The organism is Pseudomonas sp. FFUP_PS_473 (genome assembly GCF_002858665.1).
GTDB lineage: Bacteria > Pseudomonadota > Gammaproteobacteria > Pseudomonadales > Pseudomonadaceae > Aquipseudomonas > Aquipseudomonas defluvii.
This window is the reverse complement of the sequence record NZ_PJQQ01000015.1, coordinates 1-111627: the sequence shown is the minus strand read 5'-3', so window position 1 is coordinate 111627 and position 111627 is coordinate 1. Positions and strand designations below refer to the sequence as shown.

General features: G+C 60.4%; 109 protein-coding genes and 1 pseudogene. 56 read left to right on the top strand and 54 right to left on the bottom strand.

The genetic code is table 11. From position 1 onward, the window contains the following. Window positions 1-42 precede the first annotated feature (42 nt). Window positions 43-570 carry a DUF3617 domain-containing protein gene (locus tag CYD26_RS12675; protein ID WP_099776417.1) on the top strand — a complete coding sequence of 176 codons (528 nt, stop codon included), beginning with the start codon at window positions 43-45 and terminating at the stop codon, window positions 568-570. Here CYD26_RS12675 and CYD26_RS12670 read toward each other — a convergent pair. The 3 genes from CYD26_RS12670 to CYD26_RS12660 all read right to left on the bottom strand — a co-directional run bounded on the left by CYD26_RS12670 (window position 567) and on the right by CYD26_RS12660 (window position 2494). Beyond that, window positions 567-1127 carry a carbonate dehydratase gene (locus tag CYD26_RS12670; protein WP_065758081.1) on the bottom strand — a complete coding sequence of 187 codons (561 nt, stop codon included), beginning with the start codon at window positions 1125-1127 and terminating at the stop codon, window positions 567-569. The genes CYD26_RS12675 and CYD26_RS12670 overlap by 4 nt on opposite strands. A gap of 24 nt (window positions 1128-1151) precedes the next feature. Beyond that, the gene (folE2, locus tag CYD26_RS12665) at window positions 1152-2039 is read right to left on the bottom strand and encodes a GTP cyclohydrolase FolE2 (RefSeq protein ID WP_102052747.1); all 888 of its coding nucleotides are present in this window, start codon (window positions 2037-2039) and stop codon (window positions 1152-1154) included. 71 nt (window positions 2040-2110) lie between these two features. Beyond that, window positions 2111-2494: a glutamine synthetase gene (locus tag CYD26_RS12660; RefSeq protein WP_102052746.1), complete on the bottom strand. Its 384-nt coding sequence runs from the start codon at window positions 2492-2494 to the stop codon at window positions 2111-2113. A gap of 121 nt (window positions 2495-2615) precedes the next feature. Here CYD26_RS12660 and zigA point away from each other — a divergent pair, with 121 nt between their 5' ends. The 3 genes from zigA to CYD26_RS12645 are packed head-to-tail and all read left to right on the top strand — an operon-like array spanning window position 2616 to window position 5470. Next, on the top strand, window positions 2616-3824 hold the full coding sequence (gene zigA, locus CYD26_RS12655; RefSeq protein ID WP_099776415.1) for a zinc metallochaperone GTPase ZigA: 1209 nt from the start codon (window positions 2616-2618) through the stop codon (window positions 3822-3824). Continuing rightward, complete coding sequence (locus tag CYD26_RS12650) at window positions 3824-4459, top strand: DUF1826 domain-containing protein (protein WP_102052745.1); 636 nt, start codon at window positions 3824-3826, stop codon at window positions 4457-4459. Before zigA ends, CYD26_RS12650 begins: the two co-directional genes overlap by 1 nt. Before the next feature lie 42 nt (window positions 4460-4501). Next, window positions 4502-5470 (top strand): GTP-binding protein, encoded by a 969-nt coding sequence (locus tag CYD26_RS12645; protein ID WP_102052760.1) that lies wholly within the window; start codon window positions 4502-4504, stop codon window positions 5468-5470. On the opposite strand, the gene CYD26_RS12640 is transcribed toward CYD26_RS12645, so the two are convergent. After that, window positions 5471-5863 (bottom strand): DUF3301 domain-containing protein, encoded by a 393-nt coding sequence (locus CYD26_RS12640; protein WP_065758086.1) that lies wholly within the window; start codon window positions 5861-5863, stop codon window positions 5471-5473. A gap of 116 nt (window positions 5864-5979) precedes the next feature. Between CYD26_RS12640 and pdxY the strand changes: the two genes are divergently transcribed. Next, window positions 5980-6852, top strand: coding sequence for a pyridoxal kinase PdxY (pdxY, locus tag CYD26_RS12635; protein WP_099776413.1), 873 nt, complete (start codon window positions 5980-5982; stop codon window positions 6850-6852). On the opposite strand, the gene CYD26_RS12630 is transcribed toward pdxY, so the two are convergent. Next, the gene (locus tag CYD26_RS12630) at window positions 6849-7334 is read right to left on the bottom strand and encodes an acyl-CoA thioesterase (RefSeq protein ID WP_065758088.1); all 486 of its coding nucleotides are present in this window, start codon (window positions 7332-7334) and stop codon (window positions 6849-6851) included. The genes pdxY and CYD26_RS12630 overlap by 4 nt on opposite strands. A 317-nt stretch (window positions 7335-7651) precedes the next feature. Between CYD26_RS12630 and CYD26_RS12625 the strand changes: the two genes are divergently transcribed. Then, window positions 7652-9412 (top strand): cation:proton antiporter, encoded by a 1761-nt coding sequence (locus CYD26_RS12625; RefSeq protein WP_065758089.1) that lies wholly within the window; start codon window positions 7652-7654, stop codon window positions 9410-9412. A gap of 74 nt (window positions 9413-9486) precedes the next feature. On the opposite strand, the gene CYD26_RS12620 is transcribed toward CYD26_RS12625, so the two are convergent. The 3 genes from CYD26_RS12620 to uvrD form a co-directional block, all read right to left on the bottom strand. Next, window positions 9487-9894 (bottom strand): SMI1/KNR4 family protein, encoded by a 408-nt coding sequence (locus CYD26_RS12620; protein ID WP_099776411.1) that lies wholly within the window; start codon window positions 9892-9894, stop codon window positions 9487-9489. Between the two features lie 111 nt (window positions 9895-10005). Then, a complete protein-coding gene (locus tag CYD26_RS12615) occupies window positions 10006-10857 on the bottom strand; it encodes a Tim44 domain-containing protein (RefSeq protein WP_065758091.1) in 852 nt (283 codons plus the stop codon). Between the two features lie 245 nt (window positions 10858-11102). After that, window positions 11103-13286: a DNA helicase II gene (uvrD, locus tag CYD26_RS12610; RefSeq protein ID WP_065758092.1), complete on the bottom strand. Its 2184-nt coding sequence runs from the start codon at window positions 13284-13286 to the stop codon at window positions 11103-11105. Window positions 13287-13522: 236 nt separating this feature from the next. Between uvrD and CYD26_RS12605 the strand changes: the two genes are divergently transcribed. After that, window positions 13523-16393 carry an EAL domain-containing protein gene (locus CYD26_RS12605; RefSeq protein WP_099776407.1) on the top strand — a complete coding sequence of 957 codons (2871 nt, stop codon included), beginning with the start codon at window positions 13523-13525 and terminating at the stop codon, window positions 16391-16393. 172 nt (window positions 16394-16565) lie between these two features. On the opposite strand, the gene zwf is transcribed toward CYD26_RS12605, so the two are convergent. Continuing rightward, the gene (zwf, locus tag CYD26_RS12600) at window positions 16566-18008 is read right to left on the bottom strand and encodes a glucose-6-phosphate dehydrogenase (RefSeq protein WP_102052759.1); all 1443 of its coding nucleotides are present in this window, start codon (window positions 18006-18008) and stop codon (window positions 16566-16568) included. A 104-nt stretch (window positions 18009-18112) separates the two neighbouring features. Between zwf and hexR the strand changes: the two genes are divergently transcribed. Then, the gene (gene hexR, locus CYD26_RS12595) at window positions 18113-18979 is read left to right on the top strand and encodes a transcriptional regulator HexR (RefSeq protein ID WP_065758094.1); all 867 of its coding nucleotides are present in this window, start codon (window positions 18113-18115) and stop codon (window positions 18977-18979) included. A 119-nt stretch (window positions 18980-19098) separates the two neighbouring features. Continuing rightward, entirely contained in the window at window positions 19099-19317 is a 219-nt protein-coding gene (locus tag CYD26_RS12590) for a PA3496 family putative envelope integrity protein (RefSeq protein WP_065758095.1), read from the top strand. On the opposite strand, the gene CYD26_RS12585 is transcribed toward CYD26_RS12590, so the two are convergent. Beyond that, window positions 19259-20206 carry a LysR family transcriptional regulator gene (locus CYD26_RS12585; RefSeq protein ID WP_176717392.1) on the bottom strand — a complete coding sequence of 316 codons (948 nt, stop codon included), beginning with the start codon at window positions 20204-20206 and terminating at the stop codon, window positions 19259-19261. The two genes, CYD26_RS12590 and CYD26_RS12585, sit on opposite strands and share 59 nt — an antisense overlap. 203 nt (window positions 20207-20409) lie before the next feature. Here CYD26_RS12585 and CYD26_RS12580 point away from each other — a divergent pair, with 203 nt between their 5' ends. Continuing rightward, the gene (locus CYD26_RS12580) at window positions 20410-21825 is read left to right on the top strand and encodes an acetyl-CoA carboxylase biotin carboxylase subunit (protein WP_065758097.1); all 1416 of its coding nucleotides are present in this window, start codon (window positions 20410-20412) and stop codon (window positions 21823-21825) included. A 13-nt stretch (window positions 21826-21838) separates the two neighbouring features. After that, window positions 21839-23647 (top strand): sodium-extruding oxaloacetate decarboxylase subunit alpha, encoded by a 1809-nt coding sequence (gene oadA / locus CYD26_RS12575; RefSeq protein ID WP_099776405.1) that lies wholly within the window; start codon window positions 21839-21841, stop codon window positions 23645-23647. A 79-nt stretch (window positions 23648-23726) separates the two neighbouring features. On the opposite strand, the gene CYD26_RS12570 is transcribed toward oadA, so the two are convergent. Further along, the gene (locus tag CYD26_RS12570; protein ID WP_065758099.1) at window positions 23727-24548 is read right to left on the bottom strand and encodes an amino acid ABC transporter permease; all 822 of its coding nucleotides are present in this window, start codon (window positions 24546-24548) and stop codon (window positions 23727-23729) included. Then, window positions 24545-25366: an ABC transporter substrate-binding protein gene (locus CYD26_RS12565; RefSeq protein WP_065758100.1), complete on the bottom strand. Its 822-nt coding sequence runs from the start codon at window positions 25364-25366 to the stop codon at window positions 24545-24547. The genes CYD26_RS12570 and CYD26_RS12565 overlap by 4 nt, the downstream gene beginning before the upstream one ends. Window positions 25367-25476: 110 nt before the next feature. Between CYD26_RS12565 and CYD26_RS12560 the strand changes: the two genes are divergently transcribed. Further along, window positions 25477-26376 (top strand): homocysteine S-methyltransferase family protein, encoded by a 900-nt coding sequence (locus tag CYD26_RS12560; protein ID WP_102052744.1) that lies wholly within the window; start codon window positions 25477-25479, stop codon window positions 26374-26376. A gap of 4 nt (window positions 26377-26380) precedes the next feature. Here the strand turns inward: CYD26_RS12560 and CYD26_RS12555 are convergent, their stop codons facing one another. The 3 genes from CYD26_RS12555 to CYD26_RS12545 are packed head-to-tail and all read right to left on the bottom strand — an operon-like array spanning window position 26381 to window position 28159. Then, a complete protein-coding gene (locus CYD26_RS12555) occupies window positions 26381-27055 on the bottom strand; it encodes a GNAT family N-acetyltransferase (protein WP_102052743.1) in 675 nt (224 codons plus the stop codon). A gap of 16 nt (window positions 27056-27071) precedes the next feature. Next, window positions 27072-27518, bottom strand: a complete 447-nt coding sequence (locus tag CYD26_RS12550; protein WP_065758103.1) for a GNAT family N-acetyltransferase — start codon at window positions 27516-27518, stop codon at window positions 27072-27074. Between the two features lie 11 nt (window positions 27519-27529). After that, window positions 27530-28159: an FMN-binding negative transcriptional regulator gene (locus CYD26_RS12545; protein WP_102052742.1), complete on the bottom strand. Its 630-nt coding sequence runs from the start codon at window positions 28157-28159 to the stop codon at window positions 27530-27532. Between the two features lie 90 nt (window positions 28160-28249). Between CYD26_RS12545 and CYD26_RS12540 the strand changes: the two genes are divergently transcribed. Next, window positions 28250-29779, top strand: a complete 1530-nt coding sequence (locus tag CYD26_RS12540; protein ID WP_102052741.1) for a PLP-dependent aminotransferase family protein — start codon at window positions 28250-28252, stop codon at window positions 29777-29779. On the opposite strand, the gene CYD26_RS12535 is transcribed toward CYD26_RS12540, so the two are convergent. The 5 genes from CYD26_RS12535 to aspA form a co-directional block, all read right to left on the bottom strand. Beyond that, complete coding sequence (locus tag CYD26_RS12535; protein WP_099776394.1) at window positions 29780-30880, bottom strand: polyamine ABC transporter substrate-binding protein; 1101 nt, start codon at window positions 30878-30880, stop codon at window positions 29780-29782. It lies immediately after the preceding gene. Then, on the bottom strand, window positions 30877-31923 hold the full coding sequence (locus CYD26_RS12530; RefSeq protein ID WP_065758107.1) for a histone deacetylase family protein: 1047 nt from the start codon (window positions 31921-31923) through the stop codon (window positions 30877-30879). Before CYD26_RS12530 ends, CYD26_RS12535 begins: the two co-directional genes overlap by 4 nt. Before the next feature lie 132 nt (window positions 31924-32055). Further along, window positions 32056-33048: an AraC family transcriptional regulator gene (locus CYD26_RS12525; protein ID WP_065758108.1), complete on the bottom strand. Its 993-nt coding sequence runs from the start codon at window positions 33046-33048 to the stop codon at window positions 32056-32058. A 94-nt stretch (window positions 33049-33142) separates the two neighbouring features. Beyond that, window positions 33143-34138 carry an asparaginase gene (locus CYD26_RS12520; RefSeq protein ID WP_102052740.1) on the bottom strand — a complete coding sequence of 332 codons (996 nt, stop codon included), beginning with the start codon at window positions 34136-34138 and terminating at the stop codon, window positions 33143-33145. 202 nt (window positions 34139-34340) lie between these two features. Then, window positions 34341-35765 carry an aspartate ammonia-lyase gene (gene aspA, locus CYD26_RS12515; protein ID WP_065758110.1) on the bottom strand — a complete coding sequence of 475 codons (1425 nt, stop codon included), beginning with the start codon at window positions 35763-35765 and terminating at the stop codon, window positions 34341-34343. Between the two features lie 179 nt (window positions 35766-35944). Between aspA and CYD26_RS12510 the strand changes: the two genes are divergently transcribed. The 6 genes from CYD26_RS12510 to CYD26_RS12485 all read left to right on the top strand — a co-directional run bounded on the left by CYD26_RS12510 (window position 35945) and on the right by CYD26_RS12485 (window position 40331). Then, window positions 35945-36847 (top strand): LysR substrate-binding domain-containing protein, encoded by a 903-nt coding sequence (locus CYD26_RS12510; RefSeq protein WP_102052739.1) that lies wholly within the window; start codon window positions 35945-35947, stop codon window positions 36845-36847. Between the two features lie 160 nt (window positions 36848-37007). Then, on the top strand, window positions 37008-37619 hold the full coding sequence (locus CYD26_RS12505; RefSeq protein WP_102052738.1) for a hypothetical protein: 612 nt from the start codon (window positions 37008-37010) through the stop codon (window positions 37617-37619). A 203-nt stretch (window positions 37620-37822) separates the two neighbouring features. Beyond that, window positions 37823-38314 (top strand): 5-(carboxyamino)imidazole ribonucleotide mutase, encoded by a 492-nt coding sequence (gene purE, locus CYD26_RS12500; protein ID WP_065758113.1) that lies wholly within the window; start codon window positions 37823-37825, stop codon window positions 38312-38314. 10 nt (window positions 38315-38324) lie between these two features. After that, on the top strand, window positions 38325-39407 hold the full coding sequence (locus tag CYD26_RS12495) for a 5-(carboxyamino)imidazole ribonucleotide synthase (protein WP_102052737.1): 1083 nt from the start codon (window positions 38325-38327) through the stop codon (window positions 39405-39407). Between the two features lie 92 nt (window positions 39408-39499). After that, on the top strand, window positions 39500-39745 hold the full coding sequence (locus CYD26_RS12490; RefSeq protein ID WP_065758115.1) for a GlsB/YeaQ/YmgE family stress response membrane protein: 246 nt from the start codon (window positions 39500-39502) through the stop codon (window positions 39743-39745). Between the two features lie 52 nt (window positions 39746-39797). Beyond that, window positions 39798-40331: a DUF3299 domain-containing protein gene (locus tag CYD26_RS12485; RefSeq protein WP_102052736.1), complete on the top strand. Its 534-nt coding sequence runs from the start codon at window positions 39798-39800 to the stop codon at window positions 40329-40331. Window positions 40332-40367: 36 nt separating this feature from the next. Here CYD26_RS12485 and CYD26_RS12480 read toward each other — a convergent pair whose 3' ends face one another. Together CYD26_RS12480 and CYD26_RS12475 are read right to left on the bottom strand one after the other, a co-directional pair. After that, complete coding sequence (locus CYD26_RS12480; RefSeq protein WP_102052735.1) at window positions 40368-41264, bottom strand: D-hexose-6-phosphate mutarotase; 897 nt, start codon at window positions 41262-41264, stop codon at window positions 40368-40370. Window positions 41265-41336: 72 nt separating this feature from the next. Then, window positions 41337-41738, bottom strand: a complete 402-nt coding sequence (locus CYD26_RS12475; protein WP_065758118.1) for an acyl-CoA thioesterase — start codon at window positions 41736-41738, stop codon at window positions 41337-41339. Window positions 41739-42100: 362 nt separating this feature from the next. Between CYD26_RS12475 and CYD26_RS12470 the strand changes: the two genes are divergently transcribed. The 7 genes from CYD26_RS12470 (at window position 42101) to CYD26_RS12440 (ending at window position 51447) form a co-directional block, all read left to right on the top strand. Further along, on the top strand, window positions 42101-43390 hold the full coding sequence (locus tag CYD26_RS12470; protein WP_065758119.1) for an MFS transporter: 1290 nt from the start codon (window positions 42101-42103) through the stop codon (window positions 43388-43390). A gap of 162 nt (window positions 43391-43552) precedes the next feature. Next, window positions 43553-44539, top strand: coding sequence for a phosphate ABC transporter substrate-binding protein PstS (locus CYD26_RS12465; protein WP_102052734.1), 987 nt, complete (start codon window positions 43553-43555; stop codon window positions 44537-44539). A gap of 138 nt (window positions 44540-44677) precedes the next feature. Next, window positions 44678-46966 (top strand): ABC transporter permease subunit, encoded by a 2289-nt coding sequence (locus CYD26_RS12460; RefSeq protein ID WP_099776381.1) that lies wholly within the window; start codon window positions 44678-44680, stop codon window positions 46964-46966. A 17-nt stretch (window positions 46967-46983) separates the two neighbouring features. After that, the gene (gene pstA / locus CYD26_RS12455) at window positions 46984-48654 is read left to right on the top strand and encodes a phosphate ABC transporter permease PstA (protein WP_102052733.1); all 1671 of its coding nucleotides are present in this window, start codon (window positions 46984-46986) and stop codon (window positions 48652-48654) included. Between the two features lie 82 nt (window positions 48655-48736). After that, window positions 48737-49570 (top strand): phosphate ABC transporter ATP-binding protein PstB, encoded by an 834-nt coding sequence (gene pstB, locus CYD26_RS12450; protein WP_102052732.1) that lies wholly within the window; start codon window positions 48737-48739, stop codon window positions 49568-49570. 56 nt (window positions 49571-49626) lie between these two features. Further along, window positions 49627-50385, top strand: coding sequence for a phosphate signaling complex protein PhoU (gene phoU / locus CYD26_RS12445; protein ID WP_065758124.1), 759 nt, complete (start codon window positions 49627-49629; stop codon window positions 50383-50385). Between the two features lie 162 nt (window positions 50386-50547). Next, window positions 50548-51447, top strand: a complete 900-nt coding sequence (locus CYD26_RS12440) for a response regulator (RefSeq protein ID WP_065758125.1) — start codon at window positions 50548-50550, stop codon at window positions 51445-51447. A gap of 97 nt (window positions 51448-51544) precedes the next feature. Here CYD26_RS12440 and CYD26_RS12435 read toward each other — a convergent pair whose 3' ends face one another. The 3 genes from CYD26_RS12435 to phoB form a co-directional block, all read right to left on the bottom strand. Next, complete coding sequence (locus CYD26_RS12435; protein ID WP_102052731.1) at window positions 51545-52885, bottom strand: hemolysin family protein; 1341 nt, start codon at window positions 52883-52885, stop codon at window positions 51545-51547. A gap of 115 nt (window positions 52886-53000) precedes the next feature. Continuing rightward, window positions 53001-54275, bottom strand: coding sequence for a phosphate regulon sensor histidine kinase PhoR (gene phoR, locus CYD26_RS12430; protein ID WP_256588015.1), 1275 nt, complete (start codon window positions 54273-54275; stop codon window positions 53001-53003). Between the two features lie 97 nt (window positions 54276-54372). Beyond that, on the bottom strand, window positions 54373-55062 hold the full coding sequence (phoB, locus tag CYD26_RS12425) for a phosphate regulon transcriptional regulator PhoB (protein ID WP_028942483.1): 690 nt from the start codon (window positions 55060-55062) through the stop codon (window positions 54373-54375). Between the two features lie 148 nt (window positions 55063-55210). Here phoB and CYD26_RS12420 point away from each other — a divergent pair, with 148 nt between their 5' ends. Then, a complete protein-coding gene (locus CYD26_RS12420; protein WP_065758129.1) occupies window positions 55211-55585 on the top strand; it encodes a hypothetical protein in 375 nt (124 codons plus the stop codon). Window positions 55586-55617: 32 nt separating this feature from the next. Here the strand turns inward: CYD26_RS12420 and ubiA are convergent, their stop codons facing one another. Both ubiA and CYD26_RS12410 read right to left on the bottom strand, forming a co-directional pair. Beyond that, window positions 55618-56508 (bottom strand): 4-hydroxybenzoate octaprenyltransferase, encoded by an 891-nt coding sequence (gene ubiA / locus CYD26_RS12415; RefSeq protein ID WP_102052729.1) that lies wholly within the window; start codon window positions 56506-56508, stop codon window positions 55618-55620. Next, complete coding sequence (locus CYD26_RS12410) at window positions 56508-57071, bottom strand: chorismate lyase (RefSeq protein WP_256588012.1); 564 nt, start codon at window positions 57069-57071, stop codon at window positions 56508-56510. Before CYD26_RS12410 ends, ubiA begins: the two co-directional genes overlap by 1 nt. Before the next feature lie 157 nt (window positions 57072-57228). Between CYD26_RS12410 and CYD26_RS12405 the strand changes: the two genes are divergently transcribed. The 8 genes from CYD26_RS12405 to CYD26_RS12370 all read left to right on the top strand — a co-directional run bounded on the left by CYD26_RS12405 (window position 57229) and on the right by CYD26_RS12370 (window position 62367). Continuing rightward, the gene (locus CYD26_RS12405; protein WP_099776373.1) at window positions 57229-57396 is read left to right on the top strand and encodes a rubredoxin; all 168 of its coding nucleotides are present in this window, start codon (window positions 57229-57231) and stop codon (window positions 57394-57396) included. A gap of 30 nt (window positions 57397-57426) precedes the next feature. Continuing rightward, a complete protein-coding gene (locus tag CYD26_RS12400; RefSeq protein ID WP_102052727.1) occupies window positions 57427-58575 on the top strand; it encodes an NAD(P)/FAD-dependent oxidoreductase in 1149 nt (382 codons plus the stop codon). 188 nt (window positions 58576-58763) lie between these two features. After that, complete coding sequence (locus tag CYD26_RS12395; protein ID WP_065758133.1) at window positions 58764-59039, top strand: HU family DNA-binding protein; 276 nt, start codon at window positions 58764-58766, stop codon at window positions 59037-59039. Between the two features lie 275 nt (window positions 59040-59314). After that, a complete protein-coding gene (locus CYD26_RS12390; protein WP_099776369.1) occupies window positions 59315-59536 on the top strand; it encodes a hypothetical protein in 222 nt (73 codons plus the stop codon). After that, on the top strand, window positions 59537-59941 hold the full coding sequence (locus tag CYD26_RS12385; RefSeq protein WP_102052726.1) for a hypothetical protein: 405 nt from the start codon (window positions 59537-59539) through the stop codon (window positions 59939-59941). It begins immediately after the preceding gene. Further along, window positions 59938-60840, top strand: coding sequence for a hypothetical protein (locus tag CYD26_RS12380; RefSeq protein ID WP_102052725.1), 903 nt, complete (start codon window positions 59938-59940; stop codon window positions 60838-60840). Before CYD26_RS12385 ends, CYD26_RS12380 begins: the two co-directional genes overlap by 4 nt. A gap of 23 nt (window positions 60841-60863) precedes the next feature. Next, window positions 60864-61865 (top strand): hypothetical protein, encoded by a 1002-nt coding sequence (locus CYD26_RS12375; protein WP_102052724.1) that lies wholly within the window; start codon window positions 60864-60866, stop codon window positions 61863-61865. A gap of 127 nt (window positions 61866-61992) precedes the next feature. Further along, a complete protein-coding gene (locus tag CYD26_RS12370; RefSeq protein WP_065758164.1) occupies window positions 61993-62367 on the top strand; it encodes a helicase in 375 nt (124 codons plus the stop codon). A gap of 23 nt (window positions 62368-62390) precedes the next feature. Here the strand turns inward: CYD26_RS12370 and CYD26_RS12365 are convergent, their stop codons facing one another. From CYD26_RS12365 to exbB, 6 genes are all read right to left on the bottom strand, one after another. After that, the gene (locus CYD26_RS12365) at window positions 62391-63791 is read right to left on the bottom strand and encodes an aminoacyl-tRNA deacylase and HDOD domain-containing protein (protein ID WP_102052723.1); all 1401 of its coding nucleotides are present in this window, start codon (window positions 63789-63791) and stop codon (window positions 62391-62393) included. Between the two features lie 78 nt (window positions 63792-63869). Further along, complete coding sequence (gene recG, locus CYD26_RS12360; RefSeq protein WP_102052722.1) at window positions 63870-65945, bottom strand: ATP-dependent DNA helicase RecG; 2076 nt, start codon at window positions 65943-65945, stop codon at window positions 63870-63872. A 6-nt stretch (window positions 65946-65951) separates the two neighbouring features. Further along, complete coding sequence (locus tag CYD26_RS12355) at window positions 65952-66872, bottom strand: hydrogen peroxide-inducible genes activator (protein WP_065758136.1); 921 nt, start codon at window positions 66870-66872, stop codon at window positions 65952-65954. 93 nt (window positions 66873-66965) lie between these two features. Continuing rightward, window positions 66966-67703 (bottom strand): energy transducer TonB, encoded by a 738-nt coding sequence (locus CYD26_RS12350; RefSeq protein WP_065758137.1) that lies wholly within the window; start codon window positions 67701-67703, stop codon window positions 66966-66968. After that, on the bottom strand, window positions 67700-68125 hold the full coding sequence (gene exbD, locus CYD26_RS12345; RefSeq protein WP_065758138.1) for a TonB system transport protein ExbD: 426 nt from the start codon (window positions 68123-68125) through the stop codon (window positions 67700-67702). The genes CYD26_RS12350 and exbD overlap by 4 nt, the downstream gene beginning before the upstream one ends. A gap of 3 nt (window positions 68126-68128) precedes the next feature. After that, on the bottom strand, window positions 68129-69103 hold the full coding sequence (gene exbB / locus CYD26_RS12340) for a tonB-system energizer ExbB (protein WP_102052721.1): 975 nt from the start codon (window positions 69101-69103) through the stop codon (window positions 68129-68131). A gap of 192 nt (window positions 69104-69295) precedes the next feature. Here exbB and CYD26_RS12335 point away from each other — a divergent pair, with 192 nt between their 5' ends. Beyond that, the gene (locus CYD26_RS12335; protein WP_102052720.1) at window positions 69296-70153 is read left to right on the top strand and encodes an SDR family oxidoreductase; all 858 of its coding nucleotides are present in this window, start codon (window positions 69296-69298) and stop codon (window positions 70151-70153) included. Window positions 70154-70165: 12 nt separating this feature from the next. Here the strand turns inward: CYD26_RS12335 and CYD26_RS12330 are convergent, their stop codons facing one another. The 5 genes from CYD26_RS12330 to CYD26_RS12310 all read right to left on the bottom strand — a co-directional run bounded on the left by CYD26_RS12330 (window position 70166) and on the right by CYD26_RS12310 (window position 74859). Then, window positions 70166-70897, bottom strand: coding sequence for a hypothetical protein (locus tag CYD26_RS12330; RefSeq protein ID WP_099776352.1), 732 nt, complete (start codon window positions 70895-70897; stop codon window positions 70166-70168). A gap of 59 nt (window positions 70898-70956) precedes the next feature. After that, window positions 70957-71337: a RidA family protein gene (locus CYD26_RS12325; protein ID WP_043861567.1), complete on the bottom strand. Its 381-nt coding sequence runs from the start codon at window positions 71335-71337 to the stop codon at window positions 70957-70959. A gap of 24 nt (window positions 71338-71361) precedes the next feature. Continuing rightward, window positions 71362-73470 (bottom strand): bifunctional GTP diphosphokinase/guanosine-3',5'-bis pyrophosphate 3'-pyrophosphohydrolase, encoded by a 2109-nt coding sequence (spoT, locus tag CYD26_RS12320; protein ID WP_099776350.1) that lies wholly within the window; start codon window positions 73468-73470, stop codon window positions 71362-71364. A 60-nt stretch (window positions 73471-73530) separates the two neighbouring features. Continuing rightward, window positions 73531-73794, bottom strand: a complete 264-nt coding sequence (rpoZ, locus tag CYD26_RS12315; RefSeq protein ID WP_065758143.1) for a DNA-directed RNA polymerase subunit omega — start codon at window positions 73792-73794, stop codon at window positions 73531-73533. Between the two features lie 189 nt (window positions 73795-73983). Beyond that, complete coding sequence (locus CYD26_RS12310; RefSeq protein WP_102052719.1) at window positions 73984-74859, bottom strand: LysR family transcriptional regulator; 876 nt, start codon at window positions 74857-74859, stop codon at window positions 73984-73986. Between the two features lie 242 nt (window positions 74860-75101). On the opposite strand from CYD26_RS12310, the gene CYD26_RS12305 reads away from it, so the two are divergent. The 4 genes from CYD26_RS12305 to CYD26_RS12290 all read left to right on the top strand — a co-directional run bounded on the left by CYD26_RS12305 (window position 75102) and on the right by CYD26_RS12290 (window position 80452). Continuing rightward, window positions 75102-76484, top strand: a complete 1383-nt coding sequence (locus CYD26_RS12305) for a glutamine synthetase family protein (protein ID WP_102052718.1) — start codon at window positions 75102-75104, stop codon at window positions 76482-76484. Between the two features lie 18 nt (window positions 76485-76502). Beyond that, window positions 76503-77996 (top strand): aldehyde dehydrogenase, encoded by a 1494-nt coding sequence (locus tag CYD26_RS12300; RefSeq protein WP_102052717.1) that lies wholly within the window; start codon window positions 76503-76505, stop codon window positions 77994-77996. A gap of 14 nt (window positions 77997-78010) precedes the next feature. Continuing rightward, entirely contained in the window at window positions 78011-78781 is a 771-nt protein-coding gene (locus tag CYD26_RS12295) for a gamma-glutamyl-gamma-aminobutyrate hydrolase family protein (RefSeq protein WP_099776346.1), read from the top strand. A 114-nt stretch (window positions 78782-78895) separates the two neighbouring features. Then, a complete protein-coding gene (locus CYD26_RS12290) occupies window positions 78896-80452 on the top strand; it encodes an APC family permease (RefSeq protein ID WP_065758148.1) in 1557 nt (518 codons plus the stop codon). An 11-nt stretch (window positions 80453-80463) separates the two neighbouring features. Here CYD26_RS12290 and gmk read toward each other — a convergent pair whose 3' ends face one another. Both gmk and CYD26_RS12280 read right to left on the bottom strand, forming a co-directional pair. Then, a complete protein-coding gene (gmk, locus tag CYD26_RS12285; RefSeq protein WP_099776343.1) occupies window positions 80464-81084 on the bottom strand; it encodes a guanylate kinase in 621 nt (206 codons plus the stop codon). Window positions 81085-81097: 13 nt separating this feature from the next. Then, complete coding sequence (locus CYD26_RS12280) at window positions 81098-81961, bottom strand: YicC/YloC family endoribonuclease (RefSeq protein ID WP_099776341.1); 864 nt, start codon at window positions 81959-81961, stop codon at window positions 81098-81100. Between the two features lie 261 nt (window positions 81962-82222). Between CYD26_RS12280 and rph the strand changes: the two genes are divergently transcribed. Beyond that, window positions 82223-82945 carry a ribonuclease PH gene (rph, locus tag CYD26_RS12275; protein ID WP_065758151.1) on the top strand — a complete coding sequence of 241 codons (723 nt, stop codon included), beginning with the start codon at window positions 82223-82225 and terminating at the stop codon, window positions 82943-82945. A gap of 14 nt (window positions 82946-82959) precedes the next feature. Continuing rightward, window positions 82960-83328: a DUF4870 domain-containing protein gene (locus CYD26_RS12270; protein ID WP_102052716.1), complete on the top strand. Its 369-nt coding sequence runs from the start codon at window positions 82960-82962 to the stop codon at window positions 83326-83328. Window positions 83329-83513: 185 nt separating this feature from the next. Here the strand turns inward: CYD26_RS12270 and CYD26_RS12265 are convergent, their stop codons facing one another. Further along, the gene (locus tag CYD26_RS12265; RefSeq protein ID WP_065758153.1) at window positions 83514-84293 is read right to left on the bottom strand and encodes an exodeoxyribonuclease III; all 780 of its coding nucleotides are present in this window, start codon (window positions 84291-84293) and stop codon (window positions 83514-83516) included. 80 nt (window positions 84294-84373) lie between these two features. Here CYD26_RS12265 and pyrE point away from each other — a divergent pair, with 80 nt between their 5' ends. After that, complete coding sequence (gene pyrE, locus CYD26_RS12260; protein WP_065758154.1) at window positions 84374-85015, top strand: orotate phosphoribosyltransferase; 642 nt, start codon at window positions 84374-84376, stop codon at window positions 85013-85015. 81 nt (window positions 85016-85096) lie between these two features. Here pyrE and argB read toward each other — a convergent pair whose 3' ends face one another. From argB to coaBC, 4 genes and pseudogenes are all read right to left on the bottom strand, one after another. Further along, window positions 85097-86002, bottom strand: a complete 906-nt coding sequence (gene argB, locus CYD26_RS12255; RefSeq protein ID WP_065758155.1) for an acetylglutamate kinase — start codon at window positions 86000-86002, stop codon at window positions 85097-85099. Window positions 86003-86029: 27 nt separating this feature from the next. Then, window positions 86030-87409: pseudogene (locus CYD26_RS12250) on the bottom strand (phosphomannomutase/phosphoglucomutase); the annotation flags it as partial. 142 nt (window positions 87410-87551) lie between these two features. After that, window positions 87552-88007 (bottom strand): dUTP diphosphatase, encoded by a 456-nt coding sequence (dut, locus tag CYD26_RS12245; RefSeq protein ID WP_065758157.1) that lies wholly within the window; start codon window positions 88005-88007, stop codon window positions 87552-87554. Between the two features lie 6 nt (window positions 88008-88013). Next, on the bottom strand, window positions 88014-89222 hold the full coding sequence (gene coaBC / locus CYD26_RS12240; RefSeq protein WP_065758158.1) for a bifunctional phosphopantothenoylcysteine decarboxylase/phosphopantothenate--cysteine ligase CoaBC: 1209 nt from the start codon (window positions 89220-89222) through the stop codon (window positions 88014-88016). A 134-nt stretch (window positions 89223-89356) separates the two neighbouring features. Here coaBC and radC point away from each other — a divergent pair, with 134 nt between their 5' ends. Continuing rightward, a complete protein-coding gene (gene radC, locus CYD26_RS12235) occupies window positions 89357-90031 on the top strand; it encodes a DNA repair protein RadC (RefSeq protein WP_102052715.1) in 675 nt (224 codons plus the stop codon). Here radC and CYD26_RS12230 read toward each other — a convergent pair. Then, window positions 90028-91617: an ABC transporter substrate-binding protein gene (locus CYD26_RS12230; RefSeq protein ID WP_102052714.1), complete on the bottom strand. Its 1590-nt coding sequence runs from the start codon at window positions 91615-91617 to the stop codon at window positions 90028-90030. The two genes, radC and CYD26_RS12230, sit on opposite strands and share 4 nt — an antisense overlap. Before the next feature lie 362 nt (window positions 91618-91979). Between CYD26_RS12230 and rpmB the strand changes: the two genes are divergently transcribed. After that, the gene (rpmB, locus tag CYD26_RS12225; RefSeq protein WP_010225868.1) at window positions 91980-92216 is read left to right on the top strand and encodes a 50S ribosomal protein L28; all 237 of its coding nucleotides are present in this window, start codon (window positions 91980-91982) and stop codon (window positions 92214-92216) included. Window positions 92217-92227: 11 nt separating this feature from the next. Next, window positions 92228-92383: a 50S ribosomal protein L33 gene (rpmG, locus tag CYD26_RS12220; protein WP_013793373.1), complete on the top strand. Its 156-nt coding sequence runs from the start codon at window positions 92228-92230 to the stop codon at window positions 92381-92383. A 99-nt stretch (window positions 92384-92482) separates the two neighbouring features. Here rpmG and CYD26_RS12215 read toward each other — a convergent pair whose 3' ends face one another. Beyond that, window positions 92483-92845 carry a cupin domain-containing protein gene (locus tag CYD26_RS12215; protein ID WP_102052713.1) on the bottom strand — a complete coding sequence of 121 codons (363 nt, stop codon included), beginning with the start codon at window positions 92843-92845 and terminating at the stop codon, window positions 92483-92485. Between the two features lie 200 nt (window positions 92846-93045). Here CYD26_RS12215 and CYD26_RS12210 point away from each other — a divergent pair, with 200 nt between their 5' ends. Next, the gene (locus tag CYD26_RS12210; protein WP_102052712.1) at window positions 93046-94539 is read left to right on the top strand and encodes an aldehyde dehydrogenase; all 1494 of its coding nucleotides are present in this window, start codon (window positions 93046-93048) and stop codon (window positions 94537-94539) included. Window positions 94540-94650: 111 nt separating this feature from the next. Continuing rightward, on the top strand, window positions 94651-95793 hold the full coding sequence (locus CYD26_RS12205; protein ID WP_102052711.1) for an MFS transporter: 1143 nt from the start codon (window positions 94651-94653) through the stop codon (window positions 95791-95793). Here CYD26_RS12205 and CYD26_RS12200 read toward each other — a convergent pair. Together CYD26_RS12200 and CYD26_RS12195 are read right to left on the bottom strand one after the other, a co-directional pair. Then, the gene (locus CYD26_RS12200) at window positions 95790-97346 is read right to left on the bottom strand and encodes a phospholipase D family protein (RefSeq protein ID WP_099776332.1); all 1557 of its coding nucleotides are present in this window, start codon (window positions 97344-97346) and stop codon (window positions 95790-95792) included. The genes CYD26_RS12205 and CYD26_RS12200 overlap by 4 nt on opposite strands. Window positions 97347-97409: 63 nt before the next feature. Then, window positions 97410-98834, bottom strand: a complete 1425-nt coding sequence (locus CYD26_RS12195) for a PLP-dependent aminotransferase family protein (protein ID WP_065759771.1) — start codon at window positions 98832-98834, stop codon at window positions 97410-97412. A gap of 177 nt (window positions 98835-99011) precedes the next feature. On the opposite strand from CYD26_RS12195, the gene CYD26_RS12190 reads away from it, so the two are divergent. Continuing rightward, the gene (locus CYD26_RS12190; protein WP_065759770.1) at window positions 99012-99242 is read left to right on the top strand and encodes a DUF1127 domain-containing protein; all 231 of its coding nucleotides are present in this window, start codon (window positions 99012-99014) and stop codon (window positions 99240-99242) included. Here CYD26_RS12190 and CYD26_RS12185 read toward each other — a convergent pair. Continuing rightward, window positions 99239-100552, bottom strand: a complete 1314-nt coding sequence (locus tag CYD26_RS12185) for an FAD-binding oxidoreductase (RefSeq protein ID WP_102052710.1) — start codon at window positions 100550-100552, stop codon at window positions 99239-99241. The genes CYD26_RS12190 and CYD26_RS12185 overlap by 4 nt on opposite strands. 114 nt (window positions 100553-100666) lie before the next feature. On the opposite strand from CYD26_RS12185, the gene CYD26_RS12180 reads away from it, so the two are divergent. Next, window positions 100667-101020 carry a YkgJ family cysteine cluster protein gene (locus CYD26_RS12180; RefSeq protein ID WP_065759768.1) on the top strand — a complete coding sequence of 118 codons (354 nt, stop codon included), beginning with the start codon at window positions 100667-100669 and terminating at the stop codon, window positions 101018-101020. 3 nt (window positions 101021-101023) lie between these two features. On the opposite strand, the gene dadR is transcribed toward CYD26_RS12180, so the two are convergent. Continuing rightward, window positions 101024-101512 (bottom strand): transcriptional regulator DadR, encoded by a 489-nt coding sequence (dadR, locus tag CYD26_RS12175; RefSeq protein WP_042121505.1) that lies wholly within the window; start codon window positions 101510-101512, stop codon window positions 101024-101026. Between the two features lie 156 nt (window positions 101513-101668). On the opposite strand from dadR, the gene dadA reads away from it, so the two are divergent. The 5 genes from dadA (at window position 101669) to CYD26_RS12150 (ending at window position 105678) form a co-directional block, all read left to right on the top strand. After that, window positions 101669-102970, top strand: a complete 1302-nt coding sequence (gene dadA / locus CYD26_RS12170) for a D-amino acid dehydrogenase (protein WP_065759767.1) — start codon at window positions 101669-101671, stop codon at window positions 102968-102970. After that, a complete protein-coding gene (locus CYD26_RS12165) occupies window positions 102942-103295 on the top strand; it encodes a RidA family protein (RefSeq protein WP_065759766.1) in 354 nt (117 codons plus the stop codon). The genes dadA and CYD26_RS12165 overlap by 29 nt, the downstream gene beginning before the upstream one ends. A 90-nt stretch (window positions 103296-103385) precedes the next feature. Beyond that, window positions 103386-104459 (top strand): alanine racemase, encoded by a 1074-nt coding sequence (gene alr / locus CYD26_RS12160; protein ID WP_102052709.1) that lies wholly within the window; start codon window positions 103386-103388, stop codon window positions 104457-104459. A 107-nt stretch (window positions 104460-104566) separates the two neighbouring features. Further along, a complete protein-coding gene (locus tag CYD26_RS12155; protein ID WP_065759764.1) occupies window positions 104567-105115 on the top strand; it encodes a cupin domain-containing protein in 549 nt (182 codons plus the stop codon). Between the two features lie 140 nt (window positions 105116-105255). Then, window positions 105256-105678, top strand: coding sequence for a cytochrome c5 family protein (locus CYD26_RS12150; RefSeq protein ID WP_176717423.1), 423 nt, complete (start codon window positions 105256-105258; stop codon window positions 105676-105678). Window positions 105679-105758: 80 nt separating this feature from the next. Here the strand turns inward: CYD26_RS12150 and xpt are convergent, their stop codons facing one another. After that, entirely contained in the window at window positions 105759-106328 is a 570-nt protein-coding gene (xpt, locus tag CYD26_RS12145) for a xanthine phosphoribosyltransferase (protein WP_065759762.1), read from the bottom strand. 63 nt (window positions 106329-106391) lie between these two features. Then, window positions 106392-108401: a DNA helicase Rep gene (gene rep, locus CYD26_RS12140; protein ID WP_065759761.1), complete on the bottom strand. Its 2010-nt coding sequence runs from the start codon at window positions 108399-108401 to the stop codon at window positions 106392-106394. A gap of 265 nt (window positions 108402-108666) precedes the next feature. Between rep and CYD26_RS12135 the strand changes: the two genes are divergently transcribed. Beyond that, window positions 108667-110331 carry a bifunctional diguanylate cyclase/phosphodiesterase gene (locus CYD26_RS12135; RefSeq protein WP_102052708.1) on the top strand — a complete coding sequence of 555 codons (1665 nt, stop codon included), beginning with the start codon at window positions 108667-108669 and terminating at the stop codon, window positions 110329-110331. Window positions 110332-110409: 78 nt separating this feature from the next. Here CYD26_RS12135 and CYD26_RS12130 read toward each other — a convergent pair whose 3' ends face one another. Further along, on the bottom strand, window positions 110410-110703 hold the full coding sequence (locus CYD26_RS12130; protein WP_065759759.1) for a DUF3077 domain-containing protein: 294 nt from the start codon (window positions 110701-110703) through the stop codon (window positions 110410-110412). Window positions 110704-111627 lie beyond the last annotated feature (924 nt).

Genomic DNA, 111627 nt, shown 5'->3' with positions numbered 1-111627 from the left:
ACCATGTTCCGGCCCGACGCCGGCGTTTCGAGGAGTGACTAGATGAAGATTCGTCTGCCAATACTGGCGCTGGTCTTCGGGTTGGCGAGCCCGTTGGTGAATGCACAGATGTTGCAGCCAGGCCTGTGGGAGTTGACCACCAGCAACATGCAGGTTGATGGCAAGCCGCTGCCGGATATGCAGTTCATGCTCGGCCAGTTGAAAAACCTGCCGCCCGAGCAGCGTGCAATGATGGAGCAGGTGTTGGCCAAGCAAGGTGTCACTGTGGCGGGGAATGGCGTGCGCTCCTGCCTGACTCAGGAGCAGGTCAACAGCGATAACATCCCCTTGCAAGACCCCAAGTCAGGTTGTCGCCAGGAAATCACCGAGCGCAACGGCAATGTCTGGAAATTCCGTTTTAGTTGCCCCAAAGCCCAAGGCGCCGGGCAGGCTCAGTTCCTCAGTGACCGTGAGTTCCTGACCAAGGTCAACGGCACCTTCAACGCTTCGGGAACGCAGCAACAGGGCAGCATGGAAACCCGTGCGGTCTGGCTCGGCAGCAACTGCGGCACCGTCAAGCCACGCACCTAGAACTCGTTCTGCAGCGCCTTGTAGCCCCGCACCAGGTCAACGTTGGTGCGGGCTACGTCTTCGGAGAATTCCGAGGCGCTGATGCTCACAGGAGGAAACTGAGAGAGATCCGTGCTGGCACCCATTCGCGTTGTTGAGGGCACATAAAATTGCGCCGGCAGGTTGCAGCCATCGACCACCGAGTTGTGCCGTACCACGCTGCCGTCGCCAACGGTGCAGTTGAACAGTACGCTGTTGAAGCCGATGAACACCCGATTGCCAACGGTGCAGGGGCCATGGACGATGGAGCGGTGAGCAATCGAGGTGAACTCGCCAATGGTCACCGCGGCCCCTGACTTTGAGTGGATCACCACACCATCCTGAATGTTGGAGTTGGCGCCAATAGTGATGGGCTCCATCGCGCCGTTGCTGTCCACTTCATCAGCCCGAATGACCGCATAGGGCCCAACGAACACATTGTCGGCGATGATCACCTTGCCGCAGATGATTGCCGTTTTATCGACATAAGCGGATTCGGCGATCACCGGTAGATCACCGCTTGGGTTCTTGCGAATCATGGCTATTTCTCCCTTACCAATGAACTACCACTGCCACTGGCTGCGGGCGACTGCATCGTGAGCATGCAAGCTCTCGGCATGTTCAACCTGCAGGCTGAACCCGTCGATCCAGGCATGGCGCCTTAAGGCCAGGTGTAAACGGCGTACGGCATCTTCGCAGAACATCAGGTTCTGACCGTTGGCCAGTGCGAAGGCTTGCTCATCGGCGCGTTTCACTGCGGTCTGCACCGCCGTACCCAGTGCTCCTTCGGCATGATCAATCAGTGCGACGATGGGAAACACACTAACGTCTTGCGTTAAACGTACCTGCAACGTTGCCAGGCTGCGTTGGCTATGGGGCGTGGCAACGATGCCAGCGGCACTGCCTAGCCAGGAGAGCAGCGCATCATGGCTGAGTGGTTGGTTAGCGAAATCGGCGAGAAATTGCTGTTGAATCAGTTGCCTTGCGAGTGCTGCGGAACAGGGGCAGGTTGAGGAATAGGTCACGTGCACATTTAGTTCCACGTGGAACACTTCTTGTTCTAGGCGTGCAGTCAGCACCACGGGATAGGCCTTCCAGCCTGACAGCGGGCTGACCAATGCTGGCTGTTTCAGCATGACTTCAAATTGCAGGCGCAGGTAAGCGCTGTCAGAAAGACCGCAGTGGCTTTCCAGAAAGTGTTCAAGCACCTGATGAATCAGTGCTGGGCAAAGTTCTTTTTGTTCCAGTGCTTCCAGTGCCAGGTACAAGCGCGACATGTGTATCCCGCGTGATTCGCCGTTATCCAGGCTGACGCCGGCATCGGCACTGGCGCGCAGCCGTTGAGCGTTGAACGACACCGGCAAGGCAATGCCGCACATGCCCACCCAGTTCAGTGGTAGTGGCTGGTGTAGTGCCTGAGTGGCAATGTCGGGAAGAGGCAGGGCAGTCATGGGTTGTTCGTCGTGGCGGAAAAGTAGTTTGTTATATTATAACGATGCAGTGTTCCACAAGACTGCAGGGATTACTGGCAACCGCTTACTCGACTGCAGCGCACGCCAAAGCGCTGTCCGCTGGAACTGGATACGCGGTTGATCGTGGTCCAACCGACGCGACGGCTGTAGCCGACCCAGGCTTCACCGTCACTGGCCAGCCCGGTGAAGAAGGTCAGTTGACCGTAGCGGTCGCTGGTTTGTGCCCAGCGACGTTTGCCCTCTATCTCGTACCCGCGCAAAAACACGGTGCTGCCTTTGGTTTGCACACTGTAGTAATTGCCCTCGAGATCCTTGCAGGCCAGCAGGTTTGCGCTGCGCGTGCAGTGCGCCAGCGTGTCGCTGGGTAGTGCCTGCGCGAGGGCGTGCGGGGCAAGTGCAGCGAGGCAAACAAGCCAAGCCCACGGTTGATTCATCAAGACTTCCTCGAGGTGGCTAGCGGTCGTGCGCTTGCGAAGGTGCTTGGAATAAGCGCACCGTTATAATATAACATGTCGTAAAGCATCTATCGAATGCTGCCCCGATGAGGACCCCACCATGCCCGACCGTCTTCCCGTTACTGTGCTCTCTGGCTTTCTCGGCGCAGGCAAGAGCACGCTGCTCAATCATGTGCTGCGCAATCGCGAAAACCTCCGGGTGGCAGTGATCGTCAACGACATGAGTGAAATCAACATCGATGCCAGTGAGGTGCAACGTAATGTCAGCTTGAACCGTGCCGAGGAAAAGTTGGTCGAGATGAGCAACGGTTGCATCTGCTGCACCTTGCGCGAAGACCTGCTCGAGGAAGTCGGGCGACTGGCTCGAGAAGGTCGGTTCGATTACTTGCTGATTGAGTCGACCGGAATTTCTGAACCACTCCCCGTGGCTGAAACCTTTACCTTCCGGGATGACCAAGGCCGCAGCCTGGCCGACCAGGCGCGGCTCGATACCATGGTCACGGTAGTCGATGGTTTGAATTTCCTGAGTGATTATCAGGCTGCGGAAAGCCTGGCGAGCCGTGGCGAAACCCTTGGCGAAGAGGATGAGCGTTCGATCAGTGACCTCTTGATCGAGCAGGTGGAGTTCGCTGATGTGATTCTGGTCAGCAAGATCGATCTGGTGGGTAGCCACAGCCGTGACGAACTAATGGCGATCCTGCGTAGCCTTAACGCTCACGCGCAGATTGTTCCAATGGTCATGGGACAGGTGCCGCTGGAGCGGATCCTCAACACCGGCTTGTTCGACTTCGACAAGGCCGCGCAGGCGCCCGGTTGGCTTCAGGAACTGCGTGGTACGCATGTGCCTGAAACGCAGGAGTATGGCATTTGCTCATGGGCCTGGCAGGCCCGGCGTCCGTTGCATCCGCAGCGCTTCTTCGACTTTATCCACAGCCCCTGGACGAATGGGCGACTGCTGCGCTCCAAGGGCTTTTTCTGGCTGGCCAGTAAACTGAGTGATGCCGGTAGCTGGTCTCAGGCAGGTGGCATGGTTAGACACGGATTCGCCGGTCGTTGGTGGCGCTTTGTGCCTCGCGAGCATTGGCCACAGGATCAGGACAGTCAGGCGGCAATCCTCAAGCATTGGAACAGCGCGTGCGGTGATTGTCGGCAAGAACTGGTGTTCATCGGCCAGCATATTGATTTTGCCAGGCTTGAAGCTGAGCTGGCGGCCTGCTTGCTGAGTGACGCTGAAATGGCGCTAGGCGAAGACGCCTGGAGTCAGCTGCCGGACCCCTTTGGTCCGTGGTACGAAGAGGACGCTGCCTGATGTTGGCACCAACGCCTCGTTATGTTCCGCGCCAGGTACTTGGTGAATCACCTCAGGTCCTGGGTGAAGCCTTGCAGGACGGGGTCAATCTGGCCGTTTGGGAGCGGCAACTGCCTGTGCATATCGCCGATTTTGCCAGCCTGTTGTTGTCATTGAACCAACCATTGGCGGAGTCGTTCACGTTGGAATTGGACGACGACGGGCAACTTCCGGCATTGCCTGCGGTGGCCAGAGGCTATGCCGACCTGACAGGCTACGATGGCTTCGTCGCCGATGTGGCCTGGCTGGTTGGTGCCTATGCCTGCCTGCTTGATGCTCGTCGGGTTGGGGTACGTCTTACGGCACTGGACAACGCCATGTGCCCGCGTTGGCATGTCGATCACGTACCCTTGCGGCTGCTCACGACCTATGCCGGGCCCGGCAGCGAATGGCTGGAAGAGGCTGTGGATAAACGCGTCCAGCCGCTGCCGGCAGAGGTCGAGCCGGCGCGGGTTCGTCAGTTGGGCTGTGGTGCTGTCGCCTTGCTGAAGGGGGAGAAGTGGTTGGGTAATGAAGGCTGCGGGCTTATCCACAGGTCGCCAGCACTGGCCAACGGTGAGCGCCGTTTGATCCTTAGCCTTGACTGGATGGCCTGAGTCCAGCGCATAGTGTGCGATCTTCCAGGCCTGTTGATGACCATGCTGCAGAACATACCTACCCACGTGATTGCCGGGCCCTTGGGGGCCGGTAAGACCAGTCTGATTCGCCACTTGATGGCTCATCGCCCGGCCACTGAGCGCTGGGCGGTGTTGATAAACGAGTTCGGTCAGATCGGCCTGGATGCGGCGCTGCTCAGCACTGCAGATGACGGCATTGCCATGGGCGAGGTGGCTGGAGGGTGCTTGTGTTGTGTGAACGGCGCACCGTTTCAGGTTGGCCTGGGTCGGTTGTTGCGCAAATCCAGACCAGACCGGCTGTTTATCGAACCTTCAGGGCTTGGTCACCCGGCGCAGCTGTTGGCGCAACTGCGCCAGCCACCATGGCAGGGTGTGCTGGATGTGCAGCCCTTGGTGATGGTGCTGGATGCCCAGATGTTGGCGGGTGGCCAGCCGCTAGCGGACAGTCAGCAAGCCGCATTGGTTGAGGCAGGGTTGTTGGTGCTGAACAAAGCCGAGGCTGTGGATAGTGAAAAACGGGTGTGGATAACCTCCCGATTACCCACCGTGCCGTGCTATTGGACGGAACAGGGTCGGTTACCTCTGGATGAGCTGCTGAAGCAGTCCACCGCAATTGTGGATAAGCCGGCTGTGGATAATTCTGCGTTGCCTGACGGTACCGCACCACTCGGCGCTCTGTGGACAAGTCCATCCGAGCCGATCTGCCTGCACCATCAATCAACTGACGGCTGGAGCATTGGCTGGCGCTGGCACCCGAGTCAGTTGCTCGATGCGCAGCGTATAGAGGGGTTTCTTGCGGGGCTGGTGTGGCGCCGGGCCAAACTGGTTATCCACAGCCCGGAAGGTTGGGAGTCTGCTAACGCATTGGAAGGTAAACCCCTGGTCTGGCAGTCGAGCCACTGGCGGCGTGATTCACGTATCGAACTGATCTTTGCTCAGCCCCAGGATGCTGAAGCGCTGCAACAAGGCATGGCGGCATGCCTGTGTTGATCAGTTGTGCCAGCGGTTGTGCTCCTGGCGCCACTGTTTCATTTCAATCACGTTGTCATGGTGTTGCACTGGCTTGATCTCGAACGGGTAGGGCGCCAGTTCGATTTGCATGGCGTGGGCGCCAAATTGAGTGATGGTGCCGGGGTGGCGTTGCTCCCCGGTTACCGTGAACTCAAAGTTATACACACGGGCCAGGCGCTTCCTGCCATTGGCATCACGGATAAAGGCGATACGTTTGAGCGCGACGTTGCCGTCGAGCAACTCCAGGTCGAGCTTGGCGCAATGCTGTTTGACCCTTTCCAGCGCTTTTTCACGCAGCCCGTGGTTATGCCAAAGCCAAGCACCGACGGTAGCCAGCAGCATCAGTACGGATAGATTTTCGAGGGTCAACATTACATAGGCTCCAACGAGGTGTACTCAGCTTAACCGCCTCCCAGCGCTGTCGTACAGGTGGTATTTAGCGCCATACTGCATGCCTTGTCTCTATTACAACGCATCGGAAGCCTTGCATGAAACGTACGCCACACCTGCTTGCTATCCAGTCTCATGTGGTCTTCGGTCACGCCGGCAACAGCGCTGCGGTGTTCCCCATGCAGCGTGTGGGGGTCAACGTCTGGCCACTCAATACCGTGCAGTTCTCTAACCACACACAGTATGGCCAGTGGACTGGAGAAGTGCTTGCGCCAGCGCAAATTCCTGCGCTGGTGAACGGAATCGCGACGATCGGTGAGCTTGGCAATTGCGATGCGGTGTTGTCCGGTTACCTCGGCAGTGCGGCCCAGGGGCGTGCAATCCTCGCGGTTGTGGCGCAAATCAAGGCGGCCAACCCGGCAGCGCTGTACCTGTGCGATCCGGTGATGGGGCACGCAGAAAAAGGCTGCATCGTGCCCGAAGAAGTCAGCGACTTTCTACGAGAGGAGGCGCTGGCGGCGGCCGATGTGTTGTGCCCGAATCAGCTTGAGCTGGACAGCTTTTGCGGTCGTCGCGCTGAATCGCTCGACGATTGCGTTGCAATGGCACGGTCGTTGTTGAACCGTGGGCCGAAGGCGGTATTGGTCAAGCACCTAGCCTATCCGGACCGGCAAGCCAATGATTTTGAGATGCTGTTGGTGACCGCTGAAGGCAATTGGCACCTGCGTCGCCCGCTGCTGGCCTTCCCGCGCCAGCCGGTGGGTGTCGGCGACCTCACTGCCGGGTTGTTCCTAGCTCGGCTGCTGTTGGGCGACAGTTGGGTCGCGGCATTCGAGTACAGTGCCGCAGCCGTGCATGAAGTACTGCTGGAAACCCAGGCCTGCGGCAGTTATGAACTGGAACTGGTGCGGGCCCAGGATCGTATTGTGCATCCACGGCTGCGTTTTGAGGCGCAGCGCCTGGCGTTTTAAAGGGCGTCGGCCTTGAGCTCCTGGTAGCGTTTTTCCAGCTCCTGGCGAATCAGGCGGCGCTGCTTACCCTGCAGGAAACGACGCTTTTCTTCGCTGGTTTCCGGCTGACGTGGCGGCACAGGCACGGGCTTGCGGTCGTCGTCGACGGCGACCATGGTGAAGAAACAGCTGTTGCTATGGCGCACCGAGCGTTCGCGGATGTTCTCAGTGACCACTTTGATGCCCACCTCCATGGAGGTGGTGCCGGTGTAGTTGACCGAGGCCAGGAACGTTACCAATTCGCCGACATGCACCGGCTCGCGGAAAATCACTTGATCAACCGAGAGTGTCACCACATAGCGGCCAGCGTAGCGGCTGGCACAGGCATAGGCGACTTCATCGAGGTACTTGAGCAGGGTACCGCCGTGTACGTTGCCAGAAAAATTGGCCTTGTCCGGAGTCATCAGGACGGTCATCGATAGCTGGGCGTTTCCAGGTTCCATAGTGTGCTCACGGTGAGGTTGCGCTGAGTGGGGGGCGCCTGAACGGACGCTTCTTTCCCCGTTACGATTCCCATCATAAAAACGGGACGCTGGCAGGCTCCTTGCCGTCACGCGTTTCAGGTCATTTGGTCGGGCAAATCTGTCGATCTGTTTCTACATATTGCATCGCCAGCCTCATGCAGTGGCGGGTGTTAACCTCAGTTGGCCCATGCAAGGTGGGTTATTCCTACAGATAAAGCATAAAACAGGTGCCGCTCAATCAGATCACTCTGACAGGTACTTGTTTGTTTTTTGTACGTATTCAGGAGGTGTCCGCCATGCATGCCATCAGCTTTATTCAGGATTTGGCGGTGATCATGCTGGTTGCCGGGGTCGTCACCGTGCTTTTTCATCGCCTCAAGCAGCCGGTGGTCCTGGGTTACATCGTTGCCGGGTTCATCATTGGCCCTTATACCCCACCGTTCGGCCTGATTCACGACGAAGACACGATCAAGACCCTGGCCGAGCTCGGGGTGATTTTCCTGATGTTCTGCCTGGGCCTGGAGTTCAGCCTGCGCAAGCTGTTCAAGGTCGGGGCAACCGCCTTTATCGCCGCTTTTCTGGAGATCGTCCTGATGATCTGGATCGGCTTCGAGATTGGCCGCTGGTTTGGCTGGAGCACCATGGATTCGTTGTTTCTCGGGGCGATTCTGGCGATTTCCTCGACCACGATCATCGTCAAGGCGCTCAATGACCTGAAGATGAAGAACGAGCGCTTCGCCCAGTTGATCTTCGGTGTACTGATCGTTGAAGACATTCTGGGTATCGGCATTATTGCCTTGTTATCGGGCATTGCCGTCAGCGGTACGGTCAGCTCCGGTGAGGTGTTTTCCACGGTCGGCAAACTGTCGCTGTTCATGATTGTGGCGTTGGTGGTCGGCATTCTTCTGGTGCCGCGTGTGTTGGCCTACGTGGCGCGCTTTGAAAGCAACGAGATGCTGCTGATTACGGTGCTAGGGCTGTGCTTCGGCTTTTGCCTGCTGGTGGTCAAGCTTGAGTACAGCATGGTGCTGGGTGCGTTCCTGATTGGCGCGATTATGGCTGAGTCGCGGCAGTTACTGAAAATAGAGCGCTTGATCGAGCCGGTTCGTGACCTGTTCAGTGCCATCTTTTTTGTCGCCATCGGCATGATGATCGACCCGCGGGTGCTGCTCGACTATGCCTGGCCGATTGCGGTGATTACCGTTGCCGTCGTGCTGGGCAAGATGCTTTCTTGCGGCATGGGAGCGTTTATTGCGGGCAACGATGGGCGCACGTCGTTGCGTGTCGGCATGGGCCTGTCACAGATCGGCGAGTTCTCTTTCATCATCGCGGCGCTGGGGATCACCCTGCAGGTCACCAGTGACTTCCTCTACCCGGTCGCGGTGGCCGTGTCGGCGATTACCACGCTGCTGACGCCGTATTTGATTCGCAGTGCAGATCCGTTGTCACAGAGGCTGGCCAAGGTCATGCCGCAGCGTCTGGGCCGAGTACTGTCGCTGTATGGTGAATGGTTGCGCAGTATTCAACCACACGGCGAGGGCGCGATGCTGGCGGCCATGATCCGACGGATTCTGTTGCAGGTTGGGGTCAACCTGGCCCTGGTGGCCGCGATCTTCTTTAGTGGCGGTTACTTCGCATACCGCATCAGCGCCTGGTTGAGCGGCTGGATCAGCGACACAGGGCAGCACAAGGCCTTGATTTGGGGCGCAGCGCTGTTGTTGTCGCTACCGTTCCTGATCGCGGCTTATCGCAAGCTCAAGGCGCTCTCGATGCTGTTGGCGGAAATGGGGGTGAAGCCGGAGGTGGCGGGGCGACATACCCAGCGTGTTCGACGGGTAATCGCCGAGGTGATTCCGCTGCTGTCGTTGTTGGTGATTTTCCTGCTGTTGTCGGCATTGTCGGCCAGTATTCTGCCGACCAGTGAACTGCTGCTGGTGATCGCGGTGGTCGCTGCGGGCGTGGTCGCGTTGCTCTGGCGCTGGTTCATCCGGGTGCACACGCGGATGCAGATCGCTTTGCTCGAAACGCTAGAGCATGATGACGGCCATCACCGCTAGGGTGCGGTGATGGCGCGTCCTGCCAGCGCCAATCAACTGCCCGATGGCCGTTGATGCTTCAGGCGATGTTCAGGTCAGCTTTCCAGCCAGACATCCCGAGCCCAGTGCCAGACCGATTCCCAGCTTTCCTCGGTGACGCATTCTTCTTCGCCCGACCACAACACTACGGTGCCGTCTTCTTCGACGCAGTAGTAGTCATCGCCGTCCTGGCAGAGCGGGATCAGGTCGCGCGGTACGCCCGCATCCCAGGCATTGGCGGCGACTTCAGGCAGGTAGGTGTGCGATTGTGGGTCGGTCGCGGTCACCGGTTCCAGGCTACCGTACACGACATCGCTGACGGTCAGCAGGAACTCTTTGAAGACGAAGGGAATGTTGATGAACAACTGCTCTTCGATCTCGACCAGTTGATCCTCGTCGGGCAACTCCAGTGGAACCGGCACGGGTTCATTGGCTTCACGGAGTTGTTCAATCACTTCTTCCACGGCTCTATCCTCTTACCTTGATGACACGCTGCGCGTTATACCCTAGTAGCGCAATCCGGCAAAAGCAAAACCCCGGGACAGGCCCGGGGTTTTTTGTGCAATGCCTGAAAATCAGCCGTTCTGGCGGATCCCGGCGACCAGCCACGGCTGGTTCTCGCCTTGGGCACGTTCCATGTTCCAGCTTTCGCTGAACACTTCGCCCTGGTCGAAGCGCGAGGTTTTCGACACGCCGCTGAAGGTCAGAGTGGCGATGGTCTTGTCGGCGCGGTCGTCGACACCTTCCAGTTGCACATTCAGGTCATCGATGTAGGTGGACTGGAAGCCCTCGCCCAAGGCCGCGCGCTCCTGCTTGAGGAACTGCAGCATTTGTGGCGTGACGAACTCGGCGATCTTGTCCATCTCGTTCGCGTCCCAGTGCTGCTGCAGCGACTGGAAGTGGTTGCGTGCTGCAGCCAGGAAGCTCTGCTCGTTGAACCAGGCCGGTGCGTTGATGACCGGGCGGGCCGACGAGGCTGGCGAACCACCGAATACCTGCGGCTGTGCTGGTTGCTCGTAGGCTTCACGCTGGAACGGTGCGTGACCTGCTGGCGCCATCTGTGGCTGCTGTTGCTTGCGACGGCGGGCCGCAATGAAGCGGAACGCCAGGAAGGCGATCAGCGCCATGATGATGATGTCGAGGAACTGCATCCCCTCGAAGCCATCACCCATGAACATCGAGGCCAGCAGGCCACCGGCGGCGATACCGGCCAATGGGCCGAGCCAGCGCGAGGCGCCGCTGGCAGCGGCAGGCGCACGGCCAGGCATTGCGGGGGTGGCTGCCGGAGTGGATGGGGCGGCCTGGCGGGTTTGATGGGTCGGTGCTGCGCCCGAGCTCTTGCCGCCGCCGAAGCGTTTGGCATTGGCGTCGAGGCTCATCGTCAGGCCAATGCACAGCGCTAGAGCGATGCTAAGAAAACGTTGCATAGTATGGGAATTCCCGTTTTGTGGATTGCACGCGCGTCATGGTGCACAGGTTGTAGGCTGCATGACCAGCACCATAATGTTTCCAGCTTTTGCTTGATTATGCCTTCATGCTTGACTCAAGCCTGTTGCACGATCAGCTAATACCTGGGGGCCGGTGGCTATGGGCGTCAGGCGGCAAGGGCCCAGAACGTCCATGAGGAAAAGAAGCCCGAGCCCATTGCGTTACCTTTGTCCAGAAACGCGACTTAGATGGCTTCCAGCTTGGCATAACCCAGCATCAGCCACTTGCTGCCTTCGGCGAAGTTGACTTGCACGCGTGCCTGCGCGCCGGAGCCTTCAAAGTTCAGGATCACGCCTTCGCCAAACACTGCATGCTGTACCCGCTGGCCGAGGTTGAAGGCGGTTTGCGGGATGTTAGCGCTACCGAACAGGCTGCTCGAATTCTGCTTCTGGCCAGAACCGAACGGGCGGCTGACGCTGTTGGACAAACGCACTTCCTGAATCAGCCCGGCCGGAATTTCACGTACGAAACGTGACACCTTGTTGTAGGTCTCGCTGCCGTACAGGCGGCGGGTTTCGGCGTAGGTCATGACCAGTTGCTGCATGGCCCGGGTAATGCCGACATAGGCCAGGCGGCGTTCCTCTTCGAGGCGCCCTGGCTCCTCCAGGCTCATCTTGTGCGGGAACAGGCCTTCTTCCATGCCCACCAGGAACACGTAAGGGAACTCCAGGCCCTTGGCGCTGTGCAGGGTCATCAACTGGATGCTGTCTTCATGCTCATCGGCCTGGGCCTCACCGGCTTCCAGCGAGGCATGGCCGAGGAATGCCGAGAGCGGCGAGAGGTCTTCGTCGTCTTCACTGGTTTCAAAGTTGCGCGCTGCGCTGACCAGTTCCTCAAGGTTTTCTACCCGTGCCTGGCCTTTCTCACCTTTCTCTTCCTGGTGATAGACGATCAGCCCTGATTGCTCGATCACTGTCTGGGTCATCAGGTGCAGCGGCATTTCCAGCACCTTCGCCGCCAGGTTTTCGATCAGTTCGATAAAGGCGCTCAGCGCGCTGGCTGCACGGCCCTTGAGGCCCTTGTTGGCGAGCAGCAGGGCCACGGCCTCCCACATCGAGACCTGGGCATGGCGGGCATGCTCGCGAATGGCTTCGACGGTTTTCTCACCGATGCCACGCGGCGGCACATTAATGACCCGCTCCAGTGCCGCGTCGTTGCCACGGCCCTCCAGCAGGCGCAAATAGGCCATGGCGTTCTTGATCTCGGCGCGCTCGAAGAAGCGTTGCCCCCCGTAGATTCGATAGGGGATGCGTTCGCGCAGCAGGGCCTCTTCGAGCACCCGCGACTGGGCGTTGGAGCGGTAAAGGATGGCGATATCGCTACGCGCCGCACCGGTCTTGATCACGCTTTCGATGGTTTCCACCACGTAGCGCGCTTCGTCGTGTTCGTTGAAGGCGGCGTAAAGGCTCAGTGGTTCGCCGTCGCCACCGTCGGTCCACAGCTCTTTGCCCAGGCGCCCGCTGTTGTTGGCGATCAGGGCGTTGGCGGCTTTGAGGATGCCGGCGGTGGAGCGGTAGTTCTGCTCCAGGCGGATCAACTCGGCGTCGGGGAAGTCGCTGGTGTACTGATGAATGTTCTCGATCTTGGCACCGCGCCAGCCATAAATGGACTGATCGTCGTCGCCGACCACCATCAAGCTGTCGCCACCCTTGGCCAGTAGCCGCAGCCAGGCATATTGCACGGCGTTGGTGTCCTGGAACTCATCCACCAGCAAGTGGCGGAAGCGGCGCTGGTAATGCTCCAGCAGACCGGGATGGTCGCGCCAGAGGTCCAGGGCGCGCAGCAGCAGTTCGGAGAAGTCGATGACGCCAGCGCGCTGGCAGGCGGCCTCATAGGCTTCATAAATGCTGCGCATGGTGCCCAGGAACAGGTCGCCGCTGGCTTGAATATGCTGTGGGCGCAGGCCTTCGTCTTTCTGGCCATTGATGAACCATTGCGCCTGGCGTGCAGGCCAGCGCTGTTCGTCCAGGCCCAACTCGCGGATTACGCGCTTGACCAGGCGTTGCTGATCGTCGCTGTCGAGAATCTGGAAATTCTGGTTCAGCCCGGCTTCTTGCCAGTGCGCCCGCAACAGGCGATGGGCCAGGCCGTGGAAGGTGCCCACCCACATGCCTGCCGGGTTGATACCCATCAGTTGCTCGATACGCTGGCGCATCTCGGCGGCAGCCTTGTTGGTGAAGGTCACCGACAGGATCGAGTGCGGTGAGGCCTGCTCGACCTGGATCAACCAGGCGATACGGTGCACCAGCACACGGGTTTTGCCGGAGCCGGCACCGGCCAGGACCAACTGACGGCCAACCGGGGCCGCTACGGCCTGACGTTGGGCATCGTTGAGGGAGTTCAACAGGAGAGAGAGATCATCGCGCATCCGGCCATTCTAGGGGGCAGGGGAGTCAGGGGCAAACCTGGCGTGGAAAATCCGTCGGGGTGACGATCCGCTGGTCATGGCGTGCAGGCCTTGGCCCGCGTGCTTGAGCGGTCGCCATGGTTATGGCGCGTGCATCAGGTTGGTGAATATTTATAACGCAGAGCAGTTTGGTAGTGGTCGATGCTTGTGTATGCTCCGTGCCACGTTTAAGGCTCACCATTACAAGAATACTGCCTATGACCTTCGGTTCAGGCTCTGCGAGCGTCCCTCAGGAAGCACGTCGGAGCATTCGAAAGCAATTTGCCACGCAACTGGCCGTCGAGCGCACCCGCTTGTTGTATCAGGGGTCACTGCTGCCAACGTTGTTCATGCTGCTCAATGGCCTGGTATGCGCCTGGTTGCTGTGGAGCCCGCCACGCTATTTTCAGATCAGTATCTGGATGGTCTGGCTGATGGCCCTGGTTGCCTTGCGAGTGATCCAGGTCGCGGCATTCGACGCGGCCATGCCAGAACGTCAGGCGCAACCGACCTGGTGGCGAATGTTCCTCCTGGGTTCGGCTTTCAGTGGCCTGACCCTGGCCAGCGCAGCGATCGCCCTGGTGCCTACGGATAATTTCGTACAGCAAGCCTGGGTCTTTGGCCTGCTTGGCGCGGCGACACTTTCGGCCAGCATTGCCTACGCTGTCAGCTTGCCCGCCTTCCTCAGCTTCACCTTGCCATGTTTGTTGCCGCCGATCCTCTACCTGTTCTGGAGTGGTGCCGACGAGCACCTGGGTTGGGGCTGGTTGGGCCTCATCCTGCTGGGGGCCTTGTTAGTGGTTGCCTGGCAGGTCAATCGCCTGATTGAGAACGGGTTGCTGCGCCGCTTTCAGAATCAGGCGCTGATTGAACACCTGCAGGCTGCACAGCATCGCAGTGAACAGCTCAACCAGGCCTTGGCCAGTGAAGTCGAGCGGCGACGGCTGATCGAAGACCAGTTGCGTCAGGCCCAGGTCGGCCTGGAGTCGCGGGTGGCGCAGCGCAGCCAGCAACTGGACGCCGCCAATCAGGCGTTGAGCAAGAGCGAGCAACGCCTGGCGTTGGCGCTGGACGCCAGTGAGCTGGGTTTATGGGACTGGAACCTGCAGAGCGATGAGGTTCACCACACCCAGCTTCGCGAGTTGTTTGGCCTTGATCCAGAGCAGGTCAAGGCGATGCTGGCTCACCTCAAGCCGCGCTTGCACCCCGACGACCTGCCGTCGCTCAAGCGCACGCTGGTCGAGCATTTGAAGGGGCGCACCGAGGATTACCGTATCGAGTACCGGGTTCGTCACAGCCAGGGCCATTGGTGCTGGGTCGAGGACCGTGGCCGGGCCGTCGAACGCGATGCCGACGGGCGTGTTGTGCGTATGCTGGGGACGCGGCGCGACATCAGCGCAAGCAAGGCTCAGGAAGAGCAGCAACGCTTGGCGGCCACAGTGTTCGAGGCTGCCAGCGAAGGTATTGCCATTCTCGACCCGGATTACGTGCTGCTGGCCGTCAATCAGGCATTCTGTCGAATCACCGGCTACGACCGAGAAGAGTTGCTGGCGCGCAACGTGCTGGAGTTGCCCTGCAGCCGTGACGCGCGGCGGCACCTGTCGGCGATTGACCAGGCCCTGGAGCAGCAGGGCGGGTGGCAGGGTGAGCTGGTTGAGGCGCGCAAGAGTGGCGAACTCTATCCCCAGTGGCTGCAACTCAATGGTGTGCGGGATGCACAGGGCAACATCAGCAGTATTGTTGGTTTCTTCAGTGATCTCTCCGCTCGGCGCGAGTCGGAAGAGCGTTTGCGCTACCTTGCGCATTACGACGAACTCACGGGCCTGGCCAACCGTGCGCTGTTCCGATTGCGTTTGCATGAAGCCGGGCAGCGCTTACCTTTGAGTGGCCGTAGCCTGGCCTTGCTGCATATCGACCTCGATCGCTTCAAGCTGTTGAACGAGAGCCTTGGGCATGAGATCGCAGATCAACTGCTGACCCAGATGGCCCGGCGTATCAGCAATGCGTTGCCTGAGGCCGATACCGTTGCGCGGCTTTCCGGTGACGAGTTTGCGGTGCTGTTTGATGGGTACACCAACCTGTCGAGCCTGGTGCGGGTTACGACACGCCTGCTCGACAAGCTGCGTGCACCGTTGCGGGTTGCGGGTCATGAGTTGGTGATCAGTGCATCGGTCGGAATCAGCCTGCTCTCCGATACCACTCGGGAGGTCAGTATGCTGGTCAGCCAAGCGAACATGGCGATGCAGCATGCCAAGCACCTGGGGGGCGACAACTTCCAGTTCTACACCGAAAGCCTGCAGGCCAGCACGTTGGAGCGTCTGCAACTGGAGAATCAGTTGCGCAGGGCGATCGAAGAACGCCAGCTGGAGGTCTACTACCAACCAAAACTGTGCCTGGCCACAGGGCGTCTGACAGCAGCCGAAGCCTTGGTGCGCTGGCATCATCCGCAATGGGGCATGGTACCGCCGAGCGAGTTTATCGGGTTGGCTGAGGAAACCGGGCTGATTGCGCCGATGGGTGAGTTCGTCTTGCGTCAGGCGTGTTGGCAAGCCTGCGAATGGCAGCGTCAGGGCTTGGCACCGATACGTGTCTCGGTAAACCTTTCGGTTCATCAGTTACGTCAGGGCAAGTTGGTCAGCCTGGTGCGTCAAGTGCTTGATGAGAGCGGGCTGGAGCCTCATCTGCTGGAGCTGGAGCTGACCGAAAGCCAGTTGCTTGACAGTGTCGAGCACATCATTGCGACGTTCCGTCAGTTGCATGAGTTGGGGGTGAAGCTGGCCATCGACGATTTTGGAACGGGTTACTCGTCCCTGAGTTACCTCAAGCGATTCCCGGTGGACTACGTCAAAATCGATCAAACCTTTGTTCGCGGCCTGACCGAAGGCAGTCAGGATGCAGCGATCACCCGAGCAATCATCGTCATGGCCCATAGCCTGGCGCTCAAGGTGGTGGCCGAGGGTGTTGAAACGCAGGAGCAGTTGGCTTTTCTACGTGAGCAGGGCTGCGATGAGGTACAGGGGTATCTGATCAGCCGGCCGGTGGCGGCGGCCAATCTGATGAGTTTGCTGTCGATGCCGCCTGTGTGGTGATGCAGTCGCGTGGCTGCATACCCTTCAAACAAAAAACCTGCCTGGCATTGCGGGTACCAGGCAGGCAAGGGGAGAAGCGTTCGCGCTCAGCCAAGCGCCGGGGTTCAGTATCGGATCAAACGAATCACTATCGGTATTACATAGTAGTCGCTCATTGGCGCGTGTCATGTGCTCAGTTGTGCCATTCCCGGCCTTGATGGGCCAGCAGGCTATGTGCCTGGTCGGGGCCGTTGGTGCCAGCGTGGTAGGGCCTGGGGGCCTGGAAGTATTCCTGCCAGCCGTTGAGGATCGGGTCAATCCAGGCCCAGGCGGCTTCGACTTCGTCACGGCGCATGAACAAGGTTGAATCGCCCTCCAGCACATCCAGCAGCAGCCGTTCGTAGGCTTCCCAGCGACGTGTCTGGCCGAACACCTGGGCCAGGTTCAGGTTCAGTTCCACAGGCTCCAGGCGCATGCCTTTGCCTGGGCTTTTGGTCATCATCTGCAGGCTGATGCGTTCGTCCGGCTGTAGCTGAATCAGCAACTGATTGGTTTGTGCGCCCTCGAACAGTTGGTGCGGTACCGGTTTGAACTGAATGACAATCTGCGATGACTTCTTCGCCATCCGTTTACCGGTACGCAGGTAGAACGGTACACCGGCCCAGCGCCAGTTGTTGATATAGGCCTCAACGGCGACGAAGGTCTCGGTATCGCTGTCGTTGTCGACATCTTTCTCGAAGTAATACGCCGGTACTTCCTGCCCGCCGATCTTGCCCGCGCTGTACTGGCCGCGCACGGTCCGATCCTGGACATCCTGGCCGGTGATCGGCTTGAGGGCCTTGAGGATCTTTACCTTCTCATCGCGCACGGCTTCGGCGTTGAATTGAGCCGGTGGCTCCATGGCTACCAGACAAAGCAGTTGCAGCAGATGGTTCTGCAGCATGTCGCGTGTCGCGCCAGCGCGGTCGTAGTAGGCCCCGCGGTTTTCGACGCCCAGGGTTTCGCACACACTGATCTGCACATGGTCGATCTGATTACTGCGCCATACCGGTTCCAGCAGGGCGTTGGCAAAACGCAGGGCCATGAGGTTCTGTACGGTCTCCTTGCCCAGGTAATGGTCGATCCGGAACACCTGCGACTCGTCGAGCACGGCGCCAATGGCACTGTTGATTGCCGTTGCCGATTCCAGCGAGTGGCCGATAGGCTTTTCCAGTACGACCCGCGCGTCGCTGTCAGCCAGCCCGGCAATCTGCATATGGCTGATGATCGGCACGAACAGGTCGGGTGCCGTGGCCAGGTAGTAGATCCGCGTCAGCCCGCCTGGTTCGCCGAGGAAGCGCGCCAGACGGCCGAAGTCGGCGCTCTGCGAGGCGTCCATGGGAAAGTAGTCGAGACGCGCCGAGAAACGCTTCCAGACCTCTTCATCGAAGTCATGGCGGGCAATCTGGGCCCGGCAGCGACGCTCGGCAAGCAAACGATAGTCGCTGCGCGGCAGATTTTTTCGAGCCAGCGCAACGATACGCACTTCAGGGTGCAGGCGTGCTTCGCGATACAGGTGGTAGAGCGCCGGAAGCAGCTTGTGCAGGGCCAGGTCACCGGTGCCGCCGAATACCATGATGTCGCAAGGGATAGTCAATACCACCACTCTCCTAGATCGTTTAGCTGGGCGGGTCGCTGGTCATGTAGTATAACTACAAGAAAGCTACAACCCGGTCAGTCGATCATAACCGAGTCCTGCCCTTGAATCTGTTGCAACACATCGCCCAGTCGCGCCATCTGCTACGTAAGTCGGAGCTCAAGGTTGCCGACCACGTGCTGCTCGACCCAGCAGCCGTCATGCATAGCTCCATGGCCGACCTTGCCCACAGCGTCGGCATCAGCGAGCCGACCATCGTGCGCTTTTGCCGCGCCATTGGTTGCTCCGGGTTCCAGGACCTCAAGCTCAAGCTTGCCCAGAGCCTGGCGGCCGGGGCCAGTTTTGGCCAGTTTGCGATCCATGAGGACGATTCGGTTGCCGACTACAGCCTGAAGATCTTCGACACCACCCTGCACACCCTGATGGAAGTGCGTGAGCACCTCGATGCCCAAGCGCTGCAGCGTGCCGTGACCGCCATGGCCCAGGCCCAGCGCGTCGAGTTCTACGGGTTTGGCGCCTCGGGCGCGGTGGCTGCCGATGCGCAGCACAAGTTCTTCCGTCTGCTGCTCAGCGCTGCTGCCTATTCCGACCCGCACATGCAGGCGATGTCGGCGGTCACCCTGAAACCGGGTGATGTGGCCATCTGCATTTCCCAGTCCGGGCGCTCCAAGGACCTGCTGATCACCGCCAACCTGGTGCGCGAGAGCGGGGCAACCCTGATTACCCTGTGCCCGAGCCAGACCCCGTTGGCTGAGCTGTCGAGTGTCAACCTGGCCATCGACGTTCATGAAGACACCGAGATCTATACCCCGTTGACCTCGCGGATCGCCCACCTGGTGGTGATCGACGTGCTGGCAATGGGCGTTGCCATGGCCCGTGGCCCGAGCCTGGTCAACCACCTCAAGAGCGTCAAACGCAGCTTGCGCAGCCTGCGCCTGTCACCCAAGTCGATCAAGGCCCTGGACGACTGACCGCCGCCGACTGTCCCCGTACGGTCGGCAAGGTTCATGGTTTTGTCATCGCCGCGCCGCCAAATCGTCACCGCCATTGCGCACCCTGAAACTCCCGTACTTGACCAGGGAGATTCGCAATGGCTCGTGAATTTGATCGTCCGTACCCGTCCAACGCCAAGGCCCGCAAGCAGCAGGAAAAGGATCAGCGCCGCATGGAGTATCGCCGTGCGATTGAAAGCTATTCCGAGCAGCGCCGCCTGTTGCAGGAAATTGCTGACTACCCCGAATTACAGGCCGTCAACCTCTGGCAGGTATCGGCGGCAGAGTCCCCGAGAAACGCTCAACAAGTGCGCTGATTTGCGCGCGTTCGCTGCGGATGTATGCAAGAAAGGCCAGGGCTACCGGCGACTGCCGCTTGGCCTTGGCCTGTACCACGCACCAGCTTCGGTACAGCGGTAGCTCTTCCACGGGCAGTTCGCGCAACACGCCAGTGGCCAGTTCCAGGTTCAGCGCATGACGCGTCAGCAGTGCGATCCCGAGCCCGGCAATGACGCACTCGCGTTGAGCGTCGGCAGACGCCACCTCCAGTGTCTGGGAGAAGTGTACGCGTTTGTCTTTGAAGTACTCTTCGCAGGCTTTGCGCGTGCCTGAGCCTTGCTCGCGAACCAGCAGCGTGTGGGGCTCCAGGTCTTGCAGGCGCAGGCGTTCGAGCTTGCAGAGCGGGTGGTCAGGTGGCGCCACGGCAACGATCGGGTTGTTCAGGAAGGGCATGAATTCCAGGCCCATGTCCTGCGGCACCATGGACATGATGATCAGGTCATCCCGGTTGTCCGAGAGGCGCCGAATCGCCTGGGCGCGGTTGACCACGGTAAGGGTCAGGTTGACCTCGGGATGAAGCTTCTTGAAGGCGGCAAACAGGTGCGGCACGAAGTACTTGGCGCTGGACTCCACCGCCAGTTTCAGTTGCCCCTGCAGAGAGCCTTGCATGTCCGAGAGCTGCATGTCGAAGCTCTCCAGGCGGCCGAAGATGTCTCGGCTGGCGCGCTGCAAAGCCTCAGCGGCTTCGGTGAGGTAGAGCTTCTTGCCCACGTACTCAAACAGCGGCTGGCCGACCAGTTCTTCGAGCTGGCGGATCTGTAGACTAACGGCGGGTTGCGTCAGCGACATCTCTTCGGCGGCTCGGCTGTAGGAGCGCAGATCGCAGACTTCGTTGAAGACTTTCAACTGCCGTAATGTCATACGCATCAATGACTTACGCATCTCTCATCCGGCTCCGGACAAACCTTGTTACGGCACTATAAGCTTTTGCTAATGCAAGGCCTAATAAATATTGATTTTTGTTTATTAAGCGACGGCGCTAGGGTACTTATGCGACTGGCCAGCAACGTATGGTCACGCGCCGACCGGTCTCGCCGGTTCGTCTGTTCCAATGGCTTGGGAATATTCCAGTGATAAAAAAAATCCTGATCGCCAACCGGGGTGAGATCGCAGTACGGATTGTCCGTGCTTGCGCCGAAATGGGCATTCGCTCGGTGGCGATCTATTCCGATGCCGACCGTCATGCACTGCACGTCAAGCGTGCAGACGAGGCTCACAGTATTGGTGCCGAACCCCTGGCCGGTTACCTGAACCCGCGCAAGCTGGTGAACCTGGCGGTAGAGACCGGCTGCGATGCCCTGCATCCTGGCTATGGTTTCCTGTCAGAGAACGCCGAACTTGCAGACATCTGCGCTGAACGTGGGATCAAGTTCATTGGTCCTGCGGCAGAGGTCATTCGCCGGATGGGCGACAAGACCGAAGCGCGGCGCAGCATGATCAAGGCCGGCGTACCCGTGACCCCGGGCACCGAAGGCAACGTCGCGGACATACACGAGGCGCTGCGCGAAGGTGATCGCATTGGCTACCCGGTCATGCTCAAGGCTACGTCGGGTGGCGGTGGTCGTGGTATTCGCCGCTGCAACAGCCGTGAAGAATTGGAACAGGCGTTCCCACGGGTGATTTCCGAAGCGACCAAGGCCTTTGGTTCGGCGGAAGTCTTCCTCGAAAAATGCATCGTCAACCCGAAACACATTGAGGCGCAAATCCTCGGTGACAGCTTCGGTAATGTGGTGCACCTGTTCGAGCGCGATTGCTCGATTCAGCGCCGCAACCAGAAGCTGATCGAAATCGCCCCCAGCCCTCAGCTGACCCCGGAACAGCGCGCCTACATCGGCGACCTGTCGGTACGTGCGGCCAAGGCGGTCGGTTATGAAAACGCCGGTACCGTGGAGTTCCTGCTCGCCGATGGCGAGGTGTACTTCATGGAGATGAACACCCGAGTGCAGGTGGAACACACCATCACCGAGGAAATCACCGGCATCGACATCGTACGTGAGCAGATTCGTATTGCGTCGGGCCTGCCGCTCTCGATCAAGCAGGAAGACATCCAGCACCGCGGCTTTGCCCTGCAGTTCCGGATTAACGCCGAAGACCCGAAGAACAACTTCCTGCCCAGCTTTGGCAAGATCACCCGTTACTACGCACCCGGTGGTCCTGGCGTGCGTACCGACACGGCGATCTACACCGGCTACACCATCCCGCCGTTCTACGATTCGATGTGCTTGAAACTGGTGGTTTGGGCCCTGACCTGGGAAGAAGCCATGGACCGCGGCCTGCGGGCGCTGGATGACATGCGCGTGCAAGGGGTAAAGACCACCGCCGCTTATTACCAGGAAATCCTGCGCAATCCGGAATTCCGCAGTGGCCAGTTCAATACCAGCTTCGTGGAAAGCCATCCGGAACTGACCAACTACTCGATCAAGCGCAAACCCGAAGAGCTGGCCCTGGCCATCGCTGCTGCCATTGCCGCCCACGCAGGCCTGTGAGGAATACGAAAAAATGTCCAAGAAAATTCATGTAACCGACACGATCCTGCGTGACGCCCACCAGTCCCTGCTGGCAACCCGCATGCGCACCGAAGACATGCTGCCCATCTGCGACAAGCTCGACAAAGTCGGCTACTGGTCGCTGGAAGTCTGGGGTGGCGCGACGTTTGACGCCTGCGTACGTTTCCTCAAGGAAGACCCGTGGGAGCGTCTGCGCAAGTTGCGTGCGGCACTGCCGAACACCCGCCTGCAAATGCTTCTGCGCGGGCAGAACCTGCTCGGCTACCGGCACTACAGCGATGACGTGGTCAAGGCGTTCGTGGCCAAGGCAGCTGTCAACGGCATCGACGTCTTCCGCATCTTTGATGCCATGAACGACGTGCGCAACCTGCGCGTTGCCATTGAGGCGGTCAAGGCCTCCGGCAAGCATGCCCAGGGCACCATTGCCTACACCACCAGCCCGGTACACACCATCGACGCGTTCGTGGCACAGGCCAAGCAGATGGAAGCCATGGGCTGCGACTCGATCGCGATCAAGGACATGGCCGGCCTGCTGACCCCGTATGCCACCGGTGAACTGGTCAAGGCATTGAAGGCCGAGCAGTCGCTGCCGGTGTTCATCCACTCCCACGACACCGCTGGCCTGGCCGCGATGTGCCAACTCAAGGCCATCGAAAACGGTGCCGACCATATCGACACCGCGATCTCCAGCTTCGCCTGGGGCACCAGCCACCCGGGTACCGAGTCGATGGTTGCCGCGCTCAAGGGCAGCGAATTCGACACCGGCCTGGACCTGGAGCTGCTGCAGGAAATCGGCCTGTACTTCTACGCCGTGCGCAAGAAGTATCACCAGTTCGAAAGCGAGTTCACCGCCGTTGACACCCGTGTGCAGGTCAACCAGGTACCAGGCGGGATGATTTCCAACCTGGCCAACCAGCTCAAGGAGCAGGGCGCGCTGCATCGCATGAACGAAGTGCTGGCCGAAATTCCGCGGGTGCGTGAAGACCTCGGCTTCCCACCGCTGGTTACGCCGACCTCGCAGATCGTCGGTACTCAAGCGTTCTTCAACGTCCTCGCGGGCGAGCGCTACAAGACCATCACCAACGAAGTGAAGCTGTACCTGCAAGGTGGTTATGGCAAGGCGCCGGGCGTGGTCAACGACCAACTGCGTCGTCAGGCGATTGGCAGCGAAGAAGTAATCGACGTGCGTCCGGCTGACCTGCTCAAGCCAGAGATGGCCAAGCTGCGTTCGGACATCGGCAACCTGGCCAAGTCTGAAGAAGATGTACTGACTTTCGCCATGTTCCCGGATATTGGCCGCAAGTTCCTCGAAGAGCGCGATGCCGGCACCCTGACCCCTGAAGTGCTGCTGCCGATTCCGGAAGCCGGTGCCGTGGGCTCCGCCGGTGGTGAAGGCGTCCCGACCGAGTTCGTCATTGATGTTCACGGTGAGACCTACCGCGTCGATATCACCGGTGTTGGCGTCAAGTCTGAAGGCAAGCGTCACTTCTACCTGTCCATCGACGGCATGCCGGAAGAAGTGGTGTTCGAGCCGCTCAACGAGTTCGTCGGCGGTGGCGGCAGCAAGCGCAAGCAGGCCAGCGAGCCAGGTCATGTCAGCACCACCATGCCGGGCAACATCGTCGATGTGCTGGTCAAGGAAGGCGACACGGTGAAAGCCGGCCAGGCCGTGCTGATCACCGAAGCGATGAAGATGGAGACCGAAGTGCAGTCGGCCATCGCCGGTAAAGTTGTCGCTATCCACGTGGCCAAGGGCGACCGGGTCAACCCGGGCGAGATCCTGATCGAGATCGAGGGCTGAAACAGCCCTCGGTAGTAAACGGTTAACCTCTGGGGGGCATATGCCCCCCTTTTTTTATGCGCGATTTGGCGATGCGGCGTCAGTGCCGATAGCCTTTGCCGTAGTGCCGCTCCAGGCGCACCTGGAGCAACTCCAGGGCAAACGACAGCAGCCAGTAGATGGCGGCTGCAGTGGTCAGCATTTCCAGGTAGCGGTAGCTGGAGCGGCCATAGGACTGCGCCAGAAACATCACTTCCCAGACCCCCATCACCGAAATCAGCGACGAATCCTTGAGCATGGAAATGAACTGGTTGGCGCTTGGCGGAATGATCGTACGCATGGCCTGGGGCAGGGTGATGTGCCAGAAAATTGCCCGTGGGCGCATCCCCAGGGCCATGGCCGCCTGCCGCTGGCCGGGCGCCACGCCAATGATACCGGCTCGGAAGATTTCACTCAGGTAGGCACCGTAGTTCAACGACAAGGCAATGATCCCGGCGCTGATCGCACCAGGTACAACGCCAATTTGCGGCAGGCCCAGGTAGATCAAGAGGATCTGGATCAGCAGCGGCGTGCCGCGAAAGAACGAGGTGTAGAAGCTGGCGATGCCCAAGGCGACAGCGCTGTTCGACAGGCGCGCCAGCGCCGCAGCGAAACCCAGTATCACCGAGCTGAGCATCGAGCACAGGCAAAGGAACAGGGTCAGTGCTGCGCCTTGCAGGAAACCATTCGGTGCCAGGTGCAGCCCGAGCAGGTTAGGCAGCTTGTCGAGGATGATCGAAAACTTCAGGTCGAAGCTCAGGAAGAACCCGACGAACATCACGAACAACGCTGCCCACGTCAGGTAAAGGCGCGTGCGAAAACCGAACAGGCGCTGGCCCAGCGTGCGCGTAGCCTGGCTGGGCGGTGGCTGATAGGCACTCATTTACTGATATCGGCGCCGATCCACTTCTGCGACAGGCGGCTCAGGGTGCCGTCCTGTTTCAGCTCGGCGAACACTTGCTGAACCTTGGCATTCCAGGCCGCATCACCTTTCTCGATGGCCACCGAGTTAGGTTCTTCATACAGCGCCTGGCCGGCCAGTTTGAAGCGCGCATCCTGATTCAGGCGCGGCTGGGCGGTGACCAGGTTGGTGAGGATCGCATCGAGGCGCACGCCGGCACCCAGGCCCAGGTCCTGAAAGGCCACGTTGTCGGTGTCATAGGGGGCGATCTGGACGTTCTCGAATGGGTAGTCCAGGGCCTTGTCTTCCGCGCCTTCAATGACGAGGTTCTTGTTCAGGTAGCTTTCGTAGCTGGAGGCGCTGGTCAGGCCGACTTTCAGGCCGCTGAGGTCTTTAGCGCCGTGAATACGGTCATCCTTGGCGTTGACCACGATGACGGCAGGCGAAGCGTAGTACTCCACCGGGAAGTCGAAGACCTGGGCGCGAGCCTTGCTCGGCGTCATCGAGCAGATGCAGATATCGTATCGACCGCTCCAGCGACCGGCGGCGATCACGTCCCAGGATGGGGTTTCCAGGCGCAGTTTGACACCGAGTTTTTCGGCTACGGCCTTCGCCACATCGACATCGAAGCCGTCCAGCTGGTTCTGCTCGTTGAGGAAAGAGAATGGCGGGTAGCTTTCCATCAGCACGCCGACCAGTTCCTTGCGTTCTTCCACGCGTTGCAGCGTTGCCCCCGCCAGGGCTTGGGTGGTCACACTCAGTGCCAGCAGGCTGGCGCCCAACAAGGTGGAAAAACGCATGGAAAATCACCTGAAAAAAGAGTTGTTAAATTGAATGTCCGGCGTATTAAATAGTTATAAGAAAAACTCTACTAGTAAGTTTTATTTATATTCATAGAAGTGGACGTTATATGGGTGAAAGTGCGGTGGTGATTCTCGATGGTGGCATGGGCCGTGAGCTGCAGCGCCGTGGCGCGTCCTTTCGGCAACCGGAATGGTCGGCGCTGGCCTTGAGCGAGGCCCCGGAGGCTGTGGTGGCCGTGCACGCGGCCTACATCGAAAGCGGGGCGCGGGTCATTACCAGCAACAGCTATGCCGTGGTGCCATTCCACATCGGCGAGGCCCGCTTTGCCGCTGAAGGGCGGGCCTTGGCCTCGACCGCCGGGCAACTGGCCCGCGCTGCTGCGGACGCCAGTGGCCAGCCGGTACGGGTTGCCGGTTCATTGCCACCCCTGTTCGGCTCGTACCGTCCCGACCTGTTCGATGCCGCTCGGGTCAGCGAAGTCCTGACGCCGTTGGTTGAAGGCCTGGCTGAGCATGTCGACCTGTGGTTGGCCGAGACCCAGAGCTCCATCGTCGAAGCGCGGGCCATTCGTGCCGGCCTGCCCAACGATGGCAAGCCGTTCTGGCTGTCCTTCACCCTGCAGGACGACGATGTCGATGACCTGCCACGTCTGCGCTCTGGCGAGCCCGTCAGTGAGGCTGCCGAAGTAGCCGCACAGCTGGGTGTGCAGACCTTGCTGTTCAACTGCAGCCAGCCGGAAGTCATCGGCGCGGCTATCGATGCCGCACGCGAAACCTTCGAGCGGTTGGGTGTACAGATTGCCATCGGCGCCTACGCCAATGCGTTCCCGCCGCAACCCAAGGACGCTACCGCCAACGATGGTCTGGACGAGCTACGCGAAGACCTTGATCCGCCGGGCTACCTGCACTGGGCCGAAAATTGGCGTCAGCGCGGTGCAAGCCACCTGGGTGGTTGCTGTGGCATTGGCCCGGAGCACATAGCCGTCCTGGCGCAACGCCTGCGCTGATCCTTCAGGCGGATTCGCGACACGCCTCCAGCGTTCTGAGCTGACCGTCAGGGCGCTGGTTTTCTGCCGCGAGCCAGCGCTCGAAACCGGCAGCGATGGCAGGCCATTCATCGTCGGTGATCGAGTACCAGGCCGTATCGCGGTTCTGTCCCTTGACCACCATATGCTTGCGAAACAGCCCTTCATAGTGGAAGCCGAAGCGTTCAGCCGCCCGTTTGGAACGGCTATTGGCGTCGTTGCACTTCCATTCCAGGCGGCGGTTTCCCAGCTCAAAGGCCAGCTTGCCCAGCAGGTAGATGGCTTCGCTACCTTTCGGCGTGCGCTGCATGGCGGCGCCGAAGGCGACATGGCCAATCTCGATACGACCGTGTGCTGGCACTATCGACATCAGGCTGAGAATGCCCTGGGCCTGGCCATTGTGCAGGTCAATGACGGTGTAGAACAACGGGTCACTGGTGGCGGCATTGCTGTCGAGCCAGTGGTCGAACGCTTCACGTTCTTCGAAAGGGCCGTAGGGCAGGTAGCTCCATAGCGCAGCGTCAGCATCGGGGCCATTGAACACTTCCCAGAGGTCGTCACGGTGCTGGCGCGGGTTGAGTTTCTCCAGGCGGATGAAACGCCCGGTCAACGGGGTGGCGGGTGGCAGTTTGGCGGGGTGCCAGTTCAGCAGAGTGTTCATGGGACGGCTCCTCGAATTACAACAGTTTGCGGAACTGAATGAAGCCCGGACGTTCGGCCAACTGCTCGTAGAGAGCGATGGCGGTGGTGTTGGTCTCGTGGGTCAGCCAGTGGACCTTGGCGCATCCCGCAGCGCTGGCAGTCGCGTAGACGAATTCGATCAACTGCCGACCAATGCCCAGGCCACGGTGCTCCTGAGTGACCAGCAGGTCTTGCAGGTAGCATGAGTTTTCCGTGGTCCAACAGGAACGATGATAGATCCAATGAACCATGCCCACGGCCTTGCCGTCGACCCAGGCCAGGGCTGCATTAATGGGTTCGGCGGGGTCGAGCATGCGTTGCCAGGTCACTGCGCTGACCTGCTCATCAATCTGGGTTTCGTAGAAACGCTGGTAGGCCTGCCACAGGGGCAGCCAGGCGCTATGGTCGTCGGCTTCGACCGGGCGGATCTGTACGGTGGGCATTTCAGGCTCCTTCAGGGTTGGCGCATCAGGGCGGCCAATTGGTTATCCAGTGGGTCTGGGCTCTCGCTCAGGCCTTTGCGTACGCCTTCAATGTCGGCGCTGTTGCGGTTCTGGCTGGTCTTGCGTTTGCCTTGCAAGCGCTCAATCGGCAGGGCGAAGCCGACAATCGCTTTGAGCATGCCGTTGATATAGTCGACGGGCGCGTCGTTGATCGACCAGGGCTGTGGGCGGCCACGCTCATGGCGCTCACTGAGGCTGTCGAGCAATGAGTGCAAGCGTTGCGGGTCGTCAAACACCTCGGCGCAGCCGTAGGCATGCACCGCCAGGTAATTCCAGGTGGGTACGGCTTTACCGTCCACGGCTTTGCTTGGGTAGAAGGTCGGGCTGACATAGGCGTCGGCTCCCGCGAAGATCAGCAGCGCTTCGCTGCCAGTGGCCAGGTCCTGCCACTGGGGGTTGGCTTTGGCCAGATGCCCGTAGAGTGTGCCGTTAGGGCCTTCGTCGCGTTTCAACAGCAACGGCAGGTGGCTCGCCTGCAAGCCCTGCTGGCCGTGTGTGACAAGAACGGCAAGGCGGGTCTGTTCGATTTGCTGGTGCAGGCTGTCGAGATCGGTGTCCCGGAACGCACTGGGTATATACATGGCGATAGTCCTTGGCGAATGCAGCCATCCTAGGCAGGCTATTGGCCTATGGTAAGAGCCATTCACTAACGATTTTATAGGTCCAATACCGTGCGCGAGCAGCCCCTGTCATTGCCCTTTGATCCAACGGGTATCGTACTTGATCGGCGTCTGGGGTTGAGTCGCCAGTTGTATCAAGTCTTGCGTGCCAGAGTGCTGGATGGGCGACTGGGCAGCGGTACACGTTTGCCGGCCAGTCGCGATCTGGCCAAGGCATTGGCGCTGTCGCGCAACAGTGTGGTGCGTGCCTATGACCAGCTTTACGCCGAAGGTTTTATTGAAAGCCGGGTAGGGGACGGCACCTATGTTGCTCAGTTGCCAAAACTATCCACAAATATATCCACAGGGTTATCCCGGGGTTTTTCCACAGCCTTATCCACAAAATCGCCAGAAAGCACTGAGCATCTAACCAGTAGAGTTATCCACACTGGGACTTTGAGTCGGCTTGAAAAGCATCATTTGCCAGCACCGAAAAGCGGGCCACCGAGGGCATTCCGGGTTGGTGCGCCCGCTTTCGATCTATTCCCCTTCGAGACGTGGGCCAAGCTACAAGCGGGTTTCTGGCGTAAGCCCGATCCGGCCTTGCTCGGTTACGGTGATCCGGCAGGTGAGCCGATTTTGCGCGAACTGATTGCGACCTACCTGCGTCGTTCTCGGGGACTTTCCTGCAGCGCTGAACAAATTGTGATCACCAGTGGCGCACAGCAGGCGATCAGCCTTTGTGCACAGTTGTTGCTGGAGCCTGGCGATGGGGTGGCTGTGGAAAACCCTGGGTACCGGGCTGCCGGGCATGCGTTCGCGCTTGCCGGGGCACGGGTGTTCGGTGTTGCGGTAGATAACGAAGGGATGGATTGCGCAGCCTTGTCGGCACTGCCCCAGTGCCGCCTGAGCTACGTGACGCCTTCACACCAGTACCCTACGGGCGTCACCATGAGCCTGGCCCGGCGTCTGGAACTGCTGGCCTGGGCTGAACGCAGCGATGGCTGGATTGTCGAGGACGATTATGACGGTGAATACCGCTACAGCGGTGCGCCCCTGGCGCCCTTGGCGGCCTTGGACCCACATGGCCGTGTGCTGTATGTCGGTACCTTCGGCAAGATCGCCTTTCCGGCCCTGCGCATGGGTTATCTGGTCGTACCGCCGCCATTGGTCGAGGCATTTTCCCGCTGTCGGGCACTGGCGGTGCGGCATTCGGAAATCGGTAATCAGGTGGTGATGGCGCAGTTCATGGCACAAGGGCATTTTCAGCGGCATATCCGTCGTATGCGCCGGGCAGCGTTGAGTCGGCGCAATGTGCTCAAGGCGGGGTGGCCTGTGGATATCCCTGGCTGCGGGGCAATGCCTGAGGTGGCGGCGGGCCTGCATGTCAAAGTCGATGTGGACAGCCTGGCACGCGAACGTGAACTGATCGCCCGCGCGGAGGCCGTCGGGGTTGAACTGAATCCACTGAGCGATTACTGGCTGGAGGACTCAAGCACCCCTGTGGATAAACGCGCCGGCCTGGTACTGGGCTTTGCTGCGGTGCCTGAAGCCGCGATCGCCGATGCCTTGGCACGCCTGCGGCGTGCCTGGCGTCGCTGATCAGGTGCCGGACTTGATCTTGGTCCAGGCCCGGGTACGTGCCCGTTCCGCATCGCGAGGCAGTGGCTTCAGTGCATAAAGTTTCGCCATGGCCTCTTCGGTCGGGTACAGGTTCGGGTTGTTACGGATGGCTGGATTGACCCGTTCTGTAGCGTCCTTGTTTGGGTTCGGGTAGCCGACGAAGTCGCTGATCGGTGCAACGACCTCTGGTTGCAACAAGTAGTTGATGAAAGCGTGCGCATCTTCGGGGTTGGCCGCACCTTTGGGGATGGCCAGCATGTCGAACCAGATCGGTGCGCCTTCCTTCGGCAAGCGCATGTCCACGATTACACCGTTCTTCGCTTCCCTGGCGCGGTTGGCTGCCTGAGAGAAGCTACCCGAGTAGCCGACGGCTACGCAGATGTCTCCATTGGCGATATCGGCCATGTATTTAGAAGAATGGAAGTAGGTAATGTATGGACGAATCTTCAGCATCAGATCCTCGGCTTTCTTGTAGTCGGCCGGCGCGCTACTGTTCGGTTCCAGTCCCAGGTATTGCAGCGCCAGTGGAAGGATCTCTGACGGTGAATCAAGCAGCGCGACACCACACTGCTTGAGTTTGGCGATGTTCTCTTCTTTGAAGATCAAGTCCCAGCTGTCCACCGGGGCGTTGTCGCCGAGCACTGCCTTGACCTTGGCCGGATTGAAACCGATTAGCACGGTGCCGTACATATAGGGCACGGCGAATTGGTTGCCGGGGTCGTTGGCCTCGATCAATTTCATCAGTTTTGGGTCCAGATGCTCCCAATTCGGCAACTTGCTGCGATCCAGCGGTTGGAACACCCCTGCTTCGATCTGCTTGGCCAGGAACACGTTGGACGGTACCACCACGTCGTAACCGGAGTTACCGGTCAGCAGTTTGGCCTCCAACGCTTCGTTGGTGTCGAAAATGTCGTAGATCAGCTTGCTCTCGGTTGTCTTGCGGAAGCCGTCCAAGGTTTGCGGGGTGATGTAGTCGAACCAGTTGTACACCCGTAGCGTGCGTTGCTCGGCGGCTTGAAGGCTGCTGGCGAGTAGTGTGCTGCAGAGCAGTGGGGTGAGTAGGCGTTTGAGTCGAATCATGGGTGTACCTCCTGCAGAGCGCGTTCGAAACCTTCCAGCACGTTCACCGCGTTGATACCGATTTCCGCTACGGCATACCCGCCCTCCATGACGAACAGCGTCGGTATGCCCAAGCGCGCGATACGCTCGCCCATGCGCAAGTAATCGGGGCTGTCCAGCTTGAACTGTGAGATCGGATCGTCCTTGAAGGTGTCGACGCCCAATGAAATCACCAGCACCTGCGCAGCATGGGCCTCGATCCGCTGGCAGGCCATTTCCAGTGCTGCGCTCCAGGTCGCCCAGTCGCTCCCGGCTGGCAGCGGATAGTTGACGTTATAGCCAACACCTTCGCCGTCGCCCTCCTCGTCGGCATAGCCGAGGAAGAAGGGGAACTCTGCCTGTGGATGGCCGTGGATCGAAGCAAAGAACACGTCGCTGCGCGAGTAGAAGATTTCCTGAGTGCCGTTGCCGTGGTGGTAGTCCACGTCAAGGATCGCCACGCGCTCATGGCCCTGGTCCAAGAACGCCTGAGCGGCAATCGCAGCGTTGTTCAGGTAGCAGTAACCGCCCATTACATCGCTCGCTGCGTGGTGTCCTGGCGGTCGGCATAGGGCAAAGGCACTGTGCGCGCCGGCCTGGATAGCCGCTTGCGCAGTCAGGGCAACCTGAGCTGCACTGTAGGCAGCCTGCCAGGTGCCTGCAGTGATCGGTGCGCCGGCGTCAAAGCTGTAATAGCCCAACTCGCCCAAAAGGCCGCGTGGTTTGACCTGTCGCAATGTGCGAGCGGGCCAGGTGAAAGGCAGCAGGTCTCCCGTATGACCCATATCGCTCCAACGCTGCCAGGCATGCTCAAAAAAGGCGAGATAGTCGGGTGTATGCACCCGTAGTATCGGTTCTCGGCCGAAGTCTTGTGGTGCCTGTACTGGGCCTATTTCGCGTACTTTTATGCGCTCCAGCACATGATCAGCGCGTGAAGGCATTTCAAAGCAGGGCATCAGTTGTCCGTCGATCAGCTCGCAGCGGCCGTGGTGGAGGCGGTGGTCATCAGAATAGATCGTCAGCATTTATTGTTCTCCGCGTTGACTGGCGTGGCCCATTGTTGATGGGTACGTTGCCTGTGGAGAACGTCGAATACGGCCAAAAGGGGATCTATATGGCCAGCCTGACTGTCCGCATTTCGCCCTTTATACGGCTATTCAGATGCGGAAATGACTTGGTGCCACGCCACTCCAGCGCAAGAAAGCGTGGCGAAAACTGGCGGTCTCGCTGAAACCGAGCAGTTCGGCAATGCGATGGATCGGCATCTGGTCTTCGCTCAGTAGTTGTTTGGCCCGTTCAAAGCGCAATTCATCAAGCAACTGTTGGTAGCTGCTGCCCAGTTCTTGCAGGTGGCGGCGCAAGGTGCGTGAAGAGCAGTTCATCTGGCGGGCCAGGCCCTCAAGGCCGGGCGGTGCATCGAGCTGTTGCAGTAGCAACTGGCGAATTCGGCCGAGCCAGGCCTGACGCCCGGTAAACTCCAGGTTCTGCTGCCGACAGCGTTCGGCCATGGCCCTGTGAGTAACGGCATCCGCCAGTGGCAGGGGGTGAGCCAGCCAGTCAGCGCAGAAGGCAAAGGCATTATCGATGGCGTCGAAATGCAATGGGCAGGAAAACGTCTGGCGGTAACGCTCATGGTAGTCGGGTTGCGGATAGGCGAATCGCGCACCGAGCAACGGCAATGGGCAGCCTAACAGGTCGTCGCAAATCACTTTCAGCGATCCTATGCACAACTCGGCATTGAACGCCGCCAGTTGGGGTTGTTCGCGGTAGTCACTGGCGCTGAGCCATATTTTGTCGCCGTCTTCGATCAGGCGCAGATGAAAAAGTGTTCCCAGCAGCGCGGGGTAGCGCAGGGCCAATCGTAAAGCGTCACCTAGGGTGGCACTGGAAAGCAGTGCATAACCGAGCATGCCGTAGGACGAGACATGCATGCGCGGCCCAAGTTCCAGGCCGATTTCACGACGTAGGGCAACGGCGTTGGCACACACCAGCATCTCCTGGCGGGTGGTGATGCGCGGGTCTGAGCGCTTTAGGTCGGTCAGGCTGATACCGCTGCCGACAAGTAATTTCTCGCTGCACAGGCCTTCGCTCTGAAAGGCGTTCAGCATGAGCGACACAGCATTGAGGGTGGTCAGGTGCGAGTGCAGCATGTTTGAGATCCGACAAAGGGCTGCCTGAAACTTAGCAATTTATGTGCCTTCAAGGCGCCTTTGCCAGCAAGGTCTATTTTTCCTGACGATGCACTCAACGCAGTTCCCCGCACACATCGAGTTCAACCAGGCGACGTACTTCGTCCACCGGCAGCCCCGCGCCCAGCAAGGCCTGCAATTTACCGAAGGCTGCTTCGCGGGTCATGCCGCCGCCAGACACTACGCCCACTTCACGCAGTCGACTGCCGGCCTCATAGACATTCAGGTCGACACCGCCCTCGTGACACTGTGTGATTGCCACCACCACAATGCCGCGGGTCTGGGCGAGCTTCAGGCTGGCAAGAAACTCGACGTCATCGCAGGGGCCCGTGCCGCTACCGAAGCATTCCAGGATGACGGCTTGAACACCACTGTCGAGTACCGCCAGCAGTGGCTGGGCAGCAAAACCGGGCACCAGTGGCAGCACCGCAACCTGGGCGGTTTGCTTGGCGTGACGGTAGTCCAGTTCGGCGGGTAGCGATGCAGCCTTGGCTGCACCACCGAAGCGCTTCAGTGTGGCAAAGGGATGGCGGCCATAACTGCGGACCTTGGCGCAGCGGGTCGGCGTAAGCAGCTCGCCGTGGAAGTACAGTTGCACGCCCGATACGTGCCCGGCGGCCAGTGTCTGCAAAGCGCCAACGATATTTTCTTCGGCATCGCTGTCGGGGGCGCCGGCTGGCAGCATCGAGCCGGTAAACAGCAGCGGTGCCGGCAACCCCAGCAACTGGAAACTCATGGCGGCCGCGCTGTAGGCCAGGGTGTCGGTACCGTGTAGCACCAGCACGGCATCGCAGCCTTGGTTGTCGACCGCGTCGATAACGGCTTCGCGCAGGCGCTGCCAGTATTGCGGGGTCATGTTGGCGCTGTCGATCAGCGGCAGCAGTTCGCGAAACTGCCAATGGGGCAACGCCAGGCCCGTCAGTTGTTCGCGCATCCGTTGTTCAAAGCCTGAGGCCGGCGTCAGGCCGTGGGCGCTGGTCTGCATGCCGATGGTGCCGCCGGTGTAGAGCACCATGATATTGCGAGCGGGATGCGCGGTAACGGGGTTCATTCGCCTGTCTCCGTGGTCAGTCTTGTTAGAAGCAGATCACAGTACGCCATCGTCGTGAGCCTTGTCTGCGTCAGCAGGGTAAAAGCTGTAGATGAAATCGCAGGCAAAAAAAAGGGCCTGGAGCATTCGGCTCCAGGCCCTCAAAAGGTGAGAGGTGTCTAGTCCCTCGACCTGGTGAGCGGTTTGCATGAGGTACTGAGGGTTAAGCCTTCAGCGGTACCAGACGCGGTGCAATCATGTTTTCCGGGCGCAGGATGTCGTCGAGCATGGCGTCGTCGAGCAAGCCTTCTTCGCGCACCAGTTCCAGTACGCCGCGGCCGCTTTCCAGCGCAATACGGGCGATACGGGTGGCGTTTTCGTAGCCGATGTACGGGTTCAGGGCAGTGACCAGGCCGATCGAGTGCTCGACCAGTTCACGGCAGCGCTGCTCGTTGGCAGTGATGTCGACGATGCAGTGCTCGCGCAGCATGTCCATGGCGCGTTGCAGCAGGCGGATCGAATCGAAGATCTTGTAGGCGATCAGCGGTTCCATCACGTTCAGCTGCAGTTGGCCGCCTTCGGCTGCAATGGTCAGGGCCAGATCATTACCGATGATGGCGAAGGCCACCTGGTTGACGGCTTCCGGGATCACCGGGTTGACCTTGCCTGGCATGATCGAGCTGCCCGGCTGGCGTGCTGGCAGGTTGATTTCGTTGATGCCGGTGCGCGGGCCGCTGGACAGCAGACGCAGGTCATTACAGATCTTCGACAGCTTGACCGCAGTGCGCTTGAGCATGCCGGAGAACAAGACGAATGCGCCCATGTCCGAGGTGGCTTCGATCAGGTCGGCAGCCGGTACCAGCGGTTGGCCGCTGATTTCTGCCAGGCGCTGTACGGCCAGGTGCTGGTAGCCTGGGTCGGCGTTGATGCCGGTACCGATGGCGGTACCGCCCAGGTTGACTTCCGTCAGGACTTCCGGTGCCAGGGTGCGCAGGCGGTTGAGGTCTTCGGTCAGGGTGGTGGCAAAGGCACGGAATTCCTGGCCGAGGGTCATCGGTACCGCGTCCTGCAGCTGGGTACGGCCCATTTTCAGTACGTGGTTGAACTCTTCACCCTTGGCAGCGAAGGCCTGGATCAGGCTGTCGAGGCTGGCCAGCAGGGCATCGTGACCAAGCAGCAGGCCCAGACGGATTGCGGTCGGGTAGGCGTCGTTGGTCGACTGCGCCATGTTCACATCGTTGTTCGGGTGCAGGTACTTGTACTCACCCTTTTGATGGCCCATGGCCTCAAGTGCGATGTTGGCGATGACTTCGTTGGCGTTCATGTTGGTCGAAGTGCCAGCACCGCCCTGGATCATGTCCACCACGAACTGTTCGTGGTAGTCGCCGCGGATCAGACGGGCGCAAGCCTCGCTGATGGCAGCGTGCTTGGTATCGTTCAGGTGACCCAGCTCGCGGTTGGCGTCAGCAGCAGCCTGTTTGACCATGGCCAGGGCCACAACCAACTTAGGGTAGTGCGACAGCGGTACGCCGGAGAGGTGGAAGTTGTTGGCAGCACGCAGGGTCTGGATGCCGTAGTAGGCATCAGCAGGGACTTCGAGGGTGCCAAGCAGGTCTTTTTCAACACGGAACGATGCAGCAGCGGACATGATAGATATCATCTCGAGTTTGGCCCGGCACATGCCGGAATGGCGCCAATCCTAGGTCTGCGGGAGTTTTGCGGCCAATGCTGTTGCACGCTAACCTATGCACAAACGGCATAATGGTCGATGTGACGCCAACAGCTATTCGAGCGTGTGCCATTTTGGTGCATGCCTGGAGACCCTTGATGAACCTTGAAAGTAAATGGCTGGAAGACTTCAGTGCGCTGGCCGCTACCCGGAGCTTTTCGCAAGCGGCCGAGCGCCGTTTCGTGACCCAGCCGGCCTTCAGCCGGCGTATTCGCAGCCTGGAGGCGGCGTTGGGTCTGACCCTGGTCAACCGTTCGCGTACACCCATTGAGTTGACGGCTGCTGGCCAGTTGTTTCTGGTGACGGCGCGTACTGTGGTCGATCAGTTGGGCGAGGTACTGCGCCATTTGCATCACCTCGAAGGTGGGCAGGGCGAGGTCATTCAGGTGTCCGCGGCGCACTCTCTGGCACTGGGCTTTTTCCCGCGCTGGATCGCCCAATTACGCAACGATGGGCTCAATATCGCGACACGTTTGGTTGCAACTAACGTTGGCGATGCGGTGCATGCCTTGCGTGAAGGGGGTTGCGATCTGATGTTGGCGTTCTATGACCCGGATGCCGCGCTGCAGATGGATGCGGAAATCTTCCCGTCGCTGCACTTGGGGCATACCGAGATGCTCCCAGTCTGCGCGGCAGACGCGGACGGCAAACCGCTGTTCGACCTCGAAGGCGAGGGCAGTGTGCCGTTGTTGGCGTACAGCGCCGGGGCATTCCTCGGGCGCTCGGTGAACCTGTTGTTGCGTCAGCGCAACCTGCGCTTCACCACAGTCTACGAGACGGCCATGGCCGACAGCCTCAAGAGCATGGCGCTGGAGGGGCTCGGTATCGCCTGGGTGCCACGGCTGTCGGCAAGGGCTGAGTTGGAACGGGGGGAACTGGTGATTTGTGGTGGCAGCCAGTGGCACGTGCCACTGGAGATCCGCGTGTATCGCTGCGCGCTGGTGCGCAAGGCCAATGTTCGATTGCTCTGGCGCAAGCTGGAGCAGGCTGCGGCAAGCTGATGTCTTTGCGGGCTTCCTACACCGTTTAGCTGCAAGCGCTACACGATGAAGGGGGGATGGCTGAATGCCGGGCGTTGGCATGACTTGTAGGTTATGTCGACGGCTTCTTCACGCCGCGCCTGTCATTAGGACGGGCGCACTCTTCTGAAAGGATTTCGGAATGCTCTATAAAAAATACGATCTTTACGAAAAGTACGGGGACTTTGACAAGTACGAGAAAAAGCCCGTGTTCATCTACCTGTTCTGCCACGATGATCTCGATGAAGGCTATCGACCGATCATCTACCGCGACTATCTGAAGGACTTGATGTATGAGCTGGAGCAGGTATTCCAGCGTGAAATCATTGTCGAGCTTCACTACGCCATCCCAGGTGTGACCGACTTCAGTTACAAGACCGAACTGGGCAGGGAGCGGTCGAGTCTCGATGAGTTCGCCTCGCGCGGAGCAACGTTTGCCCAAGAGAACGATCTGTCCTACCGCCACAACTATCGTTATGGGCTCATCACCCAGGACGGGATCTCCAGCAGCGTGCATGGCATGGCCCAGGTTGGCGGGAATTTTTTCCTGGCGTCCGTTCAGGGTTACCAGCATATCGCCCATGAACTGGGCCATACATTCAACGCTTCGCATGAGCATGCGGAAGTGACGTTTGGCATCCCGCCAACACAAACCTACATGCATGAAGCCAACAATCCGCTCTATGCGAAGGACTACAGATTCTCTGACGTCAATCGCAGCCGTATGGCCGATTTTCTCGCATCGGTAGAGTAATACCGGGTACAAAAGCAATGCGCCCTTGCTGCACTGACTAATGGTCGGCAAGGGGGCTTTCTTCTGGCTGCTTTACGGTATACTGCGCGGCCCTTGGCCGGTCCCACCTGCCAATGAATTCGCATAACAAGCCACGCCGGTCGTCCCGCGTGGCTTGTTGTTTTTTGACGCGCCTGAAGGCGCCCAAGAGAAGAGGCTCGACGATGAGTGCACTGGTTGGCGTGATCATGGGCTCCAAGTCCGATTGGTCCACCCTTAGCCACACCGCCGATATGCTGGAAAAACTCGGCATTCCCTACGAAGTGAAGGTGGTCTCCGCCCATCGCACGCCGGACCTGCTGTTCCAGTATGCCGAAGAAGCTGAGGGCCGTGGCATCGAGGTGATCATCGCCGGTGCAGGGGGCGCAGCCCACCTGCCGGGCATGTGCGCTGCCAAGACTCACCTGCCGGTTTTGGGTGTGCCTGTGCAGTCCTCGATGCTCTCGGGTGTCGACTCGTTGCTGTCGATCGTGCAGATGCCCGCCGGTATTCCGGTGGCAACCCTGGCTATCGGCAAGGCCGGTGCGATCAATGCCGCGTTGCTTTCAGCGAGCATCCTGGGGGCCAAGCACCCTCAGTTCCACGCCGTGCTGAAGCAGTTCCGCGCCGAGCAGACAGACAGCGTTCTGGACAATCCAGATCCACGCCAGGCCTGAGGTCACGAGCATGAAAATCGGTGTAATCGGTGGCGGCCAGTTGGGCCGCATGTTGGCCCTGGCAGGCACTCCGCTGGGCATGAAATTCGCTTTCCTTGACCCTGCACCGGACGCCTGTGCTGCGTCGTTGGGCGAGCACCTGCGCGCCGATTACGGTGACCAGGACCACTTGCGCCAATTGGCCGACGAAGTCGATCTGGTAACGTTCGAGTTCGAAAGCGTGCCAGCCGAAACCGTCGCCTTTCTGTCGCAGTTCGTACCGGTTTACCCAAGCGCCGAATCCCTGCGTATTGCGCGTGATCGCTGGTTCGAGAAGAGCATGTTCAAGGACCTGGGTATTCCAACCCCGTCCTTCGCCGATATCCAGTCGCAAGCTGACCTAGACGCCGCGGTGGCCAGCATCGGCCTGCCTGCAGTGCTGAAAACCCGTACCTTGGGTTATGACGGAAAAGGCCAGAAAGTACTGCGAACTGCAGCCGATGTAGTGGGTACTTTCGCCGAGCTGGGTAGCGTGCCGTGCCTGTTGGAAGGCTTTGTGCCATTTACTGGCGAAGTCTCGTTGATCGCCGTGCGCGCCCGTGACGGTGAAACCCGTTTCTACCCGCTGGTCCACAACACTCACGAGAGCGGCATCCTGCGCTTGTCGGTTGCCAGCAGCGAGCATCCACTGCAGGCGTTGGCGCAAGACTACGCCGGGCGTGTGCTGAAGCACCTCGACTACGTGGGTGTGCTGGCGTTCGAGTTCTTCGAGGTGGATGGCGGCCTGAAAGCCAACGAAATCGCGCCGCGGGTTCACAACTCCGGGCACTGGACCATCGAAGGCGCCGAGTGCAGCCAGTTCGAGAACCACCTGCGCGCCGTTGCGGGCCTGCCGCTGGGTTCGACCGACAAGGTCGGCGAAAGCGCCATGCTCAACTTCATCGGCGAAGTGCCGGCGGTGGAGCAGGTCATCGCTATCGACGACTGCCATCTGCATCACTACGGCAAAGCCTTCAAGGCCGGGCGCAAGGTTGGCCACGCCACCCTGCGTTGTGCCGACAAGGCCACGCTCGAGCAGAAAATCCAGCAGGTTGAAGCATTGATTTCCGCTTGAGCGGAACCTTCCTGCTCCCGCGTCCCTCTGATGGCAGGATGCCAAAGCGCTGACTAGGCTTTGGCCAATGCACGCACTTCAGAGGGATCGCCATGGGCATCATTGGAACTATCTTCATCGGCCTGGTCGTGGGTCTGCTGGCACGCTTCCTCAAGCCAGGCGACGACAACATGGGCTGGATCATGACGATTGTGCTCGGCATCTGTGGATCCGTGGCTGCCACCTATGGTGGCCAGGCCTTGGGGATCTACCATGCTGGCGAGGGGGCAGGTTTTTTCGGCGCGCTGGTCGGTGCGATTGTGCTGTTGCTGATCTTCGGTTTCATCAAAAAGAACTGACGTCAGGCTAGAATGCTCGGCAACTTACGTTCCCCTTGTTGCCGAGTTTTTCATGCGCCGTATTTTCCTGTGTGCTCTCCTGTTTTGCAGTGGCCTGGCCCATGCCGAGTTGCCGGAAACCGACTGGTTGGAGCTGATGCCCAAGTCGGACCAGAAGGCGCTTGAGGAAATGCCCGAAATTGACCACAACTCTCCCGAAGCCAATGGCACGTTCAGCAACAAGGGCGGCTTGAAGCAAAGCAAGGGCCTGCCAGCGGTGATGTACTCGAGCAAGACCGTTGCGTCCATGAACGGCAAGCACATCCGCCTGGGTGGCTATCCGGTACCTCTGGAAACCGATGCCAAAGGCAAAAGCACCTTGTTTTTCCTGGTGCCCTACCCAGGTGCCTGCATTCATGTGCCGCCACCGCCACCGAACCAGCTGGTACTGGTGCGTTACCCCAAAGGCTTGAAACTGGACGATATCTACACGCCGTTATGGGTTACAGGCACGTTGACGGTCGAGAAGGTCAGCAACGACCTGGCGGATGCAGCCTATGCGCTGGACGCCGGGCAGGTACGGGTGGTGACGGACGCTGACTTTTGATGGCGTTGGCAAGCCAACGCCCACAGTAGTCCGGGTTTAGAGCGGCTCGCTGCCGATACTCAGGCTCAAGGTGTGACGGGCGCCTGGTGCCAGTTGCACGAGATCGTCCCAGACATTCGCCGTCTCGATGCACAGCATGCGCTGCCAGCCATCGTTGGCCATGTCGATCAGTTCGGCGGCGCGGTCGGTCCAGGGGTTCCAGATGACGGCCGAGCGCGAGCCACTGCTGCGCAACAGGATGCGACGGTTCCAGGCCGGGTCGACAATGCTCAGTTGCTCAGGTGCCTGTAGGTAGATGCGGTCGGTTTCCCCGGCAAAACCCAGGTCGCCCTGTTGGTTGCGCTGCTCCCAGTTGGCCAGCGTTTCGATGTAGTTCAGCCCGGCCACGCCTTCGACCCGAACCTGGCGTACATCACTGACCGCGAAGTAGCTGTGCAGCGCCTGGCTGATGGTGACGGGGTCGCTACCCAGGTTTTCGCTGCACAAGGTCAGGTTGAGTTGCTCGCCCATGACGATGCTCAGGTTCAACGCGACGGTATGCGGCCAGCCGGGCAGGTGGCCCAGGGCTTGCGGCAGGGTGAAGTCGATACGCAGCTCGGTGCTGCTGCTGTCGATGCCCAACAGTTGCCAGTCGCGCTCGCGTGCCAGGCCGTGGGCGGGCGCTTCACTGGCCTGGTACATGGCCTGCACGCTTTGCGGGTTGCGCGCCAGGTTGCCAAACCAGGGCCAGCATACCGGCACGCCTGCGCGTACCGACTTGCCCTGCTTGAACAGGGCCTGGTCGCTCAACCACAGCAGCGGCGGCTCGCCAACCCGTTGGTAGCTCAGCACCTGGGCACCCTGCTGGGCGATCAGTAGCTCAGCGCTGTCGCTGGTGATGCGCCAGCAGTTGAGCTCGCCGTGTTTTTCCGACTCTACCTTGGGTGTGGACATGCGTCTGATCTCGTTCGGTTGCCGTAAGGTCGTTGACCTCTCGTCTACCGCCGAGTGTACCGCGCCAGCCGCTCAGCGACGAGGTGGAACCGAGCGGGTGCGACCGCTGCCGTCGATGGCAACGAAGACGAACACCGCTTCGGTGACCTTGCGCCATTCGCTGGACAGCGGATCATCGCTCCACACTTCGACCATCATCTGGATCGAGCTGCGGCCGATCTCCAGGGTCTGGGTATAGAAGGACAGTTGTGCGCCGACGGCGACAGGCACCAGGAAGGCCATGCGATCAATTGCGACGGTAGCCACGCGGCCTCCTGCAACACGGCTGGCCATGGCCGTGCCGGCGAGGTCCATCTGGGCGACTAGCCAGCCGCCATAGATATCGCCGAAACCGTTGGTTTCACGTGGCAATGCAGTGATTTGCAGGGCCAGGTCGCCTTGCGGGATAGGATCTTCTTGTTCGAGTTCAATCATGCCGGGGTAGCCTCTGACCCGTGACGCTTCATTGGTTAGCGCAGTGTGGACGCCTCGACAAACGATTCAGCATACGCACGCTACGCTGCGTTCGCTTTAGCCAGGCGGCGAAAGGAAACTCTGCGAAACCGACTAAGTATATTCAGCGGCGCTTTCGCACAACATCCTCCATAAGGCGTAGCCTTTTCCTGCATGGGGCCAGTATATAGAGCCTCGCGTGCAGCGACGACCATACGGTCACCATTATCTGTCGTGAATGTGTACATCCTGTACGTTTTCAAGCAAATTGCCTCGGATCCAACATTTTTCCCTGGCTGCAACCAGCGCTGTTGCCGCTTTAACCATCAATAAGAGACGCGTCGATGACCTCCGTGCCCACCAGTATCGCGCAGCCCTCGCGGCCGCTGACTCGCAGTGACTACAAGACCTTGTCGCTTTCCGCCCTGGGTGGTGCGCTGGAGTTCTACGACTTCATTATCTTTGTGTTCTTCGCCAAAGTGGTCGGCCACTTGTTCTTCCCCGCCGACATGCCTGAATGGCTGCGCCTGATGCAGACCTTCGGCATCTTTGCTGCCGGCTACCTGGCACGCCCACTGGGCGGTATCGTCATGGCACACTTCGGTGACCTGTTGGGGCGCAAGAAGATGTTCACCCTGAGCATCTTCATGATGTCTGTGCCGACACTGATCATGGGCTTGCTCCCGACCTACGCGCAGATTGGCATGTGGGCGCCGATCCTGCTGTTGTTGATGCGGGTGATCCAGGGCGCGGCCATCGGTGGCGAAGTCCCAGGCGCCTGGGTGTTCGTCTCCGAGCATGTCCCGGCACGCAATACCGGTTATGCCTGCGGCACCCTCACGGCGGGGCTGACCTCCGGCATTCTGCTCGGCTCGCTGGTGGCTACCCTCATTAGCAGCCTCTACAGTGAGCAGGAACTGTCTGACTACGCTTGGCGGATTCCGTTCCTGCTGGGGGGTGTGTTTGGTCTGTTTTCGGTCTATCTGCGTCGCTGGTTGCACGAAACCCCGGTGTTCGCCGAGATGAAGGCGCGCCAGGCGTTGGCCGAAGAAGTGCCGCTGCGTGCGGTGCTGCGTGATCACCGCAGTGCCATCATCCTGTCGATGTTGCTGACCTGGCTGCTGTCGGCGGGCATCATCGTGGTGATCCTGATGACCCCGACCGTGCTGGAGACGGTCTACGGTATTCCCATGACCGTTGCGCTGCAGGCCAATAGCCTGGCCATTGTCCTGCTCAGCTTCGGCTGTGTCGCCGCCGGCATGCTCGCTGATCGCTTCGGTGCCGGGCGGGTGTTCGTGGTGGGCAGCCTGTGCCTGCTGGCCAGCTCATGGGCGTTTTATCACAGCCTGGCGACCCATCCCGAGTGGCTGTTTCCGATGTATGCACTGACCGGGTTGTGCGTCGGCATCGTCGGTGCAGTGCCTTATGTGATGGTACGGGCGTTTCCGCCCGTGGTGCGGTTCAGTGGCCTGTCCTTCTCCTACAACCTGGCGTACGCCATTTTTGGTGGCCTGACGCCGATGGTCGTGACCTATCTGCTCAAGCTCAGCCCCATGGGCCCGTCCTATTACGTGGCCGGTATTTGCACCATTGGTCTGCTGGTGGGTTGCTATTTACTGGCAACGAAGCGCTGAAAGCGCTCTAGCCCAGCAGTCGTTACATTTTGAAAAGGCCTTCCTGCCTGAGTGGTGATGGCCATTCATCTAATTGTCATATTCACTTCATAGAGTGGTCATATGCCCTGCAGATACTGGGGCCCGATTCATCTCAACCCCAATTCCTGCTAGGAGCAAGGCATGAAACTGAAGCGTTTGATGGCGGCCCTGACGTTTGCCGCCGCTGGCGTTGCCACCGCTAATGCGGTTGCCGCTGTTGACCCTGCTATTCCGACTTACGTCAAAACCACTGGCGTGTCGGGCAACCTCTCCAGCGTCGGTTCCGATACCCTGGCCAACCTGATGACCCTGTGGGCTGAAGCCTACAAAAAAGAATACCCGAACGTGAACATTCAGATTCAGGCTGCCGGTTCCTCCACCGCACCGCCTGCACTGACTGAAGGCACCGCTAACCTGGGCCCGATGAGCCGCAAGATGAAGGACGTCGAGCTGCAGGCGTTCGAGCAGAAGTATGGCTACAAGCCAACCGCAATCCCGGTTGCTGTTGATGCCCTGGCGGTCTTCGTGCACAAGGACAACCCGATCAAGGGTCTGACTATGGCTCAGGTCGATGCGATCTTCTCGTCGACTCGCCTGTGCGGTGGCAAGAACGATGTCAAAACCTGGGGTGACCTGGGTGTGACCGGCGACCTGGCCAACAAGCCGGTTCAGTTGTTCGGTCGTAACTCGGTGTCCGGCACCTACGGCTACTTCAAGGAAGAAGCCCTGTGCAAAGGCGACTTCAAGCCTAACGTCAACGAACAGCCAGGCTCGGCTTCGGTCGTGCAGTCGATCAGCAGCTCGCTGAACGGCATCGGTTACTCGGGCATCGGCTACAAAACCGCCAGCGTCAAGACTGTAGCCCTGGCCAAGAAAGAAGGCGGCGAGTTCGTTGAAGACAACGAAAGCAACGCCCTGAACGGCACCTACCCGCTGTCGCGCTTCCTCTACGTTTACGTCAACAAGGCCCCGAACAAGCCTCTGGCTCCGCTGGACGCCGAGTTCATCAAGCTGGTCCTGTCGCAAGCTGGCCAGCAGGTCGTAGTGAAAGATGGTTACATCCCGCTGCCGAAGAAAGTGGTCGACAAGGCCATGGCGGATCTCGGTCTGTCGCACAACGGTAACTAAGTGAGACCCCGGTGAGGGCTGGCCTACGGCTAGCCCTCCCACCCATTCCCGGTCCGAAGCCAGAACTCCTGAGCGGCGGGCTTTTTTGCGTCAATGCACTGTCATGTTTTTGTAATACGGGACCGCTAGGGTGTGCGCATGAATGATCTGGCCAACTCCACCATGACCCAAAATTCTCCCCCCGTGCGGATTGATTTCAATGCGCCCGAGTTGCAACGCAAGCGCAAGATGCGTGCGTTCAAGGATCGCCTGACCCGCTGGTATGTACTGGTAGGCGGGCTTGCCGTGCTGGCGGCGATCACCCTGATCTTTTTCTATCTGGCTTATGTCGTGCTGCCACTGTTTCAGGGCGCCGAGCTGACCAGTAAGAAAGCCATGGAGCCGACCTGGCTGCAGCAGGATGCCGGCAAACCGCTGATGATTGCTCTTGAGGAGCAAAACCTCGTCGGTATGCGTGTGTCCGATAAGGGCCAGGCGCTGTTCTTCGACACCAAGACCGGTGCTGAAATCAACCGCGTCGACCTGCCCGTGCCGGCCGGCACCCAGGTGACTTCGATCAGTACCGACCAGCCGGGTAGCTCGCTGATCGTGCTGGGCTTGTCCAACGGTCAGGCCGTGGTATTCCACCACGCCTACAAGATCACCTATCCGGACAACAAGAAGACCATCACCCCTGGCATCGACTTCCCGTATGGCCAAGAGCCGTTCGTGCTCGACGAGCAGGGCCGCGCACTTGAGCACGTCAGCGTCAACGTCAACGGCGAGACCATAACGGTGGCAGGCTCGCACGGCTCGCAACTGCTGGTGACCCAGCTGACTCGCGAAGAGAACATGATGACCGGTGAGGTCACCAGCGAGCAGAACCGCATCGACCTGCCGCAGATGACCGAGCCGGTGAAGGCGATCTTCATCGACCCGCGTCAGCAATGGTTGTATGTGGTTAACGGTCGCGCCCAGGCCGATGTGTTCAGCCTGCGCGACAAGAGTCTTAATGGTCGCTACAAGCTGCTCGACGATGGCCAGGCCGAGATCACTGCCAGTGCCCAACTGGTCGGCGGTATATCGCTGGTCTTCGGTGACTCCAAGGGTGGCCTGAGCCAGTGGTTCATGGCCCGCGATCCGGATGGCGAGCAGCGCTTCAAGCTGATTCGTAGCTTCCAGATGGGCACTGCACCCGTAGTCCAGATAGACGCCGAAGATCGCCGCAAAGGCTTCATCGCCCTGGACAGCTCGGGCAAGCTCGGCGTGTTCCACAGCACCGCGCACCGCACCCTGCTGGTCGAGCCTGCTGCCGAGGGCGCAGGCATCCTCGCCCTGTCGCCGCGGGCCAACCGCATCTTCATCGAAGAAGGCGGCAAGCTGCTGCCCTTGAGCCTGAAGAACCCGCACCCGGAAGTATCCTGGAGCGCGCTGTGGAGCAAGGTCTGGTACGAGAACTACGACGAGCCCAAGTACGTCTGGCAGTCGACTGCTTCGAACACCGACTTCGAGCCTAAGTTGAGCCTTTCGCCACTGACCTTCGGTACCCTCAAGGCCGCGTTCTATGCGATGATCCTGGCGGCACCCTTGGCTATTGCCGCAGCGATTTACACCGCCTACTTCATGGCCCCAGGCATGCGCCGCAAGGTCAAGCCGGTGATTGAGCTGATGGAAGCGATGCCGACGGTGATCCTCGGCTTCTTCGCCGGCCTGTTCCTCGCACCGTACCTTGAAGGCCACCTGCCGGGTGTGTTCAGCCTCTTCCTGCTGATGCCGATCGGCATCCTGCTGGCCGGCTTCGCCTGGAGCCGCCTGCCGGAATCGCTGCGCCTGCGTGTGCCAGATGGCTGGGAAGCAGCGATCCTCATCCCGGTGATCCTGTTCACCGGCTGGTTCGCCCTGTACATGAGTCCGTTCATCGAAACCTGGTGGTTCGGCGGCGACATGCGCCTTTGGATCAGCAACGACCTGGGCATCACCTACGACCAGCGCAACGCCCTGGTAGTTGGTATCGCCATGGGCTTCGCGGTGATCCCGAACATCTACTCGATTGCCGAAGACGCCGTGTTCAGCGTGCCACGCAGCCTGACCCTGGGTTCCTTGGCGCTGGGCGCCACGCCGTGGCAGACCCTGACCCGTGTGGTCATCCTGACCGCCAGCCCGGGGATCTTCTCGGCGCTGATGATCGGTATGGGCCGTGCGGTCGGTGAAACCATGATCGTGCTGATGGCCACGGGTAACACCCCGGTCATGGAACTGAACCTGTTTGAAGGTATGCGCACCCTGGCGGCCAACGTCGCGGTGGAGATGCCGGAATCGGAAGTCGGTGGCAGCCATTACCGCGTGCTGTTCCTCGCCGCGCTGGTACTGCTGATGTTCACCTTCGTGATGAACACCTTGGCCGAGCTGATTCGCCAGCGTCTGCGCAAGAAATACTCGTCGCTTTGATAGGAAGGTAGAGATCCGTGAAAAAGGATTCCCTCAAAAGCTGGTTCAAGAGCGGCGCCCCTGGCGTCTGGATCAGCGGTGGCGCGGTCGCCATTGCGGTGATCATGACCGTGGGCCTGCTGGCGGTGATCGCCGTGCGTGGCCTAGGCCACTTCTGGCCGGCCGACCTGATCCAGGCCACCTATAAGGTACCGGGCCAGGCTGATCATGTGGTCATCGGTGAAGTGGTACAGAAGGAAGAGGTGCCGCTGGCGCGTTTGAAGGGCGCCGGTCTGCCGGTGCCGGACAACGGCCCGGAGTTCATGACCCGCGAGCTGATCAAGGTCGGTAATCGCGACCTCAATGGCAGCGACTTCACCTGGGTGGTCGGTGACTGGCTGGTGGATCAAACCACCCCCGCCGAACTGATCGCTCTGGAACGCCGCGAGTGGGGCAACTTCTACGGCTACCTGGTCAGCGTCAAGGAAAACGGCAAGGTTGTCGCCGAAGGTCAAGCGGCCTGGGGCGAGCTGCAAGCGCGCCTCAAGCGTGCCAGCAAACTGGCCGGCGACCTGCAGACCCTTGAGAAGAAAGACATCGGTGCGATCAACCATGGCCTGGAGCGCCTGCGCCTTCACAGCCGTAAACTTGAGCTTGACGGCAAGCTGGACGCCGCTGCTCAGGCGGACATGGACGCCGAGCGCGCCGAGCTGGACAGCCGCTACAAGGCCGTTGAGGACCGCTTGGGCGCGCTGCATCGCGAGTTCAGCCGCGACAGTCTGGTTGCCCGTGATGGTAATGGTCGCGAAGTAGAGATCAACCTGGACAAGGTGGTGCATGCCTATCAGCCAAACGGCATGGGTACCTTTACCAAGCTGGGCACCTACTTCGCAAAGGTCTGGGAGTTTTTGAGCGACGACCCGCGTGAAGCCAACACTGAGGGCGGTATCTTCCCGGCCATCTTCGGTACCGTGATGATGACCCTGATCATGGCCGTGATCGTCACGCCGTTCGGCGTACTGGCGGCGGTGTACCTGCGTGAATATGCACGTCAGGGCCCGGTCACGCGCTTGATCCGTATTGCGGTGAACAACCTTGCGGGTGTTCCGGCCATCGTTTACGGCGTGTTCGGCCTGGGCTTCTTCGTCTACGTGCTGGGCGGCTCGCTCGATCGGCTGTTTTTCCCCGAAGCGCTGCCGGCGCCTACCCTGGGTACTCCAGGCCTGCTGTGGGCCTCGCTGACCCTGGCCCTGCTGGCCGTGCCGGTGGTGATCGTGGCTACCGAAGAAGGCCTGGCGCGTATCCCGCGTACCGTGCGTGAGGGCTCGTTGGCCCTCGGTGCGACCAAGGCCGAAACGCTGTGGAAAATCGTTCTGCCAATGGCCAGCCCGGCGATGATGACCGGCATGATCCTGGCCGTTGCGCGTGCCGCCGGTGAGGTGGCACCGCTGATGCTGGTAGGTGTGGTGAAACTGGCGCCGTCGTTGCCAGTGGACGGTAACTACCCGTACCTGCACCTGGACCAGAAGATCATGCACCTGGGCTTCCACATCTATGACGTGGGCTTCCAGAGCCCGAACGTCGAGGCCGCGCGGCCGCTGGTGTACGCCACCGCCCTGTTGCTGGTGCTGGTGATCGCCACCCTCAACCTTTCGGCGGTGTGGATCCGTAACCACCTGCGCGAGAAGTACAAGGCGCTGGACAGCTGATCGACAGCCCCCTGAATTGCAAGTGCCGCCCGGTCACCGGGCGGTTCGATGAAACGAAATTGATAGCGTATGGAGTCTAACCATGCAGCATGAATCCCACGCCCACGGCATCGATATGTCGGCCCTGGGTCGCGACAAGCAGAGCCTGCGCCTGGCGGAAGAAACCGTGGCCATCGAAGTGCCGGGTTTGAGCCTGTACTACGGCGAGAAGCAGGCACTGTTTGACGTCAGCATGAATATTCCCAAGCAGCGCGTTACTGCCTTCATCGGCCCGTCCGGTTGCGGCAAGTCGACCCTGCTGCGAACCTTCAACCGGATGAACGATCTGGTCGATGGTTGCCGTGTCGAAGGCGCGATCAACCTGTATGGCAACAACATCTACCGCAAGGGCGAGGATGTCGCCGAGCTGCGTCGTCGCGTCGGCATGGTGTTCCAGAAGCCGAACCCGTTCCCCAAGACTATCTATGAGAACGTGGTCTACGGCCTGCGTATTCAGGGTATCAACAAGAAGCGTATGCTCGACGAAGCCGTTGAGTGGGCGCTCAAGGGCGCGGCGCTGTGGGATGAGGTCAAGGATCGCCTGCATGAGTCGGCACTGGGTTTGTCCGGTGGTCAGCAGCAGCGTCTGGTGATTGCCCGTACCATCGCCGTTGAGCCGGAAGTCTTGCTGCTCGACGAACCGTGTTCGGCACTCGACCCGATCTCCACGCTGAAGGTCGAAGAGCTGATCTACGAACTGAAATCCAAGTACACCATCGTGATCGTCACCCACAACATGCAACAGGCTGCACGGGTATCGGACTACACCGCGTTCATGTACATGGGCAAATTGGTCGAGTTTGGTGATACCGACACCCTGTTCACCAACCCGGCGAAGAAACAGACCGAAGACTACATCACCGGTCGCTATGGCTAGGGCTCAGCGCCTGAACGCCGCCTGACCGTATTCACCGGATGCCCCAAGGATTCTCCATGATCGATAAAGACAGCCTTACCCATCACATCTCCCAGCAGTTCAACGCCGAGCTTGAAGAAGTGCGCAGCCACCTCCTGGCGATGGGTGGCCTGGTCGAGAAACAGGTCAACGACGCGGTGACCGCGCTGATCGAGGCCGACTCGGGCCTTGCCCAGCAGGTGCGTGAGGTGGACGAGCAGATCAACCAGATGGAACGCAACATCGACGAAGAGTGCGTACGCATTCTGGCCCGTCGACAGCCGGCTGCCTCCGACCTGCGTTTGATCATCAGCATTTCCAAGTCGGTGATCGACCTGGAGCGCATTGGTGACGAATCGACCAAGATCGCCCGTCGTGCCATCCAGCTGTGCGAAGAGGGCGAGTCGCCACGCGGTTATGTAGAAGTACGTCACATTGGCGACCAAGTGCGTAACATGGTTCGTGATGCGCTGGACGCTTTCGCCCGCTTCGACGCTGACCTGGCGTTGTCGGTGGCCCAGTACGACAAGACCATCGACCGTGAGTACAAAACGGCGCTGCGCGAGCTGGTGACCTACATGATGGAAGACCCGCGTTCTATTTCGCGGGTATTGAGCGTGATCTGGGCGTTGCGCTCGCTCGAGCGTATCGGTGACCACGCACGCAACATCGCCGAGCTGGTGATTTATCTGGTGCGCGGCACCGACGTTCGCCATCTGGGCTTGGCAAGGATGAAAGAAGAGGTTCAGGGCGGCGCCGAAAAGGCTAATGTTCCCGGCAAATCGGACGATAAGTAAGACTGCCCCGAGAATGAACGCCCGGCCTTGGCCGGGCGTTTTCGTTTGCGGTCGAGCAAGTGAGGTGGCACCCCGCGAACGCAAGAGAGTCCCGGCGTGACCCGTTTTTGGCAGATGGCCATCAGTCAGCGTTATGCTAGCCGGGGTTGAAAAGGAGTGGCGATGAGTAAAGTCAGTGTTTTGGTGGTGGATGATGCGCCCTTCATCCGCGATCTGGTAAAGAAATGCCTGCGCAATGCCTTCCCCGGCATCGTGACCGAAGATGCGGTCAACGGTCGCAAGGCTCAGGCAATCTTGTCCCGTGAGGCCTTTGACCTGGTGCTGTGCGACTGGGAAATGCCGGAAATGTCGGGTATTGAGCTGCTGACCTGGTGTCGCCAGCAGGAGTCGATGAAGGCGTTGCCCTTCATCATGGTGACCAGCCGTGGCGATAAAGAAAACGTTGTCCAGGCTATCCAGGCTGGCGTTTCGGACTTTATCGGCAAGCCGTTCACGAACGAGCAGTTGCTGACCAAGGTCAAGAAAGCCTTGTCCAAGGTGGGCAAGCTCGACGCACTGCTGTCCAGCGCGCCGACCCGCGCCAACTCCGCGTTTGCCAATGATTCGTTGAGCGCCCTGACCGGCGGCAAGGCCGAAACCGTCAAGCCGACGGCTGCACCCGCGGTTGCCCCAGCCAAGCCGCTGATCAATGCACCCACGCCACAGGCCAAGGCGGCAGCTCCGGCCGGTCGTGGTCAAGGCCAACTGCGCTTGCCAAGTGGTACTCAGCCCTGTGTGATCAAGGCCCTGAGCCTCAAGGAAGCCCTGATTGTGGTGCGCCGCAGTGAGACACTGCCGCAAGTGCTGGAAGGCGCGGTGCTCGACCTTGAGCAGGGTGAAAGTGCTGAAACCGCACGCTTGAACGGCTACCTGCATGCGGTAGCGGCCTTGGAGCCAAGGCCGGACAGCGACTGGTTGCAGATTACGTTCCGTTTCGTCGACCAGGACGCGCAGAAGCTCGACTACGTTTCGCGGCTGATTGCCCGGGGTACGGCGCAGAAGCACTTCACCCCCGGCGCCTGATCCGCCTCGTCGACGCCTGTAGGGCCTGCTGCATGCCCTACAGGTCAGTTCTACCAGGCCATCCTGCGGGTTACCCTGCCGGTAACCCGTAGTGCGGTCAGTCGAGCTTGAGAACCTTGGCCAGCACGATCTTCGGCCCTTTCATCTTTTTGATGATGATTCGCAGGCCTTCGACTTCCAGCACTTCTTCCTCTTCCGGTACCCGCTTGAGGGTCTCATAGACCAACCCGGCGAGCGTTTCGGCTTCGATGTGGTCCAGGTCAACGCCAAGCAGGCGTTCAACCTTGAACAACGGCGTATCGCCCCGCACCAGCAGTTTGCCCGGTTGGTAGGCGAGAATGCCGCGTTCGGCCTTGCGGTGCTCGTCCTGAATATCGCCGACCAGCACTTCCAGTACGTCTTCCATGGTCAGGTAGCCGATGACCTTGCCGTCGGCTTCCTCGACCAGGGCGAAGTGCGCGCCGCCCTGGCGGAACTGCTCCAGCAGTTGCGACAGCGGCATATGCCGGGAAACGCGCTCCAGTGGTCGGGTCAGCTCGGCCAGGTTGAAGGACTCCGGAATATGATCCAGGTCGGCCAGTTCCAGCAGCAGGTCCTTGATATGCAGCAGGCCGATAAATTCACCACGCTCCGCGTCATAGACCGGGTAGCGGCTGAACTTGTGTCGGCGGAACATCGCCAGGATGTCCTTGAGGGGGGCGTTGGCTTCCAGGCTGACCATGTCTTCCCGGGAGTTTGCCCAGTCGACGACTTCCAGCTCACCCATCTCCACTGCCGAGGCCAATACGCGCATGCCTTGGTCGCTTGGGTCTTGCCCACGGCTTGAGTGCAGGATCAGCTTGAGTTCTTCTCGGCTGTAGTGGTGCTCATGGTGTGGCCCAGGCTCGCCTTGGCCAGCGATCCGCAGGATGGCGTTGGCACTGGCGTTGAGCAGGTAGATCGCCGGGTACATCGTCCAGTAGAACAGGTACAGCGGCACGGCTGTCCACAGCGACAACAGCTCAGGCTTGCGAATGGCCCAGGATTTTGGCGCCAGCTCACCGACCACGATGTGCAGGTAGGAAATGACAAAGAAGGCGCTGAAGAACGAGACCGCCTTGATCACTTCTGGCGACTGTACGCCAACGGCGCCCAGCAGGGGTTCGAGCAGGTGAGCGAAAGCCGGCTCACCGACCCAGCCCAGGCCTAGCGAGGCGAGGGTGATGCCGAGTTGGCAGGCCGACAGGTAGGCGTCCAGCTGGCTGTGTACGGTGCGTAGGATGTGCCCGCGCCAGCCATTCTTATCGGCGATGGCCTCGACCCGGGTCGAGCGCAGCTTGACCATGGCGAACTCGGCGGCAACGAAGAAGCCGTTGAGCAGAACCAGTAGCAGCGCGAAGAGAATCATGCCGAAATCGGCGAAAAGTGAAGCGAGGCTAAAACCAGCGGAAGGGTCCATGATGGATTTTTAAGGGGTCCGTCTTTTGAAGAAATAGAGAGATGCTGCGCCGACTTCTGTCGGCGCAAGTGGGCCAATGTAGCGGCTGAAGGCGCAAATGCCTAGTGGCGCGCGTTCAGGAGGCGTTTCGCAGGGCCAGTTGTGTGGCCGCAAAATGGCAGGTAAAGGTGCTGCCGTGGCCCAGGACGCTGCTGATCTCCAGGCGACCACGATGGCGCAGCAGCACATGCTTGACGATTGCCAGGCCCAGGCCGGTGCCGCCGGTATTGGAGGCACGGCTGGAGTCGACCCGGTAGAAGCGCTCAGTCAGGCGCGGCAGATGCTTGGGGTCGATGCCGATCCCGGAGTCCTGCACGCTCAGGTGCGCACCCTGGCTATCGCTCCACCAGCGGATGCGGATCTGGCCGCCATCCGGGGTGTATTTCACGGCGTTGAAGATCAGGTTGGAAAAGGCGCTGCGCAGTTCTGCTTCGCTGCCTTTGAGGTACACGTCGCCTTCGGTTTCCAGCGTGATGTTCTGGTTGCGTTGCCCGGACAAGGCTTTGGCGTCACCTTTGATCGACTGCAGCAGGGCATTGATCGCCACCGGCTGGTTGTCCGAGGGGTAGTCGGTGGCTTCCAGCTTGGCGAGCAGCAGCAGGTCGTTGAGCAGGGTTTGCATCCGCCCACCTTGCTGCTGCATCTGTTGCAGCGCCCGTACCCAGCGCGGGTTGACGTCTTCGACGTTGTCCAGCAGGGTTTCCAGATAACCGGCGATTACCGTCAGCGGCGTGCGCAGTTCGTGGGACACGTTGGCGACGAAGTCCTTGCGCATCTGTTCAAGCTGATGAATGCGTGTGACATCGCGCACGAGCATCAAATGCTCGTTGTTGCCGTAGCGGGTGATGTGCAGTTGCACGCGCAGGCGGTCATTGATCGGCGAGGGTATTTCCAAGGGTTCAAGGTAGTTCTCCTGTTCGAAGTACTCCTTGAAGCGAGGATGGCGAACCAGGTTGGTGACCGGCTGGCCGCTGTCCTGTGGGGTCTTGAGGCCCAGCAGGGTTTCTGCGGCACGGTTCCACCACTCCAGGTTACCGTCGCTGTCGAGCATGATCACCGCATCCTTCAGTGCGGCGGTCGACTCCTGAACGCGGTCGATGACCGCTTGCAGGCGTCCGCGAACGCGCTGATCGCGACGTTGCAGGTGATAGATGCTATCGAAAACCTCGCCCCACAGGCCGTAGCCATCGGGCGGCGCTTCGTCGACCTGATGCAGCCGCAGCCATTCGTGCAGGCGCAGGAGTTGCTTTAAGGTCCAGCCCAGATAGAGCCCCAGGCCCAGCGCCAGGCTCCATCCATAATAGCCGCTGACAAGGCCTGCCAGCAGGCAGACCGTGATCAACAGCAACATGTGGCGAATCAGTGTGCCATGCCAGTTCTGGTTCAATTAGCGGAACATCCTTTCCAGAGGCAGCTGCGCGCTGCAAGCCGATGCGCGCGTCGACGCTTCAGCTTTTAGTCGAAAAACGGTAGCCGGTGCCACGAACGGTTTGTACCAGATTCTCGTAGGCTTCACCCAGCGCTTTGCGCAGGCGACGAATATGCACATCGACGGTGCGCTCTTCAACGTAGACGTTTCCGCCCCAGACCTGATCAAGCAGCTGACCACGGGTGTAGGCGCGCTCCTGGTGGGTCATGAAGAACTGCAGCAAGCGGTATTCGGTCGGGCCCATTTCGGCAGGTTTGCCATCGATGGTTACGCGGTGGCTGATCGGATCGAGCAGCAACCCACCCACTTCGATGGGCGCTTCGCCGTCACTTGGGCCGGCGCGGCGCAACACGGCTTTGAGGCGTGCCACCAGCTCTCGTGGCGAGAACGGCTTGGTGATGTAGTCGTCAGCGCCGACTTCCAACCCCTGGATCTTGTTGTCTTCCTCACCCTTGGCGGTGAGCATGATGATCGGGATGTCGCCGGTCAGTTCATCGCGCTTCAAGCGTCGGGCCAGTTCGATGCCCGAGGTGCCAGGCAGCATCCAGTCGAGCAGGATCAGGTCGGGCTTGCGGTCGACGATGATGGCATGCGCCTGCTGCGAATTTTCTGCTTCCAGGCAGTCATAGCCGGCCATTTCCAATGCAACGGCGATCATCTCGCGAATCGGCGCTTCGTCGTCGACGATTAGAATGTTTCTGCCAACCATGCTTTAACCTCTTACCATTCAGGTGTCTTGGCCCGCATTAGATAACGGAATTATTGCAGTCGTGTGACAGGTCGTGGGCGCTTGCAGCAACATTCTGTTACTGGGCTAGGCTTAAAGGTCTCACTCCCGAGAACAGAAGGTGGATCCAATGACACGACATACGCTGAACTGGATGGCGCTTTTCACGGTAGCAGCACTGGCCTTGCCGGGGGTGGCCTTGGCCGAATATGCCATGGAAAAGGATGGCATGCTTGTCGATGCACATGGCATGACCCTCTATACCTTTGACAAGGATATGGGGGGCAAGTCGATGTGCAGTGGTGAGTGTGCCAAGAACTGGCCGCCGCTGATGGTCAAGGCCGGCGAGAAAGCCGAGGGTGAATGGACGCAGATCAAGCGTGATGACGGTACGATGCAGTGGGCCTACGATGGCAAGCCGGTGTACACCTTTATCAATGACAAGAAAGCCGGCGATATGTTTGGCGACGGTATGAAGGACGTCTGGCACGTGGCCAAACCCTGAGCGCCGCCCAAATGCTGACCGCCCGAGGGCGGTCAGCGTAGTGCGTAGTCGAGCACGATACCGATAAACACCAGCAGGCCGGCCCAGTGGTTGTGCAGGAAGGCCTTGAAGCATGACTCGCGATCCAGTTTGCGGGTCGACCAGTATTCCCAGGCAAAGCATAGTGCCGCGGCCACCAGCCCCAGGTGGAACCAGCCGCCGAGGCCGAAACGATTGCCGGCCATCAGCAGGCAGGCCAGTGACAACCCCTGAAGCGTCACAATGATGAACCGATCGGCTTCGCCGAACAGGATGGCGGTGGACTTGACCCCGATTTTCAGGTCGTCATCACGGTCAACCATGGCGTAGTAGGTGTCGTAGCCTACGGTCCAGAGCAGGTTGGCAATGTACAGAAGCCAGGCAATGGCCGGCAGTTCACCGGTCTCAGCGGTGAAGGCCATGGGAATGCCCCATGAATAGGCCGCACCCAGGACTACCTGTGGGTAGTAGGTATAGCGCTTCATGAACGGGTAGCAGGATGCCAGCGCCACTGCGCCGAACGACAGCCAGACCGTGGTGGCATTGGTGCACAGCACCAGTGCGAAGCTTACGCCCACCAGCAGGGCGAACAACGTCAGGGCTTCGCGGCCGCTGATCTTGCCGCTGGCCAATGGCCGTTCGGCGGTGCGTTTGACATGGCCATCGACCTTGCGGTCGGCGAAGTCGTTGATCGCGCAGCCTGCTGCCCGCATCAGGACGACCCCGAGGGTGAAAATCAGCACGTTGGCCAGCGACGGCGAGCCCTTCCCGGCGATCCATATGGCAGACAAGGTCGGCCAGAGCAGCAGGTAGATGCCGATTGGCTTGTCCATCCGGCTCAGTTGGATGAAGTCCCAGGCACGGGGGTGCAGGCGATTGAGGGACTTGAGCAGGCTCAGGTACATCAGCAGTCCTCCTGACGGATATTCGCGGCGTGCCACAGTGCCGGTAGAAAAGTTTCAGCAACCAAAACGCTCAACGCGCCACGGTCGAAGCGTGAACGCCTTGCCCATAGCTGATCGCAGGCAACATCCGGCGGCAACCAGGCCGAAGGGTAGCGGCATACTTCAATGGCCTGGCGGGTAAACCCGCGATCACAGAACAACAGTTCGCCGAGCGACCGACTGCCAAGGCTCTCCAGGTCCAGCCCATCCTCTTCCAGTGCACTGCGGGCCGCCACGCTGCGGGCGAACACCCAGGGCTGGTCTTGCCCGAGCAAGTACACTTCGCGTACCCAGCCTTCGCTGCCAGGTGCCAGCCCGAGTGCCTGGCACTCATCGTCGCGGAGCGTCTGCCAGCCTTCGCAAAGGGGTGTCACGCAGAATTGATCGGCGGATAATTGAGTCAGTCGACGGGTCAGGGAACCTTGGTCGAACAACCAGTCGAGGGTTGGCGCGTCGACAGAGGCGGTCGGCAGCGGCTGTGGCTGCCAGTACGGAGTAGGCGCTAGCGAAGTTTCGTACGGCACGGTAGGTATGCGGTTACAGGCCAGTGAGGTGGCGAGCTTAGCATGATTGCCCGTTCCGGCTTGCATCGTGGCGTCGCCCTCCAGTACAAAGCCTTCCTGATGGTCGCCACCGCACGTTGCAGAGCGACCACGCCAAGCCTGAGTAGGAACCTTAGCAATGAAAAAGTGGCAATGTGTGGTGTGTGGGCTGATTTACGACGAGGCCGAAGGCTGGCCGGATGACGGTATCGAGCCGGGTACCCGCTGGGAAGATGTGCCTGCAGACTGGTTGTGCCCGGACTGCGGCGTGGGCAAGACCGATTTCGAAATGATCGCCATCGGCTGATCGATTTTTTAACGTACAAGGAAGCACTTCATGACGGCTCCAGTGGTGATTGTCGGTACGGGTCTTGCGGGATACAACCTCGCCCGTGAGTTTCGCAAGCTCGACGGCGAGACGCCGTTGCTGCTGATCACCGCTGATGATGGGCGCTCCTATTCCAAGCCCATGCTGTCCACCGGTTTCGCCAAGCAGAAGGATGCTGATGGCCTGAGCATGGCCGAGCCTGGCGCCATGGCTGAACAGCTCAAGGCGGAAGTGCGCACGCACACCCGTATCAGTGGCATCGATCCAGGGCACAAGCGGGTGTGGATTGGCGAAGAGGCCGTGGCCTATCGCGACCTGATCCTGGCCTGGGGCGCGGAAACCGTGCGGGTATCGGTTGACGGCGATGCGAGCGAGGCGATTTTCCCGATCAACGATCTGGAAGACTACGCACGCTTTCGGGCTGCTGCCGCAGGCAAGCAGCGGGTGCTGATTCTCGGTGCCGGCCTTATCGGTTGCGAGTTCGCCAACGACCTGAGCATTGGGGGTTATCAGGTCGAGCTGGTCGCACCGTGCGAACAGGTCATGCCCACCCTGCTGCACCCGGCGGCGGCGCGTGCCGTGCAGGCTGGCCTGGAGGGGTTGGGTGTGCGCTTTCACCTTGGCCCGGTACTGACCCGTCTGCAGCGCGCAGCGGATGGCCTGGAAGCCCACCTGTCCGATGGCCGTGTGATCGCCTGCGACCTGGTGGTATCGGCGGTCGGGTTGCGCCCACGTATTGATCTGGCTGCGGCCGCGGGCCTGGTGGTGAACCGTGGTGTGGTGGTCGACCGTACATTGCGCACCTCGCATGCGAACATCTACGCGCTGGGCGACTGTGCCGAAGTGGATGGGCTCAACCTGCTCTATGTGATGCCATTGATGAGCTGTGCACGTGCCTTGGCCCAGACCCTCGCGGGCACGCTGACAACGGTTAGCTATGGGCCTATGCCGATCACGGTGAAAACACCGGTATGCCCGCTGGTGATTTCACCGCCGCCGCGTGGCAGCGAGGGGCAATGGCAGGTCGAAGGGCAGGGCGCTGACCTCAAGGTGCTGTGCCATGATGCCGATGGGAACCTGTTGGGCTACGCACTGACCGGTACTGCGGTGATGGAAAAACTGGCGCTGAACCGCCAGTTGCCCGCGCTGATGGCGTGAATGCCGGGCGTTTTGTCGGATTTACCTATCCTTTGCCAACACAAAGGTCGCTCAGAGACTGGCGCGGCTTTGGGCGGCGTGCCATCCTCACACCCGTCTGCCGCAGTTTAGAGCCTGCGGCCCCTTGGGCGCTGCTCCCTGGGAGCAGCACGGCATAACAACAAAAAATCCGTCAAAGAGGCTTCACTATGCGTAAACCAGAACTCGCCGCAGCTATTGCTGAAAAGGCTGACCTCACCAAAGAGCAGGCCAATCGCGTGCTCAACGCCGTACTCGAAGAGATCACCAGCGCCCTGCACCGCAAAGACAGTGTGACCCTGGTGGGTTTCGGCACCTTCCTGCAACGCCACCGTGGTGCCCGCACGGGCAAGAACCCGCAAACCGGCGAGCCGGTGAAGATCAAGGCCAGCAATACCGTCGCGTTCAAACCTGGCAAGTTCCTCAAGGACAGCGTCAACCCATGATGCCTCCTGGCAACTGATGCCATGAAAAACGGGTGCCCAGGCGGCGCCCGTTTTTATTTGCCTGCTCCCCGGCTTCTCACTAGCATACGTCGCCTCGGCCGATAGGGTGTATTGGCCGCAACGCGTTTCAGGGAAGAAGCGGCATACGCCTACTGCGTTATATCCCCACAAGACGGCCCGCCTGTGCGGTCGCTGCTTGCTGCGGGCCTGTCTGTATTCCCCCCTGTTCTGCGCTGATTATTTTCCCCTGGCCTTGCCCATGGAGCATTGCGCGGATGTACGTTGATGACGACTACTTCAAGGGCTACCTGGCTGGGTTGGCCGATAGTGACTTGTTCGGTTCACTGGCGATTGCCTGCCTGATCGGCCTGCTGTGTGGCCTGAACCCGCGTTTGTGGCACAGGGCCTGGCTACGGGTGCTGATCCTTGGTTGCCTGGCAACCGTGGTGGCGCTGCACATTGTTGGCACCTATTACATGAACACTCGGGTGGCCTAGATGATTCGCTGGCTAAAGGTAGTGCTCATCTATGGTCTTGCCGGTTTTCTGTTCCTGTTGCTCAACGATTACGGCGTCACGCTTTACAAGCAGCGCTATGGTGGCTTCACCGCCAGAGGGGTGGCAGCGGGCAGCATTGTCTGGTTGGTGTTCTATACCCTGATCGTGTTCAGCACGGTGATTGCCTTGCTCCCTCGCTGGAAACTCAAGGTGTTACTCAACGCCGCGATGGTCGCCCTGATTCTGTACTGGCTGTTGCCGGATCATCCGGTGCGGGCCGGGTTTTTCAGCTGCCTGGCCGGCGGGGTGACGTTACTGGCGATAGGCCTTGAGCAGGTGTTTGCCCGTCGTCGGCCATCGGTTGCCCGGCAAAACGTCGATGTGTCAGGGCAGGTGAACACGTGAAGTCTATTGGCCTAAGCCTGCTATGGGCTCTGTTGCCGCTTCTGGCGCAGGCCGAGACACGGCAGTTTCAACTGACACCCAGCTTCAAGGGCGCCACTCAGGTGCAGTTCGAGCGCCTGGCGAGCGACACAGGCAGGGGGTGGCAAGGTCAGTTGCAAGGCGCCGAGGGGTTTACTGAAGCGCTGCCAGACAAGTGCCTGCCTGAGCAAGGCAACCCAGAGGTTGTCGATGCCTATACGGTCGACAGCACCAAGCCCTACCTGGTGGTGCTCTGCCGGTGGCCGGTTGATCATTCAGGCTTTGACACCTACGCGATCAAGGGCTGGGAGTACCGCGCTTTCGTATACACCTGGATAGCGGATGCACTGGTCAAGGATGAGGCGGCTTCGCAGGTGTTGTCCGGGTATGAGGGCAATATGGCCATCTACTGGATCAACTACCACTGGTACATCAGCCGACCCTTGGCAACGCAGAAGCTCAAAGAGCGGGTGCAAGGCCGTGAGCGGGACTCGCTGAAGCTGGCGCACAGGATTGTCCTTGAGCGCTTGAAGGCCAAGGACACCGAAGCGGTCAGTAGTTACCTGAGCCTCAGGGTCGCGCAGTTGCTGCGTGATGAACCCCTGACGGTAAGTAACGCACCGCTGTACAACGATCTCGGTTATGCCCTTCAAGAGGCGAGTTGGCAGGCGTCGGCGTATGAGCTGTTCAGCAAGGTCGAGCGCGTGGTGCCTGAGCGCGTGGTGTTGAAACTGAACATCGCCGATGCCCTGTGGGGCTTGTACAAGCCAAGCCAGGCAGCGGGTTACTACACCGCCTACATTGCGGCCATGCAGGCCGCTGGCAAGGAACGGCTGATTCCCGCACGCGCTCTGGAGCGCAGTCGCGGCAACACGCGCTAATCAATCAGGACGATTCAGCTCCCATGACACCCGCTACCTTCCTTACTGCATCGTTCCTGGCCATGTTGTGGCTGTGCGCGTTCCCCATCACTGCCGTGGCCGCACCTGCGGTATGTGCGGCCACGGATTTCACGGCGTTTCTCCGGGCCTTTTCCCAAACGATCGACGTGCAGCGCCAGGCCAGTGCCGGGCGCGTTTTCAGCACGACGCTAGAGGTCGTCGGCGACTCCGCACAACCCAGCGTCCGCGTGTTGCAGGGCGATCAGTTGGCGCTGCCGTTGATGTCGGCCATTACCGATACAGGCATGACGGGGGTGGAGGTACAACGGATCGACGCCCGTCATGTTCGGGTAGACGACAAGCGGGCAGGCAACGAGGCGATCAAGGCCTACCTGTTTGAGTACGCAGCGTGTTGGACGCTGGTGGCAATTGAGGACTGGTCGGTAGATGAAAGCCGTTTGGCAGTCAGCGGGATGCCGAACATGAGCCGTGCTGAAGAGATCTGCTACCTCAAGAGTGGAATTTTTCAGGGGCTGGGTGGTGTCGAGCGTTATCCACCGACCACCGAGTTCTTTGAAGCGGCACTGCAGAACAAGCTCTGCGCCGCGGCCTCGGGCAATCCACAGGCCAGCCTGGAGGCGGTCAGCCTCGGCTTTTCCGGCATGGCGCCGGCCCTGAGTGCAGAGGTCAGCGAGAAGCTGCTGAACCGCGCGGCGGAAACCCTGCCGGTGGCCGCCGCGTTGCTGGCACAGTTCTACTGCAATGGCACTGACGATACCCGTGACGGGCCGTGCCTGGACCCGGCGAGGGCCGAGGCAATGTTGATCAAGTCGGTAAAAATGGGTGGCTGGGAGACTTTGCCGATTCTTACCAACCACTATGAGCAAGGCGACTTGCAAGGACGTGACCTGTCGCGTGCTTTGGCGTGCTACCGACTGGCTCAGGAAAAGGGCGTCGAGAGCGCTGACGCCAGCGTGCAACGCCTGAAAGACCAAGGTGCTGTGGCAGGGGCGGCGTGTTATTGAAACCCACCGTCTTGGCGGCTTTCACGACAAATGCCGGGCGCCTTTGTGAAAAGCTGGAAGGCGTATGGTGTTTTCGCAGCGAGACTATAAACTGCTTCGCCAGTCACTTTTTAGCCGAGGCGTGCACATGAAGTTTCGCTTTCTTCTCTGGGCTCTGGGATTGCTCATGGCCAAGGCCAGTCGCAACAACCCGGCGTTCCAGCAGCAACTGACCGACAAGAACCTGGTGTTTCAACTGCAGACCCTGGACGGCAAGGTCGCTCGGCATTTCATCGTCAAGGACCTGCGCGTCAGCAGCAAGGCCGGTACCCATCCGCAGCCGGCGTTTGCGATAGCCTTCAAGGATGCGGCCTACGGCTTCGCTACGTTGCAGGCCAAGAACAAGCAGTTGGCGTTCATGCAGGGGATTCAGGACAAAAGCATTCAGATCAAGGGTAATCCGGCCCTGGTGGTCTGGTTCCAAGGCCTGACCAAGTTCCTGAAACCGAAAAAGCAGGCCTGACCGCCGAGGGCCAGGCCACGTGGTCAGTTCTGGTTGAACTGTGAGGCCAGCTCGCGCAACAGCGACTCGGCTTCAAGTACCTTGTTGACCACATCCTCGGCTTTGCTGCGGCTCATGCCCAGGCGCTCAAGTAACTCATCCGGGATGCTTTCTTCCGGCCCTGAGCCGATGCCGCGGGCGCGCAGCAGGCGAACGGCCAGGCAAACCAGGTTGGGGAATGCAGCGTGGTCACCGTCGTAATGTGGGTCATGCTGGAAGCGCAGGGCCGTGGCCAGTTCGTCCGGCAAGTCCCAGAAACGCACCAGCCAGGCACCGATCTGTTCGCGGCTGATGCCCAGCAGATGCTTCTCGACATAGCTGTGACACAGGTGCGGGTTGACCTCCAGATGCCGGCAGATCAGTGAGAAATGCGGCGGGAACACATGCGCCAGCAGCAGATAGCCAAAGTTGTGCAGTAGCCCGGCGAGGTAAGTCAGCCCAGCCTCCGGCCGCTCGGCACGAGGCATGGCGCGGGTCAGGCCTTCGATAACGGCTGCGGTGTAGATCGATTGCTGCCAGTACGGTGTGGTCTGTTGTGGGTGATCTTTGGGCAGGCTGAGGGTTTTGCCCAGGGCCAGACCGAGTGCCAGGTTGATCACCAGGTCGAAGCCCAGCACGCGGACGATCGCGTCTTCCACCGAGCGAATCTTGCCCGGTGAAGCGTAGTACGGTGATCCTGCCCAACTGACTACCTGAGCAGCCAATGCCGGATCGGTTTCCACTACGCCGGTGATGTCGTCGATGGTGGCGTTGGGATCGACCCGCAACTTGATGATCTTCTGCGCCGTTTCTGCCAGCGGTGGAATCTCGATGGTCGATTCCAGACGCTGCTGGATGCGCCGTGCGGTGAACGCATGGACAGCCTGGGTGATCTCTTCGCGGTCATCATCCGGGCGGTCGAGGTTGGGCTGAATACTGCTCAGCAGTTCGCCGAAACGCCCGGCACTGGCCTTGCTGAGCATTTTCTTGAACGTGTCACGTTCAACTTCCAGTAGCACGCCGGCTTCACCTGAGTGAATCAGCAGGCTCGGCACGTCCAGCAAGCTCTCTTCGTACAGGCAGGGCGAACTGGTAAGGGCCGGAATGCCCGGCAGAATCTTCAAGCCGTGCTTGGCCAGCATTTGCTCCAGGCGTTTCAACGGCACGGCGGCAAGATCACGTCCGGTCAGTTCGGTAAGGCGCTTGAGGTCCAGTAACTGGTTCTGCGGGAACAACACCATCAGCGCACCGACTGCATCGTCGAGCAGTACAGCCTGCACCCGACGCTCGGGCGGCAGCTGTGGGTGCTCGGTCACTTCACGGTAGGCGATATCCAGTTTGTCGAGCAGCAACCGGATAACAGACGGGGCTTGGGGGGTTGCGGCGTCCAGTGCAACTTCAGTCATGGTCTGTATCCAAATTCTTTACAGTCGCGAGAGTATAACCAGCTTGCACCGTGAGCTGGATCGATTCCGTCGGGCGGATTACACCTGGCCATACTGCTGGCCATGGCGCAGCCAGCGTTCGAGCAGCGGGCTGACATGTGTTGGCCAACGAGCCAATAGTGCCTGCGCCGCATCGCGTACAGCAGGCAGCAGGTCGGCGTCACGCATCAGGTCGGCGACCTTGAACTGCAGCAGGCCGGTCTGGCGGGTACCCAGCATCTCGCCAGGGCCGCGCAACTCAAGGTCTTTTTCGGCGATGACGAACCCGTCGTTGGTTTCCCGCATGATTCCCAGGCGTTCGCGGCCGATCTGCGACAACGGCGGATGGTAGAGCAGCACACAGTGGCTGACGGTACTGCCACGACCCACACGCCCGCGCAACTGGTGCAGTTGGGCCAGACCAAGGCGTTCGGGGTTTTCGATGATCATCAGGCTGGCGTTGGGGACGTCTACGCCGACTTCGATGACCGTCGTCGCCACCAGCAGTTGCAGACGGCCTTCCTTGAATTCGGCCATGACGGCGGCCTTCTCCGCAGGTTTCATGCGCCCGTGAATCAGGCCGACGCGCAATTCGCCCAAGGCGCTGCTGAGTTCTTCAAAGGTGGTTTCGGCGGCCTGGCAGGTCAGCTCCTCGGATTCTTCGATCAGGGTGCAGACCCAGTAGGCTTGACGGCCTTCAGCGCAGGCGGCGCGCACGCGCTCGACCACTTCAAGGCGGCGGCTGTCGACCACCAGTACGGTGTTGACCGGGGTACGTCCAGGCGGCAGCTCGTCGAGGATCGAGGTGTCCAGGTCGGCATACGCGCTCATGGCCAGGGTGCGTGGAATGGGTGTTGCGGTCATGATCAATTGATGGGGGCAGAGCCGGCCACCCACGCCTTTCTGGCGCAACGCCAAGCGCTGCTGGACACCGAAGCGGTGCTGTTCGTCGATGATCACCAGCGCCAGGTTGTGGAACTTTACTTCGTCCTGGAACAGGGCATGGGTACCGACCACCATAGGTGCGCCGCCCGCGATCTGCTCCAGGGCCGAAACACGTGCCTTGCCTTTGAGCTTGCCCGCCAGCCAGGCGACTTCGATGCCCAGCGGCTCCAGCCAGCGCTTGAAGGTAATGAAGTGCTGCTCGGCCAGAATCTCGGTCGGCGCCATCAGTGCCACTTGGTAGCCGGCCTCCAAGGCCTGCAGGGCGGCGAGTGCAGCAACAACGGTCTTGCCAGCGCCGACGTCCCCCTGGACAAGCCGCAGCATGGGTTCGGGTTGGCTCAGGTCGTAGGCAATCTCGTTGCCGACCCGCTGTTGGGCGCCGGTGGGAGCAAAGCCCAGGTTGGCCAGGTATTGCTGTGGCAGCCGGCTGGCCTTGGGCAGCGCGGGAGCCCGTTGGGCCCTGAGGCTTTCGCGCAGGCGCTGCTGGGATAGCTGATGGGTCAACAGCTCTTCAAAGGCCAGGCGGTGCTGAGCCCAGTGCTGGCCCAGGGCGAGCTCGTCGACGTCGGCATCGGCGGGAGGGTGATGCAGGTAGCGGATCGCATCGTCCAGCGGTGCCAGTTGGTAGTCGCGGGCCAGCTCCTCAGGCAACCAGTCGGGCAGGCTGCGCGGGCCAAGCATCGCGAGGCTCTGTTGGCAGAGCTGGCGCAGACGCTGTTGGGTCAGGCCTTCGGTGGTGGGGTAGATCGGTGTCAGGGTCTGTTCCACTGGTGCAGGTTCATCGCCTGTAAGGGCGCGGTATTCCGGGTGGTAGATCTCCAGCCCCGATGCGCCCGGACGGGCCTCGCCGTAGCAGCGCAGGTGCGTTCCGCGCTTGAGGCCTTCCTTCTGCGCATTGCTGAAATGATAGAAGCGCAGGCTCAGCACGCCACTGCCGTCGCCCAGACGCACCAGCAGGCTGCGGCGTTTGCCCATGACCACGTCGGCACCGCTGACCACCCCTTCGATCACGGCATCCTGGCCGGGGCGCAAGGCCCCGATCGGGACGACCCGGGTGCGATCCTGATAGCGCAGCGGCAGGTGGAAGAGCACATCCTGAAGGTTTTCCAGACCGACCTTGGCGAGCTTTTCCGCCATGGCTTCGCCTACGCCCTTCAGCGCAGTGACCGATACCTTGGACAACTCGGTCATGGCTGCTTACTGGCTGACGGGTGGCTTGGCCACCGAGCACAGGCGGATCGAGTCGGCGAGGATCTCGATAGCCTTTGGCCGCGGGAAGCTCGCACGCCAGGCAATGGCCACGGTGCGAAACGGCGCTGGCGGGCTCAACGGGCGAACTTCAATGATGCCGGGTGCATAGTGATGACTGTGGACCGCCGACAGTGGCAGCACCGAGACACCGAGGCCGGAGGCGACCATATGACGGATGGTTTCCAGCGAGCTGGACTCGACCGTGGTGTGCTTGGCCGCATCGCTGCCCTTGTTCAGGGTGGGACAGGCTTCCAGTACCTGGTCTCGGAAGCAGTGACCTTCGCCCAGCAACAGCAGGCTCTTGTCGTTGAGCAGGCTGGCATCGATGGTTTGCTTCTGCGTCCAGGGGTGCTCGCTGGGCATCAGTACGTAGAACGGTTCGTCGTACAGCGGCAGGGTCAGCACATCGGCTTCATTGAACGGCAGGGCAACGATCACCGCATCCAGTTCGCCATTGCGCAGCTTGTCGCGCAGCACGTGAGTGAAGTTTTCTTCAATGTACAACGGCATCTGCGGGGCGACCCGGTGCAGTTGCGGAATCAGGTGCGGAAACAGGTAGGGGCCGACGGTGTAGATGGCGCCGACCTTCAGCGGTGCAGTCAGCTGATTTTTGCCTGCCTGGGCCAGCTCGCGGATGCCTTGAGCCTGCTCCAGTACTTTCTGGGCTTGCGCGACGATGCTTTCACCCACCGGCGTGAGGCGCACGGCGCTCTTGCTGCGCTCGAAAATCAGTACGCCAAGCTCGTCCTCCAGCTTTTTCACGCCCACCGACAGGGTCGGTTGGCTGACATGGCAGCGTTCGGCGGCGTGGCCGAAGTGCTGCTCCTGAGCGAGGGTGACGATGTAGCGTAATTCTGTAAGGGTCATAACGTGCGTCCAAGAAGTTGCGGCCCCAGCATAGCGGCTGCACTCGATAGACGCACGTTATCAGACTTGCCTGTTTATGACAGGATTACCCGTTCAGCGTCTGTCCAGCGAGTAAACGAATGGGGCAACCACTTCGATACTGCCATTGTTGAGAAGCTCTTTTGGCGGCGCGGGTACCGGTTGAGCCTTGCGGATCATGTCCAGCGTCGCACGGTCCAGCGCTGCACTGCCCGAACCAGCGGCCAGGGAGTAGGACAGAATCCTTCCTTCGCCATCGACCACGAAACGTAGCCGGTTGATGCCTTGCAGCCCACGTCGACGCGCGTCTTCCGGGTAGCGCTTGTACTTGCCCAGATGGCGCAGCAGGTCGCTTTGCCACGTGGGCAAGGCGTTGCTGTTGCTCGCGATGCTCGGCTTGGGCGCGGCGGATTGCTGCGCGGGCGCGGTGCTCGGCGGTGTATCGACGGCTTTCTCTTCTGCCGGCTTTTGCTCCACAGGCTCCGGCTTTTTCTCCGGCTTCGGTGGTTGTGGCTTCGCCTTTGGCTTGTCCGGTTTTGGTACGGCGATCTTCGGCTTTGGCGCCTCGGCCAGTTTCGGCATTGGCGGGGCTTCGACCGGAGCCGGTGGCTGTGGCGGTGTCACGACCTTGGGCGGAGGCGGTGGTGCCGGCTCCGGCATCGGGGCCATTGCAACCATCATTGCTGCCGGTGGCAGCTCAATGGCCTGAGGCACCGACCAGTTGAGCATCAGCAGGACGGCAACGGCATGCACCGCCAGCACGATCGCCAGGCTACCGCCGTAACGCGTCAGTTTATGCCGCGTCTTGATCATTTCTTGGCTGCCGTCTCAAGTCCGACCAGGCCGACCTTCAGGTAGCCGGCCGCCCGCAGGGCATTCATCACCTCCATCAGGTCTCCGTAGTCGACGCCTTTGTCGGCCTGGAAGAAGATGGTGGTGTCCTTGTCTCCTTTGGTCCTGGCGTCGAGTACAGCGCCGAGCTGCTCACGCTGAACCTGCTCGTCACCGACATACAGGTTTTGATCGGCCTTCACACTGAGGAAGACCGGCTTCTCCGGCCGCGGTGCCGGTTTGGCTGTGGAGGCGGGCAGATCGACCTTGATATCGACGGTGGCCAGGGGCGCTGCGACCATGAAGATGATCAGCAGCACCAGCATCACGTCGATGAACGGCGTGACGTTGATTTCGTGGTTTTCGGCGAGATCGTCGCCGCCCTCGTTAAGATGCAGGCCCATCGCTTACCCCACTTTCACCATGTGTGGCTGAGCGATGCGCTCGCCTGGCTGTTGGTCCAGATCGCGGCTGACCAGCAGCAGTACCTGGGCCGACGCGTCGGAAACCTGTGCCTTGTAGCCGGCGATGGAGCGAGCGAAGACGTTGTAGATGACCACCGCAGGAATCGCTGCAACCAGGCCCAGGGCCGTCGCCAACAGGGCTTCGGCGATGCCGGGGGCGACCACAGCCAGGTTGGTGGTCTGGGTCTTGGCGATGCCGATGAAGCTGTTCATGATGCCCCAGACCGTACCGAACAGCCCGACGAAGGGGGCAGTGGAGCCGATGGTTGCCAGCATGCCGGTGCCGCTGCTCATGTTGCGACCGCTGGCTGCGACCAGGCGCTCCAGGCGGAAGCTGACACGCTCCTTGATGCCTTCTTTCTCGCGGGTATTGGTCGAAAGGCGCATTTCTTCGAGGGCATCATGGACCAGCAGGTGAGCCAGGGTGCCTTCGGTATTGGCAACGCCGCTGGCTTCCTTGAGGCTCAAGGATTTCTTCAGCAGGGCGATGTCACCCCGCAGGCGACGTTTGGCGCCCATCAGCTCCAGGCCTTTGGCAATCCAGATGGTCCAGGTGATGATCGAGGCAATGGCCAGACCGATCATGACCGCCTTGACCACCACGTCGGCGTTTTTGTACATGCCCCACGGCGACAGATCGTGGGCCATGCCCAGGCTGGTGTCTTCGGCAACGGCTGCTGCACCTTCGCTGGCGTGGCCTTCGAGTGGTGCTACGGCAGGAGTGGCGGATTCGGCAGCTGTTTCGGCGCCAGGCGTGGCGGGTGCAGCAGGGGCAACCGCTGCCGCTGGCGAGCTGTGTTGTACAGCTGGCTCATCGGCCATGGCCGCAGGCGCCAGTACCAGGCTGAACATCAGCGCGGCGATAGTGCGCCAGGCGCGCGACGGGGTTGGCAAAGCGGAAGAAGGGATACGTGTCATGCTGGCCCGACCTGATGAAAAAGAAAGAGGTGGATGCTCTCCAGGCCTCGAGGCAGGCCGAGAACAAATTGGGTTGCCATTATTGCAAGTAATTCTTGTTAGCAAAAGTAATAAAGTAACTTTCTTCCATATTCTCTAGCTACCTATCGATTTTCGCAGATAGGCTGTGGCTTTGATAACCGGAGTTTCGAGATGTCTGCGCCCTCTGTTTTGATTGTCGGTTGTGGCGATGTCGGTGGCCGCCTGGCGACCCAATTGCAAGCTGCGCACTGGCAGGTAAGCGGCCTGCGCAGAAACATCGCGCAGTTGCCTGCAGGTGTCAGCGGAATTGCTGCTGACCTGAGCAATGCGACCTGCCCGCCCGCCTGGCCAAAGGTTGCGCCGGACTATCTGGTCTATTGCGTGGCGGCTAGCCAGCACGATGAGGCGGGTTATCGGGCGGCGTATGTCGATGGCTTGCGGCATGTGCTGGGTTGGCTTGGCGAACAGGGGCAGCAGCCACGACGGTTGCTGTTTGTGTCCAGTAGCAGTGTCTATGCGCAAAAGGATGGGGAGTGGGTTGATGAAACCTCGGTCACTGAGCCTGAGGGCTATTCGGGGCGGCTGATGCTCGAAGCCGAGCAGGTGGCCCTGAACAGCGCCGTACCGGCGACGATTGTGCGTCTGACCGGTATCTATGGCCCTGGGCGTGAGTGGTTGTTGACGCAGGTGCGCCAAGGTTACCGGGTGACCGAGACGCCACCACTGTATGGCAACCGGATTCATGCCGAGGACGCTGCCGGGTTGCTGGCGTACCTGTTGCAGGCGGACAGCGAGGGGCGGGCGTTGGAAGATTGCTACATCGGTGTGGACGACGCGCCAGCACCGCTGTTCGAAGTGGTGGCCTGGTTGCGGGAATACCTGGGTGTCACCCAATGGTCGGAACAGGAGCGCGTGCGGCGCACGGGCAGCAAGCGCTGCCGGAACGCACGAGCACGCTCGCTGGGTTGGGTCCCGCGTTACCCGAGTTATCGGGAAGGCTACGCGGCAATCCTTGCAGGGCGCGATTGACGCGCCCCAGGTTTACTTGCGCTCCAGCAGCCAGCGGCGGGCGCCTGGACGCAGTTCAGGCATCTCGTCGTCGCGTGCCTGGTTGATGGCCTGGAAAATTTCCAGTGTCTTGCCATCACGCTTGAAGATCCACGGGCTACCCTGCTGGTTCTTCTCCAGCCACAGGCTGTCGTACTCGCCGGTCATGGTGGCGCAGTCGCCGTCCAGGCACAGGGCGTAGCGGTCCAGGTTCGGCATGCCCTCGAGGCTGCCATTGGGGCTGAACTTCATGGTCGCGCCTTGGCCTGGGCCTTCGACGATTGACCAGTCACCCTTGAGGTAGGCCTCATAGAGGGCCAGTTCAAACGTCGTGCGGGGCGGTGCGTCGAGTTGTGGCTTGTCGGCTTTATGGAAGCGCTGCTCTGGGTCGTTTTCGCTGGCCGCCTGGACCAGTTCGTCGCCATCCAGGGTCAGGCCAATGCTGTAGTTGGGATAAAACACAGCGTTCCAGCCCTTGTCGGCGGGCTGCAGTTTAGCTTCGCTGAGTTCAAAGCCGCTGGTAACCAGGGCCTGGTTGGCGGCGGTATTGATACGCCACTCCAGGTTCGGGCCGTTGCTTTGCAAGGCCTGACGCAGGTTACCGCCTTTGGCGGCTGCATCGATGGCGTTCTGGTTGATCCAGATGCCGTTGAAATCTTCAGGTTTATGACTGGCGCAGCCACCGAGCAGGGCGGCAACAAACGACAGGACGAGCGCGTAGCGCATGGCGGGGTCCTTTCAGGGAAAAACGATGGCGAACCCTGCAAGGTTCGCCATCTGGGGCATTACTCGAGGACCAGGATCGCGTCCATTTCTACTTGCGAGCCGCGAGGCAGTGCGGCAACGCCGATGGCGGCGCGAGCAGGGTAAGGCTGTTCGAAGTAGCGGCCCATGACTTCGTTGACCTTGGCGAAGTGGCTCAGGTCGGTCAGGAAGATGTTCAGCTTGACGATGTCCTTGAACGAACCGCCAGCAGCTTCGGCGACGGCTTTCAGGTTCTCGAACACCTGGACGGTCTGGGCTTCGAAGCCTTCAACCAGTTCCATGGTTTTTGGGTCGAGCGGGATCTGCCCGGACATGTAAACGGTGTTGCCGGCCTTGATCGCCTGAGAGTAGGTGCCGATGGCCGCTGGGGCCTTGTCACTGGTGATGACGGTCTTGGTCATGGATGACTCCTTGCTGTTGTCGGGCTACGTGCGCATGCGGGTGATGCGAATCACGCCAGTCAGTGCACGCAGTTTCTTGATCACGCGGGCCAGGTGTACGCGGTCGTGTACGCTGACCACCAGTTGGACCACGCTGATGCGACCATCGCGTTCGTCCATGCTGATTTTCTCGATGTTGCCGTCGGCAGCGTTGACGCTGCTGGCTAGCAGTGCAATCAGGCCGCGCTGGTGTTCCAGTTCGACGCGCAACTCCACATTGAATTCGCCAGTGACGTCCTTGGCCCAGGAGAGCTGGATGCACTTTTCCGGGTTGTGGCGGATTTCGCTGATGTTGCGGCAGTTTTCCAGGTGCACGACCATGCCTTTGCCGGCCGACAGGTGGCCGACGATGGGGTCGCCCGGAATCGGTGTGCAGCATTTGGCATAGCTCAGCACCAGGCCTTCGGTGCCGCGGATGGCCAGCGGGCCTTCAGGGCTTGGCAACTGCTCGCCTTCGCTGGACAGCAGGCGGCGAGCCACGACATAGGCCATGCGATTGCCCAGGCCGATGTCTTCGAGCAGGTCTTCGATCAGTTCCAGGCGGTATTCGCTGAGCATGGCCTGGACGCGTTCCTGAGGAATTTTCTCCAGCGCGCTGTCGAAACCATGGAGCACTTTGTTTAGCAGGCGCTCGCCAAGGCTGATCGACTCGGAGCGGCGTTGCAGCTTGAGCGCGTGGCGAATGTGCGTACGGGCTTTGCCGGTCACCACGAAGTTGAGCCAGGCCGGGTTTGGCCGTGCCCCTGGCGCACTGACGATCTCGACGGTCGAGCCGCTCTGCAGTGGCTCGGACAGCGGTGCCAGGCGACGATTGATGCGGCAGGCAATACAGCTGTTGCCGACGTCAGTGTGCACGGCATAAGCGAAGTCGACCGCCGTGGAGCCCTTGGGTAGCTCCATGATGCGGCCTTTGGGCGTGAACACGTAGACCTCGTCCGGGAAGAGGTCGATCTTCACGCTTTCGATGAATTCAAGGGAGTTGCCTGCACGTTGCTGCAACTCCAGCACGCCTTTGACCCACTGACGGGCACGGGCATGGGTACTTTTTGGCTGTTCGTCGTCACTGGATTTGTACAGCCAGTGGGCGGCGATACCGTTGTTGGCCATCTCTTCCATTTCGCGGGTGCGGATCTGGATTTCGATGGGAACACCGTGCATGCCGAACAGCGTGGTGTGCAGTGACTGGTAGCCGTTGGCCTTGGGGATCGCGATGTAATCCTTGAAGCGACCCGGCAGTGGCTTGTACAGGTTGTGAACTGCACCGAGTACGCGGTAGCAGGTGTCGACCTTGTCGACGACGATGCGGAACGCGTAGACATCCATGATCTCGTTGAAGGCCCGGCGTTTGCCGCGCATCTTCTTGTAGATGCCATAGAGGTGTTTCTGTCGCCCGCTGACTTCGCCTTCGATCCCGTCGACCGCCAGGCAATGGCTGAGCGATTCTTCGATCTTGTTGACGAGTTCCTTGCGGTTGCCGCGGGCGCGTTTCACCGCCTGATGGATGCGTGCGGAGCGCATCGGGTACATGGCCTTGAAACCCAGGTCTTCGAATTCCACGCGCACGGCGTGCATGCCAAGGCGGTTGGCGATGGGGGCGTAGATTTCCAGGGTTTCCTTGGCGATGCGTCGGCGCTTCTCGCCGGACAGCACTTCCAGGGTGCGCATGTTGTGCAGGCGGTCGGCCAGCTTGACCAGAATCACGCGGATGTCCCGGGCCATGGCCATGGCCATTTTCTGGAAGTTTTCCGCTTGGGCCTCGGCCTTGGTTTCGAAGTTCATCTGGGTCAGCTTGCTGACCCCGTCGACCAGTTCGGCGACAGTTTCGCCAAATTGCGCTGAAAGCGCTTCCTTGGCGATACCGGTGTCTTCGATCACGTCGTGCAGCATGGCGGCCATCAGGCTCTGATGGTCCATGTGCATGTCGGCAAGAATGCTCGCTACCGCAAGGGGATGGGTAACGTAAGGTTCGCCGCTGCGACGGCGTTGGCCATCGTGGGCTTGTTCGGCGTAGAAATACGCTCGGCGCACCAGGTTGACCTGGTCAGCGCCGAGGTAGGTCGACAGGCGATCGGCAAGGGCATCTATGCTCGGCAACGTACTACCTCCTGCCGATGGCTGGTGCCTTGCGCCGTGCAATGTCGACCAGGCATGAACTTAGACGGCCTCGTTGGCCTCGTCTTCAAATGCGGCAAAGATAGGCTCTTCAACGACCACATCTTCTTGAGCGACGAATTCGTTGTCGACCAGGCCGGCAGCGATTTCACGCAGTGCAACTACGGTTGGCTTGTCGTTTTCCCAGGCCACTTTGGGTTCCTTGCCACCGGTTGCCAGCTGGCGGGAACGCTTGGTGGCGAGCATGACCAGCTCGAAACGGTTATCGACGTTGTCCAGGCAATCTTCAACGGTCACGCGGGCCATGGTATTCCTCGTAGCAAATGCAATAGGCAAGCAGCCCGGATGGGCGAGCGGACTCGGTAGTTTAAAAAATCACCAGCCAATAGGGAAGCGCTGATTTCAGTTCTCGCTCAGGCGGCATGCTTTGGCCGAGAGTTTTAGCGTTAGAGCAGACGATAACCATTTGCGTGGGGTTAGCACAACTCCCTCGTGCTACTCGCCCATCGCCGCGCGCAAGCGTGGGGTCAGTTCGTCGAACAGCGTCTGTACTGAGCGCAGTGCGCGGCAGTCGGGGCGAGTCAGCAGCCAGAGTTCGGTATCGCAGCCGGGCAGGGCATCGCTCAGTCGCTCCACCCCGGGGAGGCTGTCGGCCATGTAGTCAGCCAGCGCTGCGACGCCCAGCCCTGCACCTACCAGTTGCGCGACGGCGGCCATGCTGCTGCAGCGGTAGCGTGGTACCACGCCAGGTAGGTGCTGCTCGCGCCAGACCACCGAAGCATGATCGGACATCGAGTCGTCCAGTGCGATCCAGGGCAGTGATGCCGGAGCCTCGGCCAGGCGCTGGTGATAATCGGCGTGCCCATAAACAAGGTAGGAGGCCGTGCCCAGGCAGCGACCGACCAGGTGCTCGGGGGGTGAGTTGGTCAGGCGCAGGGCGACATCGGCATCGCGTCGGCTGAGGTTGGCGAAGGAGTTGGAGGTTGCCAGCTCCAGCGACAGCGCCGGGTAGGTTGGCATGAAATGGGCCAGCGCCGGCAGCAGCAGGCTGTGCAATACCGCTTCGGTGCAGGTCAGGCGCACGGTGCCGCTGACCACCTGGTCGCCGTGTTCCACCGCCACCTGGGCCGCATCCAGTGCCTGTTCGGCGCGCTCGGCTTGCTCCGCCAGCGCTTGAGCTGTGCCAGTGGGGACGTAGCCCTTGCGGCTTTTATCGAACAGCGCCTTGCCCAGTGAGGCCTCAAGCCTGCGAATCGAGCGAAAGACGGTCGATACGTCCACCTTGAGCAGTTCGGCAGCTTTTGCCAGGGATCGCCCGCGAACCAGGGCGAGCACCAGGGTGAGATCGGTATGGCTGACCTGATATTGCATGAGTGCACTCTTAGCTTGCCGAAATGCCAATGTCTGTTGCGTTGAGGCCATTCTATAGTGAAGCAGCAGCCGCGAATCAACCTCGCCGCCGGCCAGAGTGCCGAGTGCAGCGCACAAGGATGTTCATTCGGCTGTTTCCCACGATGGGAATACTAGAAAAATAAACCAACCATCGACGCCCACAGGGCGCCTGCAACACCCCTTCATATTGTCGCCCGATAAAAATCAAAGGATGCATAGCCATGACGTCGGTCTCCCCGTGCGCCAGCCCTTCCAGCGAGATGAGCGAGTTTCTCCAGGCTTATCCTGAAGTCCAGTTCGTGGACCTGCTCATTTCCGACATGAACGGTGTCGTGCGCGGAAAGCGAATCGAGCGTGCGAGCCTGCACAAGGTTTACGAAAAAGGTATCAATCTGCCAGCGTCGCTGTTTGCGCTGGATATCAACGGCTCGACCGTGGAAAGCACCGGCCTGGGCCTGGATATCGGTGATGCCGACCGTATTTGCTTTCCCATTCCCGGCACGCTGAGCTACGAGCCTTGGCAGAGGCGTCCTACCGCGCAGCTGCTGATGACCATGCACGAGCTGGATGGCACCCCTTTCTTCGCTGACCCGCGAGAAGTGCTGCGCAGCGTGGTGGAGAAGTTCGATGCGCTGGGCCTGACCATCTGCGCCGCCTTCGAGCTGGAGTTCTACCTGATCGATCAGGACAACGTGAATGGCCGCCCACAGCCGCCCCGTTCGCCGATCTCGGGTAAGCGTCCGCAGTCGACTCAGGTCTACCTGATCGATGATCTGGACGAGTACGTCGATTGCCTGCAGGACATGCTTGAAGCGGCCAAAGAGCAGGACATCCCGGCTGATGCCATCGTCAAGGAAAGCGCCCCGGCACAGTTCGAGGTCAACCTGCATCACGTTGAAGATGCGATCAAGGCCTGCGACTACGCGGTCCTGCTCAAGCGTCTGATCAAGAACATCGCCTACGACCATGAAATGGACTCCACTTTCATGGCCAAGCCGTACCCTGGCCAGGCGGGCAACGGTTTGCACGTGCATATCTCGTTGCTGGACAAGAAAACCGGCAAGAACATCTTCACCAGTGATGAGCCCGAGCAGAACGACGCGCTGCGCCACGCCATTGGTGGCGTGTTGGAAACCCTGCCGGCGTCGATGGCTTTTCTCTGCCCGAACGTCAACTCGTACCGGCGTTTCGGTGCCCAGTTCTATGTGCCGAATGCGCCAAGCTGGGGCCTGGACAACCGTACTGTAGCCCTGCGCGTGCCCACCGGCAGTGCTGATGCGGTGCGCATCGAGCACCGTGTTGCCGGTGCTGATGCCAACCCGTACTTGATGATGGCGGCAATCCTCTCCGGCATTCATCACGGCCTGACCAACAAGATCGAGCCGGGTGCACCGGTGGAAGGCAACTCCTACGAGCAGCTGGAGCAGAGCTTGCCAAACAACTTGCGCGACGCACTGCGCGAGCTGGATGACAGCGAAGTGCTGAACAAGTACATCAGCCCGGACTACATCGATGTCTTTGTCGCCTGCAAGGAAAGTGAGCTGTCAGAGTTCGAAGTATCGATCTCGGATCTCGAATACAACTGGTACCTGCATACGGTGTAAGGCCTGGAGCACACGAACATGACCACCTTGTCCCGCGCGCAATGGGAATCCCTTTTCCAGAACCTGAGCATCGAAGGGCGTGCCTTTATCGATGGCCAGTACCAGGCTGCTGCCTCGGCTGAAACCTTCGAGAGCCTGAGCCCGGTCGATGGCCGTCACCTGGCCAATATCGCCAGTTGTGATGCCGCGGATGCCGAGCGTGCTGTCCTGGCGGCCCGCCGCAGTTTTGAAAGCGGCGCCTGGTCGGGCCTGGCACCGGCCCAGCGCAAGCGTGTGCTGATTGCTTTCGCTGACGCGCTGTTGGCCAACGCCCAGGAGCTGGCACTGCTGGAAACCCTGGATATGGGCAAGCCGATCAGTGACTCGCTCAGCATCGACGTGCCGGGCGCGGCGAATGCCATCCGCTGGAGCGCCGAGGCCATTGATAAGGTCTACGACGAAGTGGCGCCAACGCCGGTCGACCAGCTGGGTTTGGTTACCCGCGAAGCGGTGGGTGTGGTGGCGGCGATCGTGCCGTGGAACTTCCCTCTGATGATGGCCTGCTGGAAGCTCGGCCCGGCGCTGGCCACCGGTAACTCGGTGATCCTCAAGCCTTCGGAAAAGTCGCCACTGACCGCCATTCGCATCGCTCAACTGGCTATCGAAGCCGGTATCCCTGCGGGCGTGCTGAACGTGCTGCCAGGCTATGGCCACACCGTCGGCAAGGCCCTGGCCCTGCACATGGATGTGGACACCTTGGTGTTTACTGGTTCAACCAAGATCGCCAAGCAACTGATGATCTATGCCGGCGAATCGAACATGAAGCGTGTCTGGCTGGAGGCTGGTGGCAAGAGCCCGAATATCGTCTTTGCCGACGCTCCTGACCTGCAGGCAGCGGCTGACGCCGCCGCTTGCGCCATTGCCTTCAACCAGGGCGAAGTGTGTGTGGCGGGCTCGCGTCTGCTGGTCGAGCGCAGCATCAAGGATCGCTTCCTGCCGATGGTCATCGAGGCGCTCAAGGCTTGGAAGCCCGGCCATTCGCTGGACCCGACTACTCGGGTTGGCGCCCTGGTGGACGGCACCCAGCTGGATACCGTGCTGGGCTATGTCGAGGCCGGTGCCGCCGACGGTGCGACGCTGGTCGCTGGTGGCAAGCGCGTGCTGGAAGAAACCGGCGGCGTCTATGTGGAGCCGACGATCTTTGATGGTGTGGACAATGCCATGCGTATTGCCCGTGAAGAGATCTTCGGCCCGGTGCTGTCAGTGATTGCGTTCGATACCGCCGAAGAAGCCATCAGCATTGCCAACGACTCACCGTTCGGCCTGGCCGCAGCGGTCTGGAGCAGCGACCTGTCCAAGGCGCACCGCACGGCCAAGGCCCTGCGCGCTGGTAGTGTCTGGGTCAACCAGTACGACGGTGGTGACATGACGGCGCCGTTCGGCGGCTTCAAGCAGTCCGGTAACGGGCGTGACAAGTCACTGCATGCGTTCGACAAGTACACCGAACTCAAGGCGACCTGGATCAAGTTGTAAACGAGGGCTGACAGATGAAGCAGGTTACCCCACTGATTGGCGTCACTGCCTGCCGCCAGCAACTGGAAAAGAATTCCTCGCACACGGCGGGTGACAAGTATGTCGAGGCTGCAGGCTTCGCCGGGATTCCCCTGATATTGCCTGCGCGTGCCGAGCCTGTGGCTGCAGAGCTCGTGCTAGAGCGGTTGGATGGCATTCTTTTTACCGGTTCGCCTTCAAATGTGGAGCCGCATCATTACAATGGCAGCCCCAGCGCGGAGGGAACCCGACACGATGTGTACCGTGATCGCCTGACCCTGCCGTTGTTGCGTGCGGCGATTGCGGCGGGCGTGCCGGTATTTTGCATTTGCCGTGGTTTCCAGGAGCTGAATGTGAGCCTCGGTGGCAGCCTGCATCAACAGGTTCATGAGTTGCCTGGCTACCTGGACCACCGCGAGCCGAAAGACGTTGCGCTGGAGGTGCAATACGCACCGCAGCACTCAGTGAGCGTGCAGCCGGGTGGGCTTTTCGAGCGCTTGGGGCTGCCCACGGTTTTCGAGGTCAACTCGTTGCATGGCCAGGGCATCGAGCGCCTGGCCAGTGGCCTGCGAGTCGAAGCCGTTGCGCCGGATGGATTGGTCGAGGCGGTCACGCTGGATAACGCGCCAGGGTTTGTTCTTGGCGTTCAGTGGCATCCGGAATGGCGTTTTACCGACAACCCTGTCTCGTTGCGCCTGTTTCAGGCGTTCCGCGAGGCTTGTATCGCCCATGCGGCGGGAAAGCGTGTTGAGGTGGCGGCCATTTGAGGCTGTCCGGCGCCCCCGGATGTCATGAATCAAGCAGTGAGCTTTCCATGAGTGAAAGCGGGTGCCTTGCAAGACGCCCATCTAGAACAATACCAATAGCGACGGCAAATACTCATGAGTGAATACACAGAAGCGAGTCGGCCCTCGGGCTCGGCAGAGTCGGCGCAGGCCAGCTCAGGCGCTTCCACCCATCGCAGCAAAGGGCTGGCCAAGGGCCGGCTCGGGCTGCTTGCCAGCATTGTGCTTGGCATCTCCACCATTGCGCCGGTTTATACCCTGACCGGCGCGCTCGGGCCTACCGTGCGCGAAGTCGGCGCACACCTGCCAGCCGTGTTCCTTGTCGGCTTCCTGCCCATGCTGCTGGTTGCGCTGGGCTACCGCGAGCTGAACGCTGCCGAGCCCGATAGCGGCACGTCATTCACCTGGTCTGCCCGTGCCTTTGGCCCGATGATTGGCTGGATCGGTGGCTGGGGCCTGGTCACCGCGACGACCATTGTGTTGTCCAACCTGGCGGGTGTGGCGGTGGACTTCTTCTACCTGTTCCTCGGCCAGCTCAGCGGCAGCCATGAGGTGTCTGCGCTGAGCGATAACCTGTTGGTCAACGTCACCACCTGTTGTGTCTTTATTGCCATGGCCGTGTGGATCTGCTGCCGTGGCATGGGTACTACCATGACGGTGCAGTATGGCCTGGTGGCCTTGCAACTGGTGGTGCTGATCGGTTTCTCCATGGCCGCGTTCGGTGGGTCGCCGACCATCCCGCCGCTGCAATTCGACTCAGACTGGTTCAACCCGTTTGGCGTCGAGTCGTTCTCCTCGTTTGCAGCCGGGCTGTCGCTGTCGATCTTCATTTTCTGGGGGTGGGACGTCTGCCTGACTGTGAGCGAAGAGTCGGTGGGCAGTGAAGAAGTGCCTGGCAAGGCTGCCACCTGGACCGTGTTGTTGATCCTTGGCCTGTACCTGGTGACCGGTATTGCTACCTTGCAGTTCGCCGGTATCGGTGACATTGGCCTGGGGCTGGGCAACCCGCGCATTCAAGAGAACGTCTTCGCACACCTGGCCGGCCCGGTCATGGGGCCGCTGGCTATTCTGATGTCCATTGCGGTACTGGCCAGTACCGCGGCGTCCCTGCAGTCGACCTTCGTCTCGCCAGCGCGCACGCTGCTGGCCATGGGGTACTACGGTGCCGTGCCTGAGCGATTTGCCAGCATCTGCCCGCGCTCACAGACGCCACGCTACGCGACCATCTGTGCAGGCGTTGCTGCCGGTCTGTTCTACGTCACCATGCGCACCCTGAGTGAAAACGTACTGGCCGACACCATCACCGCGCTGGGGATGATGATCTGCTTCTACTACTCGCTGACGGCGTTCGCGTGCGTGTGGTACTTCCGCGACAGCCTGTTCGACAGCCTGCGTCACTTCATGATGCGCGGCCTGTGCCCCTTCGTGGGCGGTGGGATTCTGTCGGTGATCTTCGTTCAGACCGCCATCGACAGTGCTTCACCGTCGTTCGGCAGTGGCTCGCATGTCGCAGGCCTGGGCCTGGTGTTCGTGATCGCGATGATCATTCTGTTGCTGGGTATCTTCCTGATGGTGCTGTCGCGCATGCGTGCACCAGCGTTCTTCCTGGGGATGACTCTGCATCGGCAGGCAACGCTGCCCTGCCGACGCTGAGACGGCGCCAATCAGGCGAGCAACTGTTTGAGTAGCTCGCTGTGGCGCTGTTGCTGGCTCTTCTGCTGCAGGCGGTTGGCCCTGAAGATCGCCTTGAGGTCTTCAAGGGCCACGGCGAAGTCGTCGTTGATGATGACGAAGTCGTACTCGTTGTAGTGGCTCATCTCGCTGACGGCTTCACGCATCCGACCCTCAATGATCTCATCGCTGTCCTGGCCACGGTTGGTCAGGCGCTGGCGCAGGGCCTGCTGGCTCGGCGGCAGGATGAAGATCGAGCGTGCCTGTGGCATCTGCTTGCGTACTTGTTCGGCGCCCTGCCAGTCGATTTCCAGAATCAGGTCGTGGCCTTCGTCCAGGGTTTGCTGCAGCGTGCTCTGCGACGTGCCGTAGAGGTTGCCGAAGACTTCGGCCTGTTCCAGAAAGTCGCCGTGTTCGGTCATGCGGATGAACTCGGCGCGATCGACGAAGTGGTAGTTCACCCCATTTTCTTCGCCCGGACGCATGGCGCGGGTGGTGTGCGAGACCGAAACGCGAATGCTCGGCTCGGCGTCGATGAGGGCTTTCACCAGGCTGGTCTTGCCGGCGCCGGAAGGGGCCGAGATGATGTAGAGGATGCCGCTGCTGTGGTTCATGGTCGGGGTGGCCTTACTCAATGTTCTGTACTTGTTCACGCATCTGCTCGATCAGGACCTTGAGGTTGACCGCTGCTTGGGTGCTACGTGGGTCGAAGGCTTTGGAGCCAAGGGTGTTCGCTTCGCGGTTCAGCTCCTGCATCAGGAAGTCGAGGCGCCGGCCTGCTGCACCTCCGGACTTGAGCACACGGCGTACCTCGGTCATGTGGGTGCTCAGGCGGTCCAGCTCTTCGGCGACGTCGCTTTTCTGGGCCAGTAGCACCATTTCCTGTTCCAGGCGCTGCGGGTCGAGTTCGGCTTTCATGTCCGTGAAGCGATCCAGGACCTTCTGGCGCTGAACGGCCAGCATCTGCGGTACCAGGGCACGCAGGGTCGTGACCTCGGTGGCCATGTTGTCCAGGCGTTCGTTGATCAGCCTGGCCAGCTCGGTGCCCTCGCGGTTGCGACCGTTGCGCAGCTCCTTCAGGGCCTCTTCAAACAGGCTCATGGCCTCGATATTCAACGCTTGCGGGTCTGTCGCGTCTGCCACCAGCACGCCTGGCCACGCCAGCACTTCCAGCGGGTTGAGCGCAGCAGGCTGCTTGATCAGGCTGGCGACGGTCTCGGCGGCGGCAACCAGTTGCGCAGCGCGCTCGCGATCAACCTGCAAGGGTTTGCCAGTGCTTTCTTCATTGAAGCGCAACGTGCATTCGACCTTGCCGCGTGACAGGCCCTGACGGAGGGCTTCACGTACCGTGCCTTCAAGGTCGCGGAAGGCATCAGGCAGACGTAAGTGGGGTTCCAGGTAGCGGTGGTTGACCGAGCGCAATTCCCAGATGAGGGTACCTTGGGCGCCAGCGCGTTCGGCGCGGGCAAAGGCGGTCATGCTATGCACCATGGGAAGTACCTCGCAGTAGGTTGAAGGGAAGCCGACAGGCTGCAAAGGCGCAGGATTGTAGCGCAGTGCGAGGTGTGCTCCCAATCCACTGATGTTACAAACACTCTCTGGATTGCCGGAAAAAACCGACCAACGTCTCTGGCTCAAGGCTGGCGCGTACCCTGCGGGTGCATAAACAGCTGTTTCTGCCCTGGGCATGTCCAGCGGAGCCTGGGCGCTCTATAATGCTGGGCAGATTCAAGTCCAGTACAGGTATCCCCTATGAAACGTCCAAGTGGTCGCGTTGCCGATCAGCTCCGCTCGATCCGCATCACCCGCAACTACACCAAGCACGCCGAAGGGTCGGTACTGGTCGAGTTCGGCGACACCAAAGTCGTCTGCACGGTCAGCGTCGAAAATGGTGTTCCCCGGTTCCTCAAAGGTCAGGGCCAAGGCTGGCTGACAGCAGAGTACGGCATGCTGCCGCGCTCCACTGGCGAGCGTAACCAGCGCGAAGCCAGCCGTGGCAAACAGGGTGGCCGCACCCTGGAAATCCAGCGTTTGATCGGCCGCTCGCTGCGTGCTGCGCTGGACATGAGCAAGCTCGGCGACATTACCCTCTACGTCGACTGCGACGTGATCCAGGCCGATGGCGGTACCCGCACGGCGTCGATCACCGGTGCCATGGTCGCGCTGGTCGATGCCCTGCGTGTCGTCAAGAAGCGTGGCGGCCTCAAGGGCGGAGACCCGCTCAAGCACATGATCGCTGCCGTTTCGGTGGGCATGTACCAAGGCGTTCCAGTGCTCGACCTGGACTACCTGGAAGACTCCGCTGCCGAGACTGACCTGAACGTGGTCATGACCAGCGCCGGTGGCTTCATCGAAGTGCAGGGCACCGCTGAAGGCGCGCCGTTCCAGCCCGAAGAGCTCAATGCCATGTTGGCATTGGCGCAAAAAGGCATGAGCGACCTCTTCGAGCTGCAGAGCGCTTCGCTGGCTGACTGAGTGAGGATGGCCTGATGGGCGAACAACCTCTGAATGTATCCACCCCGAGTGCCGATGTGCGCCAGTGGGCGATGTTCTGCCACCTCGCGGCGTTCTTCGGGTTGTTGTTCCCCTTCGGCAACCTGCTGGGGCCGTTGATCATCTGGCAATGGAAGCGTGAGCTGGACCCGTTCATCGATGCCCAAGGTAAGGAATCGCTGAACTTCCAGATTACCGTGACCATTGCCTACGTGATCTGCATCGCACTGTTCATCATATTGATTGGCTTTGCGTTGCTCGGCCTGCTGGTAGTGGCCGCAGCCATCCTGATGATCATCGCTTCGGTCAAGGTCAATGAGGGGCAGGCGTATCGCTACCCCTTTACCTGGCGGGTGATTCAGTAGCGGCAGGGTTGTTGGCTTTTCCTGTGGGATGCAGGCTTGCCTGCGATGGCGTCGGCGGGGTGCCAATGAGTACGCGGCGCCTGCATCGTTGGCAAGCCAACTCCCACAGGGTGTCTTGCGTTATTTTTGGCACATAAAAACGAACCCCCGCTGAAAAGCGGGGGTTCGTTTTTGTGCGTGACCGTTTAAATGGTCAGCGTCCAGTCATAGTCCACGATCAGTGGCGCATGCTGGGAGAAGCGTGGCTGGCGTGGCAGGCGTGCGCTACGCACGAAGCGACGCAGGCCTGGTGTCAGCAACTGGTAGTCGAAGCGATAGCCCAGGTTGAGCATCTCGGCCTGTTCGTTGTCCGGCCACCAGCTGTACTGCTCGCCTTCGCGGCTGACTTCGCGCAGGGCATCGACATAGCCCATGTCGCCGACGATGGTGTCCATCCAGGCCCGTTCCGGGGCCAGGAAGCCCGGGGACTGCTGGCTGTCGCGCCAGTTCTTGATGTCGAGCTTCTGCTGCGCGACATACAGCGAGCCGCAGTAGATGTATTCACGACGCTTGCGACGTTGCTTGTCCAGGTACTTGGCGAAGTCGTCCATCAACTTGAACTTCTGGTTCAAGTCTTCGTCGCCGTTCTGCCCGGAAGGCAGCAGCAAGGTGGCAATACTGACTTTGTCGAAGTCTGCCTGCAGGTAACGTCCGTAGCGGTCGGCTGTCTCGAAGCCCAGGCCGCTGATGACTGCCTTGGGCTGCAAGCGCGAGTAAAGTGCCACACCGCCTTGGGCGGGGACTTCTGCGTCGCAGGCATAAAGGAAGTAGCCATCGAGCTGGAAAGCTGGGTCGTCGAGTTCAAAGGCCGAGGCGCGGGTATCCTGAAGGCAGATGACGTCGGCATTCTGGGCTTGCAGCCAACTGAGCAAACCACGCTCGACTGCAGCCTGAATGCCATTTACGTTCACACTGATGATCCGCATAAATGGCCCCAAAAATCTCGTGCGTGTATGATACCCGAGCTGTACTCAATTAGCTAAATCCGTGGCATCCGGGACTCTACATGCAGCCGTATCAGCGCGACTTTATTCGTTTTGCCATCGATCGTGGGGTTCTGCGCTTCGGTGAGTTCACCCTCAAGTCGGGGCGTACCAGCCCGTATTTCTTCAATGCCGGCCTGTTCAACAGCGGCGCGGCCCTGGCTCAGCTCGGGCGTTTCTATGCTGCGGCGATTGTCGACAGCAAGATTCCGTTCGACGTGCTGTTCGGCCCGGCCTACAAAGGCATCCCGCTGGCTGCAGCGACCGCTGTAGCGCTGGCTGAGCATCACCAGCTCGACGTGCCGTGGTGCTTCAACCGCAAGGAAGCCAAGAGCCATGGCGAAGGCGGCAGCCTGGTCGGCGCGCCACTGACCGGCGACGTCTTGATCATTGACGACGTGATCACTGCCGGCACGGCGATCCGTGAGGTCATGCAGATCATCCAGGGGCAGCAGGCCAAGGCCGCTGGCGTGCTGATCGCACTGAACCGTCAGGAGCGCGGCAACGGCGAGTTGTCGGCGATCCAGGAAGTGGAGCGTGACTTTGGTATCCCGGTGGTCAGCATTGTGTCGCTGACCCAGGTACTGGAGTTCCTCGCTGACGATCCAGCGCTCAAGCAGCATCTGCCTGCGGTCGAGGCGTACCGGGCCCAGTACGGTATCTGAAGCCCATGCGCAACAAAAAGGCCCTGCAATGCAGGGCCTTTTTGCTTCTCTGGTGTGCCACCAGATCGGGAGCTGAGGCTGTTACTCAGGCTTCTGATTGGTAATCAGGGTGCCGACGCCGCTGTCGGTGAAGATTTCCAGCAGGACCGCATTCGGTACCCGACCGTCGATGATGTGCGAGCTGTTGACGCCACCCTGGACGGCTTCCAGCGCGCAGCGAATCTTCGGCAGCATGCCGCCGTAGATGGTGCCATCGGCGATCAGGTCGTTGACCTGCTCGGTGGTCAGACCGGTCAGCACGTGACCTTGCTTGTCCATCAGGCCTGCGATGTTGGTCAGCAGGATCAACTTCTCGGCCTTCAGGGCTTCGGCGACCTTGCCGGCGACCAGGTCGGCGTTGATGTTGTAGGACTCGCCGTTGGCACCAACACCAATCGGTGCGATCACCGGGATGAAGTCGCCCTTGACCAGCATGTTCAGCAGGTCGGTATTTACCCCAACCACTTCGCCTACATGGCCGATGTCGATGATTTCAGGCGAGGTCATTTCCGGGGTCTGGCGGGTGACTTTGAGCTTCTTCGCACGAATCAGCTCAGCGTCCTTACCGGTCAGGCCGATGGCGCTGCCGCCATGACGGTTGATCAGGTTGACGATGTCCTTGTTGACCTGGCCACCGAGAACCATCTCGACCACGTCCATGGTTTGTGCGTCAGTGACGCGCATGCCATCGATAAAGTGGCTCTCGATCGACAGGCGCTTGAGCAGATCGCCGATCTGCGGGCCGCCGCCATGTACGACCACAGGGTTGATACCCACGGCTTTCATCAGGACCACGTCACGGGCGAAACCGGTTTTGAGCTCTTCGCTCTCCATCGCGTTGCCGCCGTACTTGATCACCAGGGTCTTGCCGACAAAGCGGCGGATATAAGGCAGCGCTTCGGACAATACCTGGGCGACATGGGTGGCGGCATCACGATCGAGGGTCATGCAAAGCTCCAGTGGAACAGTAGTCGGTCAGAACGGTAGTTGCAGGTTGGGTTCAACACGCTTCAGTTGCGCGTGGAAAACATCCTTGATGCGTTGCAGTTCGGCGTCGGTTTCGGCTTCAAAACGCAGCACCAGTACCGGGGTGGTATTGGAGGCACGCACCAGGCCCCAGCCGTTGGGGTAGTCGACTCGAACACCATCAATGGTGGTCAGGCTGGCTTCGCCCCAATCCGCATCACGCTGCAGTGCATCAATGATGCTGAATTTACCTTCGTCGGTCACTTCAATGTTGATTTCCGGCGTGGAAATATCATTTGGGAAGGCGGCGAACAGGGTTTCGGCGTCGACCGACTCCTTGCTGAGGATTTCCAGCAGCCGCGCGGCGCTGTAAATACCGTCGTCGAAGCCGAACCAACGCTCCTTGATGAAGATGTGTCCGCTCATCTCGCCGGCCAGCAGGGCGCCGCTCTGCTTCATTTTCTTCTTGATCAGCGAATGACCGGTTTTCCACATCAGTGGACGACCACCGTACTGCTCGATCAATGGGCTCAGGCGGCGGGTGCATTTGACGTCGAAGATGATTTCGGCGCCCGGGTTGCGGGCCAGTACGTCCTTGGCAAACAGCATCAGCAAGCGGTCCGGGTAGACGATGTTGCCGGTGTTGGTCACGACACCGACGCGGTCGCCGTCGCCGTCAAAGGCCAGGCCCAGGTCCGCGCCGGTCTCTTTCACCTTGGCGATCAGGTCGACCAGGTTTTCGGGCTTGCCTGGGTCTGGATGGTGGTTCGGGAAGTTGCCGTCCACTTCGCAGAACAGCGGAATCATCTCGCAGCCCAAGGCTTCGATCAGTTGTGGGGCAATGACACCGGCTGCGCCGTTGCCGCAGTCCACAACGACCTTGAGCTTTTTCGCCAGCTTGATGTCGCCAGTGATCTGCTGGAAGTAGCGATCAAGGATCTCGACGCGCTCGACATGGCCTTGGCCATGGCTCAGGTCGTTGGTCTTCAAGCGGGTCAGCAGCGCCTGGATCTGCTCGTTGGCCAGGGTGTCACCGGCGATGACGATCTTGAAACCGTTGTAGTTCGGCGGGTTGTGGCTGCCGGTCAGCATGACGCCGGATTTGCCGGCGAGAACGTTGGCGGCGTAGTACAGGGCAGGCGTAGGCACCAGGCCCACGTCGCTGACCTGGCAACCGGCCTCGGCCAGACCTTTGATCAACTGCTCGACCAGCATCGGCCCGGACAGGCGGCCGTCACGGCCCACTGAAACTTGCGGCTCGCCTTGAGCCAGGCTCTGGGCACCAATGGCCCGGCCAATCCAATAGGCAGTCTCGGCGGTCAGGGTGTCGCCAACCACGCCACGAATGTCATAGGCGCGAAAGATGCTTTCAGGGAGTGTGGGTACCAGTTGTGTCATGTCATTCATCACTGGGGAGCTCCAATCTCAAGGGCGTGCGGTGCAGGCTCAAATTGAGCGCTTTGACAGTGTTTCTGCCAGAGCGTTCGCCAATCCGTTGGGTTGCGTTGGGCAGCCGAGGCTGCCCGGTGGGTCAGTGGCTGCCGGAGTGGCCGAAGCCACCCGCGCCGCGTTGGCTTTCATCGAACGTTTCGACGATGTCGAAATGGGCTTGTACCACCGGCACCAGCACCAGTTGGGCGATTCGCTCGCCAACAGCGATGGTGAATGCAGTCTGGCCGCGGTTCCAGCAGGACACCATCAGTTCGCCCTGGTAGTCGGAGTCGATCAGGCCGACCAGATTGCCCAGCACGATGCCGTGCTTATGACCAAGGCCCGAGCGTGGCAGGATCAGGGCTGCCAGGCCGGGGTCACCGATGTACACCGACAGGCCAGTCGGGATCAGCAGGGTCTGGCCTGGCTCCAGGACGGTGTCTTCCTTGAGCATGGCACGCAGGTCAAGGCCGGCGGAGCCTGGGGTGGCGTACTGTGGCAGCGGGAATTCGTTGCCGATGCGAGGGTCGAGAATCTTGGCTTGTAGAGCGTGCATGCGCGATTAAACCTGGTTAAGACGTTCAGCAATAAAGGCGATCAGCTGACGGGCGATCTTGCCTTTGCTGGTCTGGGCGAAAAGGGTTTCTTGCAGTTGCCGGTCGATCACGCTGCAGGCGTTCTCTTCGCTGTTGAAGCCAATGCTGGGGTTGGCGACATCGTTGGCGACGATCAGGTCAAGGTTCTTGTCCTTGAGCTTGCGTGCGGCGTAGTCGAGCAGGTGTTCGGTCTCGGCGGCAAAGCCGACACTGAACGGACGGTCCGGACGGGTGGCGATGGTGGCAAGGATATCGGGGTTGCGCACCATCTGCAGCAGCAGGCCGTCACCGGTGGTCGGGTCTTTCTTTAGCTTTTGTGGGGCTACGACCTCTGGCCGGTAGTCCGCAACCGCTGCCGAGGCAATAAACAGGTCGCAGGGAATGGCGGCTTCACACGCGGCGAGCATGTCGCGGGCGCTGACCACATCGATGCGGGTCACCCGGTCAGGGGTTGGCAGGTGTACAGGGCCGGTAACCAGCGTGACCTTGGCACCCGCTTCGACCGCTGCTTCGGCCAGGGCAAAGCCCATTTTGCCGGAGCTGTGGTTGGTGATGTAGCGCACCGGGTCGATGTTTTCCTGGGTCGGGCCGGCCGTAATCAGTACATGCTTGCCGGTCAGCGACTCGCGCTTGAAGCATTCGGCGGCATGCCACGCCAGGTCGTTGGCTTCAAGCATGCGGCCCAGGCCTATATCACCACAGGCCTGGCTACCGGACGCCGGGCCGAATACCTGGATCTGGCGGCTTTGCAGCAGTTCAAGGTTGGCCTGGGTGGCCGGGTCGCGCCACATGGCCTGGTTCATGGCCGGGGCGACGGCAACCGTCGCGTCAGTGGCCAGCACCAGTGTGGTCAGCAGGTCATTGGCGACGCCTTGGGCCAGGCGTGCGATCAGGTCAGCGGTGGCCGGTGCGATCAGCACCAGGTCGGCCCACTTTGCCAGCTCGATATGGCCCATGGCGGCTTCGGCGGCCGGGTCGAGCAGGTCCAGATGAACCGGGTGCCCGGACAGGGCCTGCATCGTCAGGGGGGTAATGAATTCAGCACCGCCACGGGTCATGACGACACGGACTTGCGCGCCGTGCTCAAGAAGTCGGCGAACCAGTTCGGCACTCTTGTAGGCGGCGATGCCGCCGCCGACGCCGAGAACAATGCGTTTCCGATACAGCCGCTGCATAGGCTTGCCTTGTCAAATCAGGGTTTGCACGTGCCGATCAGGCTTGTAGGAAGCCAAATCGGCGAAGAAAAAGAGGGGCTAAGATAGCACAGCACTCAAGCCAGACAGCAGTACCCAGTGGGCAGGGAGGTAGCATGAGCATCAAGGATTGGCCGGTCGCGGAGCGGCCTCGGGAGAAGTTACTGGCGCGAGGGGCCACCAGCCTCTCGGACGCCGAATTGCTGGCTATTTTTCTACGAACCGGGGTTCGCGGGCGCAGTGCCGTCGACCTGGCGCGTTACCTGTTACAGCAGTTCGGCAGCTTGCGAGCGCTGTTGGAAGCAGACCTCAGGCGGTTCAGCACCGAGCCAGGGCTGGGGCCTGCCAAGTTTACCCAGTTGCAGGCGGTCATGGAGATGGCCCGGCGCCATCTGGCCGAGCGTTTGCGCCGGGACTCGGTCCTGGAGAGCCCGCAGGCCGTCAAGGACTACCTCAAGGCCGAGTTGCGTCACGAGCCGCATGAGGTGTTTGGCTGCCTGTTCCTGGACAGCAAGCACCGGGTGCTTGCGTTTGAAGTGCTGTTTCGCGGGTCTATCGACAGCGCCAGTGTCTACCCACGGCAAGTGATCAAACGCTCGCTTGCACACAATGCGGCTGCCTTGATCCTGTGCCATAACCACCCGTCGGGGGTTTCGGAGCCCAGCCAGTCCGACGTGATCCTCACCCGGCGGCTCAAGACGGCGCTTGAGCTGGTGGATGTCCGGGTGCTGGATCACTTCATCATCGGCGATGGCGAACCCTTGTCGATGGTCGAGTACGGCTGGTTTTAGCGGGCCACATTCACCTTCGAGAAGTCCTGCCGGCCAAACGGGCTTACCTGATAGCCCTCCACACCCTTGCGGGTGAGGGCAGCAGCAGTTGGGTGCGCCAGTGGCAGCCACAATGCCTGCTGCTGGATCAGCGTCTGCGCCTGCTCGTACAGGCGGCTGCGCACGCTCTGGTCGTTTGTGGTCTTGCCGGCGCTGATCAACTGATCCAGGCGCGGGTCGCAATAACGGGCAAAGTTGGTTCCGGACTTCACGGCGGCACAGGAAAACTGTGGGCTGAGGAAGTTGTCGGGGTCGCCATTGTCGCCAGCCCAGCCCATGAACAGCAGGTCATGCTCGCCCGCCTTGGCCCGGCGGATCAGCTCGCCCCATTCGATAACGCGAATCTCGGCCTGAATGCCGATCTTGCCGAGGTCGGCCTGCAACAACTGTGCGCCCAGGCTTGGGTTAGGGTTGAGCAGACTGCCCGAAGGGCGCGTCCAGATCGTGGTGCTGAAGCCCTTCGCCAGGCCAACCTTGGCCAGCAAGCCGCGGGCTTTGTCCACGTTGGTGGGGTAGCCGGGCAGGTCCTTGGCGTAACTCCAGGTGTTGGGCGGGTAAGGGCCGTTAGCGGCGACGGCGGTGTCTTCAAAAACCGCCTTCAGGTAGCTGGCTTTATCGAATGCCAGGTTGATGGCCTGGCGGACTTCCACTTTATCCAGTGGCGGATGCTGGCTGTTGATGGCGACAAAGGCGGTCATGAAGGCATCGGTCTTCTCGGCCTTCAGGTTGTCATCCTTGGCGGCTTCGGCGATGTCCAGTGGCTTGGGCGACAAGGCGATCTGGCATTCGTTGCGCCGCAACTTCTGCAGGCGCACGTTGGCATCGGGGGTGATCGTGAAAATCAACGGGTCGACCGCCGGTTTGCCGGCAAAGTAGTCCGGGTTGGCCCGATAACGGATGTTGGCGTCCTTCTGGAAGCGACCAAAGACAAACGGCCCGCTGCCGATGGGCTGGCTGTTGAGCTTCTCCGGGGTGCCGGCCTTGAACAGTTGGTCGGCGTATTCGGCCGAGTAGATCGAGGCGAAGCCCATGCTCAGCGTGGCCAGGAAGGTGGCGTCCGTGTGGTCGAGGGTGAAGCGCACGGTGAGCGGGTCTGGCGCTTCGATCTGCTTGATCAGCTCAGGCAGTTGCAGCGATTGCGCATGGGGGAAGCCGCTTTGTGCAATCTTGTGCCAGGGATGAGCGGGGTAGAGCATGCGCTGGAAGCTGAACAGCACGTCGTCGGCATTCAGTGTGCGACTGGGCTTGAAGTAGGCGGTGCTGTGGAACTTCACTTCGGGACGCAGTTTGAACTCGTAGGTCAGGCCATCACTGGAAACTGTCCAGCGCTCCGCCAGGCTCGGCACCACCTGGCCTTGGGTCGCGTCGAATTCGACCAGCCGGTTCATCAGCACATCGGCTGACGCGTTGGTGGTGGTCAGTGAGTTGTACTGAACCACGTCGAAGCCTTCAGGGCTGGCTTCGGTGCAAACGCTCAGTGCCGCCGCCTGGGCCAGTGCAGGCGCAAATACAGCGGCGAACAGTAACGGTAGAGCGGCAGGACGCATGGGGACTCCTTGGCTGATCGATGGCCCATCTGCCGATGCAGTCTGGAAGTGTCCTACCCTAGTGCGCGCCGGACTAAATGGCTATATCCTTTTTGGCTTATCTTGCGACGAGTGGTCGAGGGTGCTCCAAGCCCACGGCTGTGCTGTTCGCGTATGATTCGTTGCACGGCAATTCGTATCTGCTGTTGTTGTACTCTGGTCTTTCTGGTATAAAGCAGCGCTCTTTTCTAGGGGCCCGGTTTGTCGCGTCTGTGCGTATAACCGATAAGACCCTGAAGAAACACGGCGCCTGGCGCCATAGACTGAGAGATTAAGCGGCCAACCCATGCCGGGTTGGGCATGTGGTTTTAGAGGGCTGAGGCATGTCGAGAGTCTGTCAAGTTACCGGTAAGGGTCCGGTAACCGGGAACAACATTTCCCACGCAAACAACAAAACCCGTCGTCGTTTCCTGCCGAACCTGCAGCATCATCGCTTCTGGGTCGAGTCTGAGAAGCGTTTCGTGCGTCTGCGCGTATCCGCCAAAGGCATGCGTATCATCGACAAGCGCGGCATCGATGCCGTTCTGGTTGACATCCGCCGCAACGGCGCCAAGGTCTAAGGGAGAGAATCATGCGTGAATTGATCCGTCTGGTGTCGAGCGCTGGTACTGGCCACTTCTACACCACTGACAAAAACAAGCGCACCACCCCCGACAAGATCGAAATCAAGAAGTACGATCCTGTGGTTCGCAAGCACGTTGCTTACAAAGAAGCCAAAATCAAGTAATTGATTGGTTTCTCGCCGGTGTCCTTTCAGGGTGCTGGCACACAAAAAACCCGGCCTTCGTGCCGGGTTTTTTGTTGCTGTCATACCTGAACGTTGGGCTTAGGCCTTCTGTTCAAACATCACATAGATTTTACGGCACGGCTCCAGCACCTCCCAGGTGCCCGTGAAACCGGCGGGGATGACAAAGCGGTCGCCTGCCCGCAGGGTTTTTGCCTGCCCTGCGCTGTCACGCAGTACCGAGACGCCCTGAAGGATCTCGCAGTACTCGTGTTCGGTGTAGTTCACTGTCCATTGGCCGACAGCGCCTTCCCATACGCCGGCGGCAAATTGCCCGCAGGGGCTGGAATAGTGGTTGAAGACCGCCTGCTCAGGATCGCCCTTGAGGATTTTCTCTGCTGCAGGGCGGTAACGTTCCGCTTCCGTCATGGCTTGGCTGAAATCGACGATCTGCTGAATCTTCATGGACGGGTCACCCTTATTGTGTTTAATAAACTGCACATCAGTAGGATTTTTGCCTATTTGTGTCAAATATATTGATAATTTGGGTGCTGCTGGTTTAGGGTGTCTGATGCCGTCGAGCGTCGTATCGCTCCGGCAAAATTTCTGACAGCACCCGTGAGCCCTCGTGCGGTGCTGCACTTCAATAAGAGGAGGAGTTTCGTATGACCACCCTGACTCGTGCGGACTGGGAACAGCGTGCCCAGCAACTGAAGATCGAAGGCCGTGCTTTCATCAATGGTGAATACACCGCCGCCGCATCGAATGCGACGTTCGAGTGCATCAGCCCGGTCGACGGACGCCTTCTGGCGCACATCGCCAGCTGTGATGAAGCCGATGCCCAGCGCGCCGTCGAAAATGCCCGTGCCACCTTCAATTCCGGTGTCTGGTCGCGCATGGCCCCGGCCAAGCGCAAGGCAACCTTGATCCGCTTTGCCGGCCTGCTCAAGCAGAACGTCGAAGAGCTGGCCCTGTTGGAAACCCTGGACATGGGCAAGCCGATCAGCGACTCGCTGAGCATCGACGTGCCAGGCGCGGCCAATGCACTGAGCTGGAACGGTGAGGCCATCGACAAGGTTTACGACGAAGTGGCCGCTACGCCGGATGATCAGCTTGGTCTGGTCACCCGTGAGCCGGTGGGCGTGGTCGCGGCCATCGTACCGTGGAACTTCCCGCTGCTGATGTCGTGCTGGAAGCTCGGCCCGGCGCTGGCCACCGGTAACTCGGTGATCCTCAAGCCTTCGGAAAAGTCGCCACTGACCGCCATTCGCATCGCTCAACTGGCTATCGAAGCCGGTATCCCTGCGGGCGTGCTGAACGTGCTGCCAGGCTATGGCCACACCGTCGGCAAGGCCCTGGCCCTGCACATGGATGTGGACACCTTGGTGTTTACCGGTTCAACCAAGATCGCCAAGCAACTGATGATCTATGCCGGCGAATCGAACATGAAGCGCGTCTGGCTGGAAGCCGGTGGCAAGAGCCCGAACATCGTCTTCGCGGATGCCTCGGACCTGAACGCGGCCGCACAAGCCGCAGCCAGTGCGATTGCCTTCAACCAGGGCGAAGTCTGCACGGCAGGTTCCCGTCTGCTGGTTGAGCGTTCCATCAAGGATCGTTTCCTGCCGCTGGTGCTTGAGGCACTGAAGGCCTGGAAGCCGGGCAACCCGCTTGACCCGGCGACCACGGTCGGCGCGCTGGTCGACACCCAGCAAATGAACAACGTGTTGTCGTACATCGAAGCCGGTCATAGCGACGGCGCCAAACTGCTGGTCGGTGGCAAGCGTATCCTCGAAGAAACCGGCGGCACTTATGTCGAGCCGACGATTTTCGACGGCGTCAGCAATGCCATGAAGATCGCGCAGGAAGAGATCTTTGGCCCGGTGCTGTCGGTGATCACCTTCGACAGCGTTGAAGAGGCCATCAACATTGCCAACGACACCCCCTACGGGTTGGCGGCGGGCGTATGGACGGCAGATATCTCCAAGGCACATAAGACTGCCAAGGCGCTGCGTGCCGGTAGCGTCTGGGTCAACCAGTACGATGGCGGCGACATGACCGCACCGTTCGGTGGCTTCAAACAGTCGGGTAACGGCCGTGACAAGTCGCTGCATGCGCTGGACAAGTACACCGAACTCAAGGCGACCTGGATCAAGCTGTAAGCCTTGCGCGGCCGGGTGCCGCGCGCGTTCAGTGACACGGCCGGGCCTTGCATCGCAGCAAGCCCGGCTGTGTTGTTTGTGCCTGTTTAAAACAACAAAAAGGGGGCGGTAATGCGCTGGGGTACCTACTTTGCGGTACTGGGGGCAGTGCTCAGTGTTGGCTTGGCGCTAGGCGTGAGCATGCCTCTGGTGTCGTTGCGGCTGGAGAGTTGGGGCTACGGTGGCTTTGCCATTGGCGTGATGGCGGCAATGCCGGCAATCGGTGTGCTGTTCGGGGCCAGCCTGGCCAGCCGCCTGGCGGCGTATTTCGGCACCCCCGGGTTGATGCGTCTGTGCCTGTGGGGCGGCGCGCTGTCGATCGGGTTGTTGGCATTGTTGCCCAGTTACCCGGTGTGGCTGGTGCTGCGCCTGTTGATTGGCATGGTGCTGACCATCGTCTTCATCCTTGGTGAAAGCTGGATCAACCAGTTGGTGGTCGAGGCGTGGCGTGGGCGCCTGGTCGCGCTGTACGGCAGTAGCTATGCACTGAGCCAGTTGGCCGGGCCGCTGGTGCTGGGATTTCTGGGGCCGGAGGGTGACTTCGGTTTTTGGGCGGGTGCAGGCCTGTTATTGCTGGCCCCCCTGTTGTTGATCGGGCGCAGTGGTGCGCCGACAACCGAAGCCTGTTCGGTGACCTTGGGTGATCTGGTCTGGTTCTGTCGCAACCTTCCGGTCATTGCCTGGGCCATTTCCCTGTTTGCCGCGTTCGAGGCGATGATTTTGACCCTGTTGCCGGTGTACTGCCTGCAGCAGGGCTTTGGCACTGAAATGGCGCTGTTTATGGTCAGTACCGTCGTGATTGGCGATGCGCTGCTGCAATTGCCGATAGGTGCGCTGGCCGACCGCATGTCGCGGCGCACATTGTTCTCGGGGTGCGCGCTGGTGTTGTTGATCTCCAGCCTGATGATTCCGCTGCTGTTACACACCTCGTTGATCTGGCCGCTGTGGGTGCTGTTCGGCGCCAGCGCCGGTGGCTTGTTCACCTTGTCGCTGATCCTGATTGGTGAGCGTTACCGTGACGATGCTCTGGTGCGCGCCAACGCCCACGTGGCTCAACTGTGGGGTATTGGTTGCCTGATCGGGCCTTTGCTGGCTGGCGCTGGCAGCCAGTGGATCAGTGGGCATGCCTTGCCCTTGCTGATGGCCGTTGGCGCGTTTGGCCTGGTGTTGCTGGCCCGGCGACCGAATGCCTTTGAGGTGAAGCTGGCTTCTTAAAGCATGCGCTCCAGGCCGACGGCCTTGCTGATCCAGGCATTGAAACGACGCCATAGGCCGCCTGGCTCGGTTGTCAGGGTGTGCAGCTGGTTGTTGTCCTGCGTGACCCAGACCACGCGACCGTTTTCCAGCTTGGGCTGATAGCTCCGGGCGGGGGCCATGCCTTGAGCTGCCAGGTCGCGGGTGTACTCCGCCAGCTCGGGGCTGTCGACCAGCACGCCGACTTCGGTGTTCCACAACACTGAGCGTGGATCGAAGTTGAACGAGCCGATAAAGGTCTTCTTGCGGTCAATGACAATGGCTTTGCTGTGCAGGCTTGAGTCTGAACTGCCGTGCAGGCGGTACAGCGGATGGCGATGAGGCGCGCCGGGCTGGCGGCGCAGCTCAAACAGGTGCACGCCATGTTCCAGCAAGGCCTTGCGGTAGGGGGCGTAGCCGCCATGAACCGCCGGCACATCGGTCGCCTCCAGCGAGTTGGTCAGCAAATTGACCGAGACACCTGCGTCGGCCCGGCTGGTCAGGTACAGCAGGCCGGTGTCGCGCGGTACGAAGTAGGCCGAGATCAGGATCAGTTCGTGGGCCACGGCATTCAGGTCGGGCGCCAGTTGCGGGGTCATCAGCAACTGTGGGTCGGGTTCTTCCGTGGCCAGTACCTTGTTGGGCGCATCCCACAGTGCCTGGCTATGGGCCCAAATCAACTCGTTGCGCCAGATGTCCAGGCGCGGCTGTGTGCGATAGGCCATCAACCGGTCGTAGAGGGCCTTGCGCTGGGTGCTGGCCGCTTGCAAGGCGCTGTCCAGGCGCTGGCGGGTGCGGCGCAGGTCGTCGGCATCTGGTTGGCGCAGGAAAAAGTCGTTGATCGGCCGGCTCAGGGCACTGTTCCAGTATTGGTCAAAACTATGCCCCAACTGCTCTGCCACCGGGCCGACCCCAAGCAGGTCGATATCGGTGAAGTTCAGGTTGGGTTCGGCGTCGAAGTACTCATCACCCAGGTTACGCCCGCCGACGATGGCCATGCTGTTGTCCACCAGCCATAGCTTGTTGTGCATGCGCCGGTGTTGCCGCGACAGGTTGAACAGCCGCCCCAGGGTTCGTGTCACACCGGTGCTGCGGCCCAGGTGCAGCGGGTTGAAGACGCGCAACTGGATGTTGGGGTGGGCCGTGAGGGTGTCGATCAGGTTGTCCAGGCTATCGCTGGTGGTGTCATCGAGCAGGATGCGCACCCGTACACCACGGTCGGCGGCTTGCAGCAGCTCGCTGACCAGTGCGCGGGTACTCAGGCCGTCGCGGACGATGTAGTACTGCAGGTCGATACTGCTCTGGGCATTGCGAATCAGCTCGGCACGGGCACGGAATGCTTCGCTGCTATTGGGCAGCAGGCGGAAGCCGGAGCGGCCACCGTAGGCTTGGGCCTGGCGCTGGACCGAGCGCCCGAACGCCGAGTCGCTGGCCGGCAGTGCCTGACTGACTTCACGGGGGCTGTCGACACTGGCGCAGCCTGCCAGGGCAAACACCAGCCATAGCAACAGAGGCACGAGCCGAGGGTGGTTCAAAGGGCGATTCCTTAACCGCTCAGGGAGATGAACAGGGCCCGCAAGGGCGGCGCAACGTTACCCTCAGCCTATATCCTCGGCCAGTAGACGAATGGCGGTTTCACCCACTTTGCGTACCGCCGCTTCGATCTCGGCGCTGGGGCGGGCCGCGAAATTCATGCGCAGGCAGTTTCGGTACTTGCCTGAGGCCGAAAAAATACAGCCCACGGCAATTTGTACGCCCTGCTCCAGTAAAGCCCGATTCAGCCGCAGCGTATCGAAACTTTCCGGTAATTCGACCCAGAGCATGAAGCCGCCCTGTGGTCGGCTGGCCCGGGTACCTGCCGGGAAGTAGCGTGTCACCCAGTCGATCATCAGGTCACGGCTGCGCTGGTACTGGCTGCGCATCCGGCGCAGGTGTGGCTGATAGTGGCCACCCTCGATGAAGTCGGCAATCGCCAATTGCGGTTGTGTGGCGGTGCAGCCGGTGCTGATGTACTTCATGTGCAGCACCCGCTCCAGATAACGCCCGGGCGCCACCCAGCCGATCCGCAGGCCTGGGGCGAGGGTTTTCGAGAACGAACTGCACAGCAGCACGCGTCCGTCGTCGTCGAAGGACTTGATGGTGCGTGGGCGCGGGTAGGTGTAGGCCAGGTCGCCGTACACGTCGTCTTCGAGAATCGCCACGTCGAAGCGTTGCGCCAGGGTCAACAAGGCCCGCTTGCGGGCTTCGGGCATGCTGTAGCCCAGCGGGTTGTTGCAGCTTGGCGTGAGCTGAATCAGCTTGATCGGCCATTGCTCCAGCGCCAGTTCCAGTGCTTCGAGGCTGATCCCGGTGAGCGGGTCGGTGGGGATTTCCAGGGCTTTCATGCCCAGGCCCTTGAGGGTCTGCATGGCGCCGTGAAAGCTGGGTGAGTCGACCGCGACAATGTCGCCCGGCTCGCAGACCGCGCGAATGCTGGCAGACAACGCCTCATGGCAACCCGTAGTGACCACCAGGTCGGCCGCACTGAGGTGGCAGCCGGAGTCGAGCATCAACCGGGCGATCTGCTCGCGCAGGGGCTGGGTGCCGTAGATGGTGTCGTAATACAGGCCGGGCATGTCCTGGCGTCGGCTGAGTTGGGCGAGGCTGCGCAGCAAGGGCTTGAGGGTCGGGCTGTCGACATCGGGCATGCCCCGGCCCAGTTGCACCACGTCCTTGCGCGGCACGCTGCGCATCAGTTCGACGACCTGATCCCACTGGGAGATATCCACCGGGCGTTGTGCGGGGCGGCTGATCGCGGGCAGGGCGGGGAGGGATCGGGTGCTGGGCACGAAATAGCCCGACTTGGGCCGCGGTGCCGCCAGACCATGGTCTTCCAGCACCCGATACGCCTGCTGGACCGTACTGAGGCTGACACCGTGCTCGACACTCAAGGCCCGTACAGAGGGCAGACGATCGCCTGGCCGGTAGAACCCTTGTTCGATACGTGCGCCGAGCAGCTCGGCGAGGTTGACGTAAAGCGTCATGGCTCTTTCCTTGGCGATTGTTCGCGATGGTTCCATACAGATTAGGCAAAAATACAGCATTCAGTCGCCGTTTTGCCAATTCTGTATGGGCGTAATAGGTGAATTTTGAATCTGTAATGCTTGTTACCTGACGCGCATCATGGCTCCACGCTCGGAACTACTCAGGAGGCAGGCGTGATGAACGGATTAAGCGATGTGCGGCTGAAGATCTACAGCGGTGAGTTGCAGGCGCAACAAACCCCAGACGTGTCTGGTGTGGCGTGTGGCATGGGTCGATGGGCGCTGATGGTGCACCGCTGGCACTCCCGCCGCGAACTGCTGACGCTGGACGCTGAGCAATTGCGCGACGTTGGCCTGACCCGCGAGCAGGCCCTGCATGAGGGGTTGAAACCCTTCTGGCGTCCTTAGATCAGCTCTTTGAAGCGGTGCCAGAGCATGCCCAGGGCCAGCAGTGGCGAGCGCAGGTGTTTACCGCCGGGGAAGGTGATGTGTGGCACTTGGGCAAACAGGTCGAAGCGGCCGCTGTGCTGGCCGCTGATGGCTTCGGCAAGGAGCTTGCCGGCCAGGTGTGTGGCGTTGAGGCCATGGCCGGAATAGGCCTGCGCGTAATACACGTTGGGTTGATCGTGCAGGCGCCCGATCTGCGGTAGGCGGTTGGCACCGATGCCGATCATGCCGCCCCACTGGTAGTCGATGCGCACGTTGGCCAGTTGCGGGAAGACCTTGAGCATCTTGGGCCGCATGTAGGCGGCGATGTCCTTGGGATCGCGCCCGGAGTAGTGACAGGCCCCCCCGAACAGCAGGCGGCGATCGGCAGACAAGCGGTAGTAGTCCAGCGCAACACGCTGGTCGCAGACCGCCATGTTTTGCGGCAGCAACTGCCGGGCCATGGCCTCGCTCAGCGGCTCGGTGGCGATGATGTAGCTGCCGGCCGGCAGCACCTTGCCGCTCAGTTCGGCGTTCAGGCCATTGAGGTAGGCATTGCAGCCCAGCACCAGGGTGCTGGCGCGGACCGAGCCTTGTCCGGTATGCACGCGAACCTGGCTGCCGTAGTCGATGCGGGTTACGGTCGATTGCTCGAACAGGCGCACGCCCAGGCTTTCGGCAACGCGGGCTTCGCCCAGCGCCAGGTTCAGTGGGTGCAGGTGGCCCGACCCCCTGTCGATCAGGCCGCCGACATAGCGGTCGGAGCCGACCACGCGATGCATCTCTTCAGGTTGCAGCAGGCGCAGTTCATGGCGGTAACCGAGCGCGCGCAGTTCCTCGGCATCGGCGGCGAAACCCTCCAGGTCGCTGGGTTTGTTGGCCAGGTCGCAGTAGCCCCAGGTCAGGTCGCAGTCGATGGCATGTTGCTCGATGCGCTGGCGGACGATATCCACAGCCTCCAGGCCCATCAGCTTGAGCTGGCGTACGCCGTCGCTGCCAATTATCGGGGCGAACTGGTCCAGGCCGTGGCCGACACCACGAATCAATTGCCCGCCATTACGCCCACTGGCGCCCCAGCCGATCTTGTGCGCTTCCAGCACGACAACACGCATGCCACGTTCAGCCAGCTCAATGGCGGTGTTGAGGCCTGAAAAGCCACCACCGACCACGCAGACATCGCAGCTCGTCTCGCCCTGCAGCGCTGGATAGTCCGGCTGTGCGGCACTGCTGGCCGCGTAGTAGGAGGCGGTATGCAGGGCGCTGGAAGCGGGCTGCTGAACGCGGACGTTCATGTGCGTTATCCTGATTGTTATGTTTGGAAAACTTGACGGAGCATAAGCCGCGCTTTCGCGCAGAGGCAACCGTCAGGCAAAATCGACGTTCACACCGATATTGCGCAGGCCGCCATGAGTTGCAACAGCCACAAGATCCGCTTCCTGCGTGAGCAGATCCCGTCGTTTGAGTGCGTGCCGGGTTGCCATGACTGCTGCGGGCCTGTCACTACGTCGACGGAAGAAATGGCCCGGCTGCCGCGCAAGACTGAAGCAGAGCAGGACGCTGCGCTGGCCGAACTCAACTGCGTACACCTGGGGCCGAACGGTTGCACGGTGTATGAAGAGCGGCCGTTGATCTGTCGCTTGTTCGGTACCACGCCACGCTTGCCTTGCCCGCGAGGCCGCGGCCCCGAGGAACCGATTGATCCCGGGGCCGAGCAACTGATCCACCACTACATCGCCACCACCCGTCAGGTGTTGGTCTGAGCCTCAGTCCGGAATCGGCAGGTTCAGGCTTTCCTTCACTTCTTCCATGACGATGTAGCTCTTCGACTCACGCACATGCGGCAGTTTCAGCAGGATGTCGCCCAGCAGCTTGCGGTAGGAGGCCATCTCCGAAATCCGCGCTTTCACCAGGTAGTCGAAATCACCGGACACCAGGTGGCACTCCAATACGTGGGGTAGTTTGAGCACCGCACGTCGGAATTCCTCGAAGGTATCGCCAGACTTGTAGTCCAGGCTGATTTCAACGAACACCAGCAGGCTGCCCTTCAGGTGTTGCGGGTTCAGCCGGGCGTTGTAGCCCATGATGATCCCTTCACGTTCCAGGCGTCGAACCCGCTCGGTGCACGGCGTAGTCGACAGGCCGACCTTTTCGCCCAGCTCGGTGAAGGAAATGCGCCCGTCCGTTTGCAGGATGCGCAGGATATTGCGGTCGATCTTGTCCAGTTCACGTTTACTTTGATGCTGGGTTCTCATAGGGGATGCCCCTCCGTAAAAGCTGACTCTGCCGAGAATTCTCGCCAAATATAGGCTTTTATATAGTGAAAAGCACTGCCCATACCTTCCTATACTGCGCCCATCTACGCCATTAACAACAAATGTCTGCGGTGCGCCGCGTCGAGGGATACAAACATGCGAGTTCTGGTACTTGGTAGCGGTGTAATCGGAACCGCCAGTGCCTACTATCTGGCCCGGCAAGGTTTCGAAGTGGTCGTGGTCGATCGTCAGCCGGCGGTGGCCATGGAAACCAGTTTTGCCAACGCCGGGCAGGTCTCGCCAGGTTACGCCTCGCCGTGGGCTGCACCGGGTGTTCCACTCAAGGCTATCAAATGGTTGCTGGAGCGCCATGCGCCGCTGGCGATCAAGGCCACGGCAGACATTGACCAGTACCTGTGGATGGCACAGATGCTGCGCAACTGCACGGCCAGCCGCTATGCCGTGAACAAGGAGCGCATGGTCCGCCTGTCCGAGTACAGCCGTGACTGCCTCGACGAGCTGCGCGCCGAAACGGGCATTGCCTATGAAGGTCGCACCCTGGGCACCACCCAATTGTTCCGTACCCAGGCACAACTGGACAACGCCGCCAAGGACATCGCTGTGCTTGAGCAGTCCGGCGTGCCTTACGAGCTGCTCGACCGTGAGGGCATCGCCCGCGTTGAGCCGGCCCTGGCTGGCGTCACCAATATTCTCGCGGGCGCCCTGCGTCTGCCTAATGACCAGACCGGTGACTGCCAACTGTTCACCACCCGCCTGGCGGAAATGGCCGTCAACCTGGGTGTCGAGTTCCGTTTCGGGCAGAACATCGAGCGTCTGGACTATGCCGGTGACCGTGTTAACGGCGTGTGGATCGACGGCAAGCTGGAAACCGCCGACCGCTACGTACTGGCGCTGGGCAGCTACTCGCCGCAATTGCTCAAGCCGCTGGGCATCAAGGCCCCGGTCTACCCGCTCAAAGGCTATTCGTTGACCGTACCGATCACCGACCCGGCCATGGCGCCGACGTCGACCATTCTCGACGAAACCTACAAAGTCGCGATTACTCGTTTCGACAACCGCATCCGCGTTGGTGGTATGGCTGAAATCGCCGGTTTTGACCTGTCGCTCAACCCGCGTCGGCGTGAAACACTGGAGATGATCGTCAACGATCTTTATCCTCGCGGCGGTGATCTGAGCCAGGCCAGTTTCTGGACCGGCTTGCGTCCGACCACCCCGGACGGTACGCCGATCGTCGGTGCGACCCCGTTCCGTAACCTGTTCCTCAACACAGGCCACGGCACCCTCGGTTGGACCATGGCGTGCGGTTCCGGTCGCCTGCTTGCAGACCTGATGGCCCGCAAAAAGCCGCAAATCAGTGCTGAAGGCCTCGATATTTCTCGTTACGGCAACAACCAGGAGATTGCAAAGCATGGCAGTCCAGCGCCTGCTCACCAATGAGCGCATGAGCCAGATCGTTACCCACAATGGCACCGTCTACCTGGCGGGCCAGGTGGGTGACGACATGAACGCGGGTATCGAGCAACAAACCCGCGAGGCCTTGGCCAACATCGAGCGTCTGCTGGACCTGGCGGGTACCGACAAAACGCGTCTGCTGTCGGTGACCATCTACCTGAAAGACATCGATGCTCACTTCCAGGGCATGAATCAGGTATGGGACACGTGGCTGCCAAAAGGTGTTGCCCCGGCCCGTGCCACGGTCGAAGCCAAGCTGTGCGAGCCTGAAATTCTCGTCGAGCTATCGGTAGTCGCCGCACTGCCGTAACCCATCCCTCACCCGGTGCCGTTGTGGCATTGCGCTACGTGCGAGCACCGGGTTTTTTACTTCTAACCAGACTGCCAGAAGGCTGCCGTCATGCGTCCTGCCCGTGCCCTGATCGATCTTCAAGCGCTGCGTCACAACTATCAACTCGCCCGCGAACTCTCCGGGGCCAAGGCCCTGGCGGTGATCAAGGCCGATGCCTACGGCCATGGTGCAGTACGCTGCGCCCAGGCGCTGCAGGCCGAAGCCGATGGTTTTGCCGTGGCTTGTATCGAAGAGGCGCTAGCGCTGCGTGCGGCCGGTATTCATGGCCCTGTCCTGCTGCTTGAAGGTTTCTTCGAGGCCAGCGAACTGGAGCTGATCGTCCAGCACGACCTCTGGTGCGTGGTGCATGCGCTGTGGCAACTGGAAGCCATCGAAAAGGCCAACCTGAGCAAGCCGATTACCGTCTGGCTCAAGCTCGACTCGGGTATGCACCGCGTCGGTTTGCACCCGAAGGATTATCAGTCGGCCTATCAGCGTCTGCAGGCAACCGGCAAGGTGGCGCGCATTGTCCTGATGAGCCACTTCGCCCGTGCCGACGAACTCGACTGCAGCGCCAGCAACGACCAGGTCGCGGTGTTCCAGGCTGCTCGCCAAGGCCTGAACGCCGAGATCAGCTTGCGCAACTCGCCGGCGGTGCTCGGCTGGCCACAGATCCCCAGCGACTGGGTGCGCCCAGGCATCATGCTCTATGGTTCGACGCCGTTCGAGGTGCAGCAAGCCCAGGCTCAGCGCCTGCAGCCGGTGATGACACTGGAATCGAAAGTCATCAGCGTACGTGAACTGCCGGCCGGTGAGCCGGTGGGCTATGGCGCCCGGTTCATCAGCCAGCGGCCAACCCGTGTCGGTGTGGTTGCTATGGGGTATGCCGACGGCTACCCGCGTCTTGCCCCGACCGGTACCCCGGTGATGGTGGCAGGCAAGCGCAGCCAACTGATTGGTCGTGTGTCCATGGACATGCTTTGCATTGATCTGACCGATGTACCTGAAGCCGGCCTCGGCAGCCCGGTCGAGCTGTGGGGCAAGAACGTACTGGCCAGCGACGTGGCGATTCAGGCCGGGACCATTCCCTACCAGATCTTCTGCAACCTGCGCCGCGTACCGCTGGTCTATTCTGGCGATTGAGGCAACTGGACGGACTGGCAGTGGGTCGAAGTGTTGTAAATACTGAACGCTGTGCGATGATAACGTTCAATTTCGACCCCATTTGTTCGTTTAGGAGGGCTTAAGCCTTGGACGTCGGTGAACGACTGCAGGCCATACGCAAGCTCAAGGGCCTGTCTCAGCGTGAACTCGCCAAACGCGCGGGTGTCACCAACAGCACGATCTCGATGATCGAGAAAAACAGCGTGAGCCCCTCAATCAGCTCGCTGCGCAAGGTGCTGGGGGGTATCCCCATGTCCATGGTCGAGTTCTTCTCTGAAGAACTGCAGCCGGAAAACCCCACTCAGATCGTCTACAAGGCCAACGAGCTCATCGACATTTCCGATGGTGCGGTGACCATGAAGCTGGTCGGCAAGTCGCACCCTAGCCGGGCCATTGCCTTCCTCAATGAGGTCTATCCGCCTGGTGCAGATACCGGCGAAGAGATGCTCACGCACGATGGTGAAGAAACCGGCATCTTGCTGGAAGGTCGCCTTGAGCTGGTCGTGGGGCTGGAAACCTTCATCCTTGAAGCCGGCGACAGCTACTATTTTGAAAGCACCAAGCCGCACCGTTTCCGCAATCCATTCGATGAACCGGCGCGGCTGATCAGTGCGGCGACCCCTGCCAACTTCTGATAGGCCAGGCGCGGCTTATTGTCGCGTCTAATCCCCTTAGGTCTTTAGGGTTGTTTCAGTGCGGCAGGGTTCTCGTTATACTTGCGACCGCCTGCGAAACCGTGGCCGCGGGCGTGACTAGCCACCATGAGGGTGTACGTGTGAATCTAATCAAGAAAATGCTGGCCGTACCAGCTGCCGTATTGGCCCTTTGGGCAGTCAGCGCTCAAGCTGCGACCAATGACGACATTGCCAAGCGACTGGAGCCTGTTGGTCAGGTCTGCGTTCAAGGCCAGGAATGTAAAGGTATGGAAGTGGCTGCCTCTGCTGGCGGCGGCGGTTCCAAGACGCCTGACGAGATCATCGCCAAGCACTGCAATGCCTGTCATGGCAGCGGCCTGCTCGGCGCGCCGAAAATCGGTGACACTGCTGCCTGGAAAGAGCGTGCGAGCCAGCAGGGTGGCTTGGACGGTATCCTGGCCAAGGCCATCACCGGTATCAACGCGATGCCACCAAAAGGCACTTGTGCCGATTGCTCGGATGACGACCTGAAAGGCGCCATCAAGAAGATGTCTGGCCTTTAAGCCATACGCTTCCCCCGACAAAGCCCGCCGCGCGCGGGCTTTGTCGTTTCTGCGGGATGCTGTATTCCCTGCAGGCGGGCTTACAGGAAGGTAACGACGCCGCCTTCCAGCGACTTGACCCGTGCCAGCGACTCGACGCGGTAGCCTTGGCTGTCCAGTTCGGCACGGCCGCCCTGGAACGACTTCTCGATGACGATACCCAGGCCGGCCACGCTGGCACCGGCCTGCTTGACGATCGAGATCAGGGCCTGGGAGGCTTTGCCGTTGGCCAGGAAGTCGTCGATCACCAGCACGCGGTCGCTGCTGTTCAGGTGACGCGGGCTGATCGCCACGGTGTTTTCGGTCTGCTTGGTGAAGGAGTACACCGAGGCCGTCAGCAGGTTTTCAGTCAGGGTCAGTGACTGGTGCTTGCGGGCGAAGATCACCGGAACGCCGAGCTTCAGGCCGGTCATTACCGCCGGGGCAATGCCCGAGGCTTCGATGGTGACGATCTTGGTGACGCCCGAGTCGGCGAACAGACGGGCGAACTCGTCACCGATCAGTTGCATCAGCGCAGGGTCGATCTGATGGTTGAGAAACGCATCGACTTTCAGGACCTGATCGGAAAGCACAATGCCTTCTTCGCGAATCTTCTGGTGCAGTGCTTCCACGGCGGTAAATTCCTCGATGTAACAAAAAGGCCCCGGCAGCGTGCCAGGGCAAAGGTGGATTATCTAACGTTTGAGCATGGCGCGGATATCCGCCAATGCGTTATTGCCACGTGCGGCCTTGACCTCGGTCGGGGCATCGTCGAGGCCTTCCCAGACGAGGTCGTCGTCGGGCAGCTCGTCGAGGAAACGGCTTGGCGCGCAGTCGATGATTTCGCCGTACTGCTTGCGCTTGGCCGCAAAGGTGAACGCGAGGGTCTGGCGAGCCCGGGTGATGCCGACATAGGCCAGGCGGCGTTCTTCTTCGATGGTGTCGGCTTCGATGCTGGAGCGGTGCGGCAGAATTTCCTCCTCCATGCCCATGATGAACACGTAGGGGAACTCCAGCCCTTTGGACGCATGCAGGGTCATCATCTGCACACCCTCGGCGCCTTCTTCCTCTTCCTGCTGGCGTTCGAGCATGTCGCGCAGCACCAGCTTGCCGATGGCTTCCTCGATGGTCATGCCACCGTCTTCGTCTTTCTCGAGGGTGTTCTTCAAGGCCTCGATCAGGAACCAGACGTTGCCCATGCGAAAGTCTGCCGCCTTGTCGCTGGAACTGTTCTGGCGAATCCAGTTCTCGTAGTCGATATCCATGACCATGCTGCGCAGGGCCGCGATCGGATCGTTCTGCGCGACCTGCTGGCGTACGCCGTCCATCCAGCGTTTGAAGCGCTGCAGGCGGTCAGTAAAGCGGCTGTCCAGGTGTTCGCCAAGGCCCAGCTCTTCACTGGCGGCGTACATCGAGATCTTTCGCTCGGTGGCGTAGTTGCCAAGCTTTTCCAGCGTGGTCGAGCCGATTTCCCGGCGCGGCACGTTGATCACCCGCAGGTAGGCGTTGTCGTCGTCCGGGTTCACCAGCAGACGGAAGTAGGCCATCAGGTCCTTGACCTCCTGACGGCCAAAGAAGCTGTTGCCGCCGGAGAGCCGGTACGGAATCTGGTGGTGCTGCAGCTTCAGCTCGATGAGCTTGGCCTGGTAGTTACCCCGGTACAGGATGGCGAAGTCGCTGTAGGGGCGGTCGGTACGCAGGTGCAGGCTGAGGATTTCCATGGCCACCCGCTCGGCTTCGGCCTCCTCGTTACGGCAGCGGATCACACGTATCTCGTCGCCGTGGCCCATCTCGCTCCACAGTTGTTTCTCGAAGGCATGCGGGTTGTTCGAGATCAGTACGTTGGCGCAGCGCAGGATGCGGCTGGTGGAACGGTAGTTCTGTTCGAGCATGACCACCTTCAGCGAGGGGTAGTCGTCCTTGAGCAGCATCAGGTTTTCCGGGCGCGCGCCGCGCCAGGCGTAGATCGACTGGTCATCGTCGCCGACCACGGTGAACTGGTTGCGCGTGCCGATCAGCATCTTCACCAGCAGGTACTGGCTGGCGTTGGTGTCCTGATATTCGTCCACCAGCAGGTAGCGCACGCGGTTCTGCCATTTCTCCAGGATGTCGGCGTGTTCCTGGAACAGCTTCACCGGCAGCAGGATGAGGTCGTCGAAGTCCACCGCGTTGAACGCCTTGAGCGTACGCTGGTAATGCGCATAGACGATGGCGGCGGTCTGCTCCTTGGGGTTGCGCGCTTTTTCCAGGGCTTCTGGAGGCAGCACCAGGTCGTTCTTCCAGGCGCCGATCATGTTCTTGATCTCGTCGACGCCGTCGTCCCCGGAGTACTCCTTCTGCATGATGTCGGTCATCAAGGCCTTGACGTCAGCTTCGTCGAAGATCGAGAAACCCGGCTTGTAGCCCAGCCGCTGATGCTCCTTGCGGATAATGTTCAGGCCCAGGTTATGGAAGGTCGAGACGGTCAGGCCGCGCCCTTCGCCGCCGCGAAGCAGGGTACCGACCCGTTCCTTCATCTCCCGCGCGGCCTTGTTGGTAAAGGTCATGGCCACGATGTACTGGGCACGGATGCCGCAGTTCTGGATCAGGTGGGCGATCTTGCGGGTGATCACGCTGGTTTTGCCGGAGCCGGCACCGGCGAGCACCAAAAGTGGGCCGCCGACGTAGCTCACGGCTTCTTGTTGCCGGGGGTTGAGTCGGGACATGGGGGAACCTGGGGTCGCCTGAAAATAGCCGGGCATTTTAGCAGGCGCGACGAGATTGTGCCGCGACCGTCTGACAGTGTGACGTAGCACGCGATCTAAATTTGCTGGTTCTGTTACTTTCCCGCAGGATGCGCTGCAACGTATGTGGATGTCGGCAAAGGAATGGCATGTGTTTAAGTGAAAATCATTACTACTAATGATTTAGGATAGGGCATCCCTGCTACTCATCGTCATTTAGACTGCGTCAACGTGCTAAGGAGCCAGCTTGTCTACGCCTGTCGAACCTTTGCGTTTGCTCCTGCTGGCTGATGAGCCTAGCTGGGCCGCGGCGCTGCAACACTGCTTGCAGCCGCTGGCCGGTAGTGCCGTGCTGATCAATGCGCCGAACTGGGAGTCGGTCGACAGCTTGTTTGTCAGTGACCGCAATGCGCTGGTGCTGGCCACTCCTGCGCTGCAACCGGCGCCAGGTCGTTGCGACCTGCCCATGCTGCTGCTGTTGGAAGAAGAACCTGTGCAGCCCCCGCTGGGTGTCAGCGACTGGTTGGTGCGTGAAGCGCTGAGCACCGATACCCTGCGGCGTTGCCTGCGCCATGTGCGTGAGCGTGGCGTACTGGAGGCCACCTTGCAGCGCCTGGCCGAGCAGGACCCATTGACCGGCATCGCCAATCGTCAGGGTTTCCAGACCCTGCTCACCGCACGCCTGGCCGATAACGAAGGTCGCGGTGTCGCCCTTGGCCACCTCGACCTGGACAACTTTCGGCACGCCAACGACGCCTTGGGCCATCAGGCGGGCGATCGCCTGATCCTGCAAGTGGTCGGTCGGCTCAAAAGCCAGCTCGAAGCGGGTGATCAGGTGGCGCGTCTGGGCAGTGATGAATTTGCCCTGCTGATTGATACCCGCCGTGAGCCGCAACGTGCCGAATGGATGGCTGAACGTATCGTCGAAGCGTTGGCCGAGCCTTACTGGATCGACGGTGAAAGCCTCTTGCTAGGCTGCAGCCTGGGCGTCGCGCATGCCCGGTCCGAGGGCGGTGCAGACCCACTGATGTGGCATGCCCATATCGCCATGCAACAGGCCAAGGGCACCCAGGGGTGTACGTTCCATGTGTTCAACGAGCGTATCAATCGCCATGCGCGCAGCCTGGCCGACCTGGAAACCGAACTGCGCCGCGCCTTGCGCCGTGACGAACTGGAGTTGCACTACCAGCCTCGTTTTGACCTGAAGGGTGGCCAGATCGTCGGGCTTGAGGCGTTGGTACGCTGGCGGCATGCCGAGCGAGGCCTGCTGCCACCCAGCGAGTTCGTGCCGCTGGCCGAACAGAGCGGGCTGATCGTGCCGTTGGGGTACTGGGTGATCTCCCGTGCCCTGCGCGACATGCAGGCACTGCGTGAGCATGGGGTGGCCCCTCTGCATATGGCGGTTAACCTGTCTTTCCGCCAGTTCCAGGACAGCCAGTTGCTGGCCACCTTGAGCCGGTTGATCATCCAGCATGAGGTTGATGCGCGTTGGCTGGAGTTTGAGTTGACCGAGACGGCCGTGATGCGCCGTAGCGATCTGGTCAAACAGACCATGGATGCGCTGGGCCGGCTTGGCGTGCGTTTCTCCCTGGATGACTTTGGTACCGGGTTCTCGTCGTTCGTGCACCTCAACAGCCTGCCGATTACCTTGCTCAAGGTGGACCGCAGCTTTGTCGGTGGCATGGAGCAGCGCGAAGAAAACCGCCAATTGGTTCACGCCATGATCAACCTGGCGCACAACCTGAAGCTGGAAGTGGTGGCCGAAGGGGTTGAGACTGAAGAACAGATGGCGTTGCTGCGCAGCTTCGACTGCGACCAGGCGCAGGGCTACCTGATCAGTCGTCCGCTCCCGATCGACGAATTGCTGGCCTACCTGACGCAAGGCGCTGCTCCCCTGAAAGCGACTCTGTAGGCGCTGGCCTCAAGGGAGCAGGCTTGCCTGCGAGGGTGTTGGTTAAGCGTCTGCAGCGCGGTGTGCCGGGGTCTCGCTCTAGCGCGCTTCAATACCATCAAGCAGCGCGTCCACCAGCCCTTTGGCCATTTCAACCGAGTGCAGTGTCGAGCGCAGCAGGTTCCTGTTGGGCGTCTTCGTTTCGGTCAACAGCGTGTCGGCAGTATCGTAGGCGCAGCCCAGGTAGAGCGAAACGTGTACCAGTACATCATGGGCAGCGATGCCGGGGCATACGGAGAAAAGCGGGGCGTGGCCAGCGGCGCAGCTGCCGAAAATCGTTTGGGCGGTAACGTAGGTGTGATCGAGGGGCGGATCGGGGACGATCTTTTTCATGACGAGTTCTCCTGTGAGGATGAAGCTGCGTCCACTCGTTACCACACGAGAGGGTGGCAGCTGTACGCGGGGTGGTAAACCGGGGCACAGGAACATCCGGCAGGCCGTGAGGCCTCCCGCGCACAGCCGCCATAAATGGCCGAAGACTGATGACGTTGTACCCGGGTTACCACACCCGATCGCTGTACATTCAGCGACGAAGCCAGCCTAGAGGGCCGGGTTTCCGGGGACAAGTCATCACGCATAGACAGACTGCGTAGGGTATTTCCTAGGACGCAAGATCAGCCAGCCATTTTGCCTATTCGAATCAAAATCTAACATTTGAGTCATTAAAAGACGGTGAGCCAACATACTTGGCGCGTACCTCTCGATACCCTTTCTGTTGGGGCCTTGAGGTATTTGCATTGGGTTGGATATCTGCTAGATATATAACCGTCGTTGATATCGTTTTGACTTTACGCTCGTGTGGCATGGGCAATCCAGCCATGGAGTAGAGGCGAAACCGTCGAAGAGGCTGGAGTTCTCCCGACGGGTTTAAAACAGGATGAACGTTTCAATTGGAGGCACGGATGTCGCCGTTGACTGCGCAACACTTTTCGGGAATTGCGACAGGTCACGTCACTGACAAAGCAAACCCATTTCTCCGTTTACCCAATCTTCTGAAGTGTCGACACCGTCTCGATACCGTGTTCCGGAGGGTGGCGTCTTTTGCCCAGGCCCATCCCAATAATCGCCAGCGTTTTTATGATTAAAAAGTGCACGTGAGCACAAGGTTCGTTATTGCCTTGGGCTGCGATGTGCATTGCGTGCGTCGAGGTTAATCGGTTGAGTCTTAACTACATGCTTTTCTAAGAGGGTGTAGACAAAATCAAGTAGTAAGCCGACGGGCCAGCATGCGAGCTTCAGCCAACCATACCCATGCCG

Excerpts from the sequence above, each read along its gene's own strand:
- CYD26_RS12165 (WP_065759766.1), top strand. The coding sequence starts at position 102,942 with ATGGCAGTCCAGCGCCTGCTCACCAATGAGCGCATGAGCCAGATCGTT.
- rph (WP_065758151.1), top strand. The coding sequence starts at position 82,223 with ATGAAACGTCCAAGTGGTCGCGTTGCCGATCAGCTCCGCTCGATCCGC.
- CYD26_RS12520 (WP_102052740.1), bottom strand. The coding sequence starts at position 34,138 with ATGAACCCCGTTACCGCGCATCCCGCTCGCAATATCATGGTGCTCTAC.
- CYD26_RS12295 (WP_099776346.1), top strand. The coding sequence starts at position 78,011 with ATGAAGCAGGTTACCCCACTGATTGGCGTCACTGCCTGCCGCCAGCAA.
- CYD26_RS12375 (WP_102052724.1), top strand. The coding sequence starts at position 60,864 with ATGACACCCGCTACCTTCCTTACTGCATCGTTCCTGGCCATGTTGTGG.
- CYD26_RS12280 (WP_099776341.1), bottom strand. The coding sequence starts at position 81,961 with ATGGTGCATAGCATGACCGCCTTTGCCCGCGCCGAACGCGCTGGCGCC.
- CYD26_RS12585 (WP_176717392.1), bottom strand. The coding sequence starts at position 20,206 with ATGCGTATGACATTACGGCAGTTGAAAGTCTTCAACGAAGTCTGCGAT.
- CYD26_RS12530 (WP_065758107.1), bottom strand. The coding sequence starts at position 31,923 with ATGCTGACGATCTATTCTGATGACCACCGCCTCCACCACGGCCGCTGC.
- CYD26_RS12185 (WP_102052710.1), bottom strand. The coding sequence starts at position 100,552 with ATGAACGTCCGCGTTCAGCAGCCCGCTTCCAGCGCCCTGCATACCGCC.
- aspA (WP_065758110.1), bottom strand. The coding sequence starts at position 35,765 with ATGTCCGCTGCTGCATCGTTCCGTGTTGAAAAAGACCTGCTTGGCACC.
- pdxY (WP_099776413.1), top strand. The coding sequence starts at position 5,980 with ATGAAACGTACGCCACACCTGCTTGCTATCCAGTCTCATGTGGTCTTC.
- CYD26_RS12395 (WP_065758133.1), top strand. The coding sequence starts at position 58,764 with ATGCGTAAACCAGAACTCGCCGCAGCTATTGCTGAAAAGGCTGACCTC.
- rep (WP_065759761.1), bottom strand. The coding sequence starts at position 108,401 with ATGTCCCGACTCAACCCCCGGCAACAAGAAGCCGTGAGCTACGTCGGC.
- alr (WP_102052709.1), top strand. The coding sequence starts at position 103,386 with ATGCGTCCTGCCCGTGCCCTGATCGATCTTCAAGCGCTGCGTCACAAC.
- CYD26_RS12460 (WP_099776381.1), top strand. The coding sequence starts at position 44,678 with ATGAATGATCTGGCCAACTCCACCATGACCCAAAATTCTCCCCCCGTG.
- CYD26_RS12330 (WP_099776352.1), bottom strand. The coding sequence starts at position 70,897 with ATGCGCTACGCGCTCGTCCTGTCGTTTGTTGCCGCCCTGCTCGGTGGC.
- CYD26_RS12355 (WP_065758136.1), bottom strand. The coding sequence starts at position 66,872 with ATGACCCTTACAGAATTACGCTACATCGTCACCCTCGCTCAGGAGCAG.
- CYD26_RS12560 (WP_102052744.1), top strand. The coding sequence starts at position 25,477 with ATGGGTGAAAGTGCGGTGGTGATTCTCGATGGTGGCATGGGCCGTGAG.
- CYD26_RS12485 (WP_102052736.1), top strand. The coding sequence starts at position 39,798 with ATGCGCCGTATTTTCCTGTGTGCTCTCCTGTTTTGCAGTGGCCTGGCC.
- CYD26_RS12605 (WP_099776407.1), top strand. The coding sequence starts at position 13,523 with ATGACCTTCGGTTCAGGCTCTGCGAGCGTCCCTCAGGAAGCACGTCGG.
- folE2 (WP_102052747.1), bottom strand. The coding sequence starts at position 2,039 with ATGACTGCCCTGCCTCTTCCCGACATTGCCACTCAGGCACTACACCAG.
- CYD26_RS12400 (WP_102052727.1), top strand. The coding sequence starts at position 57,427 with ATGACGGCTCCAGTGGTGATTGTCGGTACGGGTCTTGCGGGATACAAC.
- CYD26_RS12630 (WP_065758088.1), bottom strand. The coding sequence starts at position 7,334 with ATGGAACCTGGAAACGCCCAGCTATCGATGACCGTCCTGATGACTCCG.
- CYD26_RS12435 (WP_102052731.1), bottom strand. The coding sequence starts at position 52,885 with ATGGACCCTTCCGCTGGTTTTAGCCTCGCTTCACTTTTCGCCGATTTC.
- CYD26_RS12265 (WP_065758153.1), bottom strand. The coding sequence starts at position 84,293 with ATGCGGATCATCAGTGTGAACGTAAATGGCATTCAGGCTGCAGTCGAG.
- CYD26_RS12470 (WP_065758119.1), top strand. The coding sequence starts at position 42,101 with ATGACCTCCGTGCCCACCAGTATCGCGCAGCCCTCGCGGCCGCTGACT.
- CYD26_RS12570 (WP_065758099.1), bottom strand. The coding sequence starts at position 24,548 with ATGAGTGCCTATCAGCCACCGCCCAGCCAGGCTACGCGCACGCTGGGC.
- CYD26_RS12675 (WP_099776417.1), top strand. The coding sequence starts at position 43 with ATGAAGATTCGTCTGCCAATACTGGCGCTGGTCTTCGGGTTGGCGAGC.
- CYD26_RS12350 (WP_065758137.1), bottom strand. The coding sequence starts at position 67,703 with ATGATCAAGACGCGGCATAAACTGACGCGTTACGGCGGTAGCCTGGCG.
- phoB (WP_028942483.1), bottom strand. The coding sequence starts at position 55,062 with ATGGTTGGCAGAAACATTCTAATCGTCGACGACGAAGCGCCGATTCGC.
- CYD26_RS12535 (WP_099776394.1), bottom strand. The coding sequence starts at position 30,880 with ATGATTCGACTCAAACGCCTACTCACCCCACTGCTCTGCAGCACACTA.
- zigA (WP_099776415.1), top strand. The coding sequence starts at position 2,616 with ATGCCCGACCGTCTTCCCGTTACTGTGCTCTCTGGCTTTCTCGGCGCA.
- rpmG (WP_013793373.1), top strand. The coding sequence starts at position 92,228 with ATGCGTGAATTGATCCGTCTGGTGTCGAGCGCTGGTACTGGCCACTTC.
- CYD26_RS12555 (WP_102052743.1), bottom strand. The coding sequence starts at position 27,055 with ATGAACACTCTGCTGAACTGGCACCCCGCCAAACTGCCACCCGCCACC.
- phoR (WP_256588015.1), bottom strand. The coding sequence starts at position 54,275 with ATGTTGCTGTTGATCACGGTCTGCCTGCTGGCAGGCCTTGTCAGCGGC.
- rpmB (WP_010225868.1), top strand. The coding sequence starts at position 91,980 with ATGTCGAGAGTCTGTCAAGTTACCGGTAAGGGTCCGGTAACCGGGAAC.
- rpoZ (WP_065758143.1), bottom strand. The coding sequence starts at position 73,794 with ATGGCCCGCGTGACCGTTGAAGATTGCCTGGACAACGTCGATAACCGT.
- exbD (WP_065758138.1), bottom strand. The coding sequence starts at position 68,125 with ATGGGCCTGCATCTTAACGAGGGCGGCGACGATCTCGCCGAAAACCAC.
- CYD26_RS12640 (WP_065758086.1), bottom strand. The coding sequence starts at position 5,863 with ATGTTGACCCTCGAAAATCTATCCGTACTGATGCTGCTGGCTACCGTC.
- CYD26_RS12310 (WP_102052719.1), bottom strand. The coding sequence starts at position 74,859 with ATGCAATATCAGGTCAGCCATACCGATCTCACCCTGGTGCTCGCCCTG.
- uvrD (WP_065758092.1), bottom strand. The coding sequence starts at position 13,286 with ATGCGCGATGATCTCTCTCTCCTGTTGAACTCCCTCAACGATGCCCAA.
- CYD26_RS12190 (WP_065759770.1), top strand. The coding sequence starts at position 99,012 with ATGAACGGATTAAGCGATGTGCGGCTGAAGATCTACAGCGGTGAGTTG.
- CYD26_RS12565 (WP_065758100.1), bottom strand. The coding sequence starts at position 25,366 with ATGCGTTTTTCCACCTTGTTGGGCGCCAGCCTGCTGGCACTGAGTGTG.
- CYD26_RS12645 (WP_102052760.1), top strand. The coding sequence starts at position 4,502 with ATGCTGCAGAACATACCTACCCACGTGATTGCCGGGCCCTTGGGGGCC.
- CYD26_RS12270 (WP_102052716.1), top strand. The coding sequence starts at position 82,960 with ATGGGCGAACAACCTCTGAATGTATCCACCCCGAGTGCCGATGTGCGC.
- CYD26_RS12525 (WP_065758108.1), bottom strand. The coding sequence starts at position 33,048 with ATGCTGCACTCGCACCTGACCACCCTCAATGCTGTGTCGCTCATGCTG.
- oadA (WP_099776405.1), top strand. The coding sequence starts at position 21,839 with ATGTCCAAGAAAATTCATGTAACCGACACGATCCTGCGTGACGCCCAC.
- CYD26_RS12370 (WP_065758164.1), top strand. The coding sequence starts at position 61,993 with ATGAAGTTTCGCTTTCTTCTCTGGGCTCTGGGATTGCTCATGGCCAAG.
- CYD26_RS12290 (WP_065758148.1), top strand. The coding sequence starts at position 78,896 with ATGAGTGAATACACAGAAGCGAGTCGGCCCTCGGGCTCGGCAGAGTCG.
- pyrE (WP_065758154.1), top strand. The coding sequence starts at position 84,374 with ATGCAGCCGTATCAGCGCGACTTTATTCGTTTTGCCATCGATCGTGGG.
- dadR (WP_042121505.1), bottom strand. The coding sequence starts at position 101,512 with ATGAGAACCCAGCATCAAAGTAAACGTGAACTGGACAAGATCGACCGC.
- CYD26_RS12195 (WP_065759771.1), bottom strand. The coding sequence starts at position 98,834 with ATGACGCTTTACGTCAACCTCGCCGAGCTGCTCGGCGCACGTATCGAA.
- CYD26_RS12495 (WP_102052737.1), top strand. The coding sequence starts at position 38,325 with ATGAAAATCGGTGTAATCGGTGGCGGCCAGTTGGGCCGCATGTTGGCC.
- CYD26_RS12670 (WP_065758081.1), bottom strand. The coding sequence starts at position 1,127 with ATGATTCGCAAGAACCCAAGCGGTGATCTACCGGTGATCGCCGAATCC.
- radC (WP_102052715.1), top strand. The coding sequence starts at position 89,357 with ATGAGCATCAAGGATTGGCCGGTCGCGGAGCGGCCTCGGGAGAAGTTA.
- CYD26_RS12505 (WP_102052738.1), top strand. The coding sequence starts at position 37,008 with ATGCTCTATAAAAAATACGATCTTTACGAAAAGTACGGGGACTTTGAC.
- CYD26_RS12420 (WP_065758129.1), top strand. The coding sequence starts at position 55,211 with ATGACACGACATACGCTGAACTGGATGGCGCTTTTCACGGTAGCAGCA.
- coaBC (WP_065758158.1), bottom strand. The coding sequence starts at position 89,222 with ATGCAGCGGCTGTATCGGAAACGCATTGTTCTCGGCGTCGGCGGCGGC.
- exbB (WP_102052721.1), bottom strand. The coding sequence starts at position 69,103 with ATGACACGTATCCCTTCTTCCGCTTTGCCAACCCCGTCGCGCGCCTGG.
- CYD26_RS12625 (WP_065758089.1), top strand. The coding sequence starts at position 7,652 with ATGCATGCCATCAGCTTTATTCAGGATTTGGCGGTGATCATGCTGGTT.
- ubiA (WP_102052729.1), bottom strand. The coding sequence starts at position 56,508 with ATGTACCTGAGCCTGCTCAAGTCCCTCAATCGCCTGCACCCCCGTGCC.
- CYD26_RS12130 (WP_065759759.1), bottom strand. The coding sequence starts at position 110,703 with ATGAAAAAGATCGTCCCCGATCCGCCCCTCGATCACACCTACGTTACC.
- dadA (WP_065759767.1), top strand. The coding sequence starts at position 101,669 with ATGCGAGTTCTGGTACTTGGTAGCGGTGTAATCGGAACCGCCAGTGCC.
- CYD26_RS12590 (WP_065758095.1), top strand. The coding sequence starts at position 19,099 with ATGGCTCGTGAATTTGATCGTCCGTACCCGTCCAACGCCAAGGCCCGC.
- CYD26_RS12390 (WP_099776369.1), top strand. The coding sequence starts at position 59,315 with ATGTACGTTGATGACGACTACTTCAAGGGCTACCTGGCTGGGTTGGCC.
- pstB (WP_102052732.1), top strand. The coding sequence starts at position 48,737 with ATGCAGCATGAATCCCACGCCCACGGCATCGATATGTCGGCCCTGGGT.
- phoU (WP_065758124.1), top strand. The coding sequence starts at position 49,627 with ATGATCGATAAAGACAGCCTTACCCATCACATCTCCCAGCAGTTCAAC.
- CYD26_RS12210 (WP_102052712.1), top strand. The coding sequence starts at position 93,046 with ATGACCACCCTGACTCGTGCGGACTGGGAACAGCGTGCCCAGCAACTG.
- CYD26_RS12650 (WP_102052745.1), top strand. The coding sequence starts at position 3,824 with ATGTTGGCACCAACGCCTCGTTATGTTCCGCGCCAGGTACTTGGTGAA.
- CYD26_RS12465 (WP_102052734.1), top strand. The coding sequence starts at position 43,553 with ATGAAACTGAAGCGTTTGATGGCGGCCCTGACGTTTGCCGCCGCTGGC.
- CYD26_RS12615 (WP_065758091.1), bottom strand. The coding sequence starts at position 10,857 with ATGCAACGTTTTCTTAGCATCGCTCTAGCGCTGTGCATTGGCCTGACG.
- recG (WP_102052722.1), bottom strand. The coding sequence starts at position 65,945 with ATGACCGAGTTGTCCAAGGTATCGGTCACTGCGCTGAAGGGCGTAGGC.
- CYD26_RS12230 (WP_102052714.1), bottom strand. The coding sequence starts at position 91,617 with ATGCGTCCTGCCGCTCTACCGTTACTGTTCGCCGCTGTATTTGCGCCT.
- CYD26_RS12215 (WP_102052713.1), bottom strand. The coding sequence starts at position 92,845 with ATGAAGATTCAGCAGATCGTCGATTTCAGCCAAGCCATGACGGAAGCG.
- CYD26_RS12180 (WP_065759768.1), top strand. The coding sequence starts at position 100,667 with ATGAGTTGCAACAGCCACAAGATCCGCTTCCTGCGTGAGCAGATCCCG.
- CYD26_RS12305 (WP_102052718.1), top strand. The coding sequence starts at position 75,102 with ATGACGTCGGTCTCCCCGTGCGCCAGCCCTTCCAGCGAGATGAGCGAG.
- CYD26_RS12205 (WP_102052711.1), top strand. The coding sequence starts at position 94,651 with ATGCGCTGGGGTACCTACTTTGCGGTACTGGGGGCAGTGCTCAGTGTT.
- CYD26_RS12480 (WP_102052735.1), bottom strand. The coding sequence starts at position 41,264 with ATGTCCACACCCAAGGTAGAGTCGGAAAAACACGGCGAGCTCAACTGC.
- CYD26_RS12550 (WP_065758103.1), bottom strand. The coding sequence starts at position 27,518 with ATGCCCACCGTACAGATCCGCCCGGTCGAAGCCGACGACCATAGCGCC.
- argB (WP_065758155.1), bottom strand. The coding sequence starts at position 86,002 with ATGACCCTCGATCGTGATGCCGCCACCCATGTCGCCCAGGTATTGTCC.
- CYD26_RS12385 (WP_102052726.1), top strand. The coding sequence starts at position 59,537 with ATGATTCGCTGGCTAAAGGTAGTGCTCATCTATGGTCTTGCCGGTTTT.
- purE (WP_065758113.1), top strand. The coding sequence starts at position 37,823 with ATGAGTGCACTGGTTGGCGTGATCATGGGCTCCAAGTCCGATTGGTCC.
- gmk (WP_099776343.1), bottom strand. The coding sequence starts at position 81,084 with ATGAACCACAGCAGCGGCATCCTCTACATCATCTCGGCCCCTTCCGGC.
- CYD26_RS12475 (WP_065758118.1), bottom strand. The coding sequence starts at position 41,738 with ATGATTGAACTCGAACAAGAAGATCCTATCCCGCAAGGCGACCTGGCC.
- CYD26_RS12660 (WP_102052746.1), bottom strand. The coding sequence starts at position 2,494 with ATGAATCAACCGTGGGCTTGGCTTGTTTGCCTCGCTGCACTTGCCCCG.
- CYD26_RS12325 (WP_043861567.1), bottom strand. The coding sequence starts at position 71,337 with ATGACCAAGACCGTCATCACCAGTGACAAGGCCCCAGCGGCCATCGGC.
- dut (WP_065758157.1), bottom strand. The coding sequence starts at position 88,007 with ATGCACGCTCTACAAGCCAAGATTCTCGACCCTCGCATCGGCAACGAA.
- CYD26_RS12300 (WP_102052717.1), top strand. The coding sequence starts at position 76,503 with ATGACCACCTTGTCCCGCGCGCAATGGGAATCCCTTTTCCAGAACCTG.
- CYD26_RS12365 (WP_102052723.1), bottom strand. The coding sequence starts at position 63,791 with ATGACTGAAGTTGCACTGGACGCCGCAACCCCCCAAGCCCCGTCTGTT.
- CYD26_RS12510 (WP_102052739.1), top strand. The coding sequence starts at position 35,945 with ATGAACCTTGAAAGTAAATGGCTGGAAGACTTCAGTGCGCTGGCCGCT.
- CYD26_RS12405 (WP_099776373.1), top strand. The coding sequence starts at position 57,229 with ATGAAAAAGTGGCAATGTGTGGTGTGTGGGCTGATTTACGACGAGGCC.
- CYD26_RS12440 (WP_065758125.1), top strand. The coding sequence starts at position 50,548 with ATGAGTAAAGTCAGTGTTTTGGTGGTGGATGATGCGCCCTTCATCCGC.
- CYD26_RS12545 (WP_102052742.1), bottom strand. The coding sequence starts at position 28,159 with ATGTATATACCCAGTGCGTTCCGGGACACCGATCTCGACAGCCTGCAC.
- CYD26_RS12490 (WP_065758115.1), top strand. The coding sequence starts at position 39,500 with ATGGGCATCATTGGAACTATCTTCATCGGCCTGGTCGTGGGTCTGCTG.
- CYD26_RS12335 (WP_102052720.1), top strand. The coding sequence starts at position 69,296 with ATGTCTGCGCCCTCTGTTTTGATTGTCGGTTGTGGCGATGTCGGTGGC.